The organism is Halomicrobium sp. HArcht3-1, from assembly GCF_058933345.1.
The window spans coordinates 275,838-383,278 of the sequence record NZ_JBZYDM010000004.1 but is presented as its reverse complement, the minus strand read 5'-3'; the positions used below and the strand labels follow the sequence as shown (position 1 = coordinate 383,278).

120 protein-coding genes and 4 tRNA genes (2 of these 124 cut by a window edge) are annotated in these 107,441 nt (G+C 64.6%); 60 read left to right on the top strand and 64 right to left on the bottom strand.

What is annotated here, in order from left to right:
• On the top strand, positions 1-1,315 hold the 3' portion of the coding sequence (locus AC5FRW_RS09575; protein ID WP_493568218.1) for a nitric-oxide reductase large subunit. It extends 971 nt beyond the left edge of the window; 1,315 of the gene's 2,286 nt are visible here — the last part of the coding sequence; its start codon lies off the left edge, out of view; its stop codon occupies positions 1,313-1,315.
• A gap of 73 nt (positions 1,316-1,388) precedes the next feature.
• Here the strand turns inward: AC5FRW_RS09575 and AC5FRW_RS09570 are convergent, their stop codons facing one another.
• Both AC5FRW_RS09570 and AC5FRW_RS09565 read right to left on the bottom strand, forming a co-directional pair.
• Positions 1,389-1,694, bottom strand: a complete 306-nt coding sequence (locus AC5FRW_RS09570; RefSeq protein WP_493568217.1) for a CGCGG family putative rSAM-modified RiPP protein — start codon at positions 1,692-1,694, stop codon at positions 1,389-1,391.
• Between the two features lie 52 nt (positions 1,695-1,746).
• Positions 1,747-2,160, bottom strand: coding sequence for an SRPBCC family protein (locus AC5FRW_RS09565; protein ID WP_493568216.1), 414 nt, complete (start codon positions 2,158-2,160; stop codon positions 1,747-1,749).
• A gap of 107 nt (positions 2,161-2,267) precedes the next feature.
• Between AC5FRW_RS09565 and AC5FRW_RS09560 the strand changes: the two genes are divergently transcribed.
• Complete coding sequence (locus AC5FRW_RS09560) at positions 2,268-2,918, top strand: helix-turn-helix domain-containing protein (protein WP_493568215.1); 651 nt, start codon at positions 2,268-2,270, stop codon at positions 2,916-2,918.
• Positions 2,919-3,129: 211 nt separating this feature from the next.
• Entirely contained in the window at positions 3,130-3,363 is a 234-nt protein-coding gene (locus AC5FRW_RS09555; protein ID WP_493568214.1) for a DUF2249 domain-containing protein, read from the top strand.
• Positions 3,364-3,402: 39 nt separating this feature from the next.
• Here the strand turns inward: AC5FRW_RS09555 and AC5FRW_RS09550 are convergent, their stop codons facing one another.
• Positions 3,403-3,687 (bottom strand): DUF7998 family protein, encoded by a 285-nt coding sequence (locus tag AC5FRW_RS09550; protein WP_493568213.1) that lies wholly within the window; start codon positions 3,685-3,687, stop codon positions 3,403-3,405.
• A gap of 55 nt (positions 3,688-3,742) precedes the next feature.
• Here AC5FRW_RS09550 and AC5FRW_RS09545 point away from each other — a divergent pair, with 55 nt between their 5' ends.
• Positions 3,743-3,976 (top strand): DUF2249 domain-containing protein, encoded by a 234-nt coding sequence (locus tag AC5FRW_RS09545; protein ID WP_493568212.1) that lies wholly within the window; start codon positions 3,743-3,745, stop codon positions 3,974-3,976.
• A 2-nt stretch (positions 3,977-3,978) separates the two neighbouring features.
• Positions 3,979-4,266 (top strand): cupin domain-containing protein, encoded by a 288-nt coding sequence (locus tag AC5FRW_RS09540; protein ID WP_493568211.1) that lies wholly within the window; start codon positions 3,979-3,981, stop codon positions 4,264-4,266.
• Here AC5FRW_RS09540 and AC5FRW_RS09535 read toward each other — a convergent pair.
• From AC5FRW_RS09535 to AC5FRW_RS09525, 3 genes are all read right to left on the bottom strand, one after another.
• A complete protein-coding gene (locus AC5FRW_RS09535; protein WP_493568210.1) occupies positions 4,263-4,520 on the bottom strand; it encodes a hypothetical protein in 258 nt (85 codons plus the stop codon). The two genes, AC5FRW_RS09540 and AC5FRW_RS09535, sit on opposite strands and share 4 nt — an antisense overlap.
• Positions 4,517-4,786 carry a DUF2249 domain-containing protein gene (locus AC5FRW_RS09530; protein ID WP_493568209.1) on the bottom strand — a complete coding sequence of 90 codons (270 nt, stop codon included), beginning with the start codon at positions 4,784-4,786 and terminating at the stop codon, positions 4,517-4,519. Before AC5FRW_RS09530 ends, AC5FRW_RS09535 begins: the two co-directional genes overlap by 4 nt.
• Before the next feature lie 81 nt (positions 4,787-4,867).
• Positions 4,868-5,947: a radical SAM protein gene (locus tag AC5FRW_RS09525; protein WP_493568208.1), complete on the bottom strand. Its 1,080-nt coding sequence runs from the start codon at positions 5,945-5,947 to the stop codon at positions 4,868-4,870.
• A gap of 177 nt (positions 5,948-6,124) precedes the next feature.
• Between AC5FRW_RS09525 and AC5FRW_RS09520 the strand changes: the two genes are divergently transcribed.
• The 4 genes from AC5FRW_RS09520 (at position 6,125) to AC5FRW_RS09505 (ending at position 10,369) form a co-directional block, all read left to right on the top strand.
• Complete coding sequence (locus tag AC5FRW_RS09520) at positions 6,125-7,474, top strand: hypothetical protein (RefSeq protein WP_493568207.1); 1,350 nt, start codon at positions 6,125-6,127, stop codon at positions 7,472-7,474.
• A gap of 122 nt (positions 7,475-7,596) precedes the next feature.
• Positions 7,597-8,691: a copper-containing nitrite reductase gene (gene nirK / locus AC5FRW_RS09515; RefSeq protein ID WP_493568206.1), complete on the top strand. Its 1,095-nt coding sequence runs from the start codon at positions 7,597-7,599 to the stop codon at positions 8,689-8,691.
• Between the two features lie 98 nt (positions 8,692-8,789).
• Positions 8,790-9,155 carry a hypothetical protein gene (locus AC5FRW_RS09510; protein WP_493568205.1) on the top strand — a complete coding sequence of 122 codons (366 nt, stop codon included), beginning with the start codon at positions 8,790-8,792 and terminating at the stop codon, positions 9,153-9,155.
• Between the two features lie 74 nt (positions 9,156-9,229).
• Positions 9,230-10,369, top strand: coding sequence for a site-2 protease family protein (locus tag AC5FRW_RS09505; protein WP_493568204.1), 1,140 nt, complete (start codon positions 9,230-9,232; stop codon positions 10,367-10,369).
• Between the two features lie 18 nt (positions 10,370-10,387).
• Here AC5FRW_RS09505 and AC5FRW_RS09500 read toward each other — a convergent pair whose 3' ends face one another.
• Complete coding sequence (locus AC5FRW_RS09500) at positions 10,388-11,686, bottom strand: aryl-sulfate sulfotransferase (RefSeq protein WP_493568203.1); 1,299 nt, start codon at positions 11,684-11,686, stop codon at positions 10,388-10,390.
• Between the two features lie 94 nt (positions 11,687-11,780).
• On the opposite strand from AC5FRW_RS09500, the gene AC5FRW_RS09495 reads away from it, so the two are divergent.
• Entirely contained in the window at positions 11,781-12,617 is an 837-nt protein-coding gene (locus AC5FRW_RS09495; protein ID WP_493568202.1) for a ZIP family metal transporter, read from the top strand.
• Positions 12,618-12,650: 33 nt separating this feature from the next.
• Here the strand turns inward: AC5FRW_RS09495 and AC5FRW_RS09490 are convergent, their stop codons facing one another.
• Positions 12,651-14,189 carry an aryl-sulfate sulfotransferase gene (locus tag AC5FRW_RS09490; protein WP_493568201.1) on the bottom strand — a complete coding sequence of 513 codons (1,539 nt, stop codon included), beginning with the start codon at positions 14,187-14,189 and terminating at the stop codon, positions 12,651-12,653.
• Between the two features lie 159 nt (positions 14,190-14,348).
• Between AC5FRW_RS09490 and AC5FRW_RS09485 the strand changes: the two genes are divergently transcribed.
• Positions 14,349-14,921 (top strand): NADPH-dependent FMN reductase, encoded by a 573-nt coding sequence (locus AC5FRW_RS09485; RefSeq protein ID WP_493568200.1) that lies wholly within the window; start codon positions 14,349-14,351, stop codon positions 14,919-14,921.
• Positions 14,922-14,952: 31 nt separating this feature from the next.
• Here AC5FRW_RS09485 and AC5FRW_RS09480 read toward each other — a convergent pair whose 3' ends face one another.
• Positions 14,953-15,825: a winged helix-turn-helix domain-containing protein gene (locus AC5FRW_RS09480; RefSeq protein WP_493568199.1), complete on the bottom strand. Its 873-nt coding sequence runs from the start codon at positions 15,823-15,825 to the stop codon at positions 14,953-14,955.
• Between the two features lie 87 nt (positions 15,826-15,912).
• Between AC5FRW_RS09480 and AC5FRW_RS09475 the strand changes: the two genes are divergently transcribed.
• Both AC5FRW_RS09475 and AC5FRW_RS09470 read left to right on the top strand, forming a co-directional pair.
• Positions 15,913-16,095 carry a DUF5786 family protein gene (locus AC5FRW_RS09475; protein WP_493568198.1) on the top strand — a complete coding sequence of 61 codons (183 nt, stop codon included), beginning with the start codon at positions 15,913-15,915 and terminating at the stop codon, positions 16,093-16,095.
• Positions 16,096-16,192: 97 nt separating this feature from the next.
• On the top strand, positions 16,193-17,095 hold the full coding sequence (locus AC5FRW_RS09470; RefSeq protein ID WP_493568197.1) for a decarboxylating 6-phosphogluconate dehydrogenase: 903 nt from the start codon (positions 16,193-16,195) through the stop codon (positions 17,093-17,095).
• A gap of 285 nt (positions 17,096-17,380) precedes the next feature.
• On the opposite strand, the gene AC5FRW_RS09465 is transcribed toward AC5FRW_RS09470, so the two are convergent.
• Both AC5FRW_RS09465 and AC5FRW_RS09460 read right to left on the bottom strand, forming a co-directional pair.
• Positions 17,381-17,806: an RDD family protein gene (locus AC5FRW_RS09465; RefSeq protein WP_493568196.1), complete on the bottom strand. Its 426-nt coding sequence runs from the start codon at positions 17,804-17,806 to the stop codon at positions 17,381-17,383.
• Positions 17,807-18,007: 201 nt separating this feature from the next.
• A complete protein-coding gene (locus AC5FRW_RS09460; RefSeq protein ID WP_493568195.1) occupies positions 18,008-18,433 on the bottom strand; it encodes a type IV pilin in 426 nt (141 codons plus the stop codon).
• 118 nt (positions 18,434-18,551) lie between these two features.
• Here AC5FRW_RS09460 and AC5FRW_RS09455 point away from each other — a divergent pair, with 118 nt between their 5' ends.
• The 4 genes from AC5FRW_RS09455 to AC5FRW_RS09440 all read left to right on the top strand — a co-directional run bounded on the left by AC5FRW_RS09455 (position 18,552) and on the right by AC5FRW_RS09440 (position 22,631).
• Complete coding sequence (locus AC5FRW_RS09455; protein ID WP_493568194.1) at positions 18,552-19,133, top strand: 2Fe-2S iron-sulfur cluster-binding protein; 582 nt, start codon at positions 18,552-18,554, stop codon at positions 19,131-19,133.
• Positions 19,134-19,434: 301 nt separating this feature from the next.
• A complete protein-coding gene (locus AC5FRW_RS09450; RefSeq protein WP_493568193.1) occupies positions 19,435-21,042 on the top strand; it encodes a methyl-accepting chemotaxis protein in 1,608 nt (535 codons plus the stop codon).
• A complete protein-coding gene (locus tag AC5FRW_RS09445; RefSeq protein WP_493568192.1) occupies positions 21,042-21,566 on the top strand; it encodes a sensor histidine kinase in 525 nt (174 codons plus the stop codon). The genes AC5FRW_RS09450 and AC5FRW_RS09445 overlap by 1 nt, the downstream gene beginning before the upstream one ends.
• Positions 21,567-21,770: 204 nt before the next feature.
• Positions 21,771-22,631, top strand: coding sequence for a spondin domain-containing protein (locus AC5FRW_RS09440; protein WP_493568191.1), 861 nt, complete (start codon positions 21,771-21,773; stop codon positions 22,629-22,631).
• A gap of 12 nt (positions 22,632-22,643) precedes the next feature.
• Here AC5FRW_RS09440 and AC5FRW_RS09435 read toward each other — a convergent pair whose 3' ends face one another.
• A complete protein-coding gene (locus AC5FRW_RS09435) occupies positions 22,644-23,255 on the bottom strand; it encodes a class I SAM-dependent methyltransferase (RefSeq protein ID WP_493568190.1) in 612 nt (203 codons plus the stop codon).
• Between the two features lie 91 nt (positions 23,256-23,346).
• Here AC5FRW_RS09435 and AC5FRW_RS09430 point away from each other — a divergent pair, with 91 nt between their 5' ends.
• Complete coding sequence (locus AC5FRW_RS09430; protein ID WP_493568189.1) at positions 23,347-23,634, top strand: DUF211 domain-containing protein; 288 nt, start codon at positions 23,347-23,349, stop codon at positions 23,632-23,634.
• Between the two features lie 2 nt (positions 23,635-23,636).
• Positions 23,637-24,218 (top strand): VIT1/CCC1 transporter family protein, encoded by a 582-nt coding sequence (locus AC5FRW_RS09425; RefSeq protein ID WP_493568188.1) that lies wholly within the window; start codon positions 23,637-23,639, stop codon positions 24,216-24,218.
• Between the two features lie 21 nt (positions 24,219-24,239).
• Here the strand turns inward: AC5FRW_RS09425 and AC5FRW_RS09420 are convergent, their stop codons facing one another.
• The 3 genes from AC5FRW_RS09420 to AC5FRW_RS09410 all read right to left on the bottom strand — a co-directional run bounded on the left by AC5FRW_RS09420 (position 24,240) and on the right by AC5FRW_RS09410 (position 27,930).
• Positions 24,240-26,873 carry a cation-translocating P-type ATPase gene (locus tag AC5FRW_RS09420; protein ID WP_493568187.1) on the bottom strand — a complete coding sequence of 878 codons (2,634 nt, stop codon included), beginning with the start codon at positions 26,871-26,873 and terminating at the stop codon, positions 24,240-24,242.
• 51 nt (positions 26,874-26,924) lie between these two features.
• Positions 26,925-27,377: a pyridoxamine 5'-phosphate oxidase family protein gene (locus AC5FRW_RS09415; RefSeq protein WP_493568186.1), complete on the bottom strand. Its 453-nt coding sequence runs from the start codon at positions 27,375-27,377 to the stop codon at positions 26,925-26,927.
• A gap of 175 nt (positions 27,378-27,552) precedes the next feature.
• The gene (locus AC5FRW_RS09410) at positions 27,553-27,930 is read right to left on the bottom strand and encodes a DUF8147 domain-containing protein (protein WP_493568185.1); all 378 of its coding nucleotides are present in this window, start codon (positions 27,928-27,930) and stop codon (positions 27,553-27,555) included.
• Between the two features lie 101 nt (positions 27,931-28,031).
• Here AC5FRW_RS09410 and AC5FRW_RS09405 point away from each other — a divergent pair, with 101 nt between their 5' ends.
• Together AC5FRW_RS09405 and AC5FRW_RS09400 are read left to right on the top strand one after the other, a co-directional pair.
• Positions 28,032-28,187 (top strand): hypothetical protein, encoded by a 156-nt coding sequence (locus tag AC5FRW_RS09405; RefSeq protein ID WP_493568184.1) that lies wholly within the window; start codon positions 28,032-28,034, stop codon positions 28,185-28,187.
• A 58-nt stretch (positions 28,188-28,245) separates the two neighbouring features.
• Positions 28,246-29,133 carry a CPBP family intramembrane glutamic endopeptidase gene (locus AC5FRW_RS09400; protein WP_493568183.1) on the top strand — a complete coding sequence of 296 codons (888 nt, stop codon included), beginning with the start codon at positions 28,246-28,248 and terminating at the stop codon, positions 29,131-29,133.
• Between the two features lie 19 nt (positions 29,134-29,152).
• Here the strand turns inward: AC5FRW_RS09400 and AC5FRW_RS09395 are convergent, their stop codons facing one another.
• From AC5FRW_RS09395 to AC5FRW_RS09370, 6 genes are read right to left on the bottom strand one after another with little or no spacing between them, the layout of a single operon-like run.
• Entirely contained in the window at positions 29,153-29,683 is a 531-nt protein-coding gene (locus tag AC5FRW_RS09395) for a DUF7974 family protein (RefSeq protein ID WP_493568182.1), read from the bottom strand.
• A gap of 47 nt (positions 29,684-29,730) precedes the next feature.
• Positions 29,731-31,107 carry an ABC transporter ATP-binding protein gene (locus AC5FRW_RS09390; protein ID WP_493568181.1) on the bottom strand — a complete coding sequence of 459 codons (1,377 nt, stop codon included), beginning with the start codon at positions 31,105-31,107 and terminating at the stop codon, positions 29,731-29,733.
• Positions 31,064-32,131, bottom strand: coding sequence for an ABC transporter ATP-binding protein (locus AC5FRW_RS09385; RefSeq protein ID WP_493568180.1), 1,068 nt, complete (start codon positions 32,129-32,131; stop codon positions 31,064-31,066). Before AC5FRW_RS09385 ends, AC5FRW_RS09390 begins: the two co-directional genes overlap by 44 nt.
• Positions 32,131-33,174: an ABC transporter permease gene (locus AC5FRW_RS09380; protein ID WP_493568179.1), complete on the bottom strand. Its 1,044-nt coding sequence runs from the start codon at positions 33,172-33,174 to the stop codon at positions 32,131-32,133. Before AC5FRW_RS09380 ends, AC5FRW_RS09385 begins: the two co-directional genes overlap by 1 nt.
• Before the next feature lie 2 nt (positions 33,175-33,176).
• Positions 33,177-34,133, bottom strand: coding sequence for an ABC transporter permease (locus tag AC5FRW_RS09375; RefSeq protein ID WP_493568178.1), 957 nt, complete (start codon positions 34,131-34,133; stop codon positions 33,177-33,179).
• Positions 34,134-34,164: 31 nt separating this feature from the next.
• Positions 34,165-36,042 (bottom strand): ABC transporter substrate-binding protein, encoded by a 1,878-nt coding sequence (locus tag AC5FRW_RS09370; RefSeq protein ID WP_493568177.1) that lies wholly within the window; start codon positions 36,040-36,042, stop codon positions 34,165-34,167.
• 727 nt (positions 36,043-36,769) lie between these two features.
• On the opposite strand from AC5FRW_RS09370, the gene AC5FRW_RS09365 reads away from it, so the two are divergent.
• The 4 genes from AC5FRW_RS09365 to AC5FRW_RS09350 all read left to right on the top strand — a co-directional run bounded on the left by AC5FRW_RS09365 (position 36,770) and on the right by AC5FRW_RS09350 (position 41,051).
• On the top strand, positions 36,770-38,038 hold the full coding sequence (locus tag AC5FRW_RS09365; protein ID WP_493568176.1) for a DUF7405 family protein: 1,269 nt from the start codon (positions 36,770-36,772) through the stop codon (positions 38,036-38,038).
• 56 nt (positions 38,039-38,094) lie between these two features.
• Complete coding sequence (locus AC5FRW_RS09360) at positions 38,095-39,153, top strand: DUF7350 domain-containing protein (RefSeq protein ID WP_493568175.1); 1,059 nt, start codon at positions 38,095-38,097, stop codon at positions 39,151-39,153.
• A gap of 78 nt (positions 39,154-39,231) precedes the next feature.
• The gene (locus AC5FRW_RS09355; RefSeq protein ID WP_493568174.1) at positions 39,232-40,212 is read left to right on the top strand and encodes an ABC transporter ATP-binding protein; all 981 of its coding nucleotides are present in this window, start codon (positions 39,232-39,234) and stop codon (positions 40,210-40,212) included.
• On the top strand, positions 40,209-41,051 hold the full coding sequence (locus tag AC5FRW_RS09350) for an ABC transporter permease subunit (RefSeq protein WP_493568173.1): 843 nt from the start codon (positions 40,209-40,211) through the stop codon (positions 41,049-41,051). Before AC5FRW_RS09355 ends, AC5FRW_RS09350 begins: the two co-directional genes overlap by 4 nt.
• A gap of 24 nt (positions 41,052-41,075) precedes the next feature.
• On the opposite strand, the gene AC5FRW_RS09345 is transcribed toward AC5FRW_RS09350, so the two are convergent.
• From AC5FRW_RS09345 to AC5FRW_RS09335, 3 genes are all read right to left on the bottom strand, one after another.
• Complete coding sequence (locus AC5FRW_RS09345) at positions 41,076-41,399, bottom strand: DMT family transporter (protein ID WP_493568172.1); 324 nt, start codon at positions 41,397-41,399, stop codon at positions 41,076-41,078.
• Between the two features lie 131 nt (positions 41,400-41,530).
• Positions 41,531-42,046 (bottom strand): winged helix-turn-helix transcriptional regulator, encoded by a 516-nt coding sequence (locus AC5FRW_RS09340; RefSeq protein WP_493568171.1) that lies wholly within the window; start codon positions 42,044-42,046, stop codon positions 41,531-41,533.
• Positions 42,047-42,051: 5 nt separating this feature from the next.
• Positions 42,052-42,375 carry a DUF7471 family protein gene (locus AC5FRW_RS09335; protein WP_493568170.1) on the bottom strand — a complete coding sequence of 108 codons (324 nt, stop codon included), beginning with the start codon at positions 42,373-42,375 and terminating at the stop codon, positions 42,052-42,054.
• 198 nt (positions 42,376-42,573) lie between these two features.
• On the opposite strand from AC5FRW_RS09335, the gene AC5FRW_RS09330 reads away from it, so the two are divergent.
• Positions 42,574-43,428 (top strand): DUF8231 family protein, encoded by an 855-nt coding sequence (locus AC5FRW_RS09330; RefSeq protein ID WP_493568169.1) that lies wholly within the window; start codon positions 42,574-42,576, stop codon positions 43,426-43,428.
• Between the two features lie 134 nt (positions 43,429-43,562).
• On the opposite strand, the gene AC5FRW_RS09325 is transcribed toward AC5FRW_RS09330, so the two are convergent.
• The 5 genes from AC5FRW_RS09325 to AC5FRW_RS09305 all read right to left on the bottom strand — a co-directional run bounded on the left by AC5FRW_RS09325 (position 43,563) and on the right by AC5FRW_RS09305 (position 46,016).
• Positions 43,563-43,778 (bottom strand): DUF8123 family protein, encoded by a 216-nt coding sequence (locus AC5FRW_RS09325; protein WP_493568168.1) that lies wholly within the window; start codon positions 43,776-43,778, stop codon positions 43,563-43,565.
• Between the two features lie 423 nt (positions 43,779-44,201).
• Positions 44,202-44,274, bottom strand: a tRNA-Lys gene (locus AC5FRW_RS09320).
• A gap of 40 nt (positions 44,275-44,314) precedes the next feature.
• Positions 44,315-45,304 (bottom strand): NOG1 family protein, encoded by a 990-nt coding sequence (locus tag AC5FRW_RS09315; protein ID WP_493568167.1) that lies wholly within the window; start codon positions 45,302-45,304, stop codon positions 44,315-44,317.
• Positions 45,305-45,354: 50 nt separating this feature from the next.
• Entirely contained in the window at positions 45,355-45,621 is a 267-nt protein-coding gene (locus AC5FRW_RS09310) for a HalOD1 output domain-containing protein (protein ID WP_493568166.1), read from the bottom strand.
• Positions 45,618-46,016 carry a hypothetical protein gene (locus AC5FRW_RS09305; RefSeq protein ID WP_493568165.1) on the bottom strand — a complete coding sequence of 133 codons (399 nt, stop codon included), beginning with the start codon at positions 46,014-46,016 and terminating at the stop codon, positions 45,618-45,620. The genes AC5FRW_RS09310 and AC5FRW_RS09305 overlap by 4 nt, the downstream gene beginning before the upstream one ends.
• A gap of 107 nt (positions 46,017-46,123) precedes the next feature.
• On the opposite strand from AC5FRW_RS09305, the gene AC5FRW_RS09300 reads away from it, so the two are divergent.
• Positions 46,124-46,441: an ASCH domain-containing protein gene (locus tag AC5FRW_RS09300; RefSeq protein WP_493568164.1), complete on the top strand. Its 318-nt coding sequence runs from the start codon at positions 46,124-46,126 to the stop codon at positions 46,439-46,441.
• Between the two features lie 14 nt (positions 46,442-46,455).
• Here the strand turns inward: AC5FRW_RS09300 and hisE are convergent, their stop codons facing one another.
• From hisE to AC5FRW_RS09285, 3 genes are all read right to left on the bottom strand, one after another.
• The gene (hisE, locus tag AC5FRW_RS09295; RefSeq protein WP_493568163.1) at positions 46,456-46,755 is read right to left on the bottom strand and encodes a phosphoribosyl-ATP diphosphatase; all 300 of its coding nucleotides are present in this window, start codon (positions 46,753-46,755) and stop codon (positions 46,456-46,458) included.
• Positions 46,756-46,827: 72 nt separating this feature from the next.
• The gene (gene pdxT / locus AC5FRW_RS09290; RefSeq protein ID WP_493568162.1) at positions 46,828-47,421 is read right to left on the bottom strand and encodes a pyridoxal 5'-phosphate synthase glutaminase subunit PdxT; all 594 of its coding nucleotides are present in this window, start codon (positions 47,419-47,421) and stop codon (positions 46,828-46,830) included.
• A 50-nt stretch (positions 47,422-47,471) separates the two neighbouring features.
• Entirely contained in the window at positions 47,472-48,050 is a 579-nt protein-coding gene (locus AC5FRW_RS09285) for a riboflavin synthase (protein WP_493568161.1), read from the bottom strand.
• Between the two features lie 99 nt (positions 48,051-48,149).
• Here AC5FRW_RS09285 and AC5FRW_RS09280 point away from each other — a divergent pair, with 99 nt between their 5' ends.
• Entirely contained in the window at positions 48,150-48,386 is a 237-nt protein-coding gene (locus AC5FRW_RS09280; RefSeq protein ID WP_493568160.1) for a DUF7533 family protein, read from the top strand.
• Between the two features lie 196 nt (positions 48,387-48,582).
• Here the strand turns inward: AC5FRW_RS09280 and AC5FRW_RS09275 are convergent, their stop codons facing one another.
• The gene (locus AC5FRW_RS09275) at positions 48,583-49,020 is read right to left on the bottom strand and encodes a hypothetical protein (RefSeq protein ID WP_493568159.1); all 438 of its coding nucleotides are present in this window, start codon (positions 49,018-49,020) and stop codon (positions 48,583-48,585) included.
• 242 nt (positions 49,021-49,262) lie between these two features.
• The gene (locus tag AC5FRW_RS09270; protein WP_493568158.1) at positions 49,263-49,937 is read right to left on the bottom strand and encodes an RNA ligase partner protein; all 675 of its coding nucleotides are present in this window, start codon (positions 49,935-49,937) and stop codon (positions 49,263-49,265) included.
• An 88-nt stretch (positions 49,938-50,025) separates the two neighbouring features.
• On the opposite strand from AC5FRW_RS09270, the gene AC5FRW_RS09265 reads away from it, so the two are divergent.
• Positions 50,026-51,171 (top strand): RNA ligase, encoded by a 1,146-nt coding sequence (locus AC5FRW_RS09265; RefSeq protein ID WP_493568157.1) that lies wholly within the window; start codon positions 50,026-50,028, stop codon positions 51,169-51,171.
• A gap of 15 nt (positions 51,172-51,186) precedes the next feature.
• Here the strand turns inward: AC5FRW_RS09265 and AC5FRW_RS09260 are convergent, their stop codons facing one another.
• The 4 genes from AC5FRW_RS09260 to AC5FRW_RS09245 all read right to left on the bottom strand — a co-directional run bounded on the left by AC5FRW_RS09260 (position 51,187) and on the right by AC5FRW_RS09245 (position 54,180).
• On the bottom strand, positions 51,187-53,028 hold the full coding sequence (locus AC5FRW_RS09260) for a UvrD-helicase domain-containing protein (RefSeq protein ID WP_493568156.1): 1,842 nt from the start codon (positions 53,026-53,028) through the stop codon (positions 51,187-51,189).
• A gap of 122 nt (positions 53,029-53,150) precedes the next feature.
• Complete coding sequence (locus AC5FRW_RS09255; protein ID WP_493568155.1) at positions 53,151-53,309, bottom strand: DUF7563 family protein; 159 nt, start codon at positions 53,307-53,309, stop codon at positions 53,151-53,153.
• Between the two features lie 208 nt (positions 53,310-53,517).
• On the bottom strand, positions 53,518-53,817 hold the full coding sequence (locus AC5FRW_RS09250; RefSeq protein ID WP_493568154.1) for a DUF7521 family protein: 300 nt from the start codon (positions 53,815-53,817) through the stop codon (positions 53,518-53,520).
• A 12-nt stretch (positions 53,818-53,829) separates the two neighbouring features.
• Positions 53,830-54,180 carry an ArsR/SmtB family transcription factor gene (locus AC5FRW_RS09245; protein ID WP_493568153.1) on the bottom strand — a complete coding sequence of 117 codons (351 nt, stop codon included), beginning with the start codon at positions 54,178-54,180 and terminating at the stop codon, positions 53,830-53,832.
• 134 nt (positions 54,181-54,314) lie between these two features.
• Between AC5FRW_RS09245 and AC5FRW_RS09240 the strand changes: the two genes are divergently transcribed.
• A complete protein-coding gene (locus AC5FRW_RS09240) occupies positions 54,315-54,815 on the top strand; it encodes a PadR family transcriptional regulator (protein WP_493568152.1) in 501 nt (166 codons plus the stop codon).
• Positions 54,816-55,029: 214 nt separating this feature from the next.
• On the opposite strand, the gene AC5FRW_RS09235 is transcribed toward AC5FRW_RS09240, so the two are convergent.
• Together AC5FRW_RS09235 and AC5FRW_RS09230 are read right to left on the bottom strand one after the other, a co-directional pair.
• On the bottom strand, positions 55,030-55,206 hold the full coding sequence (locus AC5FRW_RS09235) for an HVO_0416 family zinc finger protein (RefSeq protein ID WP_493568151.1): 177 nt from the start codon (positions 55,204-55,206) through the stop codon (positions 55,030-55,032).
• Between the two features lie 549 nt (positions 55,207-55,755).
• Positions 55,756-55,828 (bottom strand) — tRNA-Val (locus AC5FRW_RS09230).
• Positions 55,829-55,963: 135 nt separating this feature from the next.
• On the opposite strand from AC5FRW_RS09230, the gene AC5FRW_RS09225 reads away from it, so the two are divergent.
• Complete coding sequence (locus AC5FRW_RS09225) at positions 55,964-56,959, top strand: DUF192 domain-containing protein (protein WP_493568150.1); 996 nt, start codon at positions 55,964-55,966, stop codon at positions 56,957-56,959.
• Between the two features lie 159 nt (positions 56,960-57,118).
• On the opposite strand, the gene AC5FRW_RS09220 is transcribed toward AC5FRW_RS09225, so the two are convergent.
• Positions 57,119-58,540: a response regulator gene (locus tag AC5FRW_RS09220; protein WP_493568149.1), complete on the bottom strand. Its 1,422-nt coding sequence runs from the start codon at positions 58,538-58,540 to the stop codon at positions 57,119-57,121.
• A 186-nt stretch (positions 58,541-58,726) separates the two neighbouring features.
• Here AC5FRW_RS09220 and AC5FRW_RS09215 point away from each other — a divergent pair, with 186 nt between their 5' ends.
• Together AC5FRW_RS09215 and AC5FRW_RS09210 are read left to right on the top strand one after the other, a co-directional pair.
• A complete protein-coding gene (locus AC5FRW_RS09215; protein WP_493568148.1) occupies positions 58,727-60,685 on the top strand; it encodes an ABC transporter ATP-binding protein in 1,959 nt (652 codons plus the stop codon).
• Positions 60,686-60,798: 113 nt separating this feature from the next.
• A complete protein-coding gene (locus tag AC5FRW_RS09210) occupies positions 60,799-61,242 on the top strand; it encodes a hypothetical protein (protein WP_493568147.1) in 444 nt (147 codons plus the stop codon).
• A 3-nt stretch (positions 61,243-61,245) separates the two neighbouring features.
• On the opposite strand, the gene AC5FRW_RS09205 is transcribed toward AC5FRW_RS09210, so the two are convergent.
• Positions 61,246-62,577: a M28 family peptidase gene (locus AC5FRW_RS09205; protein WP_493568146.1), complete on the bottom strand. Its 1,332-nt coding sequence runs from the start codon at positions 62,575-62,577 to the stop codon at positions 61,246-61,248.
• A gap of 161 nt (positions 62,578-62,738) precedes the next feature.
• On the opposite strand from AC5FRW_RS09205, the gene AC5FRW_RS09200 reads away from it, so the two are divergent.
• Together AC5FRW_RS09200 and AC5FRW_RS09195 are read left to right on the top strand one after the other, a co-directional pair.
• Complete coding sequence (locus AC5FRW_RS09200) at positions 62,739-63,293, top strand: DUF302 domain-containing protein (protein WP_493568145.1); 555 nt, start codon at positions 62,739-62,741, stop codon at positions 63,291-63,293.
• A gap of 66 nt (positions 63,294-63,359) precedes the next feature.
• Positions 63,360-64,421, top strand: a complete 1,062-nt coding sequence (locus tag AC5FRW_RS09195) for a zinc-dependent alcohol dehydrogenase family protein (protein WP_493568144.1) — start codon at positions 63,360-63,362, stop codon at positions 64,419-64,421.
• 87 nt (positions 64,422-64,508) lie between these two features.
• Here AC5FRW_RS09195 and AC5FRW_RS09190 read toward each other — a convergent pair whose 3' ends face one another.
• From AC5FRW_RS09190 to AC5FRW_RS09180, 3 genes are all read right to left on the bottom strand, one after another.
• Positions 64,509-65,399: an ABC transporter permease gene (locus AC5FRW_RS09190; RefSeq protein WP_493568143.1), complete on the bottom strand. Its 891-nt coding sequence runs from the start codon at positions 65,397-65,399 to the stop codon at positions 64,509-64,511.
• Complete coding sequence (locus AC5FRW_RS09185) at positions 65,396-66,430, bottom strand: ABC transporter ATP-binding protein (protein WP_493568142.1); 1,035 nt, start codon at positions 66,428-66,430, stop codon at positions 65,396-65,398. The genes AC5FRW_RS09190 and AC5FRW_RS09185 overlap by 4 nt, the downstream gene beginning before the upstream one ends.
• Before the next feature lie 86 nt (positions 66,431-66,516).
• Positions 66,517-66,927: a winged helix-turn-helix transcriptional regulator gene (locus AC5FRW_RS09180; protein WP_493568141.1), complete on the bottom strand. Its 411-nt coding sequence runs from the start codon at positions 66,925-66,927 to the stop codon at positions 66,517-66,519.
• 244 nt (positions 66,928-67,171) lie between these two features.
• Between AC5FRW_RS09180 and AC5FRW_RS09175 the strand changes: the two genes are divergently transcribed.
• From AC5FRW_RS09175 to AC5FRW_RS09160, 4 genes are all read left to right on the top strand, one after another.
• The gene (locus tag AC5FRW_RS09175; RefSeq protein ID WP_493568140.1) at positions 67,172-67,582 is read left to right on the top strand and encodes a DUF6069 family protein; all 411 of its coding nucleotides are present in this window, start codon (positions 67,172-67,174) and stop codon (positions 67,580-67,582) included.
• A 4-nt stretch (positions 67,583-67,586) separates the two neighbouring features.
• Positions 67,587-68,456, top strand: coding sequence for an SDR family oxidoreductase (locus AC5FRW_RS09170; protein WP_493568139.1), 870 nt, complete (start codon positions 67,587-67,589; stop codon positions 68,454-68,456).
• 97 nt (positions 68,457-68,553) lie between these two features.
• Positions 68,554-68,940 (top strand): SHOCT domain-containing protein, encoded by a 387-nt coding sequence (locus AC5FRW_RS09165; protein WP_493568138.1) that lies wholly within the window; start codon positions 68,554-68,556, stop codon positions 68,938-68,940.
• A 156-nt stretch (positions 68,941-69,096) separates the two neighbouring features.
• Positions 69,097-70,491, top strand: coding sequence for a PAS domain-containing protein (locus AC5FRW_RS09160; RefSeq protein WP_493568137.1), 1,395 nt, complete (start codon positions 69,097-69,099; stop codon positions 70,489-70,491).
• Positions 70,492-70,565: 74 nt separating this feature from the next.
• On the opposite strand, the gene AC5FRW_RS09155 is transcribed toward AC5FRW_RS09160, so the two are convergent.
• On the bottom strand, positions 70,566-70,859 hold the full coding sequence (locus tag AC5FRW_RS09155; protein WP_493568136.1) for a hypothetical protein: 294 nt from the start codon (positions 70,857-70,859) through the stop codon (positions 70,566-70,568).
• Positions 70,860-70,943: 84 nt separating this feature from the next.
• Positions 70,944-71,420 (bottom strand): pyridoxamine 5'-phosphate oxidase family protein, encoded by a 477-nt coding sequence (locus AC5FRW_RS09150; protein ID WP_493568135.1) that lies wholly within the window; start codon positions 71,418-71,420, stop codon positions 70,944-70,946.
• A 103-nt stretch (positions 71,421-71,523) separates the two neighbouring features.
• Between AC5FRW_RS09150 and AC5FRW_RS09145 the strand changes: the two genes are divergently transcribed.
• Entirely contained in the window at positions 71,524-72,084 is a 561-nt protein-coding gene (locus AC5FRW_RS09145; RefSeq protein WP_493568134.1) for a hypothetical protein, read from the top strand.
• Here AC5FRW_RS09145 and AC5FRW_RS09140 read toward each other — a convergent pair.
• Entirely contained in the window at positions 72,069-72,392 is a 324-nt protein-coding gene (locus AC5FRW_RS09140) for a hypothetical protein (protein WP_493568133.1), read from the bottom strand. The genes AC5FRW_RS09145 and AC5FRW_RS09140 overlap by 16 nt on opposite strands.
• A gap of 107 nt (positions 72,393-72,499) precedes the next feature.
• On the opposite strand from AC5FRW_RS09140, the gene AC5FRW_RS09135 reads away from it, so the two are divergent.
• Both AC5FRW_RS09135 and AC5FRW_RS09130 read left to right on the top strand, forming a co-directional pair.
• Entirely contained in the window at positions 72,500-73,342 is an 843-nt protein-coding gene (locus tag AC5FRW_RS09135; RefSeq protein WP_493568132.1) for a DUF8054 domain-containing protein, read from the top strand.
• 63 nt (positions 73,343-73,405) lie between these two features.
• Entirely contained in the window at positions 73,406-74,680 is a 1,275-nt protein-coding gene (locus AC5FRW_RS09130; protein WP_493568131.1) for a phosphoglycerate kinase, read from the top strand.
• 69 nt (positions 74,681-74,749) lie between these two features.
• Here the strand turns inward: AC5FRW_RS09130 and AC5FRW_RS09125 are convergent, their stop codons facing one another.
• Positions 74,750-74,938 carry a hypothetical protein gene (locus AC5FRW_RS09125; protein WP_493568130.1) on the bottom strand — a complete coding sequence of 63 codons (189 nt, stop codon included), beginning with the start codon at positions 74,936-74,938 and terminating at the stop codon, positions 74,750-74,752.
• Between the two features lie 157 nt (positions 74,939-75,095).
• Here AC5FRW_RS09125 and AC5FRW_RS09120 point away from each other — a divergent pair, with 157 nt between their 5' ends.
• Positions 75,096-75,584: a metallophosphoesterase gene (locus AC5FRW_RS09120; protein ID WP_493568129.1), complete on the top strand. Its 489-nt coding sequence runs from the start codon at positions 75,096-75,098 to the stop codon at positions 75,582-75,584.
• 4 nt (positions 75,585-75,588) lie between these two features.
• On the opposite strand, the gene AC5FRW_RS09115 is transcribed toward AC5FRW_RS09120, so the two are convergent.
• On the bottom strand, positions 75,589-76,119 hold the full coding sequence (locus AC5FRW_RS09115; RefSeq protein ID WP_493568128.1) for a hypothetical protein: 531 nt from the start codon (positions 76,117-76,119) through the stop codon (positions 75,589-75,591).
• A 162-nt stretch (positions 76,120-76,281) separates the two neighbouring features.
• A complete protein-coding gene (locus AC5FRW_RS09110; RefSeq protein WP_493568127.1) occupies positions 76,282-77,364 on the bottom strand; it encodes a type II glyceraldehyde-3-phosphate dehydrogenase in 1,083 nt (360 codons plus the stop codon).
• A gap of 321 nt (positions 77,365-77,685) precedes the next feature.
• On the opposite strand from AC5FRW_RS09110, the gene AC5FRW_RS09105 reads away from it, so the two are divergent.
• Complete coding sequence (locus tag AC5FRW_RS09105) at positions 77,686-78,636, top strand: aminopeptidase (RefSeq protein ID WP_493568126.1); 951 nt, start codon at positions 77,686-77,688, stop codon at positions 78,634-78,636.
• 65 nt (positions 78,637-78,701) lie between these two features.
• The gene (locus AC5FRW_RS09100) at positions 78,702-79,358 is read left to right on the top strand and encodes an HVO_0476 family zinc finger protein (protein WP_493568125.1); all 657 of its coding nucleotides are present in this window, start codon (positions 78,702-78,704) and stop codon (positions 79,356-79,358) included.
• A gap of 37 nt (positions 79,359-79,395) precedes the next feature.
• Here the strand turns inward: AC5FRW_RS09100 and AC5FRW_RS09095 are convergent, their stop codons facing one another.
• Positions 79,396-79,899 carry a hypothetical protein gene (locus AC5FRW_RS09095; RefSeq protein ID WP_493568124.1) on the bottom strand — a complete coding sequence of 168 codons (504 nt, stop codon included), beginning with the start codon at positions 79,897-79,899 and terminating at the stop codon, positions 79,396-79,398.
• A 104-nt stretch (positions 79,900-80,003) separates the two neighbouring features.
• On the opposite strand from AC5FRW_RS09095, the gene AC5FRW_RS09090 reads away from it, so the two are divergent.
• On the top strand, positions 80,004-80,741 hold the full coding sequence (locus AC5FRW_RS09090; protein ID WP_493568123.1) for a protein-L-isoaspartate O-methyltransferase family protein: 738 nt from the start codon (positions 80,004-80,006) through the stop codon (positions 80,739-80,741).
• A 195-nt stretch (positions 80,742-80,936) separates the two neighbouring features.
• Here the strand turns inward: AC5FRW_RS09090 and AC5FRW_RS09085 are convergent, their stop codons facing one another.
• The 5 genes from AC5FRW_RS09085 to AC5FRW_RS09065 all read right to left on the bottom strand — a co-directional run bounded on the left by AC5FRW_RS09085 (position 80,937) and on the right by AC5FRW_RS09065 (position 84,746).
• Entirely contained in the window at positions 80,937-82,118 is a 1,182-nt protein-coding gene (locus AC5FRW_RS09085; protein WP_493568122.1) for a tubulin/FtsZ family protein, read from the bottom strand.
• A gap of 209 nt (positions 82,119-82,327) precedes the next feature.
• Entirely contained in the window at positions 82,328-82,777 is a 450-nt protein-coding gene (locus AC5FRW_RS09080; RefSeq protein WP_493568121.1) for a DUF7382 domain-containing protein, read from the bottom strand.
• Positions 82,778-82,835: 58 nt separating this feature from the next.
• A complete protein-coding gene (locus AC5FRW_RS09075) occupies positions 82,836-83,852 on the bottom strand; it encodes a hypothetical protein (protein WP_493568120.1) in 1,017 nt (338 codons plus the stop codon).
• Between the two features lie 151 nt (positions 83,853-84,003).
• Positions 84,004-84,360 (bottom strand): fluoride efflux transporter CrcB, encoded by a 357-nt coding sequence (gene crcB / locus AC5FRW_RS09070; RefSeq protein WP_493568119.1) that lies wholly within the window; start codon positions 84,358-84,360, stop codon positions 84,004-84,006.
• Entirely contained in the window at positions 84,360-84,746 is a 387-nt protein-coding gene (locus AC5FRW_RS09065; protein ID WP_493568118.1) for a fluoride efflux transporter FluC, read from the bottom strand. The genes crcB and AC5FRW_RS09065 overlap by 1 nt, the downstream gene beginning before the upstream one ends.
• 197 nt (positions 84,747-84,943) lie before the next feature.
• Between AC5FRW_RS09065 and AC5FRW_RS09060 the strand changes: the two genes are divergently transcribed.
• Positions 84,944-86,050 carry an aminotransferase class V-fold PLP-dependent enzyme gene (locus AC5FRW_RS09060; RefSeq protein ID WP_493568117.1) on the top strand — a complete coding sequence of 369 codons (1,107 nt, stop codon included), beginning with the start codon at positions 84,944-84,946 and terminating at the stop codon, positions 86,048-86,050.
• An 18-nt stretch (positions 86,051-86,068) separates the two neighbouring features.
• On the opposite strand, the gene AC5FRW_RS09055 is transcribed toward AC5FRW_RS09060, so the two are convergent.
• The 4 genes from AC5FRW_RS09055 to AC5FRW_RS09040 all read right to left on the bottom strand — a co-directional run bounded on the left by AC5FRW_RS09055 (position 86,069) and on the right by AC5FRW_RS09040 (position 87,781).
• The gene (locus tag AC5FRW_RS09055; protein WP_493568116.1) at positions 86,069-86,377 is read right to left on the bottom strand and encodes a winged helix-turn-helix transcriptional regulator; all 309 of its coding nucleotides are present in this window, start codon (positions 86,375-86,377) and stop codon (positions 86,069-86,071) included.
• Between the two features lie 136 nt (positions 86,378-86,513).
• Entirely contained in the window at positions 86,514-87,167 is a 654-nt protein-coding gene (locus AC5FRW_RS09050; protein WP_493568115.1) for a hypothetical protein, read from the bottom strand.
• Positions 87,168-87,592: 425 nt separating this feature from the next.
• Positions 87,593-87,665, bottom strand: a tRNA-Asp gene (locus tag AC5FRW_RS09045).
• Positions 87,666-87,708: 43 nt separating this feature from the next.
• Positions 87,709-87,781: transfer RNA gene (locus AC5FRW_RS09040), tRNA-Asp, on the bottom strand.
• Positions 87,782-88,281: 500 nt separating this feature from the next.
• Here AC5FRW_RS09040 and AC5FRW_RS09035 point away from each other — a divergent pair.
• From AC5FRW_RS09035 to AC5FRW_RS09010, 6 genes are read left to right on the top strand one after another with little or no spacing between them, the layout of a single operon-like run.
• Positions 88,282-88,509 (top strand): DNA-directed RNA polymerase subunit H, encoded by a 228-nt coding sequence (locus tag AC5FRW_RS09035; protein ID WP_493568114.1) that lies wholly within the window; start codon positions 88,282-88,284, stop codon positions 88,507-88,509.
• Positions 88,509-90,071, top strand: a complete 1,563-nt coding sequence (locus AC5FRW_RS09030; protein WP_493568113.1) for a DNA-directed RNA polymerase subunit B'' — start codon at positions 88,509-88,511, stop codon at positions 90,069-90,071. The genes AC5FRW_RS09035 and AC5FRW_RS09030 overlap by 1 nt, the downstream gene beginning before the upstream one ends.
• A 3-nt stretch (positions 90,072-90,074) precedes the next feature.
• A complete protein-coding gene (gene rpoB / locus AC5FRW_RS09025) occupies positions 90,075-91,901 on the top strand; it encodes a DNA-directed RNA polymerase subunit B (RefSeq protein WP_493568112.1) in 1,827 nt (608 codons plus the stop codon).
• Positions 91,901-94,819: a DNA-directed RNA polymerase subunit A' gene (locus AC5FRW_RS09020; protein ID WP_493568111.1), complete on the top strand. Its 2,919-nt coding sequence runs from the start codon at positions 91,901-91,903 to the stop codon at positions 94,817-94,819. Before rpoB ends, AC5FRW_RS09020 begins: the two co-directional genes overlap by 1 nt.
• Positions 94,819-96,006 carry a DNA-directed RNA polymerase subunit A'' gene (gene rpoA2 / locus AC5FRW_RS09015; RefSeq protein WP_493568110.1) on the top strand — a complete coding sequence of 396 codons (1,188 nt, stop codon included), beginning with the start codon at positions 94,819-94,821 and terminating at the stop codon, positions 96,004-96,006. Before AC5FRW_RS09020 ends, rpoA2 begins: the two co-directional genes overlap by 1 nt.
• Positions 96,006-96,431, top strand: coding sequence for a NusA-like transcription termination signal-binding factor (locus AC5FRW_RS09010; protein WP_493568109.1), 426 nt, complete (start codon positions 96,006-96,008; stop codon positions 96,429-96,431). Before rpoA2 ends, AC5FRW_RS09010 begins: the two co-directional genes overlap by 1 nt.
• Before the next feature lie 21 nt (positions 96,432-96,452).
• Here AC5FRW_RS09010 and AC5FRW_RS09005 read toward each other — a convergent pair whose 3' ends face one another.
• Positions 96,453-98,852: a methyl-accepting chemotaxis protein gene (locus tag AC5FRW_RS09005; RefSeq protein WP_493568108.1), complete on the bottom strand. Its 2,400-nt coding sequence runs from the start codon at positions 98,850-98,852 to the stop codon at positions 96,453-96,455.
• A 257-nt stretch (positions 98,853-99,109) separates the two neighbouring features.
• On the opposite strand from AC5FRW_RS09005, the gene AC5FRW_RS09000 reads away from it, so the two are divergent.
• The 5 genes from AC5FRW_RS09000 to AC5FRW_RS08980 all read left to right on the top strand — a co-directional run bounded on the left by AC5FRW_RS09000 (position 99,110) and on the right by AC5FRW_RS08980 (position 102,255).
• Positions 99,110-99,538, top strand: coding sequence for a 30S ribosomal protein S12 (locus AC5FRW_RS09000; RefSeq protein ID WP_012808037.1), 429 nt, complete (start codon positions 99,110-99,112; stop codon positions 99,536-99,538).
• Between the two features lies 1 nt (position 99,539).
• The gene (locus tag AC5FRW_RS08995) at positions 99,540-100,157 is read left to right on the top strand and encodes a 30S ribosomal protein S7 (protein WP_493568107.1); all 618 of its coding nucleotides are present in this window, start codon (positions 99,540-99,542) and stop codon (positions 100,155-100,157) included.
• Positions 100,158-100,262: 105 nt separating this feature from the next.
• On the top strand, positions 100,263-100,841 hold the full coding sequence (locus AC5FRW_RS08990) for a biotin transporter BioY (RefSeq protein ID WP_493568106.1): 579 nt from the start codon (positions 100,263-100,265) through the stop codon (positions 100,839-100,841).
• Positions 100,838-101,542, top strand: coding sequence for an energy-coupling factor ABC transporter ATP-binding protein (locus tag AC5FRW_RS08985; protein ID WP_493568105.1), 705 nt, complete (start codon positions 100,838-100,840; stop codon positions 101,540-101,542). The genes AC5FRW_RS08990 and AC5FRW_RS08985 overlap by 4 nt, the downstream gene beginning before the upstream one ends.
• A 2-nt stretch (positions 101,543-101,544) precedes the next feature.
• On the top strand, positions 101,545-102,255 hold the full coding sequence (locus AC5FRW_RS08980) for an energy-coupling factor transporter transmembrane component T family protein (RefSeq protein ID WP_493568104.1): 711 nt from the start codon (positions 101,545-101,547) through the stop codon (positions 102,253-102,255).
• Here AC5FRW_RS08980 and AC5FRW_RS08975 read toward each other — a convergent pair.
• Positions 102,252-103,004 (bottom strand): DUF5781 family protein, encoded by a 753-nt coding sequence (locus AC5FRW_RS08975; protein WP_493568103.1) that lies wholly within the window; start codon positions 103,002-103,004, stop codon positions 102,252-102,254. The two genes, AC5FRW_RS08980 and AC5FRW_RS08975, sit on opposite strands and share 4 nt — an antisense overlap.
• Before the next feature lie 150 nt (positions 103,005-103,154).
• Between AC5FRW_RS08975 and AC5FRW_RS08970 the strand changes: the two genes are divergently transcribed.
• Both AC5FRW_RS08970 and AC5FRW_RS08965 read left to right on the top strand, forming a co-directional pair.
• Positions 103,155-103,553 (top strand): PPOX class F420-dependent oxidoreductase, encoded by a 399-nt coding sequence (locus tag AC5FRW_RS08970; RefSeq protein WP_493568102.1) that lies wholly within the window; start codon positions 103,155-103,157, stop codon positions 103,551-103,553.
• A 257-nt stretch (positions 103,554-103,810) separates the two neighbouring features.
• Entirely contained in the window at positions 103,811-105,997 is a 2,187-nt protein-coding gene (locus AC5FRW_RS08965; protein ID WP_493568101.1) for an elongation factor EF-2, read from the top strand.
• Between the two features lie 429 nt (positions 105,998-106,426).
• Here the strand turns inward: AC5FRW_RS08965 and AC5FRW_RS08960 are convergent, their stop codons facing one another.
• Positions 106,427-107,441, bottom strand: the 3' portion of a protein-coding gene (locus tag AC5FRW_RS08960) for a PAS domain-containing sensor histidine kinase (RefSeq protein WP_493568100.1). 818 nt of this gene lie beyond the right edge of the window; the window shows 1,015 of its 1,833 coding nt (coding positions 819-1,833); its start codon lies off the right edge, out of view — the gene reads right to left on this strand; its stop codon occupies positions 106,427-106,429.

Sequence of the window (107,441 nt, the reverse complement as noted above, 5' to 3'; positions counted from 1 at the left end):
AAAGACGTGGCACATCGATCTCGGTATCCTGTGGATCGCCGCGACGTGGCTCGGCGCAGGGCTGTTCCTGCCGCCGCTGTTGACCGGTCACGAGCCGAAACACCAGTCCACGCTCGTCGACGGCCTGCTCGGCGCGATCGTCGTCGTCACCGTCGGCGGTCTCGGTGGCATCTGGCTTGGCGCGAACGGCTACCTCGACGGCGCGCTGTGGTGGCTCGTGGGCAACGAGGGACTGGAGTACCTCGAAGTCGGGAAGCTCTGGCAGGTCGGTCTCCTCCTCGGATTCGGACTCTGGGCTGCCCTCTCCGTTCGCGGACTGAAGCCGCTGCTCGACAGGGAACCGCCGTACGGGCTCGCGCACATGATCCTGTACGCCGGTGGCTCGATCGCCCTGCTGTTTACCGCCGGCTTCTTCTTCACGCCCGAGACCAACATCGCGGTGACGGAGTTCTGGCGCTGGTGGGTCGTCCACATGTGGGTCGAAGGGGCCTTCGAGTTCTTCATCGTCGCCATCGTTGGACTGACGTTGGTATCGATGAACCTCCTGAGCCGTCGGAGTGCCGAGAAGGCGGTGATGTTACAGGCGCTGCTGGTGATGAGTACCGGCGTCATCGGGGTCTCACACCACTACTGGTGGGTCGGCATGCCGGACATGTGGGTGCCTATCGGGAGCGTCTTCTCGACGCTCGAACTGATCCCGCTGGTGTTCATCCTCTACGAGGCACTGGGCCAGTACCGGGCCATGAACGAGAGCGGCACCTTCCCCTACCGGCTCCCGTTCATGTTCATCATCGCCAGTGGCGTCTGGAACTTCGTCGGCGCGGGCGTGCTCGGGTTCTTCATCAATCTCCCACTGATCAATTACTACGAACACGGCACCTATCTAACGGTCGGCCACGCACACGCCGCGATGTTCGGTGCCTTCGGCTTCCTCGCGCTGGGGATGGTCGCCTACATGCTCCAGATCGCCATCGAACCGGACCGCTGGGACGGCTCGTGGCTCCGCGGGGCCTTCTGGTGCTGGAACGTTGGGCTTGCGCTGATGGTCTTCGTCTCGGTCCTCCCGGTCGGATTCCTCCAGCTAGAAGCGGTGTTCACCGGAACCTACGACGCCGGCAGAAGCCTCGCGTTCTACAATCAGGAGATCATCCAGACGCTGTTCTGGGCGCGTCTCCCCGGTGATACGCTCATCATCCTCGGAACGGTGCTCTACGTGGCAGACCTCGTGCGCAAGCGGTTCGTCCTCCGCCAGTCGGCGGACGATCCGGGGGTCGACGACATGGCCGTCGCTGAGGGGGTCCTCGGCGACGACTGAGTCGGCCGGCGGATTTCGAAACGGCACCGGCTATTTTTCGTGACCGCGAGACACGACGGGGAAAACAGCCGTGTTACTGGACGTGGACGCGAGTGACGTGGCCGCCACAGCCACACTGCTTGACGTACTCCATCTCGATGTTGTCGCCGTAGGCGGCGTCGAGATGGGCAAACAGGTACGTCTCCGGGTGGCCGTGGTCGGCGTGGGTGACCAGATTGACGTGGTTGCCCGGCTCAGTCCGTTCGATGGCCGTCGCCGCCTGTGACCGGACCAGCGCTTCGTCGTCGCCGTGGACCGGCTTTTCGAGATTGGCCGACCAGGAATTGTCGTGGTCGTGGTCGGTCACCGGTTCGACTGCGTCGTGGGAGTGCTCGGACATAGAGAAACGTTCGTCGCGGCGCGTGGTAGCCCGTCTGCCGAACGTGTTCGGCTTACGCGGACTGGGCAGCGAGATACTCGAACTGGGCGTCGAGTTCGCGGCGGCGCTGTCGGGAGACGACCGTGGCATCGAGGATGGGACCGACGAGTCGTGCCTGTACTGCGAACTCCGTCGTCGCCTCGACTTCGATGCCCGCCTCGCTCTCCGTCGCTGTGTACCGGGTCACCATCTCCTCGAAGATACCGTCGCGCTGTTCGTACGCCAGCAGCGCGTCGTCGTCCTCGATGACGGCCAGTTCCAGTTCGATCGTCGCGAGTCCGACGTGGTTCGTGATCGTGACAATGTCGCCGTCGACGGTCACGTCGTCGAACCCGGCGGCGCGCATGAACGGACCGATGTCGGTCATCAGACGCCGAAGGTGGTCGATGTCGGTATCGAACGTCTCAGTTACGGTAACAGTCTCCATGGTGGTCGATAGACGCCTCACCTGCAACTTCGTTGGGGAGTGTCGGGAGCGTGATGGCGAACATGTTCGACAACACTGATGCTACTGGGGATCGAGTACTGTCACGTATGCCGAACGCGAAGCTTACCCTCACCGTCCCCGAAGAGGTCTGGCTCGGTGAGATCACCCGACGCTATCCCGAGACCCAGATTCGGGTGCTCGCGGCGATCCCCGACGGGCTGTCAGGGACTGGACTGATCGAGATCACCGGCGCGGACGCCGATGCCGTCGTCACCGCGATGCAGGCCGAGGACGACATCACGGCAATGGAGACGCTCCAGCGGCAAGACGACGAGAGACTGCTGCAGTTCGAGACGTCGAACCCACTGTTACTGTTGCCGGCCCGGGCGTCGAACGTCCCCCTCGAAATGCCGTTCGACATCAGGGACGGAGCGGTGACGCTGGACGTGACGGCCCCGACCGATCAGCTCTCCAAACTGGGCGAACAACTCAAGGAGTTCGGCATCGCCTTTTCAGTGGAATACATTCGCCAGGACGCGGACCGCGAGCAGTTGTTGACCGAGCGCCAGCGAGAGGTCGTCTCGGAAGCGGTCGAGGCCGGCTACTACGACACGCCCCGTCAGGCGTCACTGACCGAGTGTGCAGAGCGGATCGGGATCGCGAAGTCCACGTGTTCGACGACCCTCCATCGGGCCGAGGAAGCGATCATCAAATCGTTCGTCGAGCAAGAGATCGGCGACGATCTGGCGTTCGAGTGATACTGCCGGCTGTACGTCTGTGAAGAATTTCGCGACCCCGTGGTCGCGAATATCTTGAAACAGTTACAGCCGGCAGTATGAGATGGCTGGCTGTAACTGTTGGAAGGGATCTGGGACCCCGCTCACGAACGTCGTCATCGAGGGACAGCCAGCAGGATGGCGAACCAGTTCGTGAGAAGTGCTACGCGGCTGTCGTCAAAAGACCCACTATATGGCGGTCGACACCGTACTCGACGTTCGAGAGATCGAAGGCGAACCGTTCGACGACATCGTGACCAGCCTGGGAAAACTCGACGACGGAGCGACGCTGGAACTGATCAGCAGTTTCGAGCCCGTGCCGCTGTACGACGTGCTGACGAGCCGCGGGTTCGAGTACGAGAGCGAGCAGGTCGCCGAGGACGAATGGCACGTCCGGGTAAAACACGAACCCGAGGCGGCCCGCTGAACGGGGACATCTCGACCGTCGGTCGACGTGGCTCCCGTTTCAGGAGTCGCTATCGAACCGAGCGCTGTCGGCCGGTGAGTAATCGACAGCCGTGACGGTCGTCTCTTGCTGTCTCAGCTGGTCGTTGATCGCGGGTGCGTCGTGGTGCATCGGCGCGACCCGACCGCGGAGACGGTCGTACTCGTGGCGGTCGGTTTCACCGTTGAACGCACGTATCCCCCGACAGAGAGCGTTCCACTCTGTGGACAGAACGCCGTCGCCAGTCGAGAGCGGCCTCGAGATGTGCCTACGCGTGGCTAAGGCGACGGCGATGGCGACCCACATTCCCGAACGTGTTCGTCCGAAGACCCTCGGCGTGGGGGCGGGTATCGTCGGTCGTATGCCAACGACGACACTGGACTTGCGCGAGGTACCGCCACCGGAACGACACCCGAAGATTCACGCTGCGTTCGCGGAGTTAGAGAGCGGCGAGAGCCTCGAAATCGTCAACGACCACGAACCCAAACCGCTGTTCTACGAGTTTCAGGCCGAGGTCGACGCCTTCGACGCCGACGGCTACAGCTGTGACCGTCGGGGAGCAAACGAGTTCGTGGCGACCCTGCCCAAACAGTGACCATGCAGCGAGCGACTGTCGACGGCGACGAGACGGGCCGTCGGTCCCTCTTCGACGGCGAACCCCGGACGGTGGTACTCTCGCTCGACGCCGGCGAGCGCGTGCCGGCCCACTCCCATCCCGACCGTGTGGTCCTCTTTCACGTCCTCTCGGGCGAGATCGAACTCTCACTCGACGGCGAGACGACGACCCTTCGGGCCGGAGAAATAAGCCGCTTCGACGGCGACTGTGACATCGAACCGTACGCTCGGACGGATGCGAGAGCGCTGGTGGTGCTCGCCAAGCCCTAATCCGAACACAGGGGACGGTCGTTGTCCCCGTCGGCAGTGTCCGCGCTGTCGATGGCGTTGGTGTCGGCCCCACACAGTCCGTGGAGCGAGACCACGAGACGGTCGGCCAGCCGTTCGATGGTCGCTCGCTGGCGAGGTGTGAGTCCGCCACGGGCGTCCAGTCGTCTGAGTGCACGCTCGACCTGTTCGTCCCGAATCGCGTCGGCGTCCGCGGGCAGCGCCAGCGCGTCGCCGTCGGCTGTTGTTTCTGTCATCGCTGTTTCCAGATGATCGTCGTCGTCACGGCCGTCTCCGTGATGGTCTCGTAGCTGTACCCGCGGTCGTCGAGTTTCGGATAGAGGTGCTGGGGTGCGCGGTCGTTGTACTGTATCACGACCGTCTCGTCGTCCAGTTCCGGCAACAGTTCGAGCGTCTCTCGGAGTGGCTTGGGTGGACCCAGTTGGCGCACGTCGAGGGTTTCGACCGGTGCGTCCGTCGGTGCGTCGGTCCGGTCCAGCACAGAGTCGTCTGGCTCGCTCATGGGTCATCGTAGGACACACAGCCGGGGGGTAATTTTCCCGAAGATGTTCGCCCATCCCGGGCTGGCTCCGGTGCCCGGCCGTCAGTCGCCGACGGTCTCTGTCCCCGCGTCCCAGTCGTCCGGCACGTACGCACAGAGGGGGTCACTCGCGAGTGGATCGCCGGTCGTGGCGTAGGCCCGGGACCGGCTGCCCCCACAGACGTGTCGATACGCACAGACGCCACACTTCCCCGAGAGGCGGCTCCGGTCTCGAAGGGCCTCGAACAGATCGGCGTGACGATACACGTCGACGATGTCGTCCGTCCGGACGTTGCCGGCAGCCTCGGGGAGGAAACCCGAGGGGTAGATTTCGCCGGTGTGACTGACGAAGGCGAACCCGTCGCCGGCGATGATACCGGCACGCCGATCCATACCCGACGGCTGGTCGTCCGCCGAGCGCTCGCGGCCTTGGATGCCGACCCGCCGGTAGTGTGGGGCCTCGGTCGTCTTGATGCCAAAGGGCACGTCGGTGCGAACGTCGTGGAGCCACGACATCACGCGCTCGGCCCGCTCGGGCGTGATCGGGTCCAGAACGCGGCCCCGGCCGACGGGCACGAGGAAGAAGACGCTCCAGAGGACAGCCCCCAGTTGCTCGACCACGTCGGCGATAGCCGGGAGGTCGTCGACGGTCCACGCACAGACGGTCGTGTTGATCTGGAGCGGGAGCCCCGCTTGCTTTGCCCCGCGAGCGGCCCGCATCGTCTCCTCGAAGCTGCCCATCTCCCCGCGGAAGTCGTCGTGTGCCTCGGGGGTCGCGCCGTCGAGACTCACGGCGACACGTCTGAGTCCGGCCGCCGCCAGTTCCTCGATTCGATCCCGCGTCAGCGAACTCGTGCCGCTCGGGGTCAGTGTCATCGTGAGGCCGATGTCGGTGCCGTACTCGACGAGGTCGACGAGGTCCGGTCGCTGCATCGGGTCGCCCCCTGAGAGTACGACCAGTTGGCCCTCCCCGAACGATCGCACGTCGTCGAGCAGCGCCTTGCCCTCGGTTGTCGAGAGTTCGTCGGGATGACGACCCGGCATCGCATCGGCCCGGCAGTGCTCACAGGCCAGTTCACAGGCCTGCGTGACCTCCCAGATGAGAACCATCGGCCGCTCGGCCGTGTCCGTTGGCGGTCGCATAGACGGCAGTAGCGCCCGTCGAACCATAGCTGCCGGTCCGGGTTCCCGCCCGACGGGAACGAGTGGCGAAGATGTTCGGCCGTAGCTACTCCACCGGCCGGGCGGTAGTGCCACCATGTCTCGACCGATCGTCGGCGTCGTCGAAACGAGAGACAGCGAGCGATTGCGTGGGGGAGTATGACCGCCGTCCCCGGAAATCTCGACACGGACACCGACCTCCCGCTGACGGTCCCGCTGGGGCACTTCGTCGTCGCGCTGTCGTTTCTCTGTGCCGGGACCCTCGTCGGCCTCGGTCTCGTCGCCGACATCCTGCCCGGACTCGCCACACTCGCACACGTCCACGTCCTGCTCGTTGGATGGGTCTGCGTGACGATCATGGGAGCAATGACCCAGTTCGTCCCGGTGTGGTCGGGCACGTCACTGTACTCACACCGGCTGGCGACGGTCCAGTTGTGGCTCGTCGTCGGCGGCGTGAGCGGCCTCGCCGTCACGCTCGTACTCGGCGAGATGGCGTGGTTGCCGCCATTCGGGGTCCTCATGCTCGCCGGGTTCTGGACGTTCGCGTACAACATCGGACGAACGCTCGCAGCCCTCGACGCGTACGACGTGACCGAGCGGCACTTCGCGTACGCACTCGCGTTCTTCGTTCTCGTGACGCTGTTCGGGCTGGTGCTCGCCGTCGATTTCACGGTCCCGATCACGCCCCACCTGCCGGTCGAGCACGACAACATCAGGCAGGCACACGCGACACTAGCTATCTTCGGTGCCGTGCTGACGACGATCTACGGGGCCCTCTACCAGCTCGGGACGATGTTCACGCAGACCGAACTGCACGGGATCGACGACCACTTGCAGCCGGTCGAAGCGGTCGGCCATCCACTCGGTGTCGTGGCACTGGCTGGGGGGCGACTCGTCGGTTCGGTCCCGCTTTCGCGAGTCGGTGGCCTGCTCGTGGTCGTGGCTGCCCTCGCGATGAGTGTCGTGCTCGGGCGACGGCTGTTCGAGATGCGAGTCGAACGCCAGCCAATGCACACCCGATATGGCGCAGTCGCCGTCGCACTCGCCGCGTGGGCTGTGTGGACAGTCCCGGCATGGGTACGGGCACCGACTGCCAGCGCCCATCTGTTCGGTGCCAGCGGTTCCATGCACCTGCTCGTTCTGGGCGTGATCGGACTGGTGCTCGTCGGCACCCTGTACCACATCGTCCCGTTCATCGTCTGGGTCGAGCAGTACAGCGACCGGCTGGGCTTCGAAGCAGTGCCGATGGTCGACGACCTGTACGACGACCGGCTCGCTGTCCTCGACGGGTCGCTCTGGGTCGGCGGCACGCTCTGTCTCGTGGCGGCCCAGATGGTGGGTGACCCGTCGCTCCTACTGGGTGTCGGCGGTGTCGGTGTGGCACTGGCCGCCGCTGTCTTTGCCGCGAATCTCGTGGTGGTCGTCCACGAACACGGCCCGGACCCACTGGACCGAGTGGTGCTTGGATCGCTCAGTCCGCGTCGATCCGTGTCGGACGGAGACACATAAACCGGGGAGAGAACATCTTCGCGTGGCCTTCTCGACGGTTGGGAACTCTCTGACCCCCCTATGACACACCAGCACGAATCCCAAACTGTACAGCGGAGTCCGTTCCGCGGTGACTCGAAACCATGTCAACCATACCAGAGGCAACCCGACGACGCGTTCTGAAAGCACTCGGCGTCGGCGGAACCGCCGCCCTCGCCGGCTGCTCCTCGCCCGGAGCCGAGCAGGCGAGTGAAGCGACGACCACCAAACGAACCACCCCACAGGAGCCAAACATGAACGCCGCACAGAGCACTGACGTCGACCGTATCGCTGCCGACCCGACGGACATCCCGGACCCGATCGACCGGTCGGAGCCGAAAACCCACGAGATCGAACTCACGACCAAAGAGCAGGTCGCTGAGATCGAACCCGGCGTCACCTACACGTACATGAGCTTCGACGGGCAGATTCCCGGCCCGATGATCCGCGTCCGGAAGGGCGACACCGTCGAACTCACCGTCACCAACGAGGAGAGCAACTCGATGCCCCACAACATCGACCTCCACGCGGTGCGAGGTCCCGGTGGCGGCGCAGAGGCGTCGATGGTCGCACCCGGCGAGACCGCGACCTTCCGGTTCAAGGCGACCTACGCCGGCTCGTACATCTACCACTGCGCGGTGCCGAACCTCGATATGCACATCTCCTCGGGGATGTTCGGCATGATCCTCGTCGAGCCGAAGGAGGGGCTGCCCGAAGTGGACCACGAGTTCTACTTCGGCCAGCACGAGCTGTACACCACGGGGAAAGCCGGCGAGGAGGGCCACCACGACTTCAGCATCGACGCGATGAAAAAAGAGGAGCCGACCTACGTCCTCACGAACGGCGAGAAGTACGCCATCACGCCCGACGTGCACGGCTCGCCGACGATGCAGGTGGGTGACACCGCCCGGGTGTTCTTCGCGGTCGGCGGCCCGAACTTCGATTCGAGCTTCCACCCAATCGGCTCCGTCTGGGACGAGGTGTACCCACAGGGCGCGACCCAGAGCGACCCCCACGTCAACGTCCAGACGACGCCGGTCAAGCCCGGCTCGACGGTCGTCGCGACCTTGCACGCCGAGGTGCCCGGCCCGATCAAGCTCGTCGATCACGCCCTCTCGCGGGTCGCTCGCAAAGGCAACATGGCCGTCATCATGCGCGAGGGCGAGGCCAACCACGAGGTGTTCAACCCCGAGGTCTGAGCGGCGTCGGTGTGGACCCACCGTCCCGGCCTGACAACACTGCCGGTCCGAAGTCGTCCGCCCAGAAACTATGTATGTCCGCCACTCCGAGCAGCGGTATGGTCCTTGGAACGATCGTCACGTTCGTCGTGAGTCTCCTGATCGGTGGGCTGGGTATCTACGTCGGTGCGCGCGTGCTCACCGGTGAGGGTGACTTCGAACACGCGGTGTGGACGGCCCTCTTTGGCGCGCTCGGATGGGCCATCGTCTCGTTGCTGGTGGGCTGGATTCCATTCCTGGGCGGCCTGCTCGCGACGGTGCTGGGCCTCGTTGTCTACCTCGGCATCATCAACGCCCGCTATCCCGGCGGCTGGGTCAACGCCGCCGGCATCGCGCTGGTAGCCTGGATCGCGTCGGTGATCGTGCTGACCCTTCTGAGTCCGCTCCTCGGCGGCGTCGGCGCACTCGGTGTTGCGGGCGCGTAGTCCCGCCCCACTTTGGCGTCGACACCCGTTGTCACGACCCCGAGACATAACCCCACGGAAGCCGACGACCACGTATGCGCTCGTTCACGGTTACGTCGGTGTGGGGCATCCCGATCAAGATCCATATCTCCTTGCTGGTCGTGCTGCCGATCTTCGCGTGGCTGCTGGGCAGCGGCCAGCAGATCGAACTGTACGCCGGCCTGATCGAGGGGCTGACCGGTGCGCCCCTCGACATGGCCGCACTGACCGCTGGCTCGACGCCGTGGGTGATCGGATCGGCGGCCGCGGTCGGCCTGTTCGGGAGCGTCGCGCTGCACGAACTGGGCCACGCGTGGGCAGCGATGCGCTACGACCTCGAAGTCGAATCGATCACGCTGTGGATTCTCGGCGGGCTGGCGAACCTCGGATCGATCCCCCGTGAGTGGCACAAGGAGTTCTGGATCGCCGTCGCCGGGCCGGCCACGAGCATCCTCGTCGGCGCGGCCTGTTATGCCGGCGTAAGCGTCCTGCCGGCGACCCAGCCAGTGCTCGTGTTCGTCGTCGGCTGGCTGGCCGTCACCAACGTCGTGCTGGCGGTGTTCAACATGGTGCCGGCGTTCCCGATGGACGGCGGGCGCGTCCTGCGGGCGCTGCTGGCGCGCAATCGCCCCTACGCATCCGCGACGCGACTGGCGGCGAGCGTCGGCAAGGGCTTCGCGATCCTCTTCGGGGCCGCCGGTTTGCTCGGCGGTTTCAATCCGATGCTCCTCCTGCTGGCGCTCTTTATCTACGGTGCAGCCAGTGGCGAGTCGCGGACGGTCGTACTCGCGGACTTGCTGGAAGGGCTGACCGTCGCCGATCTCACCGCAGCGCCCGACGCCACTATCGACGCCAGCGCGTCGGTGTCGGAACTGGTGACCCGGATGTTTGCCGACCGTCGCACGGAGTTCGCAGTGGTCGAGGGCGGTGACGTTGTCGGCGTGATCACGAGCGACGACTTCCGGGCCGTCCCGCCAGCGGAACGGGAGACGACGACCGTCGGGGACCTGATGGCGACCGATCTGCCGACGTTCGACGCGACCACGCCCGCCTTCGACGCGCTCGTCGAACTCGATCAGTCCCGCGCGGGGGAGGCGTTCGTCACGACCCCGGAGGGAACGCGAATGATCTCGCGGCGCGACTTCTCGTCGGCACTGGAGATGCGCAAGGTGCTGGGGCGGGGCGATCCCTTCTAGACGGACTGGAAAACGAGGTTACTCGGCGCGCCAGCGGTCGATCCCGCCGCCGACGATCAGAGCGAGTCCGAACACGGACAGCCCGAGTTGGGTCTCGGTGAACCAGAACGGCAACGATGGGAATACGGCCTGTAGGACGGTCAGCCCCGTCGAAATGATGGGGACGCCCTCGTTGGGCGACTCGACGTCGCCGTCGACGGCGTACTTCGCCGCGCCCGTGCGTTCGCCCTCGGGGAGGCGCTCGGCCTCGTAGGCCATGTACTGGGTCGTCGCGCTCCAGACGACCGTCCCGTTCTCGGTGACCTCGAAGATGCGCTTGTTGAGCGTGTCCGTCACGAGCGTGTTGCCGTTGTCGAGGCGGTCGGCGTCGCGTGGCCAGTTGAGTGCGAGACCGCCGGCGCGGTCGAGTACCCACGCCGGCTCCCAGTCGCCGTCCGCAGTGCGGTGGAGTTCGACGACGCGGTCGTTGTCGCTGTCGGCGACCAGTATCGCGCCGTCACCGAGCCATTGCGGATTGTGCTGGTGGTTCAGTACGTCCGGGTCGCCACACCGAGCCACGTCACCGGATTCGCTGCGGACGAGCTGGTCGCCCCGAACCAGACAGCTGCTGTCGTCGGGGCTGTCCTCGTTGATGACCTCGGTGACGCCGGCACCACGCTCGATGATCAGCACCTGATTGGCGTTGCGCACGGAGACGAGGTAGTGGCTCTCGTTGATCACGTCCACGTCGTTGATGTGGAGCCAGTCCCGTCGCGTCGGGTCCTCGGGCGGGGTGTAGAACGAACTGGCCGACCACTCCCACGTGACCTCGCCGTTACGGACCGTGAACAGGCGCTCGGCGTCCATGTCGGTCATGAGGTACTCGCCCGAGTCCAGCCGTTCCACGTCGTGGACCTCGCTGTTGCCCTGTGTACGGACGGGGAACGCGTACTCGGCGGTGACCTGCGGGCCGCCCTCGGCGTCGGGATCGATGATCCGGAAGCCGGTCTTGGCACACGGCGGATCGTACGGGCCACAGCCCGACTCGTAGCCCCCGTGCATGAACCCCGCCATCACCGAGCCGTTCGGGAGCATCGTCACGTCGAAGTAGCTCCCGGCACTGTCTTCCTGCCACGTCTTGTTGGTGCCGTCCAACAGGTAGATCTGGCCGTAGGAGTGCCAGCCGGGACCGCCTCCCTGTACGCCGACGAGCGTTTGGCGTTCGTCACCGTCGGTCGTCGCGCGTTCCGGTGCGGTCGCCCCACTCACCAGCAACGTCCCGCCGATCAGCAGGAGTCCGACCGCGACGAGTGCGAGCCCACGGCGTCTCCGGTTCATTGATTGCGCACTGGGTCGACAACGAGTAAAAGGGTTCCGGGATCTGCAGGTCTCGACGACAGTTACAAGCCACTCGGCCCGGCACGTCCGGCCGATGTTACAGTCGGTGCCAGAGTTGTTCGTCAGAGTCGTCGGAACCGACCCGGTCGTCCAGGGTCTCGTCGGTGGTCTCGTCATCGCGAGCCTGAATCTCCTCGGCGCGTCGCTGGTGCTGGTCTGGCGCGATCCGTCGGAGCGAGCACTCGACGGTGCGCTGGGCTTCGCTGCCGGCGTCATGCTTGCGGCGGCCTTTACGAGTCTCATCATCCCCGGGATCGAGCAGTACTCCGGGGGCGACCCACTCCCGACGCTCGTCGGCGTCGCGCTGGGCGTGCTCTTTCTCGATCAGGCCGATCGGCTGGTCCCCCACGCCCACTACTTGCTGACCGGCAGTCGGCGGGCCGACGCGGCAAATCCCGGCGACTCGCTCCCGGTGGTCGACGAGCGACTCGGGGCCGTCGTCCTGTTCGTGCTGGCGATCACGCTGCACAACATGCCAGAGGGACTGGCCGTCGGCGTGGGCTTTGGCTCGGGCAACGTCGACGAAGCGATCCCGTTGATGCTGGCGATCGGTATCCAGAACGTCCCCGAGGGACTGGCAGTGTCGGTGGCGGCGATCAACGCAGGGCTGGATCGTCGCTCGTACGCGGTGTTCGCCGGGATCAGATCAGGTGTGGTCGAGATTCCACTGGCGGTGCTGGGTGCGGTCGCCGTCAGCGTCGTCGAGCCACTGTTGCCCTACGCGATGGGGTTTGCCGCCGGTGCGATGTTGTTCGTCATCAGCGACGAGATCGTTCCCGAGACCCACACGCGAGGCTACGAGCGGATCGCGACGATGGGGACGATGGCCGGCGTGATCGTCATGCTGTACCTCGACATCGCGCTTGGCTAGTGCCGAGCGCACGCGACGGCCGGCGAGACCGCCCTAGTCCCGGCGATAGCTGTCGATGCCCCCCGCGGCGACCAGTCCGATCGAGAGCAGTGTCGCGCCGATCTGTGCCTCGGTGTACCAGATCGGGAGCCACGGCGCGATCGACTTCATGCCGACGAGCAGCAGCGACAACACGGGGACAGTCGTGTCGCGCGTCTCGACATCGCCGACCTGCTCGGCAGCGGCCGTTTCGAGTGCGCCGGGCGTCGCGGTGGTCTCGTCGCTCCGGGTCGCGGTCGTCGTCCCGGACTGCGCACCGGTCGCAGTTGGCTCCGGCGTCGGCGTGACCGCACCGAACCGGTGGCCGGGATACTCACCGGCCGGATACGGGTCGGCCTCGTAGGGGATGAGGTCCGTCCCGTGGCTCCAGACCACGTCACCGTCGGGTTCGACTTCGAGGACGCGCTTCTGGAGAGAGTCAGTGATGAGCGTGTTGCCGTTGGGCAGGCGGTCGGCGTCACGGGGCCAGTTGAACGACAGGCCACCGGCCTCCGAGAGTGCCCAGACGGGTTCCCAGACACCGTCGTCGGAACGGTGAAGTTCGACGACGCGGTCGTTCTCGCTGTCGGCGATCAACACCGCACCGCCCCCGAGCCACTGGGGATTGTGCTGCTCGTCGATGATCTCGGGGTTGCCACAGGTCACGTCGCCGTCGCCGTCGTGGTCCGCGATGCCGCGGTGTTCGGTACAGGCCTCGTCGTGGCCGCCCCGGTCAGCGTTGATGACCTCGGTGACGCCCGCGCCCCGCTCGACGACGAGCACCTGATTGGCGTTGCGCACGGAGACGAGATAGTGGCTCTCGTTGATCACGTCCACGTCGTTGATGTGGAGCCAGTCGACCCGGGTCGGGTCCGCGGGTGCGTCGTAGAACTGGCTGGCGTTCCACTGCCACGTGACGTTCCCGTGCTGGACGATGGCGATGCGCTCGTGCTCCATATCGGTAAAGAGGAACTGCCCGTCACCGAGCGGTTCCACGTCGTGGATCTCGCTGCTGAAGGCCGTCCGCACCGGCATCGTGAAGATCGTTCGCGTCGTGGGCGGTCCCTCGCCGGTCGGGTCGATGAGCCGGATACCGGTCTTTGTACAGGGCGGATCGTAGGGGGCACACCCCTCCTCGTAGTCGTTGTGGTGGAAGCCGGCGATCACGGTGCCGTTGGGCAGCCGAGTCACGTCGAAGTAGCTGTCGGCATCGGAGACGCGCCACTCGATCTCACCTTCGGACAGCAGCGAGACCTGTCCGTGGCGTTTCCACTCAGGCCCACCGCCCTGAATCCCGAGCAGGACGCGATTCGACCGGGCTGGAGTCGCGGTGGCCGTCGGCGAGTCGTCCGACGCCGTGTCGGTCGACGGCCGGTCCGAAGACGAGGCGGTCGATGCTGGCGTCGCCGTGTCGGTCGGCGACTCAATAGTGGATATCGACGGCCCATCGGCGCTAACATCGCGCGACGGCGCTGTCGCGGCACTGACGACCATCGTCGCCGAAAACAGGAGGAGACCGGCGACGACGAGAACGAACCCACGAGACCGTTGCATGGTTCGTCACCAGTCAACCCGAGAATAAACGTCTTTTGTGATATATGGCTGCCTTGCAGGAGACGACGCCGAGTGATTGCTGAAACACAGTTCAGTAAACTACGCTACAGAAACATAATTATGCGAACATTTAGTGGCCGGCGGTCCCTCCGACCGAGTATGGCAACAACCGACAGCGGACCGCTGGTCGTCGGCGTCGCCGGCAGTCGGCGCGATGAAAGCGTCACCAGACAGGCACTCGAACGAACACTCGACGGTGCGCAGGGACGCGGTGCCCGGACCGAACTGCTCGACCTGCGCGAGTACGACCTGCCGATGCTCGATCCCGACGCCGAGACGCCGGCCGACGCGGCCCGTCTGATCGAGCGCCTCGCCGCCGCCGATGCCGTCGTGCTCGGGACGCCGACGTATCACGGCTCGTACTCCTCGCTGGTGAAGACGGCACTCGACTACGCCGGCGGCGACGACTTCGAAGACACCACCGTCGGTCTGCTGTCGGTGTCGGCCGGCGACTTCCCGACGCGCCCGCTCGATCATCTCCGGGCCGTCGGGCGGACGCTGGGCGCGTGGGTTCTCCCCCATCAGGTCGGCGTGACCGACAGCCACAGCGTCGGCGAGACGTTCGAGGACGACATCGACGAGCGACTCGTCGAACTCGGCGAGCAGGCCGTCGCCTACGCGAATATTCAGCCCAACGAGCGAGCGCAGACCGCCGCGACGGCCGACGATTGAGCGGTGCGCCCGGACACGAACTGGTCGCTCGTCACTCGATGGCCGTGACGGTCGCGGCCTCGTCGAACGTCGCGACCAGTTCGTCGCCGTCGGCCGTGACCGTCACCGCGACCCGTCGGGGATCGGTCGCCGCGACGGTGACTGCCCCGGAGTCGACGACGAAGGGGAGGTCCCACAGGCGTCGCTCGCGCACGTCGACGCCGTGTTCGGCGAGGAAGGCGACGACCTCTGGATGGGTCACGAGCAGTGCGCCCGGCGGGACGTGGCAGTAGAAACTGCACTGCGTGCAGGCAAAGCCTACGAGGCTGGGGAGACCGTGCGTCGCGGCCTCGTCCACGTCACCGGGGACCAACTCGGCATCGACGTGGCCGGCACAGACCGGACACACGTCGGCACGCGCTCGTTCCCACATGTTCCGGGTGCGACGGTCGAACGCCGTCGCGACGCTCTGGCCGTCCCGGTCGGTCAGGCCACCGGGGTCGAACGGGAAGCCGAGCACGAGGCGGTCACAGTCCGGGCAGGACACACGAGCGGCGTGGGTCGTATCGTAGTCGAACCGAAGTGGAGTCCCACAGTCGTGGCAGGTCCCGGCGAGAGTCACGTCCGCGATACCGGCCTGCTCGTGGAAGACGCCGTTCTCGATGGCGTCGATGACCCGATGGCCCGGGTAGAGGAGGCGGTACTCGTCGCGCTCCGCGTCGTGGGCCAGAAAGCGGTCGACGAGTTTCGAGAGGTGGTAATTGAACTTCCCGCTGTCGCGCTCGCCGACGCGCTGGCGCAGTTCGGTGAAGGGCAGCGACCGGCCATCGGCCTCGCTCAGCGCCAGCAAGATGTCGACCCGCAGGTCGTGGCCCAGCAACGCGAAGGCGTCGTGGGGCGTGAGGTCCTCGCCAGCGTCGCTCATACCGACAGCACACACCGCGATGGTGAATACCTGACGCACTGCGAGCGAGCCACGACGCTTTAGTGGGTGAGTCCCACCATGGTAGACATGGGATTTGGTAGCTACGACGAGTCCGAGCAGAAGGACCAAGACAACGACATCGACGAGGACGAAGCCGTCAACGTCCACAACAACGACCACGACGGCAAGATCAGCTTCGAGTCCGACGCCGATCAGGACGAACTGATCGGCCGACTCGACGAGATGCGCGACGACGAAGACGACGACTGAGGCAATCCTTTGACTGCTGGCTAGTGCGCCACCGACAGTGAGCGCACTGGCGTCGGTAAACCACAACCCCTACTTCCCCCGTCAGTGACGGTCGAGTATGGAACTTGGCGTCATCGGACTCGGACGCATGGGACGGATCGTCGTCGACAGAGTACTCGACGCGGGCCACGACGTGGTCGCGTTCGACATCTCCGAGGAAGCAGTCGCAGGGGCGGCCGAGGCGGGCGCATCGCCGGCCGACTCCATCGCAGACGTGGCCGAACAACTCGGCGAGGAAAAGCGCATCTGGCTGATGGTGCCGGCAGGCGACCCGATCGACGCCGCACTGGACGAACTCGATGGGCTGGTCGACGGCGACGACGTGATCGTCGACGGCGGCAACTCGAACTTCCACGACACGCTCCGGCGGGCCGAGCGCACCGACGCAGCGTACGTCGACTGTGGCACCTCTGGCGGTCCCGCGAGCGCCGAAGAAGGCTTCTCGCTGATGGTCGGCGGCCCCCAGTGGGCCTACGACGACCTCGTCCCCGTCTTCGACGCCGTCGCGACCGGCCCAGCGGGCCACGACCGCATGGGCGAGACCGGCAGCGGCCACTACGTGAAGATGGTCCACAACGGCGTCGAGTACGCGCTCATGCAGGCCTACGGCGAAGGGTTCGAACTGCTCGCGGAGGGCCGCTTCGATCTGGATCTGGAATCGGTCGCGCGCACGTGGAACAACGGCGCAGTCATCCGCTCGTGGCTGCTCGAACTCTGTGAGGAAGCGTTCCGCGAGGAAGGCAACGGATTGGGCGACGTGGCCGACCGCGTCGAAGGCGGGTCGACCGGCACCTGGACCGTGCAGGAAGCGCTCGAACAGGAAGTGCCGACGCCGCTGATCTACCAGGCGCTGGCCGAACGCTTCGGCTCGCGGGCCGACGACGGGCGCTTCTCGCGACGCCTCGCGAACCGACTCCGGTATGGCTTCGGTCGCCACGACGTGCCGCGACGAGAAGAGTAAGCCGGCAGACGGCGAGCGATACGAGGCGTTTCACCGGCCCGAGCGACGCGAGGGACGGCCTTTTTCGCCCACGTTTTTCGAGGCGTGGTGTGCAGAGCACACTCGACGCTGAAAAAGGTGGGTCGCTACGAAGTCCCACGACGCGAAGAGTACGCCGGCAGACGGCGAGCGATACGAGGCGCGCCCGCGGTAGGCCTCGAATGCGAACGGAGATCGAACGCGGTCCGTGAGCGTAGCGAGCCAGTTACCGACGAGGACCAGTGTCGAACGAGAACGCGCGGCCGATCACCGCTTTGCACGGACGACCAGCGTATTGGCAGCGTGGTCACCGACACGTTGGAAGTCCTCGCTCAGTAGGACAATGGCGAGACCGAACCCGTAGTGGAAAAACCCATCTACGAACCGGAAGAGGTTGCGAACGAGCGACTGACGGAACGTGATCGGGGTGCCAGTAGCACTAATAACAGCAACACCGGTGAGACGTTTTCCAAGAGTTTGCCCGGTGACGCCTTCGAGGACGATATAGTACCCCAGTACCCCGAGAGGGAGGCCGAGATAGATGCCGATACTCGAATCGAGCTGGGTCGCCACGCCGAAGCCGAGGGCAGCGCCGAGAACGAATGAGAGCAGCGAGTCGACAACGGCCGCACCAATTCGGGCAAGGAGAACGTCGTCTTGTGTGCCAGGGTAGCCGATGGAGGAGGATGCCATACAGTCATCAGAGAGTTCCGAAGCTCAAAAAATTTTTCAAGCGAATGGAAAGAAAGGGGTGGACCAGTCACACGACAGCATCCGAGGAGCACAGATTGTGACTGGGTTAGAAACACCCAACGCGGTCGCCACGAAGTCCCGCGACGCGAGGAGTACGCCGGTAGACGGCGAGGGCAGCGAGAAACCGACGATCACTCGACGTTACTCTGGGACTTCGTCTGCTGCCATGTCCACACTCCTGTCTTCGTCACTGTAGCGAACTTGAATGTCGTCGCCCGCCTGTACGTCGACCGTGATCGAGTCACCGGTGGCGACTTCCCCGTCGGATGCCGTCCAGTCCACGCGTCGATCCTCGACAATCACTTCGAGGTGGGCCGCTTCGATCGTTTCCCCACCTTCGTGGCTGATCTCGGTCGTCATCGACTGGCTGTCGTGATCGAAGCCAAAGGACGCCTGCGGTGCGGCCGTGCCGGGGTCGCTCCCAACGCCGAGGACGAACGAAGCGATGACAGCCGCGCCCACGGTCAGGACGATCATCCCGACGACCAGCAGGCCGAACCCGACGGCGAGACCGACCAGTATTTTGCCGCCCGTTCCGAGATCGTTCCACGATTCGCGAAGTCCCATAATTTCCATTCTATGAACGGATATTTTATAGTTTCCCACGACGGACACCGCGCCACGTCGGTCGCCTGCGGCCAGCGAAAACAACAGCATAATAAGCCAGTACTCCAAACGCTCGCCTATGGTATCACTAGTGGGTGTCGCCACCGGGGCCGTGCTCACCCTCATCGCCGTCGCGCTCCACTACGCTTCAGGCACGGGCTGGGAACCCAGCGAGGACATCTCCCAGGACGTCATCGAGAAGCGGGCGGCGACGGTGCCAGAGACGGGATTCCCGGAGCCGTACAACCGCTCGATCGGCGGTGGCGGCGGCGCGGCAGCGATCCCGGCCGGTGAAGACGGTGCCGAACTCGAAGAGGGCGAAGAAGCGGAAGACGAGGGCTTCGACCCCGAAGCAATCGCCGACGACGAAGTCGAGTACTACGAGGTCGAGTTCGCCAAAGAGGGCGAGACCATCGAGGTCGCCAACAACGAGACGATCCTCGACGCTGGCGAGGAGGAGGGCTGGGACCTCCCCTACGCCTGCCGACAGGGCCAGTGTGTCTCCTGTGCCGGCCAGATCACCGACGGCCCGGCCAGCGAATACATCCAGCACAGCCAGAACGAATCGCTGTTCGACGACGACATGGACGAGGGGTACTGCCTGACCTGTGTCGCGTACCCGGTCGACGACTTCACCATCGAGACCGGCGAGCAGCCCTGACGACTGCCGAGTGATTCTTCGCGGTCGAACGTTCCACACCGACGCCGACGACTACTGTTTTCGATGCTCGCTTATCACGACCACACCGGCCAGTGTCGCACGCGGCGGCCGGGCGAGCGACCCCAGTCCGATGAACGTGTGGCTGGCCGATATTGCCACCGGAGCCAGATTTATCATTCGGTAACGGAACACCTAACACGTTATCAAATGACCCCATTTAGCTCGAAAAACACCATACAGATAGGCCATTTGCGATATTATTCTATGAAATCTGATTCTACTCGGGAGGTGGTTCGACGCCGTGAGTGAATCCGAAACCGAGTCGACGGGACTGGGTACGCCAGAGGTGGCAGTCGTCGACGATCAGATGGTGAGCAACGCGCAGGGAGCGCTCGATGTCGTGCAGACGACCTCCGAAACGGTAGACGAGCAGATCGAGGCCATCGCCGACCGCACCGACGCGCAGGCAGACGACGCCGACGAGGTCGTCACGGCGGTTTCAGAGCTGTCGGCGACGATCGAGGAGATCGCGGCGACGGCGACCGAAGTGAGCGAGCGGTCCGAACACGCCGCGTCACAGGCCACCGAGGGACGAGCGTCTGCCCGGGAGGCGATGGCTGCGATGGAGACGATGCGTGAGACGGCCAGTGCGGTGACGGCGGAAGTGGAGACGCTCCAGTCACAGGTCGAACAGATCTCGACGGCGCTGTCGGGGATCGACGACATCGCGGAGCAGACGAACATGCTCGCGCTGAACGCCTCGATCGAGGCCGCACGGGCCGGTGAGGCCGGCGAAGGCTTCGCGGTCGTCGCCGACGAGGTGAAGTCACTGGCCGAGGCGGCCCAACAGCAGGCCGACGAGATCGAGACGGTGCTGGGCGACGTACGGACGGCCACCGACGAGACTGCGACCCGACTCGACGAGGCGATCACGGAGATCGACCGCGGCGCAACACAGGTCGAGGAGACGATGGCGAGTCTCGACGAGATCACGGCGGCCGTCGAGGAGACCGCCGACGGCATTCAATCGGTGTCGACCGCAACGGACGAGCAGGCCGAGACGAGCGAGGCGGTCGCCGGACAGGTCGAGCGCCTCGCCGAGCGGGCCGACGCCATCGGGCGCGACGTGGCGTCCATCCGGGAGGCCCGGACCGAGCAGACGGCGATGCTCGCCGAGATCGCCGACGCGCTCGACTCGGCGAGTGTGACGCGTTCGGACCGATTGCGTGAGGCCGAGACGGTATCGACTGGTGTCGAAGGACTCGACGACCTCTGTGGCGGCGGGCTTGTGGTCGGCGGGCGGGCGGTCCTTCAGTACGACGGGACGGCCGCGGTCGCCGGACTCATCGCGTCGCTCTGTGGTGCGGCCCTCGACGCTGGACTGGCCGTCTCGCTGACGCCGCCGCCGACACTCGACCGGCGACAGCTGGCCGACGCGCTGTCGGCCCGCGGTGACTCGCTGGGCGATGCACTGCGGTCGGACCGACTGTTCGTCCTCGACGCCGTCGGCGACTGGCGGGACGAGCGGAACGTCTTCGATCTCGGTCGTCAGTCGCTCTCGACGGCCAACGAGCGGACCGACGCCCGGCGTGACCGGCCGCTGCTCGTGATCGGCAACATCGCCGGCGAGATCGAGGTGATGGGCGAGAGCGCCGCCCGTGAGGCTCGATACGAGAACGACGACGGCGTGCTCGGCGAAGAAGACACCGTCCTCAACGTCGTCGACGAGAGCACCGTCGACGACCGGTTCGGCGCGTTTTACACGGGCGCTGCCGATCAGGTGGTCCGAACGTACCACGATGGGGACCAACAGCACGTCGAACTCGTCGAGACACCGGTGGGGACGGTCGGTGCCGTCCGGCAGGTGACGGTTCGTGACCAGCCCCCGTATCTGGACCTCGGTGAGTGATGTTACTCCTCGATAGCGACGACCGAGTGTGCGACGCGACCGCGGCCTTCCGAGAGAGACTGGCCGACGAACGCGATGTCGTCGGCCGGTCACTCACAGCGATGGTCGCCGACCGTGACGCGGCGTATCGCGAGCAGTGGCCCGAGGCAGCCATCGAGACGGACCTCCCGGAGAGCGTGCCCGTCACGGTCCAGCCGAAACTGACGCGGGCACTCTCGAACCTCGTGGAGAACGCGCTCGAACACAACGAGGGCGAGCGGGTCGTCCGGGTGATCGCACGACGTGCCGAGGACGAGTCCACGATCGTCGTCACGGACAACGGTCCTGGGATCCCGTCGTCGGAGCGCGCGGCGATCTTCGGGAACGAGGACATCACACAGCTCAGACACGGCTCGGGAATGGGGCTGTGGCTCGTCAAGTGGGTCGTCGAGTCCGCAGGCGGCCGGATCGGGTACGACCGCGTGGACGGGTGGACGCGGATCAGACTGACGCTGCCGACGGCGACCATCTCCCACCCGGCCTGAGCGGTCCCGAATCGTCACCACGACGCCCCATAGCGGACTGTCGTCGTGATCGACGGACTGTGGTAAGGCGAGCCCAGTGACGTGTACGGCTGGCTTTCGCGGGCTACTGCCTGTATTACAATGACCGGGTGAGCCATACGTAGCATACAGTGTTAGATAGATGATAGTATTTCCGACCCATCCACGACGCTGCTGGAGGCACCGATGACGGACGACCAGCCCGACGAAACGGACGAGCCAAGCGGCCTCACGCGCCGCGAGACGCTCGCGCTCGGCGGGGCGGCAGTGGGGAGTATGGCCCTCGCCAGTGCCACCGTCGCACAGCAAGACGGGGCCGGGAACGAACCCGTCGGCAATCAGCCGACGGACGAGCCGCCCGACGACGATGACGAAGACGAAGACGACCGGCCGGCAGGCAGTGGCGCACGCACCTACCGCGTGACCATCGCGAACCTGACGCGGGGCCAGCCGTTCACACCGCCTGCGGTCGCACTCCACCGGCCTGCAGTCGAGGTGTTCTCCGTCGGCGAGCCGGCGAACGAAGCGGTCCAGCAGGTCGCCGAGAACGGCAATCTCCAGCCGTTGGTGGACCTGATCGAGGACACCGAGGCGATCCGGGCGGCGGCGGTCGGCGACGCACCGCTCGTCCCCGACGACGACCCCGGCGACACCGGGAACCCCTACTACACGACCCTCGAACTGTCGGCGGACGCCAGCGCGACGCATCTGACGTTCGTCAGCATGCTGATCGCGACCAACGACGGGATCGTCGGACTCGATACGGTCCCGTTACCGGACGCGGTCAACGCCTCACACACCAACTACGCCAACGGCTACGACGTGGGCACCGAGCAAAACACCGAAGCCTTCGCAGATCTGGTCCCACCGGCACAGACGCTCATTCAGGGATCGGGGTCCGGCGGGACTACAGAGAGCGATCCCGACCTCGCAGAAGACGGCGTCATCAGACCGCATCCGGGGATCAGCGGTGACGGCGACCTCGACCCGGCGGTGTACGGCTGGCGTGAACCGGCCGCACTCGTGCAGATCGAGCGGACCGAGTGACGGCCGAGCGCGTCACTCACGCCTGCAGCCGACGAGGTACGCTGGCGAGGCCCCCCAGCGGCGCTCGAACCCGGTCCGGTAGGCAAAGACGACTTCCCAGCCCCCGGCCCGCGCGAACCGACGGTCGATCTCCGACAGTGTGAGTCCGTAGCTCGTGCGAACGTCACGGCGCGCGTCGCCCAGCACGTAGTACAGGCCGCCGGGCCGGAGGACCTGACCGAGTCCCTCGATGAAAACGTCCCGCTCGCTGTCGCCGAGGACGTGGAACATCGCCGAGTCGACGACGGTTCGGAAGCTGAACCCTCGTTCGCGGAGCCGTGGGAGATCGAGTGCGTCGAGGACGAGAAACTGGGCCGGGATGCGACGACCCGCAGCCTTCTGGCGGGCCTGCTGGATCGCCATCGTCGAGAGATCGATCCCGAGTACGTCGTGGCCCCGTCTGGCGAGAAACAGCGCGAGTTCGCCGGTCCCACAGCCCACGTCGAGGACCGGACTCCTGACCAGACCTGCCTCCGCGAGCGCGACGAACGCGGGCTGGGGCCGACCGATGTCCCAGTTCGGGACGCCGGTGTACGCTGCATCGTACACGTCGACGAGAGGATGGTGTGGGCGAGTGAGACCCATCGATGGAGACGAGACGCGCCAGCGACAAAGAGCTACGTCAGCCCCCGGGTCCCCAGCAGGGTTTACGTTCGAGCCACTCCCAACCGAAGATATGGCACCCGTTCGCAGACTGGTCATCGACGTACTGAAGCCCCACGAGCCACCGCTGGTCGAGTTCACCGCACAGGTGAGCGACCTCGACAGCGTCGCTGGCGTGACGGCGACGCTGGTCGAGCTAGACAAGGAGGTCCAGAACGTCAAACTGACAGTGGAAGGCGAGTCGGTGGGCGTCGACGCCGTCGAGGCGACCGTCGAGCGACTCGGCGGGACGGTCCACTCCATCGACGAGGTCGCCTGCGGCGAGTACACTGTCGAAGCCCGCCCCACCCTCCAGGACTGATCGTGCCCTCGTTCATCGCTCGCCTGCGTCGCCTGCTGGCCAAGGAGGACGTGCGTTCGATCTCCCGGCGCTACTTCGTCTCGAACGGGTTCGACGGCACCCTGACCTGTATCGGCGTCGTCGTCGGCGCGGTCCTCTCTGGGATCCCCGACGGCGCGACCGTTATCAAGATCGGACTGGGCGCGGCGGTCGGCCTCGGTACGTCGGCGGTCTGGAGCGTCTGGGAGATCGAGCGCGCCGAGACGAGAGCCGAGGTGCTCCGGCTCGAACAGGCCATGCTCACCGATCTGGACGACACCCGCATCCAGCGCGAGCACAGCGGTGAGCGCATCCTGCACGCCACGATGAGCGGTCTCGGTCCCATGATCGGCATTCTGATCCCGCTCGCGCCGTTCCTCGTCGAGGGGTCGCTCCTGTCGATGACCGAGGCAGGGATCACCGCTGTCGGGCTGGGAATCGGCGTGCTCGGCGCGTTCGGGGCCTACATGGGGTCGATCTCCGGCCAGCGGTGGTACGTCGCCGCCGCCCGGATGGCACTCGCCGGGCTGGTCGTAGCGATCATCAACGTCTTCCTGCCCGGCTAGTCGGGATCGGAACGTGGGTCGTCACCGCTCTCGCAGGTGTCGCTTCGAGAGCCAGCCGACGAGAAAGAGCAGGGGCGTCCCGACAGCCAGCACGGTCGCGAGCACGCCCCAGTCGGCCACCGAGAGCGCGACGGTCCCGAAGTACGCCCGCAGTGGCGTGTAGAGGACGGCCAGATGCAGCGAAAAGGATAGCAACACTGAGAGCGCGAGCCAGCCGTTCGAGATCAGGGGGGTGTCGCGGGTCCAGCGGACGGCGTAGAGTTTGGCGAACTCGAAGACGACGAAGCCGGTAAACACCATCGTCATCGCGTATGGCGTCACGGCGGGTGCGCCGTCCAGCGTATAGACCATCAGGCCGAGCATGAGGACGGTCGCGACGAGACCGAAGCCACCGATCAGCCCGAGCATCTCCCGGTCGATGATGCGGTCGCTGCGTTCGCGTGGATCGCGGTTCATCACGTCGCCGGCCCGGTCGGTGCCGAGTGCCAGCGCCGGCAGGCCGTCGGTCAGGAGATTGATCCAGAGCAACTGGACCGCAGGGAGGATGAGATAGCCACCGAGTGAGGCGAGGAAGACCAGCGCCACCTCGGCGGCGTTGGCCGAGAGGAGGTATGCGACGAACTTCCAGACGTTGTCGAAGATCGTCCGGCCCCGTCGGATCGCCGCCCGGATCGTCGCGTAGTTGTCGTCCAGCAGGACGATGTCGCTGGCCTGTTTTGCCACGTCGGTCCCCCGTACCCCCATAGCGATGCCGATGTCGGCGTTCTTCAGCGCCGGGGCGTCGTTGACACCGTCGCCGGTCATCGCGACGGTGTGGTCGGTCGCCTGCAGCGCCTGCAATACCCGAACCTTGTGGTTCGGCTCCGCGCGGGCGAACACGGCGGTCTCGTGGACCCGATCACGGAGTGTCTCGTCACTCATTTCGGCGACTTCCTGGCCGGTGAGGACTGTGTCTCCGAGACCGATCTGGCGAGCGATCGCTCGCGCCGTCAGGGCGTTGTCACCGGTGATCATCTTCACGTCGATACCGGCCCGGTGGGTGTCGGCGATGGCGTCGGCGACCTCGGGACGGGGCGGATCGAGCAGACCCTGCAGGCCGACGAAGATCAGCTCGTCCTCGGGGTCGGTCGGCCGGTCGGTGTAGGCAAAGGCGAGCACCCGCAGGGCGTCGTCGGCGAAGGTCTCGATCTGCGTCTGGATGCGCTCGCGGGTCGCCTCGTCCAGCGGTTCCGGCCCGTCCGGCCCCAGCACGCGCGTCGACCGCTCCAGTACGACCGCCGGTGCGCCCTTGACGTAGGCCACGTCCTCGTGGATCGTCGCCATCCGTCTGCGTTCCGAGGAGAAGGGGCGTTCGTCGACGCGTGGCTGTGCTGTGCGCAGGCGCTCGACATCGAGCCCCGCATCGCTGGCCGCCCGGACGAGGGCGCGTTCGGTCGGGTCACCGTCCTCGGCGGTCGCGTCGTTGCAGACCGCACCGATCGTCAGCAGGCGCTCGAAGCGCTCGTCGTCCCGCGCCTGTTCGGCGACGGCAGTACCGCCGTCGGTGCCGGCGGTAGGGTCCGTCTCGCTCGACTCGGCACCGCCGACGGCGGCCGTCGCGTCGTGGACCCACGCCGCACGGACCCGCATCTCACCCTCGGTGAGCGTCCCGGTCTTGTCCGTACAGATGACATCGACCGAGCCGAGTCCCTCGACGGCGGGCAGCGTCCGCACGAGCGCGTTCTCGTCGGCCATGCGCCGGACGCCCAGCGCCAGCGTGAGCGTGACGACCGCCGGCAGCCCCTCCGGGATGGCGGCGACCGACAGCGAGATCGCGGTGAGTGCGGCATCGACGAGCGCGGTGCCCCCGACCACGAGCAGTGGGACCAGTACGGCAGAGAGCGCGAGCACGCCGATGCCGAGTTTCCGGCCCAGCGAGTCGAGATCACGCTGGAGCGGGGTGCTGGCGTCCTCGGCGGTCAGGAGTGCGGTCGCGATCTCGCCCATCTCTGTGTCCATCCCGGTCGCGACGACGAGCGCGGTCGCCGACCCGCGGGTGACGTTCGTTCCACGGTACACCGCATTCGTCCGCTCGGCCAGTGGCGTCTCGGCCGGGACCGTCCCGATCGCCTTCTCGACGGGGACGCTCTCCCCGGTCAGGGACGCCTCGTCGACCTCCAGTGATCGTTCCTCGATCAGGCGACAGTCGGCCGGCACGACGTCGCCGCCATCGAGCAGGAGGACATCGCCGGGCACGAGATCTGTCGCGGGGATCGTCGTCTCGGTGCCGTCGCGGCGAACGACCACCTCCGGGGCAGCCATCTCGCGCAGCGCTTCGAGGCTGCGCTCGGCGCGGTACTCCTGCACGAAGCCGAAGACGCCGTTGGCGAGCAGGATGATCCCGATGAGTACCGCGTCGACGGTGTGGCCGATCGCGAGCGAGATGGCCGCGGCCACGAGCAACACCCAGATGAGTGCGCTGGCAAACTGCGCGAGAAAGACCCTGACGGGGCTGCGAGCGCCGCCGGACTCGATCTCGTTTAGACCGTGCCGTTCGCGACGCTCGGCGGCCGACTGGCTGTCGAGCCCGGCGGGTCCCGTATCGAGGTCGTCGTAGCAGTCCTCGACCGGTCGGGCGTGCCAGTCGTCGGCCGTGGTCTGGTCGTGCGTGGGCATGGATGAATCGGAGGTCGCCAGTCGAGTGGGTACGGACGATCGACCGCCCGGTCAGGGGCCGCGAGCGCCCTCTGTCCGCGTCGTCAGGTCGTCGGGGACGAGTCGCAGGAACTCGAAGTCGACGACGCGGGTCGGTTCGTCGAAGATGTCCACGAGCGGGATGTCGACGTGGTCCAGCCCGTCGAGTGCGGCCGTCCCGATGTCGTCGGAGTCGATGTTTGCCAGTTCGCCGCGGGCGACGACGCTCCGGTAGTGGCCGTCGTCGTCCGTGCCGTACGTGACGAACGTGGCCGCGCGGCCGTCGAGGTCACCTTTCTCGCTGTCGGGGCCGACTGCTAGCCGGAAGTAAAAGACCGACTCCGTCGGGTCGTAGCCATACGAGACCGGCACCGAGTGAGGCGGCGCGTCGGCCGGCGTCGACAGCGAGACGACGCCGGTCCCGCCGTTGCCAAGCATCTCGTCCCGTTGCTCGTCGGTCAGCGTCGCGGGGCTGTCAGCGCTCATGGTGAACATGACGGCTGGCCGAATAATAAAGCCGCCCCCGGCGAGTGACCCAGACCGGTCGCTGTCGTCACTGACCGCCCGTCGTCGGAACTGGGCGCGACGAGCGGGACCCAGCGACAACGATCCGTCGCTGACTGTTGGCTGTCGCTGTTTCACAGATCGACAGCCGACAGTGTCAGGAGCGACCGGCATCGCTGTCACGTCGCCACGCAGCCACTCCGACCACGAGACCGACCGCCAGACAGACCGCAGCGACGAGTGACGTGGCGAGACGGCCGACGACCGGCACGTCGAGGTACGTGACCACGCCGAAGACGACGAGTGCGTAGCCAAGGCCGGCCGCCCCCTCCGCGAGCCAGCGCTGTCGCGGCCGCAGGCGTCGGTACTGGAGCGTGACGGCCAGCAGCGTCAGCGCCCCGGCCATCCCACCGGAGAGCACGCCGAGGAGACCCGCGACGAGATCGACCTCGATCACAGTGATGATGAGGGCAGCGACGAGCGCGAAGGCCGTCACGCCACAGCCGACGCCGACGATCGGTGCGCGCCTGTTCATAGCGAGAGACAGACCGCGGGCACGCAAAAAGCTACGCGCCGTGGCAGACATGTCAGTCGGTCTCTGTCAGTGTGCCTGTCGATGGAAAGACGACGGCAACAGTGTCGAGCGACTACGCCACCGGCGAGGGCCAGACCGCGAAGGTCGCCGCGCGGATCGTCGCGACGCTCACCGAGCGCGGTCACGAGACAGGGCGTCTCTGGCAGCGTCGTTCGCGGCCCGAGAGCGTCGCGTGTGGTGGTCCCGACGAGTGGTAAGCAACCGTTACACCGGTACGTCGCTGATACTTACGTGCGACGCGCGTCCCCTTGAGCTATGCCGAGCGCGTGGCGCCAATGGATCGACGACCATCCGGTGGCGGCGTTCGTCGTCGGCGCGTATCTCTACACGTGGGTCGTGACCGCACCGGCGGTGGTCATGGAACCCAGTTGGACGGCCGCGATCATCGTCTACGTCGGGAGTTTCGGCCCGCCGATCAGTGCGGCCGTGGTGACGTGGCTACGCGGCGAGGACGTGCGGGCGTGGGCCAGCCAGATCGCGCGCTGGCGGGTCGGCTGGCAGTGGTGGGCCGTCGCACTCGGTCTCCCGGTCGCCGCTGCGGGCCTGATCACGGTGGGCATCGTCGGCGTCGGTGGCCCGGTCGAACTCGGGCAGGGCCTGCCCGATCCGCTCGTGTTCGTCGGTATCTTCCTGTTCTCGCTGGTGCTGAGCGGCGGGCTGAACGAGGAGCCGGGGTGGCGGGGGTTCGCCCAGCCACGACTCAACGAGCGCTACGGCGCGTTCGGTGCGAGTCTGCTGATCGGCGTCGTCTGGGCGGGGTGGCACCTGCCCTACTTTTTCGCGCCGGTGACGCCCCACTCCGGGTTCACGCTGGCGAATCAGATCGGGTGGGTTGGCGGCATCCTCACCCTCTCCGTGTTGCTGGCGTGGGTGTACAACAGCACCGGGAGCGTCCTGCTGGCGATGGTCCTGCACGCGATGACCAACACCGCCGACGTGCTGATCCCGCTGGCACCGGAACAGATCGTCGTCGCGGGTGTGATCGACGAAGGTGCGGTCGCGACCGTCAGCGCCGTCCACGTGATCGTCTACGTGGTGCTGGTGCTCGTCGTCGTCTGGTACTACGATCGCCGACGGCTCACCAGCGGGACCCTCCCCGGCGTGCCGGGACAGGGGCGTGACCGCCCCGGTACGGGCGATTGAGCGGGCCGTCCGACCCGTCTCACTCTGGCACGAGGCGGATCGTGACCTCGTCGGCGAGGTCGGCGTCGCCGTCGACGTTGATCGCCGCACCGAGGGCGTACTCGCCCGGCGTCGCGGGTTCCCACTCGCGTTTCGAGACCCGGAACGTCTGGGGCCACTGCCCGGAGAAGCGCTTTCGCTCACCCCGATCGAAGTGGAACTGTCCCGCCTCGTCGGGCGGGTCGTACTGGTCGACGTGGGAGGCCTCGGGCAGGCCATCGACGGTCCACGACCACAGCACCGGCGACCGCGTCGACAGCGTCACCGGGATCGGCAGTTCGTTCTTCATCCGCACCTCGAACGGGACGGCAGTCCCGATCGGGTACGTCTCGTTCGGGGTCGCGATCGACACCGAGATGGCAAAGCGGCGCACCCGCTGGGGGACGAGCCATCGGCTCAACAGACTGCTGTTGACCGAGCGCGCCGACTGTGGGCGGTGCTGGTCGTCGTCCTCGTCGGGCGTAAACGGGTCCACGTCGCGTTGCGATCCCAGTCCGAGGCGTCGTCGCATCGGCCGTACGGAGGGAGGGGACGAGCAAAAACGTTCGTATGGAACGGTCAGTCGTCGGCGACGTTGCCGTCTCGCAAGACCGCCGGCGGGTCCGGGTAGTCGTCCTCGTACAGCAAGCACGCGATCTCGTGAGTGCTACCAGTCGCCGTCAGAGGCGGATCGCGTCCCTCACAGGGCGATTCGAAGGCCGTCGCTGCCCGTTCGCGAGCGCCGGCGATGTCCTCGTCGGCGAGGTCGTCGATCACCGCCGAGAGGGACGACTCCGCCGACGGGTCAGCGAGCGTCGCTGGCAGTCCGAACTCCTCGCGGACCAGCGCGTCCAGTTCGTCCCGGGAGGCCCGGTGTGGATTGCGGTCCTCGCCGGCCGGGATGGCCGTCAGCGACGCCAGTTCGTCGCTGTCGGCGAGCCTGAGTTTCAGGTCCATCACCGAGCGCCACTGTCGCTGGGGCAGGTCGTAGTCGTCGGGCTGGATCACTCGCGGACAGCGCGTGTGGAACCGACAGCCGTCCGGGGGATTGATCGGCGAGGGGACGTTGCCCGACAGCAGCGTCTGGTCGGCCTCCCACAGCGGGTCCGGTTCGGGGATGGCCGACAGCAGCGCCTCCGTGTAGGGGTGATGGGGTGGCTCGAACACGTCTTCGGTCGCACCGATCTCGGCGACTTCGCCGAGATACATCACCGCGATACGATCCGAGATGTGCTCGACGACGCTCAGGTCGTGGGCGATGAAGATGTAGGACAGGCCAAACTCCTCCTGGAGGTCCTCAAGCAGATTGAGGATCTGGGCCTGGACGCTCACGTCCAGCGCGCTCACGGGTTCGTCACAGATGATGACCTCCGGGTCGACCGCCAGCGCCCGGGCGATGCCGATCCGCTGGCGCTGGCCCCCGGAGAACTCGTGGGGGTAGCGGTTGGCGTGGCTGGGATTCAGCCCGACGGTTTCGAGCAGGTCGTAGATGCGTTCCATGCGAGCCTCACCGCTGGCGATGTCGTGGATGTCCAGCGGTTCGCCGATGATGTCCCCGACCGTGAGTCGCGGATTCAGGCTGGAGAAGGGGTCCTGAAAGATGTACTGCAAGTCCTTGCGCAGCGCCCGGAGTTCGGAACTGGAGGCGTCGGTGAGATCGACCTCTTCCTCGCCGTCGTCGTAGTACACCGCACCGTCGGTCGGCTCGATCAGTTGCAGGATCGAGCGCCCGAGCGTCGTCTTGCCACAGCCGGACTCGCCGACGACGCCCAGCGTCTCACCGGCCTGCAGTTCGAGGTCGACGCCGTCGACGGCCCTGACCAGTTGGGACTCGCCCAGTAGCCGGTCGACAAAGCCCTCGTCGGTCTCGTAGTACTTCGTGAGGTTCTCCGTCCGCAAGATGGGGCGGGACTTACTCACGCTGATCACCGACCCGTGCCTGTGGGTCCTCACCATCGACTTCGACGGTGTAGTCGAGACCGCCGGTCAGGTCGCCCGTGTACTCCAGACAGGCGGCGGCGTGGTCGTCGACCGAATCGCCGGCCTCGTGGCCCGTCTCGGGATCGACCAGCACCGGCTCCTTCCGTGTACAGGCCTCCTCGGCGTACGGACAGCGTGTATGGAAGCTACAGCCGGTGGGTACGTCCACGAGGTCCGGCATCGTCCCCGGAATCGTCTGCAGACGCTCGCGCGTGTCGCCGATCCGCGGGATCGAACTCATCAGCCCCACGGTGTAGGGGTGTTTGGGGTTGTAGTACAGTTCCTCGACCGGTGCCTTCTCGACTGGCTGGCCGGCGTACATCACCATCACGCGGTCACACACCTGTGCGACCACACCCAGATCGTGTGTGATCAACTGGATGGCTGTATCGAACTCCTCGGCCAGATCCTCGATCTGGTCCAGGATCTTCGCCTCGATGGTCACGTCCAGTGCGGTCGTCGGTTCGTCGGCGATCAGCAGGTCCGGGTCACAGGACAGCGCCATCGCGATGACGGCCCGCTGTTGCATCCCGCCGGAGAACTCGTGGGGATAATCGGAGTAGCGCGTCTCCGCCTCCGGGATGCCGACCTCGTCGAGCAGACGGATCGTCCGCTCGCGGGCCTCGGCGTCGTCGTAGCCCATGTGGTGTCTGATCGCCTCGGAGATCTGTTCGCCGACGGTGTACACCGGGTTCAGGGCGGTCTGGGCGTCCTGGAAGATCATCGCGATCTCGTTGCCCCGAATCGACCGAACCTCCTCCTCACTCATCTCGAGGATGTTCTCGCCTTTGAACAGGATCTCACCGCTCTCGATCTGGCCGGGTTCCTCGATGAGACGCATCAGCGACATCGCGGTGACGCTCTTGCCGGCCCCGCTCTCGCCGACGACCCCGAACTTCTCGCCGCGTTCGATCGTATAGGAGAGATCGTCACAGGCCGTGACGACACCCTCCTCGGTGTAGAAGTTGACCGTCAGATCGTTGACTTCGAGCAGCGCCATCAGTTCCCCCCTCCCTGACCGACATCGACGTTGCTCTGGGCGTCCAGTGCGTCGTTGACGCCGTCGCCGATCATGTTCATCGCCATCACGAAGATGAAGATGGCACCGCCGGGGAAGACAGTTGCCCACCACGGGATCGAGCCGCCCGGCCCCTGAATGATCGTCTCGCGGGTCGCGTCGAGCATCGTCCCCCACTCGGGGGTGCCCGGCGGGAAGCCGAGACCGAGGAAGCCAAGCGCCGCGACACCGATCACGACGGTCCCGATCGACAGCGACGCCTGCACGATCAGCGGTGCAATGGCGTTGGGCACGACGTGTCTGAAGATGACCGAACGGTCGCGCGCGCCCAGTGCCTGTGCGGCCGTGACGTACTGATTTTGTTTGACCGAGAGGATCTCACCGCGGATGAGGCGGGCGTAACCCGCCCAGCCGGGGAAGACGAACGCGGCCACGAGCTGCCAGTATCCGCCACCGAGGATGGCGACGATCACCAGCGCAAGCACAAGCGCGGGGAACGCGAAGACGGTGTCGACGATGCGCATCATGATCTCGTCGACCCAGCCACCGTAGTACCCCGAGACTGCGCCGTAGATCAGGCCGAACCCGGCCGTGATGAACACGACCACGAACCCGATCGAGATGCTGGCGCGACCACCGACGAGCACCCGGGAGAACATATCACGGCCGGAAGCGTCAGTGCCCATCGGATGAAACGGCGCGAGCGACGGGGGGTCGTACGGGTCGATCGACGGGTTCTGAAGGTAGAGAATGTTCTGTGGGTCGTAGGGCGCGAGCGAGATGGGTTGGACCGTGATCCCGGCGATTTCGACCGGTCTGGCGAAGATCGTCACGACCGCCATGGCCGCGACGACGTACAGCCCGATCATCGCCGTTCGGTTGTGTCTGAACTGTCGCCAGGCCCGTGCCCAGCGCCCCTCTGTCGTCCCACCCGTGTCTTCGGTCCACTCCGACAGTGGCTCACGTTCCGTTACCCGCTCCGTGTCGAAACCGCTGATCTGTATCCGCCCTCGTTGTGTAGACATTGTTAGTCGTATCTGATTCGTGGATCGAGTACTGCGTAGACGATGTCGGCCAGCAGATTCGCCAGCACCAGTGCTACCCCGGTAAACAGCGTGATCGCCAGGATGAGGTTGATCTCTCGGGAGGTGATCGCCCGGACGAACTCCCGGCCCAGTCCCGGCCAGCTAAACACGACCTCGACGACGACCGACCCGGCGACGATGTTCGCCGTCAGGAACGCGGCGACAGTCGTCACCGAGATCAGGGAGTTACGCAGGACGTGTTTGAGGATCACCGTTTGCTCGGGCAGTCCTTTCGCGCGCGCCGCGGTGACGTACTCCTTATTGATCTCCTCTGCCATCGAGGATCGCATGATCCGCATCATTGTCGAGGCAGAGGCAGTCCCGATGGTGATACCGGGTAAGATGAGGAACCACAGCATCTTGGGATCGAGCAGTGACTCCCGCGGGGGCAACACCGGCCAGAGGTTGAAGATCAACGCCCCGAACAGGATCAGCATGAGGCCGAGCCAGAAGTTCGGGATCGAGATGCCCGACAGCGCGACGAAACGGCTGACGTGGTCGCCCAGTTCGTCTTTCCTGACGGCGGCGTAGATCCCGGTCGGAATCGCGATGATGATCGCGAACGCCCACCCGAACAGTCCCAGCGCGACCGTCGGTGCGAGTCGGCTCGCGAGCACGTCGTTGACGTCGACGCCGGCCCGCGTGATCACCGGTCCGAGATCACCCTGCAACACGTTCGTGATCCAGCGGATGTACTGTTGCCAGAGTGGAAGATCGTAGCCGTACCGTGCCCGGAGCCGTGCTTTCTGTGCAGGACCCACATCTGGATTGAAGCTCACCAGCACGTCGATCGGATCACCCGGTGCGAGATGGACCAACCCAAATGTGACGACCGAGACACCGAACAGTATCGGGACCGTCAACAACACCCGTTTGAAGATAAAGCGTCGAAGACCCATGCGTTAGTAGTGATAAGGTGGTTGTGTACCGTTAGCTCGTCAGGTACGTGATCTGTTCGTCCTGTGGCGAGAACAGCGCGTATCCGATGATGTCCTGCGTGCTCGGATACGTGTTGAAGCCGTTGACGACAGTGTCATCGACGACGCCGACCAGCGTGCTGTGGGTGCCATAGGAGTTGGCGTTGAGTTCCAGCACTCGGGTCCAGACCTCCTCGTAGCGTTCCTGTCGCAGTTGCTCGTCCTGTGCGACATCGACCCCGTAGCGGGCCTTGCGCAACAGTTCGTTGAGGTCGTCGTCGTCGATGTTCTGGAAGTTACAACACTGGGCGAAGTTGTCGGGATGGTGGACCGACTTCGCGTAGCCGTGTGGGTTGAAGCCGCCGGACAGTCCGATGAACGCCAGTTTCCCGTTGTCGTAGTATTCGTCGCTCAGCAGTTGCGAGACGAAGTCGAGGAACTCGTAGGTTTCGAGCGTGGCTTCGAAGTACTCGGATTGATTGATCGACTCCTGAATGAGTTCGACCGTTCGCACGCGGTCGTCGTTATCGGAGTTGGTCTCGAGGGGGACCTGGATCGGCGTCTCCCAGCCGTTGTCGTCGATAGCCTCCTCGATCAGTTCAGTCGCACGCTCGCGGTCGTAGCTGTTGTACTCCTTGCCGTCCTCGGTGAGTTGCTCGTAGTCTGTCGTCCCGGCTGCCGAAGCCACTGGCGGCAGTGGCGTCCAGGCGGGATTCTCCCAGCCCTGGAAGATGTTCTCGGCGATGCTTTCACGCGGGATGAGATGATTGATCGCCCGTCGCACGCGCGAGTCCGTGAACGGCTCGACCGTCACGGGGAACTGCAGGAACGTGTAGCCGGCCCCGTTGGTCGCGGCCGTCCGATAGTCCTCGGAGGACTGGTAGTCGTTCAGCGTGCTGGCCGACAGCCCGTAAGTCATATCGATTTCGCCTTCCTGCAGGGCGGCCGAGCGCGAGGCGTCCTCGGAGACGAACGAGATGTCGACCTCGTCGACGGCCGGCCCGTTGGGGAAGTTCGACGGACCGTCGAACCAGTCTTTCAGTTCCGTGTCGAACCAGTAGTCGTCGAACTTCGAGAAGACGACGTACTCCTGATCTTCGAACTCCTTTAGCTGGAAGGGACCGGTCCCAAGGGGTGTGTTGCCCTGTCGCGGGTCCATCTCCTCGGGGGGGAGCGTCGCCGTCTCGGACGGATAGATCGGATGGTCACCGAGTTCGCGGATCGCCGCCGCGTCGGGTTCCTGCACGTAGAGATCGACCGTGTAGTCGCCGTCGGCCTGGATGTCGAGCATCGAGTCGAACACCTGCCCGGACAGCGACGAGTTTCGGATCCGCTCGTAGGACTCGACGACGTTGGCGGCAGTCAACTCCGAGCCGTTGTGGAAGGTGACACCTTCGTGGAGTTCGAACCGATAGTGCATCCCGTAGGTGCCATCTGCCACGGCGTCGGCGGCCTCGTTGACCGTCAGCACCTGCGCCTCGTCGCTCGATTCGGGATCGTTGTCCGGGTGTTCGACGACGACCTGTGCGTCCGTGTCGAGCACTTTCGCCCCGTTTTCGGTCTCGGTGTACGCTACGGTCGTCATGTAGTCGGTGTAGGACGACGCCGAAGCCTCCTGTACGTCGACCTGTTCGATGGACTCGGCGAGCCACGGATAGATCTCACCGGAGGCGGCGGTCGCGATCAGGCTCTCGTAGATGAGGTTGTGAAGGATCGACGCCGAGGCAGAACTGCTGTATGGGTAGTCGAACGTGTCCGGTCCTTCGCCGATCGCCGCATTGAACGTCCCACCCTCTTGGATGTCGTCGGGCGAAACAGTTACGCGTTCCTGAACCGGGTCGAGGTTGGCGTCACCACTCTCGCTACTCTCGCCGAAACCGAGTTGATCCATGCAGCCCGAAAGTGACAGGGCCGTGAGACCAGCGGCGCCACGGAGGAGGTTTCGTCGTGAAAAGTCGGGGAATCGGCCGTTATTATTTGATTTTGACATTTCTGAATCACCAGTGGAAGCTTACGCCACCATCACATTGGTGGCAAAAAAGGATTGTGGCGTGTGGTCACGTCTCACCGTCGATTTTGCTAATTAATGTCTGAAACAGTCCGAATTAAATCATTGTACACCAAATGCAGTTTCGGTGTTTTAAACTAACATTGTAAAAAAGAATGCCGAGCAAGTGTGAAAACAGTCGGTCATCAGCCGCGAGTCCGACTGTCGGAACTGTGAGAGAAGCCCGGGTCAGTCCGTCGACGAGACGTACGGACATCATCGTGGATTCATCACCGAAAACGAGCCAGAAAGTCAGTCTTTCGGGACCGAACCGCGTTCACCCGTGGCGGGTGAGTCGGAGACCACTCGACCATTCGTGTACCGGCTGTGAGATAACGATCGTTAGTATACTCAGCCCTTCAGTTACCAGTGGAAAATTCAGCTACCGATGATTGTCTCGATGAAACAGTTTGAGTAAGCTCGTTCGACGACGATAGAAGCCCGTACGGACTAGACAAGTATTCTATATTACATATGTGAGCAATGGCCGATCACTGATTCGGACTGGGCTTGGCCCCAGTTCGACGGATGTACCACAAGGGTATTTCTGGTGTCGTCCCTAGGAACGGTGATGCGACCGACCGACCGCGGTGTCTCACGGCGCGAGTTCGTCAAGGCGGCCGTCGCAATCGGCGGAACGGCGGCGCTGTCGGCCTGTCTCGACCGGGAGTCGCCCGACCTCCAGACTGGTGATCCGGCGGCGGTCCCCGACCGCCAGCACGCCTGGGACGACGCCTTGCCACGCGACGACCACGGCAACGTTCGGATGGCGAAGCACCACGTCCTGCTGTTGCTGGACTATGCAGGCGAGGGTACCCCGGACACCGAGGAGCGCGAGACCGTCGCGACGGCCTTCGAATCGCTCGAACGAGCCTATCCGTGGCGTAACGAGGGCCTTCTCTTTACCGTGGGCTACTCGCCGGCGTACTTCGCGCGCTTCGATGCGACCCGCGACGGCGTCGACCTGCCCCGACCGGAAGCGCTCGCACCGTTCGAAGACCCGGCACTCGACGAACCCGACGCGCTCGTCCACCTCGCGAGCGACTACGGCAGCGTCGTCCTTGGCGCTTCCCAGGCGCTGGCCGGCGAGCAGTCGACGCTCAACGGCGTGGACGTGACCGGCTTCAACGGCGTGTTCGACCGGGTCGACAAGCGCACGGGCTTCGTCGGCACAGGCCTGCCCGCCGAAAATCAGGACGTCGAGGGAATTCCCGACGACGAACCGGTCGACGAGGACGCGCCGCTGTTCATGGGCTTCAAATCCGGTTTCGAGAAGAATCAGGCCACCGAAGACAGCGTCACGATCGACGATGGGGCGTTCGCCGGCGGGACGACCCAGCACCTCTCGAAGATCAAACTTCACCTCGATCAGTGGTACGATCAGGACACCCGCTCGCAGCGCGTCGCCAAGATGTTCTGCCCGGCCCACGCCACCGAAGAACGCGTCGACGGCGTCGGCGAGAACCTCGGCGACGGCAGTCAACTGGGCGAGTGTCCGGCCCACGTCGAAGAAGATGCCCGCACGAACGGCATGGTCGGCCACGCCCAGAAGTCAGCGCGCGCACGCGATGAGAACGACGACCCACTGCTCCTCCGTCGGGACTTCGACTCGACCGACGGCGGCGAGGCCGGCCTGCACTTCCTCTCGCTACAGGGATCGATCAGCGACTTCGTCGACACCCGGCAGGCGATGAACGGCACCGACGTGAGCGAGGAGTCGACGGTCGGGACGCGGCTCAACAACGGGATTCTCCAGTATATGACGGTGACGCGGCGCGGGAACTACCTCGTCCCGCCGCGGTCGCTGCGGGCACTGCCCCGACCGAACCCGTCCGAATGACTTCGTTCGACGATCCGACCACATCGCTATAGAGGATCGAACCGCAAAGCGCGTGTATGGACCAGTCGCCACCTACGCGCAGAGCGCTGCTCGGCGGGATCGCCGGTCTCGGGACGACGGCACTCGCCGGCTGTTCTGGCCTGTTCGAACGCCAGTCGGTCGGCAACCCACCGGTCGTCGAGGAACGGCCAAACGCCGTCTACTACCCCAGCCACATCGAGGGCATGGAGATGATCGGAATGGCAGACGCGGGCGACCGCAGGGTCGGGCTGATGTACTCCTACGCCCACCGCTTCTGGACGATGAACGTCGGCGCGACCACGGAACGGGTCTCGCCGAGCGGTGACGTACACCTGATGGCAAGCGTCTGGGAGCCAGAGACCGGCCGCGTCCTCCCCGTCCGAAGCGGGCTGAAGATCACCATCGAGCAGGACGGCTCGACCGTCGCACAGGGAACACCGTGGACGATGCTCTCGCAGAACATGGGCTTTCACTACGGCGACAACTACGCGTTGAACGGCGACGGCACGTACACCGTCAGCGTCGAGACCGGCGGCCTCTCGATCGATCGACGTGGCGACTTCGCCGACCGCTTTGGCGAGTCGGCGACCGCGACCTTCGAGTGGGAGTACAGCACCAGTACACGCGACGGGATCACGCTCGACCGACTGGACAACGCCGGCGAGACCGGCGCGGTAAGCCCGATGAGCGACATGATGATGCCCCTCTCGGTCGCACCGACAGCCGAGGACCTGCCGGGACGGGTGCTGGGCACGGGCGAGAGCGGCGACGCAATCTTCGTGGCGACCGCGACCGAAGACGACGGCGGCCAGTATCTCGCGGTGTCGCCCCGGACGCCGTACAGTCACTTCATCCTCCCGCAGATGGCGCTGTCGGCGACGATCACGCGCGAAGGCGAGACGGTGTTCGACGGGCCGCTCGCGCCGGCCGTCGACCCCGACCGAGGCTACCACTACGGGGCCACAGTCGACGGCAGCGTCGAGCGTGGCGACGAGCTAACGGTCGTCGTCGACTCGGTCCCCCAGATTTCCCGTCACGAGGGGTACGAGACCGCCTTCCTCTCGATGCCCGACGTGACGATGACGGTTCAGTAGGCCACCGCGTGTGGCCGGAGTTTCTGGCCCGGAAACTGTGGTTCTGTTTATATGCTGTCTGGGCATCTCGTGGCGAGTATGGAAGCGATACAGACGACTACCCTCCACAAATCGTTCGGCGACGTACAGGCCGTCGACGGTCTCGACCTGACCGTCGAGCAGGGCGAGGTGTTCGGATTCTTAGGCCCCAACGGTGCCGGCAAGTCGACGACGATCAACATGCTGCTTGGCTTCCTCAGCCCGACCGAAGGCGAGATCGAAGTGCTGGGCCACGACGTGACCGAGAAGTCACGCGCCGTCCGCCAGCGCACCGGCCTGCTACCCGAAGGATACGAACCGTACCCGAACCTCACCGGTCGCGAGCACGTCCAGTCCGCCATCGACGCCAAGGGAGCCGACGACGACCCGGACGAACTGCTCGAACGCGTCGGTCTCGACCCCGAGGCCGCCCGGCGCAGGGCCAAGGGCTACTCGACGGGGATGCAACAGCGCATGTCGCTCGCAGTCGCGCTGGTCGGCCAGCCGGACCTGTTGATCTTCGACGAACCGTCGGCAGGGCTGGACCCGGATGGCGTCGCCTTGCTGCGGGAGATCATCCAGACCGAGACCGAGCGCGGCGCGACCGTCTTTTTCTCCTCACACATCCTCGACGAGGTCGAGAAGGTGTGTGATCGTGTCGGCATCCTCTCGCAGGGCGAACTGGTCGCCGTCGACACCATCGACAATCTCCGGTCGGAACTGCAAGCCGGTGCGACGGTGACGGCGACCCTCGACACCGTCCCCGACGATCTCGGTCTCGACGACATCGACGCCGTCCGGTCGGTCAGCGTCGTGGACCGGACCGTCACCGCCGAGTGTACCAGCGGGCGGGCGAAAATGGCGGTCCTGCGCGAACTCGACGACCGCGGGACCGTCGTCGACATCAGCATCGACGACGCCTCCCTCGAATCCCTGTTCGATCAGTTCACCCGCGGAAACGCGACCGCGGCCGCCCCCACCGAGGGAGCCACCGAGTCGCCGACAGATCGCACGGCCGCCACCGACGGAGGGACACGATGAGCGTCGGCACCGTGCTGCGCGACGACATGCGCAACACCCGCCGGTCGTTCGTCGTGCTCGGCGTCGTCGGCGTACTCACGCTGCTGGTCGGCCTCATCGTCGGCTCCGACGCCAGCGCTCACGACTACCCCTATCGGGCGCTGTTCGACGTGTCCTTTTTCTTCTTCCTGGCGCTGCCGCTGATCATCACGCCGCTGACCTACCTCGCCATCGCCGGCGACCGCGACAGCGGGGCGATCAAGCACGCGCTGGGACTGCCCAACACCCGAGCGGAGTACCTGACGGCGAAATACGTCTCGCGCGGCGTCGTCGCTGTCGTTGGGGTCCTCGTCGCTCTCGTCGTCGGCTTCGTCGTCGCACAGTTCGCCTATCCCAACGCCCCCGACCCCGTCCGCTTCGTGAAGTTCGCGACCGTCTCGGCGCTCTTTGCCCTCTCGATGACCGGCATCTTCGTCGCCATCTCGGCGATGACGAGCAGGCGCTCGCGCGCGATGTTCGGCGTCATCACCGCCTACTTCCTGCTTGGACCGTTCTGGCTGGGCGTCCTCCCGGTCGTGAGCCTCGGGACAGTCATCGACACCGTCACGTCGACCGTCGGGGTCACGCTGGCCGAAGAGACGGTCGAGCTGATTCAGATGCTCTCGCCGACGACGGCTTACCTTAGCTCCACCGAGTTCGTCTACGCCGGCGTCATCGACAACCACGAGATGCTCGCCCAGAGCTTCGAGGGCGACGAGTACTACGACCAACTGTGGTTTGCCTCGCTCGTGATGGGGCTGTGGGCGGTGGCGACGGTCGCGGTCGGCTACGTCCGCTTCCGGGTCGCAGAACTCGGGTGACGCCACCGCCGCCGTCGGGATCTCTCAGTGACCCGTCGAGACGAAGTGCAGGCCGACGATACCGACGACGATGACGGCGACGAATCCGAGTCGGGCGGCCGTCGCCGGTTCGTCGAACAGTACGATCCCAAGCGTCGCCGTTCCGACGGCACCGATGCCGGTCCAGACGGCGTACGCGGTCCCGATCGGCAACTGTTCGACTGCTCTGGCGAGAAGCACCATACTCACGACGAGCGCGATACCCGTCAGGAGCGTCGGGACGGGTTTCGAGAGGCCATCGGAGTAGCGAAGCCCGATGGCCCACGCGACCTCGAACAGGCCTGCGACGAACAGAAGCGGCCAAGACATGGTTCGATCTACGCGAGCGTGCTGGAATGGCTTCCGGTCGCCGACAGCCTCATACGGACGGTTGTAGCGATGTACCGGTGAGCGTCTCTCCCGTGGCGGCGCTCACCGGTACGCGACGACAACGTTCCGTATCACTCGGTCGGTTCCAGCAGGTCGTCGACCAAGCGCGTAAAGCGGTCGAGCAGGCGCTCGGGCAGCGACGGCGCGATATCGTCGAGCAGTCGGGCCGTCGCTGTCGGTCGCGCCACTGCAAGACGCATCGTCCCGTCGTCGTCGCGTTTCTCGATCAGCCCCTGCTCGACGAGCCTACCAGTGTGATAGGAGAGTGTCGAGCGTGCGATGCCAACGTTCTCGGCGACCGTCGACGGCCGCGACGGTCCCCGTTCGAGCAACGAGAGGACGACATCGCGGGCGGTTTCGCGCCGGAGCAAGGCCAGCGCTCGCCGTTCCCACGGGTCGATCTCGGGCGGGTAGTAGTGTGTCTTGCCGTACAGTCGCTGGGCGACCACCGCGTCCCGGCGTTCGAGCTTTCGGAGATGGTACTGGACCTGTCCCGGCGCGAGGTCGAGCGCCCGCGTAAGCGCGTTGAAGTGTCGGCCGGGGTTGTCGTGGACGTGTTCTCTGAGTCTCGTGCGTGTGTCTGTCATCGAGATCACTCCGGTGTCGGTCGGACCGATCGGGCGTAGTATACCGCCGCGACGACGAGGGCGGCAAGCACCACGTCGAGGGCGTGTTCGAGTAGATGGTGGGCCTGCAGGTCGATTGCCCCGGCGAGCGAGAGCGCGGCCACCGCCGAGCGAGCGAACAGTGCCGCGAGCGCCAGTGCGACCAGCAGATAGGGGCGTGACTGCCGGCGGACGAACGCGGCGACGCCCAGTCCGAGCAGGATCGCCGAGCCCAGCATACCGACGGTCACCAGCGCCAGGACACCGGCGCTCGTTCCGTAGGGATCGGCGTGCAGTGGCACCCACCACATTGAGAGCGGCTACGGTTCGGTCACACCTGAGGGCTTCGATCAGGCGACGACAGGCAGGGCTACTGTGGCAGTTCGGCGCTGCACACGTGACCATCGCCAGTCAGCGTGCCCAGAGAGTGCTCTTCTACGCTGCTTCCGGCACACACGCACGCAGAGGAAAAGAAATCATTATAGGTCGGCGCTTCCGAGCCTCGAAACATGCAACGACGAGCCGCGGCGATTTACTTCGTGTTCTTCCTCGTCGTCGGTGCGGGGGCGTATGCCTACATCGGCGTCGCCGAGCAGACACACCAACCACAGTTCCAGCTCGACGGCACGACCATCGAGAACGGGAGTGGCGCGACCATCGGCGAGACGCAGTACCAGCTCTCGGCGATCACCACCAGCGGCGGTGGCGGCCACGGTGGTGGCGGCGAGACAGTCGCAGAGCTATCTTGGACCAACGAGTCGTTCCTGAACACGGGAACGATCGAGAACAACGCCACGACGACCTACCAGAACGATAGCTATCTGGTCGTCATCGAAAACGAGTCCGGCGTCTCCGAGTTCGACCTGCAGGCCCAGCAGAACGTCACGGCTATCATCAGCAACGACTCGGCCGTCGAGAACTCGCTTGCGACCCAGAACGGCACGGACTACGTCGTCTACCGCGACAACGACACACTCCGCCCGCTGAGTGAGTATCTCCCCGAACCCGAGACGCTCACCTTCGCCGAAGGCGAGACGTTCCCCTACGAGGGTAACGACGCGACCATCGCGAACGTCACCACCAGCGCAGTCCAGCTCGAATGGACCGCGCCCAAGGACAACAGCGTCGAACTCAAGGAAGGCCAGAACGTCACGCTCGCCGACGGGCAGCGCTACTTCGCACACTTCCACCACCACGAGTCGGTCGACGTCGTCTCGTCCGACCAGTACGCCCAGTACGTCCAGACCAACAACGAGCGGGACACGTTCCACGAGCGGATCAACGGTCTGTGGGCCATCGTCATCATCAGCGGGAGTGCCGCAGTGATCCTCCTCTCGACCGCCTACCTGCCCGTCCGGGGCTGACCCGACACACCACGTTTTTCGGAATCGATACGCCGAGGACTCCGTTCTCGCAGCGAAATCGCCCACGAGAGCGCGGCCGCTATCTGGCGACTGACGGGCAGTGAAACACCGAGAACGCAGCCGATGCGACGACTCTACTCTCGCCCGCTCCAGCTAACGTAGGCCAGTCCCACGCCGAGTGCGATCGTCAGCAAGACACCGACCACCTGCAGCGCCGACGCGATGATGTCGTTGTTCGTTGCCCATGGCGTCCCCGAAATCGTGCCCAACCCGATCAGGACCAGCAACACACCAACACTGATGCCGAGTGGCTCCGCCAGATCGTCGAACCGTTCGGTGAGTGCGTTCATATGCTCCCTCTCGTTGCTGTCCGTGGTAAGCTTCGTGGTTCTATGTCGGTGGGGCATGTTCGGTGAGAACGCAGGAAAACGGGCCGGGAGGGACTGAGCAAACGCCTCTCGTTTGCGAGGGTCGGGAAAGCGTGCTCTCCCGGGACTTGAACCGGAACCAGACGTGCTCGCTCACTCCGTTCGCTGCGCGCGACTGGTAGGGTTCAAGTCCGCTGTGGCCGCTTCGCTCGTCACCTTCGTTCCTCGCAGAAGCGGGCCGGGAGGGACTGAGCAAACGCCTCGCGTTTGTGAGGGTCGGAAAAGCGTGCTCTCCCGGGACTTGAACCGGAACCAGACGTGCTCGCTCACTCCGTTCGCTGCGCGCGACTGGTAGGGTTCAAGCCCACATGGCGTTTTCACTGCTCACTGTCGTTCGCAGGAAAACGGGCCGGGAGGGACTTGAACCCCCGACCGTCTGGTTAAAAGCCAGACGCTCTGCCAACTGAGCTACCGGCCCACGGTCAACAGTGGGGGGAGGTATGGCTAAGGGCTTTCGATTACTCGTCGTCGAAGGGGAGTTCGATCTCGTAGCCAACGGCCTCGATTGCGGCGTCGAGGACGCCATCGACGTTGTCCTCCTCGGTGACGCTCATGTAGTGGTCGGCCGCCACGTCGGTGGATACGTCGGCCTTGTTTGCGATCGTCAGGACCGGTGCGTCGAAGCGCTCGGCGAGGGCGTCACGGAGTTCCAGCTGGACTTCGAGCGGGTAACCACAGTTCCCGCTCGGGTCGAGAAAGACCAGCACGGCGTCGGCGAGGTGTTCGACGGCGCTGACGGCCTGCGATTCGATGTCGTTGCGCTCCGATTCGGGTCGGTCCAGCAGCCCCGGCGTGTCCACGAGCTGGTAGCGAATGCGGTCGCGTTCGACGTGGCCGACACGAATCTGTGTGGTCGTGAAGGGGTAGCTCGCGGTCTCGTTGCGGGCGTTCGTGACGAGATTGACGAACGAAGACTTGCCGACGTTGGGGTAGCCCGCGACGACGATAGTCGGCTCGTCGGGACGGATGTCGGGCAGCGTCTTCAGTTCGTCACGCGCGGCGGAGATGGCGGCCAGGTCGTCCTCGACCTCCTCGACGATGTCGGCCATGCGGGCGAAGGCCTGCTTGCGCAGTTTTCGGGCGGTGTCGGCGTCGTTGGTCATCCGCCCCTGGTACTCACGGTGGATGTCCTTGGCCTTGCGGGAGGCCCACTGGACTTCAGAGAGGTGCTGGCGCAGGGCGTCGATCCCGCCCTCGCCCTCGACGTTGCTCGTGATGATCGCGTCGGCCAGTTCGATGTAAAAGGGATCGAGGGTGTCGATGTCCGGCCACGCGGTGACGACGTTCTGGAGGTTGTCCGAGACGATGTTCGACGCCGTCTGAAGCATCGACTGCTGGCCCTCGATGCCGGTCTTGGCTTTGCCGGCGCGGGCCGCCCGAGAGAAGGCTTTGTCGATGACTTCCTCGGCCGTCGGCGTCGTCGGAAGGTCCTCGAAAGGATGGCTCATTGGACCGGTATAGATGGCCTGCGCGTAAAAGCACGTTCGTTCGGGGGCGCTCACTGGAGTGTCTGGTGCCCCGGACGGTCCGCGTCCCGAACGAGCGCGCCGTCGACCAGAATTCGACCGTCGCCGGTGACCGTGACTCGGTGATCCGGTACCTGAAACGTCAGTTTCCAGTTCGTCCCCTCCATCGATGCCAGCGCACCCAGCGCGTTGGTGTCGATGTGGTCGTGCAGCGAGTAGTCGAGTTCCTGTGGTGCGCTGTGCTCGACGGCCGCCAGTGCGTCGACGATCGCGAGCGTGAGCGAACGGGTGCCCGTCATGGCTCTTGCCTCCGAGACCGTTCGTCGAGGTGCTGGCAGCCGTCGCGCAGTGACGGCGGGAGGGCAGTGACGTTCTCGTGGATCGACGTGAGGACCGTCGCGACCTCCTCGAACCGTGGACCGCGTTTCGCACACAGCGGTTCGTGTCGCCACTCGATCAAGCCAGCTTCTTCGAGGACTGGCAGGTGTGCGTGGACCAGTTCGCTGTACAGTGTCTCCGGATTGTAGAGGAGATGTGGAGGGTTGGCAGCCTCAGGCAACGACAGTTCACGGTCCGGTGGTGCCTCCATCAGCGACACGACGAGCTGACGACGTGGTTCGGCAGTGAGTGCCTGAAACAGCGTGTTCCAGCGCTCGATCATCGTACGTTTGTCGACTGTGCTAGTCCCTGTCATAGGCAGATGTAAATGTTACCTGACACACAAAAAGTCTTCCGTAGGTGTGTATTTTGACCAATGTTTGTTTCGACGCCACTTTTGCGCCGGCGCGCCCACCACCGCCCATGGGACAGATCGACGCGAGTGAGGTCCTCCCGAACGAGCACATTCGACAGATGGCGGCCGATGGTGAGATCACACAGATGCACCGCGGCCACGAGTACGCCAGCGAAGGCGATACCTTCGAAATCGACGGCCAGCAGTTCACGGTGACTGACGTGACTCACCGGACACTCGGTGACCTGACCGACGAGGACGCACAGCGGGAAGGTTCCGAGGATCTGGCGGCCTACAAGAAACGACTCGAACGCGTTCACGACCACTTCGAGTGGGACCCCACCAGCGAGGTCGTGCGCCACCGCTTCGAAGCCACCGAGGAGTAGGCCCGCCGCCCTCGCTAGCGGCGTGCAGCCAGTTCGTCCCGCAGATCCTCGGCATCCATATCCTTCATCGCCAGCAACACGAGCAGGTGATAGACGATGTCGGCGCTCTCGTGGGCGATCTCCTCGTGGTCGTCGTCTTTCGCTGCCAGAATCAGCTCCGTCGTCTCCTCACCCAGCTTTTCGAGCACGGCATTCTCGCCTTTCTCGTGGGTAAAGAGCGAAGCAGTGTAGGAGTCCTCGGGGAGGTCGGCTTTGCGCTGTTCGATCACGTCGAAGAGGTCGTCGAGAATCTCGTCGGCGTCGGCATCGGTCATACCCGTGTGGGCGTGACGATGGGTCTTGAGAGCATCGCTCCGTCTCGCGCTGCCATCGAGATCGGAAGGAGTCTACGCCTCGACAGTCTCGAAGAACGCCAGATCGTGGATTCGGGGATCGTCGGTCAGTTCCGGGTGGAACGAGGTCGCGAGGACCGGCCCCTGTTTGACCGCCACGGCGCGACCGTCCCACTCGGCCAACACCTCGACATCGTCGCCCACGTCGTCGATCACGGGCGCGCGGATGAACACTGCGGGGAACGGCTCGTCGAGACCGTCCACGTCGAGCGGAGCCTCGAAGCTGTCTTTCTGGCGGCCGAAGGCGTTGCGCTCGACGGTCACGTCGAGGAGGTCGAGCGCCTCGACGCGGTCGTCCTGCGGATCAGTCGAGGCGACGATCAGGCCGGCACAGGTCGCCAGCACGGGCTTGCCGGCGGCGACGTGGGCTTTGATCTCCTCGTCGATCCCCTCGTCGTGGAGGAGTCGGGAGATCGTCGTCGACTCGCCGCCGGGCAGCAGGAGCACGTCGCAGTCGGGAACGGTGCCAGCAGTACGAATTTCGTGAATCTCGCTGTCCTCGCCGTGGGCGCGCGCGGCCCGCTCGATGGCGTCGGCGTGTTCGGACACGTCGCCCTGCACGGCGATCACGCCCGCTGTCAGCGTCATGGCTGCCCGTTAGCGATTGAGTGCGTTAAAGGCCTCGCTCCGACGGCGTCTCAGACCATCCGTTCGACGTACTTTGCGATCACGTCGACTTCGAGGTGGATCGAGTCGCCGACCGCTTTGTCCGAGAGTGTCGTCACGTCGTAGGTTGTCGGGATGATCGCCACGGCGAAGGAATCGTCCGTTCGGTCGGCGACAGTGAGACTGATGCCGTCGACGGTGATCGACCCCTTCTCGACGACGTAGCGTTCGATGTCGGCGGGCAGTGAGAAGGTAAAGCGCCAGTCCTCGCCGACGCGCTCGATGGTCTCGACGGTCGCCGTCGCATCGACGTGGCCCTGCACGATGTGGCCGTCGAAGCGCCCCTCGGCAGGCATCGCGCGTTCGAGGTTGACACTGTCGCCCTCCTCGATCGCATCGAAGGCGGTTCGGTCCATCGTCTCCTCGGCGAGGAAGACGGAGAACCACTCGCCGTCGACGGACTCCTCGACGGTGAGACAGGCCCCGCTGACGCTGATCGACTGGCCGTGTTCGAGGTCCGAAAAGTCGGTGCCGATCCGAAGGCGTCGGCCCTCGTCGGTGTCCTCGATCGCACGCACGTCGCCCGTCGCCTCGACGATGCCGGTGAACATACCTCGGCTTGGGAGAGTTGTCACAAGAGAGTTATGGATAACAGATATGGAACGGCATCGGACGAACGGCTTTTGCCCGCTGCTGGCGTAGGCGGGCGTATGCCACGGGGGATTCTCGAACTGATCGGGCTGGCCGGCTCGGTGCTCTTTGCGGCGTCGGTCGGCCTGTTCGGCGTCGAGACGCTCGCTGCCGGGGACACGGTGCCGGGACTGGGGTATCTCGTCGTCGCCGCGCTGATGGTGCTGGTCCCCTACTACGTGACGACGCCCGACGACGTGGCCGGCAACGTCGTCGAGCGAACCGTCGACCGCGTCGTCGAGACAGAGGACGACTAGCCCCGACCGTCGTCGCAACTGGCGCATGTCCGTGATCCGAGACAGGCTATCGAGTGCGGCGAGTTCGAGGCCGGACACTACCGCGACGGTAGCCTCACTGGGGGTGCAACAGCGTCAGACGGAAAGCTGTCGTTGCTTACCGGAAAGCGTCGCAAACGGGTAGACGCACACCAGTACATCGCTACACCCGTCCGTATCAGTTCGCAGCACCGTGAGATCGATATTTCGACCACGTTCGTGCGACGAACTGCGGGGTCGATCCAATGAGCGTCCCAACGATAGCAGGCACCACCATGAAAACGAGAAGGAATCCAACGTGCCCTAGTAGTTCCTCAATCGAACGCGGTAGCGGCGTCACTCCCCGAACGCCGAAATACGCACACGAATACGACAGCGAGCTCAACAGTCGGTATTTGAATGCAACGCCGACGAACGACAGGAGCACCGTCCACAGCGAGAAGAGGAGAACAACCATCGCGACGGTATCGACACCGACACCGGTCACATCGAAAACCTGTGGATCAGTTGAGGATTTCACAAAGACGTATACAGCTGATGCGAAAATAGAAAGCGTCATCACCCACCGTGGGTTCGGCGCTGGCTTCGACCAGTTGAAGATCGTCTCCCCAGTCATCATTTATAACTGACAGCACAGCCAATAATAGGCTTTCCGAAGGTGCCACGTTGATTTCCATAAACAGTTGTCAAAACTTCTTTTTTACTCATTATGTGCCACTTTAGCTTGAATGTCTGAAAGAAAGACAGAATTCAACCGAAGATCCGTACTTAAACAGACCGGCGCTTCTGTGATCGGTCTCAGTTCACTCCCGACGCAGTCGAGAGGGTCGTCGGCACGGCCGTCGACACCGAGGACGACTAGTCCTCGGCGCGCCAGCGTTCGTCCCGGTCGACCGCGAGGTACTCCTGCAACAGCGGCGGGAACTTCCGTCCTTTCAGATAGCGCAGCCCGAAATCCTCGGACCAGTTGATGATCCCCCGGTCCTCCGTGACGACACCGGCGTCCAGTTCCTTCGCTAAGATGAGCAGGTCGAAGTCCTCGCGCGAGTCGAGCACCCCCTGCCGGAGCGCGTCGCGGTACTCGTCGCGCAGGTCCGAGATCACCTTGTCGACTGCCGTCATGTGATCGTGTTCGTCCAGTTGCTCGCTTCGGGACTCCTCGGCCTTCCGAACCGCTTTCTCGGAGACCCGCAGGCCGCGATTGACCCGCTCAGACATCTCGTCGATGAACTCGTAGACGATCTCGGCGGGGATCATCACCTCGTAGTGGGCCGGCGATTTCGTGATGACCCACGTGTCGAGTTTGTCGAAGACGACGTCGTCGACTTCCCGATCGGCAAGCATCGTCGTGAGTTCCTCTTTGATCGACGGCGGCATGTAACAGGAGATATTGTGGGTCAGTTTCACCTCCGCGATCAACTCCAGCAGGCCCAGACAGGCGTCCTCCACGGACTCGTCCTCGCCCCTGATCTCCGGGGTCAAGAACACCGACGTGTCGAGGACGAACCGCTGTTTCAGCGGGCGATCGGCCATGTGAGTACTTGACTACCGAGGTACAAATACTGTTGGCCGGATGAAAGCGCCGTCGCACTTTTCTCCGAGCCACGTGTCAGCAGCTAGCATGGGCCAAGACTGGCTCGCGGCGTTCGACCTCGACTGTCCGCCCGAGGACCTGCTGGAACACTTCGAGACCGAGACGGTCGACGGTCGCCAGTACCGCCACCTGTCCGACGCGCGCCACGGCGTCGAGCGTGGCACCGCCATCGTCGACGACACCGTCGTCCGTGGGTATCCCTCGATCCCCCGCACCCTCGTGCTCGATCCCGGCATACCCGACCACTTCGACGGGCCACTCGCTATCGAAGAGAAGCTCAACGGGTACAACGTCCGCATCGCGCACCTGCCGAGCGACGAGTCGTCGCCCGAGAGCGTCGATCCATCGGACGTTCTGGCCGTCACCCGCAGTGGGTTCGTCTGCCCGTACACGACCCGTCTCGTCACCGAACGGCTCGACGTAGCGCCGCTGTTCGAGGCCAGACCGGGGGCGATGCTCTGTGCGGAACTGATCGGCCCGGCGAACCCCTACACCCAGCACGACTACGACGGCGTCGAATCGGCCGCGTTCCGGGTCTTCGACGTGCGCGACCGTGAGACAGGGACACCGCTACCGGTGGAACGCCGGCGTGAACTGTGCGACCGCTACGGCCTCCCACAGGTCCCCAGTTTCGGCGTTTTCGATCCCGAGACCGCGGTGTCGGTCGCCCGCGAGACGATCGAACGGCTGGACGAGCGCGGGCGAGAGGGGGTCGTCTGCACCTCGGTCGACGGGGAGCGAAAGCTGAAGTACACCACCAGTGCGATCCACCGCGCCGACCTCGAACACGCCTTCTCGATGCCGTTCGACTACGGTCGCGATTTCATGTTCTCGCGGATCGTCCGCGAAGCGTTCCAGGCCGTCGAATTCGACGAAGACGAAGCGACCGTCCGCGAGCGCGCCCGGAAACTGGGCGAGTCGATCCTCGTGCCCGCCGTCGAAGCGGTCCGGGCCGTCGAAGCGGGCGAGCCAGTCGGCCACACCCAGACGGTACGGGGCGATCCGGCCGCCATCGCGTCGCTGCTGGCGCACTTCCGTGATCTGGGACTGGAACTGGCGGTCGAACGCGACGAGCGCCACGGCGGTCGCCGCGAAGTCGTGTTTACCAAGGTCGCGACGACGACCCGAGACAAGACCGCACACTACCTCGACGGCGGGCTGATCGACGAGTGAAAAGAAGTTCCACCCTCAGGGCGCTGGCAGCGGTTCCTGGGCTTCCAGCAAGAGGTCTTCCGGCGCGTCGGGCATCGGTTCGTTCTCTAGGATCACGTCGATCGGCAGCGTCGGCGCGCCGTCGACGAGGTTCTCCATGAGGACGAGGCGTTCGCGGGCACGGCTCATGCCGACGTAGTAGACACGCCGTTCGTTGTCGGTCAGCGTCGGAATGGGGTCGGTGTGTTTGGTGAACTCCTCGTCGCCGGGGACGTGGGTTCCCTCCTGTTCGATCTGGGCGGCCATCTGCTCGACGACCTTCTCGGTGAGGTCGGTGCCGACGAAGACGTGGTCGGCCTCGCGACCCTTGGCGGAGTGGATCGTCCCGAGTCGGACGGCGTCCGTCGCCATCCCCTCGTAGTCCCCGCGGAAGTACGCCTCGACGGTCCGTTCCTGGAAGTTCGTCACCTTGCGGACCATGTCGGCGGCGGCCCGCGGGTCCGGTGCGAACGGTGCGTGGTCGCGAATCACGTCCGGGTCGATCTCGATGTCGGCCAGATCGTCTTCCTCGCTCGCCTCTGCGATCTCGTCGAGTTCGTCGAACAGATCGTCTCGCTCGCCAGTCCCGAACGCGGAGTCGGCGAGCATGTCCGCGAGTCGGCGACCTTCCAGCACCGAGAGCGGTTCGTCCGCGTCGAGTGCCTCGACCCCGCGGACGTACTCGGTCAGTCGGTCGGTCCACATCCGCTGGTCGGTCAGGCAGGTAAAGGGAATCCCCTCGCCGATGAACTCGTCCATGAACTGGAACATCTGATAGCGTGCGCGGAACAGGACCATCACGGTCCCCTCGTCCTCGTCGACGGTCCGGCGGATCTCTCTGACGAGATCGAGCATCGAGGGGTTGAGCATCGGCAAGACCTCGCCGCCTTCCTTGCGCGGATTGAGGTCTTTCTCCTGGCGCTTGTCGATGTGGCGCACTTCGCGGTTGACGACGTTGAGGATCGAGGAGGGCAGCCGATAGGAGTTCGGGAGGATCTCGTCCACGTCGACGTCCTCGTCGAGCAGCAGGTCGGGATCGGCACCCTGCCAGGCGTAGACGACCTGGTCGTCGTCACCGGCGATGAGGATCTTCGTCATGTGGGGTTTCCACTCCTCGTAGACGTCGTACTGCAGGGTCGTGATGTCCTGGAACTCGTCGATGATGAGATAGTCGACGTTGGGCAGCAGCGAGCGCTGCTGGACCCGTTCGAGCATGTCGGCGAAGCCGGTCAGGTCGTTGTCGCCCTTGTACTGTCGCCACGCTCGGATCGCTTCGGGCACGTCGAGCCGGTCGTCGTCACCCGGCCACGTCGGCGTGTACTTGTTGCCGGTCTGGGCGTTGTCGTCGATCTCGGGTGGCAGTCGGACCTCCTCCTCGTTCCACTGGAAGGGCACGTCGTACCAGTCGGCCACGTCACGACGGGTGCGCTGGAGCCACTGGCTCGTAGCGATGACCTTGTTGCCAAGTGTCGTCGAGCGGGCCGAGCGTCGCCGCGACCCCTCGTACTCGTCCTCGAACTCCAGCCCGAACTCGTCACAGAACTCTTCCTTGTCGGACTCACCGACCACGTCCCCACGCGAGAGATTGAGCAGTTCGTACGCCTTCGCGTGCATCGTACACACGTTGCCCTTGAGCGTCCGAGGGTTAATATCGAGACGCTCTGCCAGTCGCTCACGGATCTCCGCCGCAGCAGCACGCGTGTACGAAACGACCAGAATATCACGAACGTCGGCCTCGTCTTGGGCGAGTAGTTCTTCGACACGGTCGAGCAGTGCCGTCGTCTTCCCGCTTCCCGGGCCGCCGAACAATCGAACGACCTGCGGGTTCGCGTCAGTCATTGGGAACCTAGAGGGGGCGGGCACTCATAAGCGACGTGCTTCGGTCAGCGCGGGCGAAACGGGGACTGTGAGACACCGCACCGTCGCTGGCGGAACGGCTAGCTCTCCGAAAGCGAACGCCACTAAGAGTGTCTGGGTGACCGGGCCTCCCGCACGTCTGCGCCGTCACGGATCATGTCCTCGCAGTCGGGACAGACCCGCGGATCGGTGTTTTCCTGAGGTGTGAACACGCGTACATAGTCTTTGGTAACGAACGAACCGCAGTTCTGGCACTTGGGCATGGGCTCTCCCTGTCTAACCCATACTGATTATCGCTAATATAAGTATCGACGAATTACATAATGATCTTTCGTACTTCTCCTGCGGCAATCGAACCACACACGACACGGGCGTTTTCGTGGTGGTACAGCCGACGTTGACGAATTGGCACCGTTTGGCAGCCGACAGAAGCGAGTTATCTCGGGCGTGTCCGGTCGAGGACCGTCGGCGTCATCGGTACAGCGAGAGATACAACATACTGAAGCCGATGATAAACGGAACCGTCTCGGCGAGCTGAAAGAAGGTGCGGAGTAACTCGGAGGCGTTGCCCGCACTGAGCTGTGTGATGACACTGGACACCGCAACACCCATACTGATGAACGCGAAGCCGACGAACGCCGATTGCAGTCGCTCCGAGGGGCGTTTGCGGTACGCCTGGAAACTGATGAGCGTGATCCCGAGCGTGAGGCCGAAGACGACCATCCGCAACAGCACCAGCACGCCACTCGCGATCGCGACGGCATCGACCATGCTTGTGTTCTCCTATTCGGGGTTGAGTTCGTCCCAGAGCTGACTGAACCGGTCCGGGAGGTTCTCTTCGCGGTAGATTCGGACGCGGTACTCGTCGTCTTCGAGCGAGATGACCGTCGACTCGAAGTTCGACTCGTACACTTTGTAGTGGTTCCCGTCGTCGGCGACGAGGGTGCGATCTTTCACCAGATCGTACTCGGTCAGCATCTCGATCCGGCGATAGATGGTCGGCAACGACATATCACACTCCTCGGCCAGTTCCTTGGCGGACTGGGGTTCGCGGCTGATGGCTGCGAGCACGCGGCGCGCGTGCTGGTCACCGATCGTATCGAGAATCTCTTCGATACTTTTCTCGTCGTCCACTACCGGAACGGTTCTCCTCTCGTCATATAAGCGTTTTCGAGCGTCGGGGTTCTTTCACAGCCAGAAAACGCTGGAGGGTACTTATGCAGATACCCACCATAGCTCCAGTTGCGGATCGACTCCAGGTGATTCCAATGACCGAAGACGAATTCCGTCACGCTTCGACGGGCGAAACGGTGCATACCAGTGCCGATGAGCGCTTGACCCCCCTCATCGGCGGGCACAACACCGACGATTCGTCCGACCGATCCAGACGTGACCCCGTGCCTGAGGCACTCCTGTCTTCGGTCGGCGAGGAACTGGCCGATGGCGCAATCGCCATCGACGAGGGCCTCGTCACACAGAGTCTGGACGAGATCCTCCTTGCGTTGATCGCGTCGTCGACGGACGACACGCACGGAACAGGACTGATGGACGAGCTAGAGCGTTGTTTCGACGCTCAGCTGAGCCCAGGAACTGTCTACCCCCGACTGCACGAACTCGACTCCGAGGGACTCCTCGAACAGCACGAGCTCGTGCAGACCAAACAGTACTCGATCAGCGATGACCCGGCTGCTCGAGCACGAATCGAACGCGCGGTGTACCAACACCTCGCGATCAGCATGTTCCTACAGGCGTCGCTCGACGACGTCTGACAATCCAGTCCTGCCCGAACCAACGCTCTCTCCCCTTTCATACGGAAAGTTGTCGTTGCGTACCGGTGAGCGTCTCCCACGTGGCGACGCTCACCGGTCAATCACTACAACCGTCCGTATCACACGCTCCATAGCGACGCGAAAGCGATACGGCGAACGTGACGCTACGAGGAGTGAGTTACAGCCGAAAAGTCGACGTGTCGTGAGGCCGGCGTCAGTTCGGTACCCAGCCACACACCGAGCATTCTGTGGCCGCGCCGTCGTGTAGACCGCCACAATCGGGACACTGCTTCTTGTTGTAGTTCTCTTCCCAGCCAGCATCCTCGACTTCGTGCCCACGCTGGGACAGGAATTCGTCGATCATGTCGTCGGTACTCGGTGCGGTCGCCATACATGGTATGCTTTAGCACACCAACATATAGCTCTACTGGTTTCGACGTATGTTACCACAGACCAGTCGAACATCGTGAGCGAGTCGCTCTGAGCGACGTGTCTCGTTCGCACCCACCCGACACCGAATCACCCGAGTCGATCCGAAAACAGTGGTAATCGCACGGCTGACGGTCATCACACGGCGTCGCGGGACCACAGCCGAAGCGTCGTCACTATCACATTGAAAAACGGAAAGGAATGGTGGTGGGGGTGGTGGTGGGTTGGCACCGGGATGGTGCCGTACTTCGAAAGTGAGGTCGATGGGTAATAAAATAACAGGCCCAGTTATCCTCTGTGATAATCAGGCCGAACCATCGGCCTTCTGGACTCTCGCCTGTCGCTGCTCATTCGCTGGTGAAAACGGCCTTCGCTCGTCACGTTCGTTCCTCGCAGGATGGGCCCGGGCGGATTTGAACCGGAGACAGACGTGCTCGCTGCCGCTGCACGCGACTGTCGGGGTTCGAATCCGTGTCAGCCCATCCGCTCGTCACGTACGTTCCTCGCAGGATGGGCCCGGGCGGATTTGAACCACCGGCCTCTTCCTTGTAAGGGAAGCGTCATAACCACTAGACCACAGGCCCGTATCCGTGGCAAATCGGTGTGGGGGAATAACGCTTTCTTTCTGTCGTGCGGGAGTGACAGCCAGCCAATCGCAGGACGTGACGGGGTCCCGGCCAGTCGACAGTGTTACACGGGCGACACCCCACGGTAAGACCATGCAGCGGTCGACAGCGGTCGTCGGGACGCTCGTCGCCGTCTTGCTCGTCGCGACGGGCGTGCTCTGGTCGGGCGTGTGGATTCAGTTCCTCGATCCGGGTCCCTACGAGGAGACGACGGTGACGGTCGTCGACGAGAACGGCACCGAACTCGGGGCGGTCGACGCCCGTATCGCCCGGTCGTGGCAACAACAGCTCGTCGGCCTGAGCAAGACCGACTCGCTCGATGCCGACGAAGGAATGGTGTTCGTCCACGAGCAGGCGGGCCGCCACACCTACGTGATGCGGGGGATGGCGTTCCCGCTGGACATCGTCTTCGTCGCCCCGAACGGGACGGTCACGGAGATCCACCACGCCGCGACACCAGATGGAAGCGCCGGTGAGGGCACGCTCAGGAAGTACACCGGCGAGGGCAAATTCGTCCTCGAAGTGCGCCGAGGATGGACCAACGAAACGGGGCTCGACGTGGGCGACCGCGTCGCCATCCCGAACATGACCGACAGAGACAGCCAGCCCGCCAGTGCGACGGGCCAGCAGACCGACGTGACCGAGGCGACACCGACGAACGAATCGACGGTCGCGGCGACGGCCACGGGATCGCCGACACCGGACAGGCCGGCCGTGACGGCCGTCGACGCCAACGGGACTGCACTCGGGACCGTCACCGTCCGAGTCGCCGACAACGACAGCGAGCGCTACACCGGGCTGAGCGACACCGCGTCGATGGCGTGGGACGAGGGGATGCTCTTTGTCTTCCCCGAGACGGGCGAGTATCACTTCGTGATGCGACGCATGGACTTCCCGCTGGACATCGTCTTCGTCGCCCCGAACGGGACGGTCACGGAGATCCACCACGCGCCCGTCCCCGAGGGCGAGTACGAAGAGCGCTATCCCGGGCGTGGGAAGTACGTTCTCGAAGTCAACCGAGGATGGACCAACGAGACGGGGCTGGACGTTGGCGACCGGATACGCGTGCCCAACGGTAGTGCCTCCTGATACTGCCGGCTGTAACTGTTTCAAGATATTCGCGACCACGGGGTCGCAAAATTCTTCACAGACGTACAGCCGGCAGTATGAAATCCGCTCGGGAGTACAGTCGTGGGCTTTCGTCTCGAAGCGCTGGTAATCCGTGGTCGCTGCTGCCCGTCTCGAACGTTAGTTAGCGGGGTCAGCCCTCGGCAATTCGATCGTGAACGCCGCTCCCTCGGGGTCGTTGTCCTCGATCCAGATGTTACCCCCGTACTGCTCGACGAGTGTTTCGACGAGATACAGACCGATGCCGGTTCCGTCACTGTTGCCCCCCATCTCGTCTTTATCGAAGATGACCGGCTTGTACTCGTCCGGGATTCCGGGGCCGTTATCTGCAACGGTCACACGGGCAACGGTGTCCGTCACTGTCATCGTCACCGTGACCTGCGGGTCGCCCGCCTCGTTGTGGTGGACAGCATTCGATAGTACGTTCCCGAAGACTGCCTGAATCGCCTCGTTCGCCTCGATAGTGGCGGTCGGGAGTTGTCCCTCGACACGGATGGTCGCGTCTTCGAACCTGCGTTGTGACTTGGTCACCTCGCTCGTGATCACGTCGGAGAGTTCGATCGGGGTGAAGTTGGTCGCACCACTCTCCTCCAGGGCATCGGTGAACTCACCGACGTTCGCCGTGAGTTCCGCGATGTGGTCACAGGTGTCTTGAATGCGTTCGAGATACTCGACACCGTGCTCGTCGACGTGCGGAGCGACGGCCCCTGCCCATCCCATGAGGAGCTGGACGTCGTTGTTGATGTCGTGGCGAACGAGGCGATTGATGAGAGCGAGTTCCTCAGTTTTCGTCTCCAGTTGCTGTTCGTGTCGCTTCTGTTGGGTGATGTCTCTGGAGATGAACTGGACCGTTTCGTGGTCGACTGTCTCCCGACGTGGGGTGACGATATTGTGAAAGTGACGGACGCCGATGGTGTCCTGGAACGTCACGGCGCTCCCGGCAGTGATCGCGCGGCGGCCATGTTCCAGTCGCTTTGCCGCCACTTCGGGATCGATGATCGCCGACAGTTGTGTGCCGATCAGTTCCTCCCGAGACAGCCCGTGTGATCTAGCCATCGACATGTTCGCGGACAAGACAGTACCATCGGACGTGACCTCGACGATCTCGTCCGGCGTGTTGTCGACCAGCTGTTCGTACTTGCGCCGGGCCTCGTACTGGGAGACGACGTTGTGGATTCGGTTGGCGAGTAACTGGAGCGTGTCCCCATCGATGATGCGAGTTTTCAGCAGGTAGTCGTCGATCCCGGCACCGATCGCTTTGCTCGCGATCGTCTCGTCACCCTGGCCGGTGAGCAGGATGAACGGAACATCGAACTCCGCAGCGATCGCCTGGTGGAGTTCCAGCCCGTTCATCGAGGGCATCTCGTAGTCGCTGACGACGCAGTCGATCTGCTGGTCGCGCATCACCGCCAGCGCCTCCGAACCGGTACTGGCCGTCCGAGTGTTGAGACCATGTTTCTCTTCGAGCGTCTCCGACGTTATTTCGAGAAAGAAATCGCTATCGTCGACAACGAGAATCGTCGCGACGGGCACGGAGTTCATTACACCTCTTTGTCCGAAGGGCAAGTTAACACGTTCCCCCGCTCTATCCCGAATGATAACGAGCGCTCGGCAGTGAGATCGATCATTCCGTACGACCGACGTGATCCCCTCACCACGCGACTCCTGTACCCTTGTTACCACTTCATACGACGGCCTTTTGGGGACAGGTCCATTCAGAAGGGGATAATGGATATCGACGCGGGCGACGACGATGCCTTCGAGGACGTGCGCAACTACGTCGACCATCCGATGCGTCGGCTGTTCGCCGAGTACGGACGGGACAACGCCGGTGCGTTCACCGTCGGCCTGCTCAGTAGTATCGTCGCCAGACTGCTTGATCTGTTGCCGCCGGTGTTGCTCGGCATCGCCATCGACGCGACCTTCCGGGGCGACCGGCCGTTCGCACTCGGACCGATCCCCCTCTACGAGTACGCACCGGACCCAGAGTCACAGGTGCTCCTCGCTGCCGGGATCATCGCCGCCGCGTTCACTGGCGGGGCAGCGTTCCACTGGACCCGAAACTGGGGGTGGAACTCCTTCGCCCAGCACATTCAACACGCCGTCCGAACCGACACCTACGACCGGATGCAGCGCCTGAACATGGACTTCTTCGCCGACAAGCAGACCGGCGAGATGATGTCCGTGCTCTCGAACGACGTCAACCGACTGGAACGGTTCCTCAACGACGGGATGAACTCGGCGTTCCGCCTGACCGTGATGGTGATCGGTATCGCGGCGATTCTCTTTTCGTACAACTGGCAACTCGCCCTGGTGACGCTCGTGATCGTCCCCGGCATCGCCTTCTTCACGTACCAGTTCATTCAGACGATCCAGCCAAAGTACGCCGACGTGCGCTCGTCGGTGGGCCAGCTAAACTCCCGGCTCGAAAACAACCTCGGCGGTGTTCAGGTGATCAAGACCTACAGCACCGAGAGCTACGAATCGGATCGGGTCGACGACGTGTCTCAGGATTACTTCGACGCCAACTGGGACGCCATCGGCACCCGGATCAAGTTCTTCCCGGGCCTGCGTGTGCTCGCGGGCGTGGGCTTCGTCGTCACCTTCCTCGTCGGTGGGCTGTGGGTGTACAGCGGTGAGGGACCGTGGCTCTTCACCGGGACGCTTTCGGAGGGTGAGTTCGTCGTGTTCATCCTCCTGTCCCAGCGCTTTATCTGGCCGATGGCCCAGTTCGGCCAGATCATCAACATGTATCAGCGGGCCTACGCCTCCGCCGAACGCATCTTCGGGCTGATGGACACACCCGCCCTGATCGAAGAGCGCGCGGACGCCCCGGATCTGGCCGTCGACGACGGCGAAGTGACCTACGACAACGTCACCTTTGGGTACGACGGTGCGGATGGCAGCGAGGAGGGAGCCAGTGACGAGACGATCCTCGACGACGTGAGTTTCACCGTCGAGGGCGGCGACACGCTGGCGCTCGTCGGTCCGACGGGGGCCGGCAAATCGACCGTGATGAAACTCCTGATGCGGATGTACGACGTGGACGACGGCGCGGTCGAGATCGACGGGCAGGACGTGCGCGACGTGACTGTGTCGAGTCTCCGCGGCTCGATCGGCTACGTCAGTCAGGAGACGTTCCTCTTCTATGGAACGGTCCGGGACAACATCGCCTACGGCACGTTCGACGCCACCGACGAGGAGATCCGCGAGGCCGCCGAGGCCGCCGAAGCTCACGGCTTCGTCCAGAACCTCCCCGACGGCTACGACACGATGGTGGGCGAACGCGGTGTCAAACTCTCGGGGGGCCAGCGCCAGCGTATCGCCATCGCTCGGGCGATCCTCAAGGACCCCGAGATCCTCGTGCTCGACGAGGCCACCAGCGACGTGGACACGGAGACGGAGATGCTGATTCAGCGCTCGCTCGATCGACTCACCGCAGATCGGACGACCTTTACCATCGCCCACCGCCTCTCGACGGTCAAAGACGCCGATCAGATCGTCGTCCTCGAAGACGGCGAAGTGGTCGAACGCGGCACCCACGGGGACCTCCTGTCGGCCGACGGCCTCTACGCGAACCTCTGGGCGGTACAGGCCGGCGAGATCGACGAACTCCCCGAGGAGTTCGTCCGGCGTGCGACCGAACGCCGCTCGAAGGTGGATGCAGAAGCGGGAGACGACGACTAAGATCTCACCGGCGCACCTGACGCCAGTCTCGTCTGGCGTCGACACCAGAGCCGGGGAGAGTGCTATGCCAATCCACACCAATGATTATTACACATCGCCGACAACAGAAGAGCATGGTATCGCCGCAGATCACGAGTATGCTCGTCATGGGGGTACTGGCCGCGGTCGTGATCGGCGCGATCGCTCGGAGTCGGGCGTGGTACAGTCATACGCCGGGCGCGGTCGATGGAAGCGAGACCGGATGGACGCCCGACGGCGACGAGCAGGCCTCGCCGCTGTCGGGGACCGGTGTCTGGATCGCGCTGTTTCTCGTGCTCGCGGTGGGTGCGGTCGTCGGCGTGGGGCTGTTCGTCACCAGCGCCGCCGCGCCGACCGGGCTGCTCGGCGGTCCGATCGTGGTGCTCGCGGCACTCGTCGTCGGCGTCTACGCGGCGCTGGGCGTCTACGTGACTGCGAAAGCGCGGGGCCATCCGAAGTCACTCGCCGCTGCGGAGACGGCAGCGGTGTGTGGCGCGCTGTTGCTGCTCGCGGTCTCCACGCAGTTGATCGGGGCCTGACCGTCAGGTCGACGACGTCCCGTAGGGCCAGTCGCCGACGATCTTCATGCCTTCGGCCAGATCCTCGTCTTCCAGTGCCGCAGCGATCTCCGCGGGGTCTTTCGGTTCGATCGAGCGGTCGTCGCTGGCGAATTCGACCGCCAGATCGGTCAGGAGCACCGCCTGCTCGCGCAGCGTCCGCGGTTCGAGTTTGTCGAGCGTGTCGGCGTGCGTGTGGCCCCAGCCACGTCCCTCGCCGTCGCTCTCGCTCATCGCGTGGACGCCGGGGACGCCCCACTGGACGAACGGCCAGTGGTCGCTGTGGGGACCCTGCTGGGGTGTCGTCGTGATCGGGTGGTCGAAGCGGTCGGCGACGGTGTCGGCGGCCACGTCGAGACCGTCGAAGCCGTGGGTGTACAGTTTCAGCGTCCGGCCGCGGACGACGCCGTCGAGGTTCAAGATCGCGCGGATCGTCTCGTGGTCGCGTTCGTCAGCGAGGTGACTCGACCCCATCAATCCGACCTCCTCTGCGCCGAACGCGACGAACTCGACCCGGCGGTCGAGGTCGTCCTCGCGCGTGGCGAGTGCGCGGGCCACCTCGACGACGCTTGCCGTCCCCGCGCCGTTGTCCATCGCGCCCTCGGCGATGTCGTGGGCGTCGACGTGGCTCGTCACGAGGACGGTCTCGTCGGTGTCGGGTCCCAGTTGGGCGTGGACGTTCTGGCTCGTGGCTGTGGGCGTCGCGCAGTCGACGGTGACGGTGACCGCCTCGCCCTCGAACCGACGGGCGAGGCGTGCGCCGGTCTCGCTGGCGACGCCGACCGCCGGCACGTCGCCGATGGGGTCGTCGGCCGTCCCGACGCTGCCCGTCGGCGGGAGCATCCCCTCGACGTGGTTGCAGTAGACGAACGCCGCCGCACCCGCTTCGACGGCGTGGTAGTACTTCTCCCGGCGGTGGATGTAGCGGTCGTACCAGTCGGGCACGTCCGAACGGGCCATGACGACCGCCCCCTCGCAGTCAATCTCGGCGAAGTCCTCGGGGAGACCGTAACCCACGTCGACGAGCGGGCCGGTCACCGCGTCGGCGGGCGATCTGGGCAGTGCAATCACTTCCCGGTCCGGCGCTGCGACCGTCTCGCCGTCGACGCTGATCGCACTCGAACCGCGCTCCCAGCCCTGCACGTCGAACGGTTCGAGGCGAGCGTCGCGGGCGTACTCTGCGAGGGCGTCCCGGGTCGCCTCGGCGGCCGCGCGCTCGCCGTCGCTCCCCGCCATCCGATTACCGATGTCGACCAGTTCGGTCAGGTGCGTCCAGCCAGCGTCGCTCGTGAACGTCTCGCCGATCCACTCGGTCATACCTGCATCTCGAACGGCGTCGGCTTGTATCTCGGGGTGATCCCGTGGCACACCGGCGTCGCCGGAAAGCCGCCCTTTCGCTTCCGGTCGGTGACCAAACCTCGACTTTCCGCGCGTACGCTCCCAATTACCTCGACCGTGGCCCCCGTCGAGACAGCCCAATGCCAGACGAACATCGACGGACGTTCCTCAGAACCGCACTCGCCGGGGTCGGTCTCACCACCGCAGCCACCGTGGCGGGCAGTCAGACGACCACCGACGATACCGAGACGACGACGCAGACGGAGGTCCGGGGCGACGACACCGAAGAGGGAACACCCGCCGCGAGCGACGACGGCCTCGTCACTGTCGAGAGCGAACAGGAGTTCGATGCGACTGTCGACCGGATCAGGTCGGCCATCGAGAACAACGAGAACCTCACGCTGGTGACGACCGTCGATCACGCGAGCAACGCCGAATCGGTCGACCTCGAACTCCGCCCGACCACGCTGCTCGTCTTCGGCAATCCCCAGCTAGGGACCCAGCTCATGCAGGCCAGCCAGACGGCCGGCATCGACTTGCCTCAGAAGCTGCTGGTCCGGGAAGGTGACGACGGCACCGTCACCGTCACCTACAACGACCCGACGTGGCTGGCAAAGCGCCACGGGATCGAGGACGCGGACGAGGTGCTCGACCGCATCGCGGGCGCGCTCGAAACACTCGCGACGGGACAGTAGAGACCGATAGAGGGAGCCTTCGACGAGCGACCCCACTTTATTGCTCGGGAACCGCAACGACGGCCCATGCGCGCTGCTGTGCTCACGGACTACGGTGAGCCACTCCACGTACGCGAGATCGAGCCGCCAGACCCCGGTCCCGACGGGGCCGTCGTCGCCGTGGAGGCGTGTGGCATCTGCCGGAGCGACTGGCATGCCTGGCAAGGCCACGGCGAGTGGGCCGACGACCAGGTGCCGACCGGACAGGTGCTGGGCCACGAGCCAGCAGGTCGGGTCCTCGCGACGGGCGAGCGGGTCGAGACGATCACCGAGGGCGACCGCGTCGTCGTGCCGTTCAATCTCGGTGACGGCACCTGCCACTACTGTCGCAACGGCCACGGCAACGTCTGTACCGACGGCTGGGCACTCGGCTTCGAAGCGGCCGCGCCGGGCGCGTTCGCCGAGCGGGTCGGGGTCCCCGCGGCCGAGTACAACCTCGTTTCCCTGCCCGACGGTGTCGCCGTCGACGAGGCGGCGGCGCTTGGCTGTCGCTACGTCACGGCCTTCCACGCGCTGGCCCACCGGGCCGACCTCGATGCCGGCGACCGTGTCGCAGTGCATGGCTGTGGGGGGCTGGGACTCGCAGCGGTCCAGATCGCGGCGGCGCTGGGTGCGGGTGTCGTCGCCGTCGACATCCGCGAGCAACCCCTGCAGATGGCCCGCGAGATCGGAGCGAGCGAGACGGTCGACGCCAGCGCGGTCGACGACGTACCGGCCGCGGTCGAGCGAGCGACCGACGGCGGGGCACACGTCTCCGTCGACGCCCTCGGGCGGGCGGAGACCTGTCGCAACAGCGTCCAGAGCCTGCGCCCGCGTGGCACCCACGTACAGGTCGGCCTGACGACCGACGCCGAGCGTGGCGAGATCGCACTGCCGACCGACTGGATCGCCCGCTGGGACATCGACGTGCTGGGATCGCGCGGGATGCCCCCATCGCGGTACGACGAGCTCCTCCGGCTCGTGGCCGACGGGACGCTCGATCCGGGTGCACTCGTGACGCGGCGGGTCGGCCTCGAAGAGGTATCGGAGCGACTGGCGGCGATGACCGACTACGGCACCGAGGGGGTCGAGGTCGTCACTGAATTTTGAGACGGTGACGGTGTGCTACTCGCGTGTCGTTCGCTGCGCTCACTCCCGCTCGTCTTTCCGAGGCCGCTCCCATCAGTCGCGCCCTCGCTACTGTACGTCAGAACTCGACGCGCGAGCGAGGAGGAAGACGGCGACCGCTCCAAGCACCAGATCCAGCCCGGCGAGCACGGCCACGCCGGGGACGACACCGTCGAGCGTCCCGCCGAACGTCGACATCTCGATGACGGTCATCACGTCCTGATCGAGCATCAGCGACCGGGCGGCGTCGACGCCGTAGGTGACTGGATTGAGCCTCGCGAACGTCTGAATCCACCCGGGTAGTGTCGACAAGGGGAGGAAGGCGCTCGACAGGAAGAGCAAGGGGAACTGCAGGAGGTTCGCGCCGATGATCGTCGACTCCTGATCCCGGGTGAGGATCGCAAGCGAGTTCGACAGCGCGACGAACCACAGCGAAAAGAGGATTCCGACGGCAACGATACCCGCCGCGCCGACCACGCCGGACTCGATCTCCGCACCCAGCAGGACGCCAAGCCCGAGGATGATCGACACCTGCACGGCGATGCGAAACACCTCCGCGGCGGTCTTGCCGACGAAGACGGCGGTGCGGTTCATCGGCGAGACGAGCACCTTCTCGAACATGCCGTTCTCGATGTCGTTGACCAGTCCGATGCCGGAGGTGACCGCCGCCGCCAGCGACACCTGAATCGCGATGGCTGGCACCAGATAGGTCTCGTAGCCGACGCCGGGCAGGCCCTGCGCGACGGCGCGGCCGGCGACGTTACCGAACACCTCGGTGAACAGGACGAGGAAGATGATCGGCTGGACGAGCGAGACGATCAGCACGAACGGGTTTCGGACGGCCTTGAGATTCCAGCGCTTGAAGTTGACCCACACGTCGCCGAGGAAGGTGTTTTTCGTCCGGTCGACCGTTCGGTCGCTGCTGGTCTCGGCAGCGTCGTCGCCGGTCGGCGTACTCACGATTGGGCCTCCAGTTCGTCGTCGAGTTCCTCGCCCGTGATCGCGAGGAACACGTCGTCGAGGGTCGGCGCGTGGACGTTGAAGCCGGTGACGGTCACGCCGGCGTCACGCAGCGCCACTAGCAGGTCCGTCCCGTGCTGGCGGGCCGTGGGTGCGGTGACGCTGATCCCCGCCTCGGTCTCGGTGACCATCGCTGCCTCGCCGAACGCGTCGAACGACGCGGCGATCTCGGCGGCCCGCCGTCGTGCTTCGTCGCCGTCCTCGATGTCCACGTCCAGCACCTCGCCGCCGACCTCGCGTTTCAGATCCGCGGGACTGCCTTCGGCGACGATCTCGCCGTCCAGGATCACTGCCAGCCGATCACAGAGCTGGTCGGCCTCTTCGAGGTACTGGGTGGTGAGGAAGATGGTCGTCCCCTCGTCGTTGATGCGCCGGAAGTACTCCCAGAGTCGATTTCTGGCCTTCGGGTCCAGCCCGGTCGTCGGCTCGTCGAGGAAGACGAGCGGCGGGCGGTGGACCAGCGCCGTCGCCGCGTCGAGGCGTTTTCGCATCCCGCCGGAGAACTCCTCGGCCTCCTTGTCGGCCACGTCGGCCAGTTCGACCAGTTCGAGTAGTTCGTCGACCCGGTCGGCACGTTTGTCCTTCGGGACGCCGTAGGCCTCGCAGGCAAAGCGGATGTTCTCTCTGGCCGTGAGTTCGGGGTCGACGCTGGTCTCCTGTGCCATGTAGCCGATCGATTCGCGCACTTTTCGCGGGTCGGCCGTCACGTCGAAGCCGTTGACCGTCACCGACCCACCGGTGGGCGACAGCAGCGTCGCAAAGACCTTGATCGTCGTCGTCTTGCCCGCACCGTTGGGACCGAGAAAGCCGAAAAACTCCCCCTCGGGAACGGTCATGTCGACGCCGCGGACGGCCTCGGTGCCGTCGCTGTAGGTCAGTTCCAGCCCCGACACGTCGATCGCCGCCGGGCGGTCGACAGCGTCGGGGTCGTGGCCGTCCTCGCGGTGCGGCGCTGACTGCGGTCGTGGCATGGACCTTACTTTGGCCGCTGTAGTCATATACTTGCAACTTCGAAGTAGCGTCGTCACTACAGTATTCGAAGTTTCGGCAAGGTCGGTCACTCGTCGCCGGAAAGTTCGTATTCGATGGCCCAGTGGTGCAGGTGCGCGAACACCGGGAACAGCGCCTCGGCTTTCTCCGTGGGCGTATACTCGACGCGAGGGGGAATCTCGTCGTAGGCGGTGCGGTCGAGCAGGCCGGCCGCGGTCAGGTCCGAGAGGCGTGCCGACAGCGTGTTCGGTGCGATGTCGATGCTGTCCTCGATGTCGCTAAAACGCAGTGGCTCGGTCGCGAAGGCGAACTCAGAGAGGACCGCCATCGTGTGGGCCTTGCCAAGCAGGTCCAGCAGGTCCGAGACAGTCGTTTCGATCCGGTCGCGTTCCGCGCCGTCGAAGGAGTCTGCAAGCGCCCGCGCCTCCTCTCGGGAGAGACCGGCGCTCAGGTCCGGGTACTCCGGTCGGTCGGTCATAGCCCTCGTTGTGAACCAGCACGGAAATACTTGTCTTCCCATAGCTTCGATCGAGCGTATCTCTATCGCCTAATACTTCGAAGCTTCGAAGTTACAAGCTTATGCGCCGGGCTGCCGTATCGAGAGCTATGCAAATCACCGTCTTCGATGCCACCGGTCGCACCGGCCGTCCACTCGTCGAGCAGGCGCTCGCTCGCGGGTGCGAAGTTGACAGTCTATTACGCCGGCACCCGAACGGACTGTCATGAGCACGGAGACGACACCGCAGCCCAGCCTGTCACCCGGGCTTCCGGTCCGCGCCGGGGTTGCCGCCGTCGCATCGGTCCTCGCAAACGTCGCGCTCGTCCTCGCCGCGGACGCGTTCGCCGTCGCGCCCGATCTCCGCGCGCTCTCGGTCCCGCCGGTCGTCGTGCTCTCGGTGCTCGGCGTCGTCGGCGCCACGGCCGTCTACGCACTGCTCCGTCGCCGGGCGAGCGAACCGGCCCGAACCTTCCGCCGCGTCGCTGCGGTCGTCCTCGCTCTCTCCCTGCTCCCCGACCTCGGCCTGCTCGTCGTCGACCCGGCCGCGACGCCCCTCGGCGTCGTCGTCCTGATGGCGATGCACGTCGTCGTCGCCGGCGTCGCAGTCCGACTATTGCCCGCGGGAGAGCGGTGAGACGATGGCTGGCACGATCCTGGTGACGGCAGCGACAGGCACCGTCGGCCGCCACGTCGTCGCCGAACTCGATCCCGTGATGGTGACGGTACGCGCCGCCAGCCGTCACCCGGACACGGCCCGTGAGCGGTTCGGCGACGATGTCGAAGCCGTCGACTTCGACTTCGCTCGACCCGAAACGTGGGGGCGGGCACTCGACGGCGTCGACGGCGTCTTCCTCGTTCGACCGCCGGGCGTCGCCGTCAGCGATCTGACCGCGTTCGTCGACGCCGCGGCCCGCGTCGGCGTCGCACAGATCGCGTATCTCTCGACACTGGGCGCAGAGAAGAACCCCCTCATCCCCCATCACCGGATCGAGAACCACGTCGCCAACGCAGGTGTCGACTACACCTTCCTTCGGGCCTCCTTCTTCGCCCAGAACCTCCACGAAGTCCACGGTCGAGACGTGCGGGAGTACGGCGAGATATTCGTTCCGGCGGGATCGGGCGCGACCAGCTTCGTCGACGCACGCGATGTGGGCGCAGTCGGCGCGGTCGTCCTCGGCGAATCGGGCCACGAGAACGCGGCCTACGATCTCACCGGACCGGCGGCGCTCACCTACGACGAGGTCGCGACGGTGTTTGCCGACGTGCTGGACCGGACGATCACGTACGCCGATCCGTCGATTCCGGCGTTCGTCCGACGGATGGACTCGCGTGGCGAACCGCTTCGCTACGTCCTGCTGATGGTCGCCATCTACACGACGGCACGCCTCGGTCTCGCCGACCGAGTTACCGACGATGTCTCACGACTGCTCGGTCGTCCGCCCCGCACCGTCCGTGCGCACGTCGAGGACTACGCGGATCAGTTCGCCACACCGGCCAGGAACCCATAGTTTGAACGCCGATTTGATTGGATTCTAAATGATAATTGCATTGAACGAGGGATGCGTAGGATCAGATACGTTCCGGTCTACGGAACTGGTGAGACACATGGCGACACAATCCACGTCTACGTCGACGCTCGTGCTCGTTCTCCTCGGACTCCTACTCGCCGTCCCCCTCCTGTTCGTCGGCGGCAGTATGATGGGCGGCGGCCCGATGAGCAGTCACAGCCCCATGATGGGCGACGGGTGGATGTGGGGAAGTGGCATGAACGGCGGCGCTGTCGGCTGGTGGGTCCTCGTCGGACTGACCGTGCGCCTCGTCGCCCTCGCGGCAGTCGTCGGTATCGCCTTCCTCGCGTACAGGCATCTCACCGGCACCGAGGACACCGACCCGGCGATACAGGAACTGCGCCGGGCGTACGCCCGCGGGGATCTGACCGAGGCGGAGTACGAAGAGCGACGCGAGCGACTCGAAGCCGACGGGTCCAACTGATCACAGGTCGCCCGTAAACTGCGGTTCCGAGCGAGCGCCGACCGTGAATTTATACCCCCACTCGCCAGTGTACAACCAACGACCGGGTTCGGCCAACCGAGACCGACACGCACTGTCTGTTCGACCGGGCCGACGCCCGTCACTGGATGGAAGACGATGGGAAACAGCGACCTCGAACACGAACTCGCTCGAACGAAACAGTTCCTCGAACTGGTCCTCGATACCGGCCAGATCAACGGCGCGTACGTCGATCGAGACCGCAAACACACGTGGGTCCACAACGACGGTGAGACGCCACCGGAGTCGGAGATTCTCGGCAAGACCGACGCCGAACTGTTCGACGAGGAGATGGCAGGGCCGACGATGGACCTCAAACGCGAGGCCATCGAGACGGAATCACGCGTCGAACGCGAGTTCACGTTCATGAAACCGCGGGGACAGCGTCGTTATCGAGCGGCGGCCGAACCACTTCGGGACGAGCACGGCGACATCGAGGGCGCGATGTTCGCGGCCAGAGAGATGTCGGACCAGTATCGACTCCTCGACCGAACGACCGATGCGGTGTACACGGTCGACGAGGACTGGCGGATCACCTTCTGGAACGAGCGGATGGCAGAACGCACCGGGATCGAACCGGCGGAAGTCGTCGGCACGACCCTCTGGGAGACGTTCGGCGACGACATCCCCGAGGACCTCGAACGCCGGTATCGGGAAGTCATGGCGACGGGCGAGCCAGCGGAGTTCGAGCAGTACGTCCCCGAACCGTTCGACTACTGGCTCGAACTCCGGGTGTTCGCCGACGACGACGGCCTGTCGATCCACTCACGGGACATCACCGAACGGAAAGAACGCGAACAGCGACTCAAAGACGAGCGCGACAACCTCGACGTTCTCAATCAGGTGTTGCGCCACGACATCAGAAACGACCTCCACATCGTGCTCGCCTACGCCGACGCACTCGCGGACGCACTGGAGGGAGAACACCGCGAGTACGCAGAGAAGATCGTCGGCAGCACCGAACACGCGGTCGATCTGACGACGACGGCCCGCGACATCTCGGAGGTGTTCCTCACGCAGACGACAGAGCCTGTCCCGGTCACACTCGGGGATGCGATCGAACGGGCCGTCGAGGAGGTCCGATCGACGTACCCGGACGCCGTCGTCACGACGGCCTCGATCCCGCAGGTGTCCGTGCTGTGTAACGACATGCTCGACTCGGTGTTCAGAAACCTCCTGAAAAACGCTATCCAGCACAACGACAGCGAGGTTCCCGAAGTCCGGGTCGTCGGGAACGCCGACACAGAGCAGGTCGTCGTCCGCGTCGTGGACAACGGTCCGGGCATCTCCGACGAGCGCAAGCGGACGGTGTTTGGCAAGGGCGAGAAAGGGCTGGAGAGCGATGGCACGGGGATCGGCCTGTACCTCGTCCAGCGGCTCGTTTCGAGCTGTGACGGTCGGATCTGGATCGAAGACGGCCCCGTTGCGGGCGGATCGCCGGATCTCGACGGGGCCGTCTTCGCCATCGAGTTCCCGGTCGTCACCGACGAGTAGCGACCATCGGCGGGCGAACGCCGCGGTTGCGGTTCGGAAACGAAGCCCGCACGCCGGGTTCGTGCAAACTCCCGTCAGGAGTGCCCGCGACCGACGCCGCAGGCGACAGCGCCCGAGAGTGCGATCAACAGGAGCATCCACCCGACACCGAGGACGACGGCGACACCGAGCAGGGACGGAGCAAGGTGGCCGACCCCACCGCCGATGGACGCCAGATACGTCCGAAACGCGGTGACGATCGACAGCGAACCCACTGTGGCTGCGAGTCCATACACCGCAAACTGTACGACGACGACCAGTCGACGGCCGAGTCGGCGGCCGTCCAGCAAGGGGCGTGTCTCGACTGACTCGCCAGTCTTCGTTTCCATACGACCACGTGCGAGCGACACTGATAAAAGCGCAGTCGACACTCACAGACCCATTGTAGTGTTCCGGTCGATCCAGACAGGAAGCTACTGCCCCGACTGGCCAGCGTCGTCGGTCCACCGGCCGGTGAGCGACTCGATTTCGAGTGCGACGATCTCGATGTCCACGTCCTCGATGGCCTCGTCGAACACCCGGATCGGCGTGAACTGACGGTTGATCTCGGCCGTGTCGAAGCGGTCGCGTTCCTCGGCCGAGAGCCGTCGGACCGTCCCGGCGACGTGGACGCTCCACGACTCGATCTCGTCGGCGTCGGCGGCCGCTTCCGTGCCGTAGACGACGTACGTGGCCCGCTCGGTCGCATCGATCCACTCCCACTTCGTACTGTCGTCGGTCTTGCCGAGTCGGAAGTAGAGGTGGCCGTCCTCGTAGTAATGAGCCAGCGGGATGGCGTAGGCCTCGCCGTCCTTCGCCAGTGCCAGCACGCCCGTTCCGCCGGCCCGAAGGCGCTGCTCGACCGCATCGTCGTCCATGCCGCTCGTGTAAGCGTACTCGATGGTGTCCATACCGACACCGACGGTCTCCGGGTACATATCGCTCCGGGCGACGAGAAAATAGTGACAAAGCCCATCCGACTGTCCACAGAGTGCTAGCGACGATCCAGCCGCCTTGTCGAACCTCGTTCGATCAGGTGCACACACATACCTCGGAGGTTTATATCCCATCCGGCCAGTATTGATATCAGAGTTACATTCGATGTGTTCGCTGTTGGATCCACGGCGGTATTCGATGCGATTTGTGGTGACAGTCGCGGTGACTGGTGTGGTGCTGTTCGTCGTGAGCTATCTTGTCGACGTTCGGATCGTCTTGCTGACACCGAACTACGGCGACGTGACAAACATCGTCGAGCTCGTCGGGCGTGCGGTCCTCGCAGTCGCAACACTGGGATCGTTTGGGATCGGCGTATACAATTTCAGAGCCGGCGACAGCAACGATGTCGATGGTCCCGCGACGAATGTCGTCATAAAGGGAGAGAACAATGAGATCAGCACACTGAACGTCTATCCACGGTCCGAGTCGAGGGGCCGTGACACACGAGCGAGCACGGAGCGACAGATCGAGACATCGACGGACGAGAATGACGCCGACACGTCGACACCAGCCGAAACCGAAACCGGCGCGACAACTGCGACAGCCCAGGAGTGTTCCGACAATCAAACAGACAACTGACGGTTCAGCCACTCGCGAGTCGCGGCCGTAAGCATCACTTCCCAGGAATTGAACCCGGTCTTGGTATCGACGTACTCGTCGAATTCGTCCTCTGGAATTTGTTTGAAATCGTCTTCGGTTTCGACGGACCAAGGACTGGCGTCAAAGAATTCGTCAATGGAATCGAAGTCAGTATACGACCGCATGAACTCCGCTGTGAAGAGTTCCTCAAACGAGACCGCAGTCTCTCCGTCGATCGATTCGAGGTTCTCGCGCATCTGATCGAGCTGCTCTGCGAGACCGTCGAACCCCTCGATTTCGACACTCATACTACTGTGTTGGTCGGTCAGTTATTTAAATTGCCGGCGTCGGATGCCACGTTCGGTCGGCTCACCCCAGCCACACCAGTTTTGACGGTCCCACTCTAACGGGTGGTATGGCCGATACGTCAGCCGTTCTCGACCGGTTCCGCCGACCGGAGTACACCGGCGCGAACCGCTGTCTCCCCTGTACCGTCCTCAACGTCGTGATCGCGGCCGTGGTCAGCGGTGTCGTGGCCGTCCTCGTCCCGCCGGCCGGAGCCGTCTTGCTGGTCGTCTCGCTGCTGTCGATCTACCTTCGCGGGTATCTGATCCCCCGCACGCCGAGGCTGACCAAGCGCTATCTCCCGGCGTCGATCCAGGCGTACTTCGACGACCACGAGACCGACGACGAGTGGGAGACCCTCCAGAAGGTCGCGGACCACCGCGCCAACGCCGTCGACCCGGAGACGTTCCTCACCGAGACCGGTGTCGCAGTGTTCGACGACGACGGCGACGAGGGGCACCTGACCGAGGGGTTCGCGAGCGTCTACGAGCGAAAGCGTGGCGTCCACCGCGACGCGACCAGAGAGCAGGCGTCACTGGCCGGCCTGTTCGACACCGATCCCGACGCCGTCGCGTTCGAGGACCGCGACTACCCCGCGATCAGCATCGACAGCCGCGTCCGCAAGTGGCCCAGTGAGGCCGCACTGGTAGCCGATCTGGCGATCGACGCCGCCTGCCACGAGTGGACCGACCGCTGGGAAGACGTGCCGGTCGAGCAACGCGGGACGATTCGGAACGGGCTGCGCGGGTTCGTCGAGCGCTGTCCCGCGTGTGATGGCGACCTCACGTCGAGTCCCGAGACCGTCGAGTCCTGCTGTGGCGTCCACCAGGTGATCGCCATCAGTTGCGGCGAGTGCGGGGATCGACTGCAGGAGATCGAGCCCACGCAAGAAAACGCGAAGTTGACGAGGTAGGGCGGCGTCGCCCGCGGCGGACCACGCAGTTTTTTCTCGCCGACGCGCGACCGCTCGACTACGATGACTGCATTCGAGACACTCGACGATCTGGACGACGGCCAGCGTGTGCTGGTCCGACTCGACCTGAACTCGCCGGTCGAAGACGGTGTGGTACAGGACAATCGCCGCTTCGAGCGCCACGCGAAGACGGTCCGCGAACTCGCTGATCGCGGCTTCGAGACGGTCCTGATGGCCCACCAGGGTCGACCCGGCCGGGACACGTTCGTCTCGCTGGAACAACACGCCGACATCCTCGCAGAGCACATCGGGCGCGTGGGCGCGAGCGGAGAGAGCGACCACGGAACGAGCGAGCGGGCAGAGCCCGCGAGCTACGACGTGGATTTCGTCGCCGACACCTTCGGCGAGGACGCACTGGCCGCCATCGACGACCTCGAATCGGGCGACGTGCTCCTGCTGGAAAACACCCGGATGTGCGAGGAGGAACTGCCCGAGGAAGACCCCGAGGTCAAGGCCGAGACGGAGTTCGTCCAGACGCTGGCCCCGAAGTTCGACGCCTACATCAACGACGCCTACTCGGCGGCCCACCGCTCGCACGCTTCGCTCGTGGGCTTCCCGCTCGTGTTGCCGGCCTACGCCGGCCGGGTCATGGAGACCGAATACGAGGCCAACACCGCCATCGCCGAGAAGGAGTTCGACGGGCAGGTGACGATGGCCGTCGGCGGGACGAAGGCGACCGACGTGATCAACGTCATGGACCACCTCGGGGACACGGTCGACGACTTCCTGCTGGGGGGCATCGCCGGCGAACTGTTCCTGCGGGCCGACGGCGCACCCGTCGGGTTCGACCTCGATCCCGACCTCGATCTCTACGACTCCCAGTGGGAGGAAAACCACGAACTCATCGAGCAGATCTTCGAAGAGAACCGCGACCAGATCACGGTCGCGCAGGACATGGCCTACGCCGACGAGGACGGCGAGCGTGCCGAGATGGACGTGGCCGACATCGACGAGAAGACCGTCTCGTTCATGGACGTTGGTACCGACACCGCCGAGGGGTACGCCGACGTAATCGGCGACTCCGAGGCCGTCTTCGTCAAGGGCGCGCTGGGCGTCTTCGAGGAGGAACGCTTCTCCGTCGGTACCGTGACCGTGCTGGAAGCCATCGCCGAGACCGACTGCTTCTCCGTGGTCGGTGGCGGCGACACCTCCCGGGCCATCGAGATGTACGGCATGAGCGAGGACGACTTCGGCCACGTCTCGATCGCCGGCGGCGCGTACATCCGCGCGCTCACCGGCGCGGAACTGATCGGCGTCGAAGTCCTCGCACAGGAGTAGCGCCGTCGCTGTCGGCGGCTCGCGGGCACGGAAAACGATCGATGGTGGCGCTGCTGTGACCAGACTGGGCTACGTACGACGTGTGCGGCCGTGACGACGGAGCCAGTCGTCGTCGCGGTCGTCGACGTGGACGGCGGGACCGTCGGCGGGTGTCCGCGTCCGCGCGTGGCGGGCCAGCCAGTCGCTCCGTCGCTCCGAGGCGTCGCTGTCGTCCTGTTCGACGGGGGGTGTGTCACGACCAGTGGGAGCACGTCGCATGCTACGGCGTTCGAGGCACGCCGGCAAATCCCTTGTGTCGAGTTACGACAGCGACATACTCGAAAGCGAGTGAACTGTCGGTTCGGTCGTTCATCACAGCCGGTCGTCGGTCCACGGAGCCGGTAGGAATAACTGCCACGCCGACGCTGGTACGCCCATGCAGATAGGCATCGTCGCCGACACACACGACGACACCGAACTCGTCGCGACGGCAGTCGAGCGTTTCGAGTCCGCGGGGGTCGAGGCCGTCGTCCACTGTGGCGACTTCGTCGCGCCGTTCTCCGTTGCCCACTTCGACGCGGACTTCGACTTCTACGCCGTGCGGGGCAACAACGACGGCGAGTGGGGTCTCCAGCCCCAGATCGACGACTTCGGCACCTACCTCGGCGAGATGGGCGAACTGACCTTCGACGGCGTCGAAGTCGGGGTCTATCACGGCACCAGCGGGGCCATCGTCGACGCCCTCGTCGAGTGTGGAAACTACGACTACGTCTGTCACGGCCACACGCACGAACAGGTGCTCGAAGAACACGAGGGGACGGTGCGGATCAATCCCGGCGGCGTCCCGATCGACGCCGCGCCCGAGCGCCCACACGTCGCCGTCATCGACACAGAGACGGACGACGTGACGTTCACACAGCTCTAGCCCGTCACCACGACACGGTGTACGTACACTCGGTGCCCCCGGAACTCCGACAGTCGTCACCGACCTCGTCGATGGTGACGAGGCTCGTGTCCGCGAACTCCTGTGCAGTCGCTTTTATTACCCCTCTGTCGAACGCACACGGATACGGATTCTTGCAGGTGATCCGAACGGTCGTCTCGTCGATCGCTTCGGCGTCGTAAGAGCCGATCGCTCCCCCACGATGGTTCATCTGATAGGCCTCGTTGATCGATTCCAGCCCACCGACGACGGAATCGACCCCCGGAGGCCACTCGGCGTCCTGTGGAATGCTCTGGCCGATCCGGGTCAGCGTATTCTCACCAACGGTGTCTGCGACCTCCGCGAAGGCATCGAGCCAGGCTTGCTGTGTATACCACTCGTCTGGCTGTGGGTCCTCGATGCCGTTGGCCGCCAGCATCCGCCGTGCGGTCTGTTCCATGGGTGTGCCGTTGATGAACGCGAGGACTGTCTGTCCTTTCACCTCGACGCCGTCTTCGAACGCCTCGAACTGAGCCATCGTCTGCTGTGACGGTGCAATCGCAGTTATACCTTTGCTAGTTAATCTCAAACATGAAAATCGCAGCGATCGCACGCGCTAACGACAAGTCGCGTCATCCAGAAGTGGTCACGGCAGTCCCGAGCGAGAGAGTGAACACGCGCCAACGGGGGCAAAGCCGCACTAGTCGTCGCTGGCGGCGTCCCGCGGCGTGGGCGTCGGTCGCGTGTCCAGACCGGCGAGACCGCGGCCGATGCCCAGCGCCTCGTTCGTCCGGCGAACGCTCTCGGCGCGGTCGGCCACGTCGGTGATCGCCCGGATCGCGTCGACGTTCTCGGGCACCACGTCTGCCTCCTGGTGGATCGCCTGGAAGAGGTAGCAGTCACTCCGGCCGTCGTCGAGGGGTTCGACGCTGATCGATTCGTTCCAGATACAGTTCTCCCACACGTCGCCCCGTGGGCGACCGGCGTCGCGGGTGTACTCCTTGAGTTTGCCAGCCCCGTCGATGCCGAGCCGTTCGGGGACGAGCAGGAGGCGGTCCTCGCCGGCGAGCAGGTCCCGCACGTCGGCGGCCGTCGGCGTCCCCGAGAGCGTGACGTTGAGCGCGTGGGTGTGCATCAGCGTCGCCGGCACCTTCATCCCCATCGTATCGATCGAGAGGTCCGGGAAGACGGTCTGGACGTCCGGTGCGTGGTGTGACGGGATCGACACGGGGTCCGGAAGCGTGTCGTTGATCGGCCCGCGGCCGGTCTGTGAGGGGTCGCCGCCCCGGCGGACCAGCGTTGCTCGGACCTTCTCGATGCCGACGGTCTCGTCGAGCGGCGCGAGCACGCGCGAGAGGCCGGTCGTGTTACAGGAGACGACCCGAACGGCGTCGGCACCGACCGCATCGTCGTAGTTCGCACGAGCGTTGAAGCTCACCGGTGCCACGTCGGCATCCTCGCCGCCCTGATAGATCGCCGGCGTGTCCATATCCTCGTAGAGCGCGCGGTTCTGTGCGCCGACGCCGGCCGGCGTGGCGTCGACGATCACGTCGCTTGCGGCGACTAGCTGGCGAACGTGACCAGCGATGTCGAGACCCGCCGCGGTGAACGGGGTGTCGTCCTCGGCAGCAAAGAGCGCGTAGCCGCGATCACGTGCGACCTCGGCCTCGTAGTTCGGTGTTCGTTTGGCGACGCCCGCAACCGTCATATCGGGTTGTGCACGAACGGCGTCGGCGACACGTTTACCGATTGTGCCAAAGCCGTTGATGCCCACGCGGAGCATACACGGTGGTTCGTGGGAGTTCGTTAAATCCTTTATGATTAATAATGATGTAAAATTACTCGCTTCGGAGTACCCTGTTGCCGATCGCTGTTTCCTTCTGTATTATTGCTGTCACTATGGCATCCAGAGCAGGGGTCGGGAGGAGCGCGGAAAGGACGAGGCTCGGAAGTCAGACCTGCACCGGCACTGTTCGACCCCGGAGAATATCCGATAAGGATCGGGTCGAGGCCTTCGGTGTCTGTGAGCCTGACGATCGTTCGCTGAATACGGTGGCTGGCACACGGCTATACCTTTAGGTAGATCGGGCAGTCACTAGCGGACATGAACTCGTCGCTCCGCAAGCCAGCCGAGACTGCCGTCGAGCAGTGCATGAATCTCCAGCCCGATGAGTCGTGTGCGGTCGTCACCGACGACAAGCGCAAGGCCATCGGCGAAGCGCTGTACCGCGTAGCGACGGGGATCACCGACGACACCGTCTTTCTCAGGTATCCGCCGGGCGATCAGCACGGCGAGGAACCGCCCGAACCGGTCGCCGCCGCGATGGCCGGCGCGGACGTGGTGCTCGCCCCGACCACGAAGAGCCTGAGCCACACCGAGGCTCGCAGCGAGGCCAATGCTGCCGGCGCTCGCGTCGCGACGCTCCCGGGCATCACGGAGGCCGTCTTCCTGATGGGACTCGACGCCGACTACGACGCCATCGCCCAGCACTGCCGGGACGTGCTCGCACAGGTCGAGGACGCCGCCGAGATTCGCGTGACTTCGCCACAGGGAACCGACATCACCTTCGAACGAGGTGATCGGGAGTGGAAACTCGACACCGGCATCGTCCACGACGCCGGCGAGATGTCGAACCTCCCTGCCGGCGAGGTGTTCGTCAGCCCGACGACTGCAAACGGCACCTTCGTCGTCGACGGAACGATGATGCCCCACGGCGAACTCGACGGGGAACGACTCCGGTTCGAAGTCGAAAACGGACAGGTCACCGAGATCAGCGACGACGCCGTTCGCGAGCAGATCGAGGCGGCCGCCGAGACCGCCGGCGATGCGGCCTACAACCTCGCCGAACTGGGCATCGGCACCAACGTCGCCGTCCGCGATCTGGTCGGCTCGGTCCTCCTCGACGAGAAGGCCGGCGGCACCGTCCACATCGCCATCGGCGACGACCACGCCATCGGCGGCGACACCCACGCGCCGATCCACCTCGACGGGATTCTACGGGAACCGACGGTCTTCGCTGATGGGTCGGAAGTGGAACTGCCACAGGCAGAGTGAGCGAGAGAACAGCGTGGGCGACCCGTGACGACGACCATTTACGTCCCGCCCGAATAGCTGGGCCTATGACAGACGCCACACCGGGCGATCGCATCGCCCTGCCGTGCCCGGCGTGTTCGCCGGCGTTCGAGACCGTCCACGAGGTGCTCTCGCCCGGCAGCCACGTGACGGTTCGCTGTACGGAGTGCGATCACACCCACAAAGAACAGCTCCCGGAAGACGACGAGGTACAGCGCCGGGTCGTCGTCTCACAGGACGGCGACTCCTTCACCACGACCGTCGACGTGCCGGCCGAGGAGGACCTCGCGAAGGGCGAGGAGTTCCTGCTCGACACCGAAGAAGCGCTCATGACGGTCCGTATCACCGCCGTCGAAAAGGCCGAAGGTGGCCGCGTCGACGAGGCGACGGCCGAAGACGTCGAGACCATCTGGACTCGCGCCGTCGGCAACGTCGCGGTCAACGTGACGATGCACCCGAAAGACGGCCGCCACGACAGCACCGAGAGCTTCAAACTGAACGTCCCCGGCGACTACGAGTTCGTCGTCGGCGCGACCGACGAGTTCGGTGAGAACGAGTTCACCGTCGAGGGCTTTCACGTCCGCGACGACGCCCACGGCTACGACCGCGAGCAGTACGATCAGGACCGCGACAGCGCCATCGCCAAGGACATCAAGCGCCTGTACGTCCGCGACGAGTCGACGACCGCGTGGTCGGCCTGGTAAGCGCCTCGTTTTCCCAGCAATAAGCGATCAGATCGTCTCAGTCGCGCCCGGCCAGTGCCCGCCGGACGAACGCTTCGCCGACCCCGACGATGACCGTGAAGCCGACCGCCGCCGGGCCGAAAAAGAGCGCGTACAGCGCCATCGGGTCGCTCTCGCCACGGATTCGCAAGAAGGCGTAGACGAGGAGGATCGTCACGAGAACGGCGACACCGAGCGGTACGACCGACCCGTACTCTGCGAAGGCGTACAGCGCCACGGCCGCCTGTCCGGCGAGGACGGCGACGCCGACCAGCGCCAGCGGGCCACAGGTCACCAGATCCGCGGGCAACGAACAGCCCAACCCTTCGACGCCGATCCGTGGTATCACCCAGAGCGCGGTCATGCCGATGGCGTACACCAGTCCACCGACCGCGGCATACCGCCGCGGCGACAGTCGACGGCCGACGACGAACGGGAGCACGCCGACGAGTCCACCGACGGCGATGGCGACAGCCAGCGTCGCCAGTTCACTCCCAAGCACCGGGTCCGGTGTCCCCTGCATCATCCCGCCGTTGGGTGGACGGAAGCCTCAATCTTGTGTCCGGCGGCGGCCACCATGCACCGGCAGGGCGCGCCATTCAAATAGCTCCGGCCAGAATCTCGACTATGGAGCCGGCGGTGCTACGAGAGGACATGGTCGACAGTCTGGCCCACGAGAGCAAGGGCTGTCTGCAGACCGGTCGCCTCGCACAGGCGATGCGAACGGTCCCACGCGAGGCGTTCGTCGAGGACGAGCGGGCGGCCTACTCCGACCGGGCGTTCGAACGCTTTGGCACGCGCGTCCTCGCGCCCAGCACCGTCGCACGGCTACTCGAAGCACTCGCTCCCCGGGAGGGTGACGACGTACTCGTCGTCGGCGTCGGCGTGGGCTACACCGCCGCCGTGATCGCCGAGATCGTCGGGGCAGAGAACGTTCAGGCGATCGATATCACCCGACGACTCGTCTACGACGCCCGCTCGAACCTCGCGTCAGCGGGCTACGAGGGCGTGCTGGTCGACCGCCGGGACGGGATCGACGGCCTGCCAGAATACGCCCCCTACGACCGGATTCTGCTGGAGGCGGCCGCGATCGAACCACCGCGGGCGCTCACGCGACAGCTGGCCGACGACGGCCACCTCGTCATGCCGATGGGCGCGGGCGAGCAGACGCTGACGATCGTCGACGCCGACGGGCACCAGCAGCGACTCGGCGGGGTCGCCTTCCAGCCGATGCTCGTCGAGGGCGAGCAGGCAGACACCGTCGAGCGCAACCGCACCCACCGCGAGGACCGCGAACGCGCCCGACAGGCCGCCCAATCGCAGACTGGCTGGGAGCAAGAGTGGATCGACTGGGACGACTACTAGCACAATGTTGAAACGCTGTTATCGGGACCGCAGTTGAACGGAATCACGGGACTTCGAAAGCCCTCGGCTCGCCCTTTCATCCGCCAGGCTCGTTGACTGTTGGGCAAGCTGTGTCCCGGCGGATGAAAGCGAGCGTACTGCGGGACGTTCGGGCCTGCTCACGAAGCGCCGTTTCCACGGCAGCACCAGTTCACGCTAGAGCGGATCGAGTTCGTTGTCGTCGTCGGTGAGCAGGTCGTCGATGGCCTCGTCGCGTTCGGCCGCCTGCCGCTCGGTGTTTTCCTGCGCGCTGACGGCCTGTTCCTGTAGTTGGTCGACGCGGGGCACGTCGGTGACGTTCGAGAGAAGCACGGCGACCGAGACCGCGTCGGCGTCGGTCCGCGGGTCGTCGCCGGCCAACACTTCGACGCTGCCGGTCTCCCGTTCGAGCCACTGGCGTGCACGCTGTAGCCCCTTCTGTGAAACCTCGCGTGGCGGTCCAGAGACGACGATCAACGCCCGCTCGGCCGAGTCGATCTCGGCGGGACAGGTGAGTCGCGACTGGACCGCTTTACGCACCAGCCCGTGGATCTTCATCGACAGTGCGCCCTCCTCGGGATGGTGCTGGCCGTTCGAGCGCAACCGTCCCAGCAGTCCCTGCTGTTCACGGGTCCGGGTTTCGAGGTCTGCGTGGCTGAACGCGATCGTACTGAGACCGCCGGGTGCGAGCGTCCGGCGGATGTCACTGCCGTCCATCGCCGACTCCGAGACCTGCGAGCCGTCGAGTTCGCCGGCCGCAAGCAAGGTGACGAAGCGGCGAGCGATCTCCCAGTTGGTCTGCTCGTAGCCCGCCGACACCGACCCCTTCGTCTGCCGCCACGCATCGTTGTCGAACACCAGCAGATTGTCAGTCGCATCGGCGAACGTCTGGAGCGACCGGGCGGCGTTGAGCGACGGACGACCTCCTTCGTCCGTGCTCGGGAGCACCCCCAGCCCGTAGATCGGCTCGTCGTAGATCTGCGAGAGTCGTTCAGCGAGCGCCGGGGCACCACCACTGCCGGTGCCACCACCCAGCCCCGCGACAACGAGGAAACCGTCCGTGTCGTGGATCGGCACGTCGTCGAGTTGGCGCTCGATCTCGGTGAGGTCCCGTCGTGCGATCGTCGCCCCGAGTTCGGGATCGGCACCGACGCCCCGACCCTTGACTCGTTCGTGTGTCTGGCCGATGATGAGCCGCCGATCCGGGGGGATCACGTCGAGTTTCGCCAGATCGATCTCGGCGGAGTTGACCGCGAGCACGTCGGTCGTCAGCGAACGCCCCGAAGCCTCCTCGAACTCGACGAACCGATCCACGATCTTACCACCCGCGTTACCGAAACCAATAGCAGCGAGGTTCATGGGGAGGGGGTTGCTCCACGTGCGGATAATTATAAACCCGTTTATGTCAGAGGGGTGGTGATAACGGCAGCTTATTCGGTGGCGACAGCCTCGTTCGTTCGCCGACGGCTCGCACGCACGATGCCAGCGACGGTCGGCGTGCTGGTCGGCACGGCGTGTGTACGGTCGGCTTATCCCAGTCGTCGGTTATACTGTCACAGCCGGCAGTATTACTCGTGACCCCGGACGACGAGGATCTGGGTGTTCTCCCGACGGTCGCTGTAGCCGCCACTGGCCGGCGGTTTCACGTCGATGGTCACCGTCCCCTCCTTCTGATTCGGGTCCAGTGTGGGGTCGATCGTCACCGTCGCATTCCCACCGGGACCGGTGGTCGCCGTCGCCACGCCGTCGAGCGACGCCGTCCCACCGCTGACGACGACGGTCGCACCCGATACCGACTGGCCTTCCGGGTCGACGACGGTGAGATTGAGCTGGGTCGAGGACTGACCCACGACCTCGACTGAAGGGTCGACATCGAGTTCGCTGACGGTCAGCGTCGAAACGCCCGAGATGGTGCTCATCATCACGCTCAGGCTCGCCACACCCACGACGAGGGCGATGACGAGTCTGATCGGCAGTCCTTCGATCGCACGGTCGTCGCGCCACAGTGCTTCGAACATGGACACCGCTGGTGGCGTCACCCTTCATAAATGCGTGGACCACAATTCGACGGGACCGTCACCGCACGCGTCGGTGGCCGATGATGAGCGCCAAGACGAGGGCAAGAGCGGCGGTCCACGGACCATCACCGGTCGCGGTAGTGGTTACAGTCGTCCCAGTTCGGTTAGGTGCCGTCGATGCCGGCTGTGGGACTGTCGTCCGCGTCGTCGCAGACGCAGTGGCGGTGTGTTCGGCCTTCGTCGGTGGCACACTGTCGGCCACTCGCGGAGTCGCTTCGGTCGCGGTGGATGTCGTCGAGCTGTGGGTCAGTGGGGGTGCAGTGACGGTGGCTGTTCTCGTTCGCGTCACCGTCGTTGCGGTGGTGAGGACAGCCTCGGGAGGACGAATCACTAGAGCGCCGACATCGGTTCGGGACCCTCGTTGCCACATCGAAAGGTCGTATTCACCGATCAGGAGTTGTGTCGTCTCGGTTCCCGTCAGTGATCGAAAGCGAATCGTCGCATTCCCCACCGCCTGCGTGAAGCGCGGTGTCGTGCCGTTTGTCGCGAATCGGATCGCGCCAGACTCCCCGACGCCGGTCCTGTCGAGTGTCACGTTCCACTGCGTGCCGTTCGGGCTGCGGACTGACAGTGTCGCAGGCGTGTCAGAGCAGACATCGATCTGAAATGGAATTTTAGCCACTTGTCCGCGAGCGACAGTCTGCACCTGTCCACGAAGATTGGTCTCGAACGTCGCTGGTTCGCTCAGTGCTAGCGTCGTGGTGGCCGTCTCGCCTGATACCCCACGAAAGTGCAGTTCGTACGTGCCCGGGAGGCAGTCGAACGCGGCCGTAAGTGTCATCGTGAGCGCGTCGTTCTCGGGCACTGGGACGCGGACGCCGGTGGCGGTCCTCGTGCCGTCGAACATCGTCGCAAGTCGAGAGCGGTTCAACGTCGGCGACGTTATCGTGACCGTCTCAGCGCCGGTGACCCGAACCTCGTAGCGGTCCGGTGCCTCGTTCGGAGACTGTGGTGGGACGATGTCCCCGCCGTATTCGATCGACACGTCGAACGCCGTGTTCGACGAGGTCTCCACTGCCGATGGGGAAACTGCAGCGGTCACCGAGCCAGAGATAGCTATCACGATCACGCACGCGACCAACCGGAGTGCAGTGGCTCGGTTCATTCTTCTTCCCATTCCACACGGGAGTGATTTAAACCCCAACGCTGTCGGTGGAATTCGCTCGTCACACCGACGTGAGGAGCCACGCCAACCCGATGGCTGCGAGCGCGCCGACGAGATTTATGACGGTGTTCCCGGCAGCGACGGCGGGGCGGCCCTCGTCCCACAGTCTGACCGTGTCGACGGCAAAGGAGGAGAACGTCGTGAAGGAGCCACACGCGCCCACGCCGACCAGTAGAACGACGCTCTCGGCCGGTGCGAGGAAAGTGACGAGTCCGAGGACGAAACTGCCGACGACGTTGACGGTGAGCGTCCCGACCGGGAACGACTCCCGGTCGACGGCCTGCCCGAGATAGTGGCGGGCGAGCGCACCGAGCGCGCCGCCGGTCCCGACGAGGTGTGCGGGGTCGATCGGAGCCATCAGACGGCCTCCCGTTCGAGACGCTCGACGAGCGCGCGGGCGACGAGTACCCCCGCGAATCCCAGCGCATAGCTCGCGATGACGTTCCCGACTGCCAGCAGGGGCGTCTGCTGGGCGGTCTCGACGGCGAAGGTGCTGTAGGTGGTAAACGACGAGAGGAAGCCCGTCGTCGCGGCCAGATTTGTCTCGCTTGCGAGCAGGCCGACGTGGATGGCCTCGTAGAACAGGACACCGAGCGCGAAGCTCCCGACGACGTTGACCAGCAGGGTCCCCTCCAGTCCGGGCAGAAACAGGCCGACGAAGTACCGCAGGTTCGAGCCGGCGAAGCCGCCGAGACCGACGAGGACGACGGTTTCGAGTCTGAGCAGTGGGTGCGTCTCCGACATGGCGAGAGTCCGGGCGACTGCCGGCCGAGTGGCCGGCCGTCGCAGGTCGTCGGATACGTTTCCCGCCCACCGGTTTAGCCGTTCCGAAGCGCGTGAACGTCACCGTGCGGGCAACGTCGGCGTCGGCGGTCGCCGAGTGGCCCGACTCCGTCGTTTCGGGTGTGTGTTTGAAGTCGACCCCGACCCACGGCTCGACTATGGACATCGAGGAGCTTCGGGCCGACGTGCCCGCGCTGGAATCGTGTACCTACTTCAACACGGGCGCGAGCGGCCCGAGTCCGCGCCACGTCGTCGGGGCCGCGACCGACTTTCTCGAACGTCACGCCTTCGAAGCACCGGTCGACGAGGGACCCTACACGGTCGCCTGGGACACGCTAGAGGCGGCCCGCGAGACCGTCGCCGCCCACATCGGCGCAGCCACTCACGAGGTCGCACTCACTCGCAGCACCGCCGACGGGATCAATCTCGTCGCGGGCGCGATCGACTTCCAGCCCGGTGACGTGGTCGTGCGCACCGACCTCGAACACCCCGCCGGGACGCTCCCGTGGGAACGGCTCGCCGACCTGCGTGACATCGAGATACGTGTCGTCGAGACGACGGATGGCCGTCTCGATCTCGACAATCTGAAAGCCGCCGTCGACGGGGCGCGCCTTGTCACGCTGAGTTCGCTGGCCTGGACCCACGGAACGCGCCTGCCCGTCTCCGAAGTCGTCGATATCGCCCACGACGCCGGCGCGCAAGTGCTCGTCGACGCCGTCCAGTCGGTCGGCCAGCATCCAGTCGACGTACACGACTGGGGGGCGGACTTCGTCGCCGCCGCCGGCCACAAGTGGCTGCTCGGCATCTGGGGCAGCGGATTCCTTTACGTCGCCGACGACGCCCACGACCGCCTCGCACAGCGCCGCATCGGCTACCGCAGCGTCGAGGACCCCGCCGCTGCGAACTACGAGTACAAGCAGGGCGGCCAGCGCTTCGAGGTCGGGACGACGACGCCCGCGCCGTACGTCGCGCTGGCGACGGCGATGGACACGGTCGAGTCCATCGGTTACGACGCGATCCAGTCCCGGGTCGCACGCCTGACCGACCGACTGAAGACAGGCCTTGGCGACCGACTCTTGAGTCCCGACGCGTACGAATCCGGTCTCGTCACCTTCGACACAGCGGACCCGGAAGCGACGGTCGAGCGACTCGCTACCGAGGGTATCGTCGTCCGATCGTTGCCTCACCCCGACGCCGTCCGCGCGTCGGTCCACGCCATCAACACCGCCGACGAAGTGGATCAGTTGCTGGCGGCGCTCGAATGACGAGCCGGGCCGGCGCGTCTACGCGTCGACGTTCGTCGCAAAAATCGTCTTCAGTGCCTCGGTCCGTTCGAGCAAGTGCTCCAGCCCCTCGTTGAGCGTCGCGACGCGCTCGTCGATGTCGTCGGCCGGGATCGCACCCTGCGGGGTCGGCTGCACGAGTTCGTCGTTTTCGAGCATCCGCAGCGAGTAGCGAACCTTGTGCTCGGGTACGTCGGTCTCCTCGGATAGCCGGACGATCCCGATCGGCCCGTGCGCCATGACGGCTTCGAGAATCCGGAGGTCTCGGCGTTCTTTCTCGACCTGATCGGCCAGTCGGTCCAGTCCCATAGAGTCGACAACAGCTACTGGCCGGGAGCACATAAACGCAACCGGTGTGGGACGCATACGGATTCTTACAGATCGTTCTCGGATCGACCGCGCGACGATGTGCGGTCGATCCAGAAAACGGGTACAGTGAGCCGTATCACTCGTCGTTGACAGGCGTGCGCCGAAGTTCGTCCAGATCGTCGCGCAGCCGTGAGAGTTCGGACTCCAGTTTCTCACGCCGGTCGATCAGCGCGCTCAGTTCCTCGGTGTTGACCGAGTGGTCGCTGTCCAGCGCCACGTCCAGTGCGTCCGTGGTCGCCGCCACCAGATCGCCAGCCGTCTGGAGCACTTCCGACGGCGTCGCTCGGGACTCGTACAGCTCTCTGTCGCCCGACAGCGGCCGGTAGGTGACGATGGGCGACTCGATACCACGATGATACGAGACGCTGTAGCTGACGTTGGTGACGGGGTTCTGCCGATCTTCGGAGATTTCGGTGCGAACGATCGTAAAGGGCTCGGCCAGCGTCGGGTAGGTCTCGGCCAGATCGCGCAGCCGGTCGGCCGCCGTCACGTCGAGCTGGGCCTCCACGTCGCCGAAAAACTGGGCGGCGTCGGCCAGACTGAACGCGACCGTGTAGAACACCGCCTCGTTGCTCTCTGCGAGCGCGTGGATCCGCTCGTGCAGTTCCTCGGTCCGCCCCTCGATAGACAACTTCTCCAGTTCGTCCAGTAGCGCCCGTGTCCCACGCTCGCGGGTCAGGAACTCCTCGACGATCGCCCGCGGCATCGCCTCACGGTCCACGTCCTCCATACAGCGGGGATTCGTGCGACGCCACTAAACAGTTCCCCAGCGCCACAAAACATATATTTGCGTCGTGTGAGTGCCTGAGTGTCCGTTTCCCGAGGTGGGACGGACCTATGACAGGGTGAGGGGAGCTTTCCCCTCCATGCCACTGTGACCCCCGAGCCACTGGCTTCGATGCTCGCGTTCTCGTCACAGCTGCTCACGGGGGAGTCAAGCGGACGCTACGCGCTGCTCGACGATTTGTTCGCAGTAGAAGACGCCCGGAGCGGGAGTGAACGCTCGACCATGTCGAGCGCGAAGGTCGAAAGACCAGCGAGCTGGTCTTTCGGTATTTGAACCATCTGAACGTCGCTCGCTCCGCTCGCTCGTTCCGTAGTTCAAATCCCTTCGTCGCATATTTGAGACTCACGAGTTTGTTCGTCGCAAAAGTACGCCCGGAGCGGGATTTGAACCCGCGTCACGACCGTGACAGGGTCGTATGATGGGCCACTACACCATCCGGGCACGTCGCATTCGCGTTTGTTCAGCAGTATGTTTCCAGCAGAAGCGCCCGGAGCGGGATTTGAACCCGCGTCACGACCGTGACAGGGTCGTATGATGGGCCACTACACCATCCGGGCACGTCGCATCTCATCGTATCCCGGTGATGGTATTAAGACTTTCCAAACGCGCCGTCATTGAGTTGTAGTGTCGTGGGGCGTTGTCAGCGCAGCGAACAGCGGGATGAGAAGGACCGAATGGGCGTGTGGCTCATACTGTTGGCTGTCACTTCGTGAAGCTATTCGCCACCCCCGTGGTGGCGAAGTCGTTCACAGATAGACAGTATCACGAGTCGAGGGTCCACACGGAAGCGCCAGCGGGCGAGCGCAGTCGGCGACCGCGCACTCGGTCAGTGGCTATCGGACACGTGCGACAGCATCGAGACCACTCAGCAATGCCGAAACCAGTCGGCACCCAAACGACTATGAAGGTCGTTCGCATAGTTCATAGTGATGCGACCTCCGGCGCCGGGCCGGATAGCTACTGCAGACGGACTTGGTAAGGGTTAAATGGGTTCCGCCTATAGCGACCTGTAGTATCTCGTGACAGCCACCTTCTCCACTAGCCGGCCACACCAACCATGGTAGACGTAAGCCAACACGAACTCGTCCCAGACCACAGCATCGTCGACGAGGACACGCTCGACGACGTGCTCGAGGAGTACAACATCAAGAAGACGGACCTGCCGAAGCTCAAGCGCACCGATCCCGCTGCCCCCGACGAGGCAGAGGTCGGTGACGTGGTCAAGGTCGTCCGTGATTCCCGAACGACAGATCAGGCAGTCGTGTATCGACTGGTGGTGTCCTGATGGACGCCAACGATCGACGCGCGATTTCGCGAGAGTACTTCTCGCGCGAGCGTCTGGCAGAGCACCACTTCCGATCGTTCAATTCGTTCCTCGACCGCGGCATGCAGCAGGTCGTCGACGAGAAAGAGACGATCGAGACCGACATCGGCGACAAAGAAGGGCAAGAACCCGTCTTCGTCGAACTCGGCGACGTGCGCGTCGTCACCCCCCGCGTCCGCGAAGCCGACGGCAGCGAAGAACTCCTCTACCCGCAGGAAGCGCGTCTGCGCAACATCACCTACTCCGCACCAGTCTTCATGGAGATGGCGATCGTTCGCGGCGGCGAAGAAGAAGAGGAGGTCGTCGTCGACCAGACCGAGACCAAGATCGGTCGGATGCCGATCATGGTCGGATCGAACAAGTGTAACATCAACGGATTCACCCGCGAGGAACTGATCGACATCGGCGAGGACCCCGCCGACCCCGGTGGGTACTTCTGTGTCAACGGTTCCGAGCGAGTCCTGATGACCAGCGAGGACCTCGCACCGAACAAGATTCTCGCGGAACACGACACCAAGTACGGCGACGACGTGCAGGTCGCCAAGACGTTCTCCCAGCGCCGTGGCTACCGCGCACTCGTGCTGTGTGAGCGGACCCGCGACGGCATCCTCGAAGTCTCCTTCCCGAGCGTCTCGGGATCGATCAACTTCGTGACCCTCGTGCGCGCACTCGGACTCGAATCCGACGAGGAGATCGTCCACCGCGTCTCCGACGACCCGGAGATCGTGAAGTTCATGCTGGAGAATCTGGAGGCCGCAGACGTCCAGACTACCGAGGGCGCAATCGAGACCCTCGGGGAGCGCGTCGCCTCCGGGCAGGGCAAGAACTACCAGCTCAAGCGAGCCAACTACGTCATCGATCGCTACCTCCTGCCACACCTCCACGAGGAGGGTGTCGACGAGGAAGACGTGCGGATCAACAAGGCCTACTATCTGTGCCGGATGGCCGAGGCCTGCTTCGAACTCGCGCTCGGTCGCCGGGACGCAGACGACAAGGACCACTACGCCAACAAGCGACTGAAGGTCAGCGGCGACCTGATGAAGGACCTGTTCCGGACGGCGCTGAACAAGCTGGCACGCGACGTGAAGTACCAGCTCGAACGCGCAAACATGCGGAATCGCCAGCTCTCCGTGTCGACCGTGGTTCGCTCGGACGTGCTGACCGAGCGACTCGAACACCCCATCGCGACGGGCAACTGGGTCGGCGGCCGCTCCGGTGTGAGCCAGCTTGTCGACCGAACCGACTACATGGGTGTGCTCAGCCACCTGCGACGCCTTCGCTCGCCCCTGTCCCGGAGTCAGCCCCACTTCGAGGCGCGTGACCTGCACGCGACCCAGTGGGGTCGGATCTGCCCCTCCGAGACCCCCGAAGGCCCGAACTGCGGTCTGGTGAAGAACTTCGCGCAGGCGATGGAACTCTCCCAGAACGTCGAGGACGCACAGGAACTCAAACACGAACTCGCCGACATGGGGGTCCAGGGCATCCCCGGGATCGAGCGAATCGAGCAGCCAGCGGACGATTAAATCATGAGTCAGGGACGCGACGCCAAAGTGTACGTCAACGGCAGTCTGGTTGGGACACATCCCGACCCCGAACAGCTCGCAAACCAGATCCGGCAGGCCCGCCGGCGCGGTGACGTTTCGGAGATGGTCAACGTCTCCGTGCGCGACCGCACCGACGAGGTCATCATCAACGCCGACGCCGGCCGGGCACGCCGCCCGCTGCTGGTCATCGAAGACGGCGAACCACTGATCACCGAATCGGAGATCGAACAGGTCAAAGACGGCGACCTGGGCTTCGAGGAGCTCGTCGACCGCGGTGTCGTCGAGTTCATCGACGCCGAGGAAGAGGAGGACATCCTCGTCGCCGTGTCCGAGGAGGAGGTCACCGTCGACCACACCCACCTCGAAGTCGACCCACAGCTGATGTTCGGGATCGGTGCCGGGATGATTCCCTACCCCGAACACAACGCCTCGCCCCGAATTACGATGGGGTCGGGGATGATCAAGCAGTCGCTGGGGCTACCGAGTGCGAACTACCGGATTCGCCCGGACACGCGCCAGCACCTGCTGCACTACCCACAGCTCTCGATGGTCAAGACCCAGACCACCGAACAGATCGGGTACGACGACCGTCCGGCGGCCCAGAACTTCACCGTCGCGGTCATGAGCTACGAGGGGTTCAACATCGAGGACGCCTTGGTCATGAACGAGGGATCGGTCGAGCGCGCACTCGCTCGCTCCCATTTCTTCCGAACGTACGAGGGCGAGGAACGACGCTACCCCGGCGGGCAGGAAGACCACTTCGAGATTCCCGACGACGAGGTCCGGGGCGCACGCGGTGAGGAAGCGTACACCCACCTCGACGAGGACGGTCTGGTCAACCCCGAGACGCAGGTCGGCGAGAACGAGGTCCTGCTGGGCAAGACCTCGCCGCCGCGATTCCTCGAAGAGCCGGACGACATGGGCGGTCTCTCGCCCCAGAAGCGCCGCGAGACTTCCGTGACGATGCGGTCGGGCGAATCCGGCGTCGTCGACACGGTCACGCTGATGGAAGGCGAGGACGGCTCGAAGCTCTCGAAGGTCTCGGTGCGTGACGAGCGGATTCCCGAACTCGGGGACAAGTTCGCATCTCGACACGGACAGAAGGGTGTCGTCGGCCACCTCGCGCCACAGGAAGACATGCCCTTTACCGAGGACGGCGTCGTGCCGGACCTCATCCTGAACCCCCACGCACTGCCCTCGCGGATGACGGTGGGCCACGTGCTGGAGATGCTGGGCGGGAAGGTCGGTGCGCTGGAAGGCCGGCGTGTCGACGGGACCGCCTTCACCGGCGAGGACGAGGAGGAACTGCGCGGTGCGCTGGAAGAACGCGGATTCAAGTCCTCCGGCAAGGAGGTCATGTACTCCGGGGTTACCGGCGAGAAGATCGAGGCCGAAATCTTCGTCGGCTGTATCTTCTACCAGAAGCTGTACCACATGGTCTCGAACAAACTGCACGCCCGCTCGCGCGGGCCGGTGCAGGTGCTGACCCGCCAGCCCACCGAGGGGCGTGCCCGCGAGGGTGGCCTGCGTGTGGGTGAGATGGAACGGGACGTGCTCATCGGGCACGGTGCGGCGATGGCGCTCAAAGAACGCCTGCTCGACGAGTCCGACCGCGAGTGGATCAACGTCTGTGGTCAGTGTGGGATGACCGCCGTCGAGAACGTCGAGCAGCGACGGATCTACTGTCCAAACTGTGAGGAAGAGACCGACATCCACGAGGTGGAGATGTCCTACGCGTTCAAGCTCCTGCTTGACGAGATGAAGGCGCTGGGCATCGCCCCACGGATCGAACTGGAGGACGCAGTCTAATGAGTTCACAACAGACACCCAAATCGATCGGCAAGCTCAGCTTCGGGCTGATGGACCCCGAGGAGTACCGCGACATGAGCGCCACCAAGGTCATCACGGCCGACACCTACGACGACGACGGATTCCCCATCGACATGGGCCTGATGGACCCGCGACTTGGCGTGATCGACCCCGGGCTAGAGTGCAAGACCTGTGGCAAACACAGCGGGTCGTGTAACGGCCACTTCGGCCACATCGAGCTGGCCGCGCCCGTCATCCACGTCGGGTTCAACAAGCTGATCCGCCGCCTGCTGCGTGGTACCTGTCGCTCCTGCTCGCGTCTCTGTCTCGACGAGCGTGAACGCGAGGAGTTCGAGGACCGACTGGTCCGCTCCCGGGAACTCGGCAAGGACCTCAACGACGTGACGAAAGCGGCGATCCGACAGGCCCGCAAGAAGGATCGCTGCCCGTTCTGTGGCGAGCCACAGTACGACATTCAACACGAGAAGCCCACGACCTACTACGAGGTGCAGGACGTGCTGTCCTCGGAGTACTCCCAGCGCATCGTCGCCGCGATGGAGCCAGACGAGGAGGAAGGTCGCGAGCGCACGACGCCGACAGAACTGGCCGACGAGACCGGGATCGATCCCTCGCGCGTTCAGGAGATCATCTCCGGTGAGTTCCGCCCCCGGGAGGAGGACCGCCGAGCGCTGGAGAAGGCACTCGACGTTGACCTGACCGAGGAGGACATGAACAAGCTGATGCCAAGCGACATCCGGGACTGGTTCGAGGACATCCCGGACGAGGACATCGAGGTACTCGGGATGGAACCGTCTCGGTCCCGACCCGAGTGGATGATCCTCACCGTCCTGCCCGTGCCGCCGGTCACCGCGCGACCGTCGATCACGCTGGACAACGGCCAGCGCTCGGAGGACGACCTCACCCACAAGCTGGTGGACATCATCCGGATCAATCAGCGGTTCATGGAGAACCGTGAAGCGGGTGCGCCACAGCTGATTATCGAGGACCTCTGGGAACTGCTGCAGTACCACGTCACCACGTTCATGGACAACGAGATCAGCGGCACGCCGCCGGCGCGACACCGTTCGGGTCGACCCCTGAAGACCCTGTCCCAGCGTCTCAAGGGCAAGGAAGGCCGTTTCCGAGGGAGCCTATCCGGGAAGCGTGTGAACTTCTCGGCGCGTACCGTCATCTCGCCGGACCCGACGCTGTCGCTGAACGAGGTCGGTGTGCCCGACCGCGTGGCGACCGAGATGACCCAGACGATGAACGTCAACGAGCGCAACCTCGACAACGCTCGTCGCTACGTCGCCAACGGGCCGGAAGCACATCCGGGCGCGAACTACGTCAAGCGACCCGACGGTCGCCGCCTGAAGGTGACCGAGAAGAACTGCGAGGAGCTGGCCCAGAAGGTCGAAGCCGGCTGGGAAGTGTCCCGTCATCTCATCGATGGCGACATCATCATCTTCAACCGCCAGCCGTCGCTCCACCGGATGTCGATCATGGCCCACGAAGTCGTGGTCATGCCGTACAAGACGTTCCGTCTCAACACCGTCGTCTGTCCGCCGTACAACGCCGACTTCGACGGCGACGAGATGAACATGCACGCGCTCCAGAACGAGGAGGCCCGCGCCGAGGCCCGCGTCCTGATGCGTGTCCAGGAACAGATTCTCAGTCCGCGCTTCGGTGAGAACATCATCGGCGCGATTCAGGACCACATTTCGGGGACCTATCTGCTGACCCACACGAATCCGCAGTTCAACGAGACCCAGGCGCTTGACCTGCTGCGTGCGACCCGGATCGACGAACTGCCCGAGGAGTCGGGCGTCGACGACACCGGTACGCCGTACTGGACGGGCCGGGACATCTTCTCGGAACTGCTCCCCGACGACCTCGACCTCGAATTCACGAGCGAGGCTGGCGAAGACGTGGTCATCGAGGACGGTCAGTTGCTGGAGGGGACGATCGACGACAGCGCAGTCGGCGGCTTCGGCGGCGAGATCGTCGACACCATCACCAAGGAGTACTCCAACACCCGCTCGCGCATCTTCATCAACGAGATCGCATCGCTTGCGATGCGCTCGATCATGCACTTCGGGTTCTCGATCGGGATCGACGACGAGTCCGTCCCGGAGGCCGCGGAGGCCCAGATCTCCGAAGCGATCGACAACGCCTACGAGCGCGTCGAGGAACTGATCGAGACCTACGAGCGCGGTGACCTCGAATCGCTGCCCGGCCGAACGGTCGACGAGACGCTGGAGATGAAGATCATGCAGACGCTGGGCAAGGCGCGTGACTCCGCAGGTGACATCGCCGGCGAGCACTTCGACGACGACAACCCTGCCGTGGTCATGGCCGAGTCCGGTGCGCGTGGGTCGATGCTGAACCTGACCCAGATGGCTGGCTGTGTCGGCCAGCAGGCAGTCCGTGGCGAGCGGATCAACCGCGGCTACGAGGACCGCACACTCAGCCACTTCAAGCAGGACGACCTCTCGGCGGACGCCCACGGCTTCGTCGAGGCCTCCTACCGTGGCGGTCTCGGACCCAAGGAGTTCTTCTTCCACGCGATGGGTGGCCGCGAGGGCCTCGTCGACACGGCAGTCCGTACCTCGAAGTCCGGCTATCTGCAGCGTCGGCTGATCAACGCGCTGTCGGAACTCGAAACGCAGTACGACGGCACCGTCCGAGACACCTCGGACACGATCGTCCAGTTCGAGTTCGGCGAGGACGGCACCTCGCCGGTGCAGGTCGCTTCCAACGAGGAGACGCCCGTCGACGTCGACGAGATCGCAGACAGCGTCCTCGATTCGGAGTTCGATTCGGAAAGCGTAAAGAGCGAGTTCCTCGGCGAGCGCGTCGAGCCCACCAATCTATCGGAACACGCCGACGACTGGTGGATGGCGGAGGGTGACGACTGATGACACGAGCAGACGCAACCGACGACATCGAAGCGGTCGTGGAGGACGCAGACCTCCCGCGACGGCTCAAAAACGACGTGTACAGCACGGTCGAAGAACGCGACGTGACCGTCGAAGAGGCGGACCAGATCGCCAAGGCCGTCGAGGCCCGCTACCAGGAGACCCGCGTCGATCCGCTGGACCCGGTCGGGACCGTCTCGGCCCAGTCCATCGGCGAACCGGGAACGCAGATGACGATGAACACGTTCCACTACGCGGGGGTCGCGGAGATCGACGTGACCCAGGGGCTTCCCCGACTCATCGAGCTTGTCGACGCCCGGAAGACGCCCGACACCCCCATGATGACGGTCCACCTCGAAGACGAGTACGCGACCGACCGCGAGAAGGCCCACGAAGTCGTCTGGAAGATCGAGGCCACCCGCATCCTCGCACTGGGTGACATCTCGACTAACGTCGCGGACATGCTCGTCCAGATCGACTTAAACGAGGACACGCTCGAAGAGCGCTGGCCGACGGTCCCACAGGTCGACGACGTGGCCGAAGAGATCGCAGAGACCATCGAGTCCAAGCTTGGCGTCCAGACCCGCCGGGCCGGCACGATGATCGAGTTCGGTCCCGACGAACCGTCCTATCGTGATCTGCTCCAGCTAGTCGAAGAGCTTCGCGAAGTCGTGTTCAAGGGGATCGACGAGATTTCCCGCGTGGTGATCCGCAAGGAAGAGCTCGACGAGGGCGAGGAGTTCGTCCTCTACACCGAGGGGTCGGCCTTCGGCGACGTGCTCGGTATCGAAGGCGTCGACGCCTCGCGGACGACGTGTAACAACATCCACGAGATCCACCGCAATCTCGGGATCGAGGCAGCCCGTGAAACCCTGATCAACGAGACGATGCACACCCTCGAAGAGCAGGGGCTGGACGACGTGAACATCCGCCACCTGATGCTGGTCGCGGACATCATGACGAATCGTGGCGAGATCGAGTCCATCGGTCGTCACGGTATCTCGGGCAACAAGGAGTCTGTGCTGGCCCGTGCGGCGTTCGAGGTCACGGTCAATCACCTGCTGGACGCCGCGATCCACGGCGAGATCGACGATCTGAACGGCGTCACGGAGAACGTCATCGTCGGGAAGCCGATCAAACTCGGCACCGGCGACGTGGACCTCCGCATGGGCGCGAGTCAGGACTGATGGTGGTCGAGCTCTCGGACGAGGCGCGTCAGCTGATCGCGCTGTTCGAGACCGAGGCGGACGTGACCGTCAGGGACTGTCTGGTCGACGACGAGGACGACCGCGTGATCTTCGTCGTCAAGGCCGGTCAGATGGCCGACGCCATCGGTCCCGGCGGAACTGTCGTCGAGCGTATCGAGGCCGAGATCGGTCGCGAGATCAAACTCGTCGAGGACGCCGACACGCCCGGGGCGTTCGTCGCGAACGCGCTCGCACCGGCAGCGGTGTACAACGTCACCGTCTCCGAGAACAGCGACACCGTCGCCTACGTGGAAGTCGCACAGGAAGACCGCGGGGTCGCGATCGGTGCCGACGGGAAGAACATCGACGCCGCCCGGCGACTGGCCGAGCGACACTTCGATATCGACGGGATCGAACTGACGTAACGCCCGGGGACGCAACTGCTTTTATTCGTCGAAGCCACCGTCAGCGGCGGCGTCGGCGCTCGTACTCGTGTCAGTGACGCCGTCCTCACTGTCGTGAGTGTCGAACTGGTCGAGGAGATCACGGAGATTGCTTGCCCGGCCCGAAAGCGACTGGATCTCGTCGGTCACCTCACTGATCGAGGTCGTCTGCTCGCTCGCGGCCGCGGAGACGGTGTTTGCCTGTGCGGCGGTCTCCTGACTGATCGAACTGACCTCGTCGACGACGGCGACGACCTCCTCGGTGGAGGTGGCCTGCTGGTCGGTGGCGTCGTCGATGGCGTGGATGTCGGCGTTTGCTTCCTCGACTTGCGTGACGATCTCTTCGAGCGCAGCGACCGTGGACTCGACGGTGTTGATGCCGGACTCGACACTGTCACCCATCGCCCGGATCTCCGAGACGGCATCGCCGGTCGACGACTGGACGGTCTCGATGCGAGCGGCGATGTCTTCGGTCGCTTCGCCGGTCTCGGCCGCAAGCTGTTTGATCTCGTCTGCGACGACGGCGAACCCTTCGCCGGCTTCACCGGCGCGGGCGGCCTCGATGGAAGCGTTGAGCGCCAGCATGTTCGTCTGCTCTGCGATCTCGTCGATCAGATCGACGATCTCGCCGATCTCACGCATCTCCTCGTCGAGTCGTTCGACGTCCGCGATGGTCGCCTCGGCGGCTTGCTCCATCTCGTTCATTTCCTCGATGGCTGAAGTGGCCTGAATCCGGCCCTGTTCGCCGGCGTCGGCGGCCTGTCCCGACTTGCGTGCGACCTCGGCGGCCGACGAGGCGACTTCCTCGATCGACGCCGAGAGGTCCGACATCTCGGCGGCGACGTCTTGGATATTGTCGTCCTGTTTGTCGGCCCCCGTCGCGATCTCTTGGACGGATCGGCTGACCTCCTCGCTGGTCTCGCGGACGGCCTCGGCGCGCTCGGTGATCTCGCGGGTCGAATCGTCGACCTCCGCGGCGAACTCGCTGATCGTGACGACGGTCTGTTCGAGTTCGGTCAGCATGTCGTTGGCCGAGCGGGCGATCGACGCCATCGCCTCGTTGTCGCTGTCGGCATCGAGACGCTGTGAGAGGTCGCCAGCGGCGGCCCGTTCCATCACCTCGCTGAAATCCTCGGCTTGCTGTTCGAGTGTCTCGGCCAGCGCCTCGGCACGTTCCTGTGAGCGCTGTGCTTCGTCGCGTGCCTGTTCGACCTCGTCGATGAACGACGACAGATCGTCACGCATCCGGTCGAGCGCGCGCCCGAGCGTGCCGGGCACGTCGTCGTCGAGTACCGCTGCGTCGAACTCCTGATCGGCGAGGGCGTTGGCCTGCCCGGCGACCGTAGTGACGTAGTTGTCGATGGCGAGGAAGGCATTCTGAATCTGGCCGATCTCGTCGATCCGGTCGCTTTCTCGGATGTCCGTGTCGACCTCACCGGCCGCGAGTGATTCGGCACTCTCGGTGAGCGTCCGAATCTTCGTCAGCGTCCCCCGGTGGACGACAGCGCCGAGGAGGAGAAACCCGAGCAGCGACAGGCCAATCAGGAGCGCGATCCGGTTCTGGACGGTCGAACTCAGCGCGTACGCGTTGGCCTTGGGTGCCTGCTTGAGCACGACCCAGTCGGTGCCCTCGACCGGTGCGTAGGCGACGACGGTGTCCTCGCGGTCGACGACGCCGCTGTCACCGGCCACGCCAGCCTGTAGTGCCGTACTGTCGGTCCCACCCTCGTAGAACGTGTTGATCTGTGACGCGTTCGTCGCGAACTGGACGGTGCCGTCGGCAGCGACCACCTGCGTCGAGCCACCGGTGACACTCTCGTCGAACTGGCTGGCTCGCTCGGTGACGTTGAGCACCAGCACCATTCGACGGTTCTCGGTCACGAGCGGGCTAGCGAACGCCATAAACGCGCTCCCGTTGTTTCGATAGACACCAGAAGACTCGGTCTCGCGAAGCGACGTGAACTGAAATCCGTCGGGCCAGGTCACGCCGGTCGAAGCGAGCGAGGTCCCACGGGCATCCCCGATCGTACTGGTCTGGATTCGAGGCTCGTCGCCCGACGTGTTGATGTAGTGCATGCCGTGAACGGTCGTCGGTAACGTACTGACCTCCAGTCGCATCTCGAAATAGATCGAACTCAGGTCGTCGCCCTGATACTGACTCTGCGAGGAGAGCAAGCGGATCCGCTCGTGCTGTCGTTCCGTCCAGCTACTCAGCGTTTCCGCTTCCTGATCAGCCAGAATCTGAAGTTCGTCTTGTCGGTTCTCCCGAACATCGTTCGTCACGTCCGCCTGTGTGATCGCACCGGCGGTACTGACCAGCAGCGCGATCACTGCGACGATAACGGCAAACTTACGGAGATAACTTCGGCGAAGTACGTCTGGTAACAACGACTCAACAGCCATAGTGATATATTGAGAGGACCGGAGAGAACATAGTAAACCCACGCCCCCGATTATGTGAGCTGATAATCGTCATTTTCACACAGATGTTCACAGAACCAATAGCCAGAACAGTCTCGAACGTTCAGCAGATGACTCGGCCGGCCACGCTGGTCGGGTGAACGGTCCGGTCGTGCAAGTGGCTCACACGCCGCCTGTGGGCCGTTTCGTGGCGACGAAAGAGGAGTCTTAAGTACCTTCGCTGGATAACGACGCGTACTATGGCGAACGGCAAATACGCCGCACGCAAACTCAAGAAGGACCGCCAGAACCACCGGTGGTCCGACTCTGACTACGCGCGCCGCGAGCGCGGGCTGGGCCAGAAGTCCGACCCGCTCGAAGGCGCGCCCCAGGGTCGAGGGATCGTGCTCGAGAAGATCGGTATCGAAGCGAAGCAGCCAAACTCCGCGATCCGGAAGTGTGTCCGGGTCCAGTTGATCAAGAACGGCAAGCAGGTCTCTGCGTTCTGTCCCGGTGACGGTGCGATCTCCTTCATCGACGAACACGACGAGGTCACGATCGCCGGCATCGGTGGCGCGAAGGGTCGTGCCATGGGTGACATCTCCGGGGTCAACTACAAGGTCGAGAAGGTCAACGGTGTCTCGCTGATCGAACTCGTTCGCGGCAACGCGGAGAAGCCGGTGCGATAACATGTCGGAAGAAGAAGCACCCGAGCCGGACGAGTCTGCCGGCACCGACGAAGAAGAGACCGCGGCAGCCGAACTGTTCGGCCGCTGGGACGTGACCAACATCGAGTACTCCGATCCCTCGACCGAGCGCTACATCACGGTCACGCCGATCGCACACACGATGGGCCGCCACTCCGAAAAGCAGTTCAAGAAATCGGAGATCAGCATCGTCGAGCGCCTGATCAACCGTCTCATGCAGACTGACGAGAACACGGGCAAAAAGCAGCTGGCGACCACCATCGTCAAGGACGCTTTCGAGATCGTCCACGAGCGCACCGAGGAGAACCCGGTGCAGGTACTCGTCGAAGCTGTCGAGAACAGCGCCCCGCGTGAGGAGACCGTCCGCCTGAAGTACGGTGGTATCTCCGTCCCGAAGGCCGTCGACGTCGCGCCCCAGCGCCGCGTCGATCAGGCCCTGAAGTTCATCGCCGACGGTGTCTACGGCGATTCGTTCAAGACGACGACCGACGCCGAGGACGCGCTGGCCCAGCAGCTGATCGGTGCTGCCAGCAACGACGTGCAGATCTACTCGGTCAACCAGAAAGAAGAGAAAGAACGCGTCGCGGCCGCCGCTCGATAAGCTCTCTCTGCGCGCGAATCTTTTTCGCCGCCATCTACAGCGATGCAGTCGTCGGAAGGGTTCGTAAACCGCGGCGTATTTGTCGGTTCACGTCGCAGTCGGGGTATGGCTCAGCAACACGATTCGGTCGACCTCGTCGGCGACGAGACGGTCGAGTATTTCGCAAAAGCAGTCCTACTGGCGGCACTGACCGCGGCGCTGGCGCAGGTATCGATCCCGCTCCCGGGCAGTCTCCCGCCGTTTTCGCTCCAACCCTTCGGCATGTTCTTCGCTGGGCTCCTGCTGGGGCCGCTTTGGGGCGGGTTGGCGCTTACGCTGTACGTCCTCGTCGGGGTCGCCGGGGCACCGGTCTTCGCGAACGGCGGGGCCGGACTCGGCTACTTCTTCGGGGGCACCGGCGGCTTTCTGGTCGGCTTTCTCGTCGGTGCCGTCGTCGCCGGTGCGATCGCACACCGCAGCGTGACCCCCCGACCGCTGGATCGCATCGCCGTCCCGACACAGGTCGTCTCGTTGTGTGCCGCCCTCGTCGTCGTGTACGCCATCGGCGTCCCGTGGATGGCAGCCGTCACGGAACTGTCACTCCAGCGTGCCGGCGCGATCATGGCACCCTACGTCCCCTTCGACGTGGTGAAACTCGTCGTCGCCGTCGGCATCGTCGAGGGCGGATACCTCGTTCGTGAATGATTGCAGTCCGTGATTTGACGACTCGACGGGGGAGCGCCGTCGCGCTCGACGGCGTCTCGCTCACGATCGAGGACGGCGAGTTCCTGTTGCTCGTGGGTCCAAACGGGTCCGGCAAGACGACGCTGGTCCGCCATTTCAACGCCCTGCTCGAACCCGACAGCGGCGTCGTCGAGGTCGACGGACAGGCCGCCCACGAGCACCCCGTCGCCGCCCGGACGAGCGTCGGGATGGTGTTCCAGCACCCCCGCGATCAGTTCGTCGCCGCGACCGTCGGCGCGGACGTGGCCTTCGGGCCGGAGAACCTCGGGCTGGCCCGTGCCGAGATCGACCGCCGGGTCGAGGACGCGCTCGACGCGGTCGGACTCGGCGATGAGCGCGAGACGGCGATATCGTCGCTGTCGGGGGGTGAACAGGCCCGTGTCGCCATCGCTGGCGCGCTCGCGATGGAACCCGCCCATCTCGTGCTGGACGAACCGCTGACCGGGCTGGATCTGGCGGCCCGTCGATCGGTCGTCGAAAAGCTGCGGGCGCTGCACGCCGACGGGACCAGCGTGATCGTCGTAACCCACGACCTCCGGGACCTCGTCGAGTTGGCCGACCGCGTCGTCGCACTCGTCGATGGACAGGTCACGCTCGATGGCGCACCCGACACCGTCCTCGACGAACTCGACGCTCTCGGCGTCCGCGATCCACGACACTAAGGATGCTCCAGTACGCTCCCGGCGACACGCTCGCCCACCGCCTCGACCCGCGCTCGAAGCTGTGCGTACAGGTCGGGTTCGCGATCGCGGCGTTCAGTAGCACCGCCATCGGCTGGCTCGCCGGCCTGTACGCGTTCGCGGCCGTCGTCTTGCTCGCCGGGCGAGTGTCCCCACAGCGCGTCGTTCGGGACTACGCCGTCGTCCTCGCGGTGCTGGCGCTCGCCCCGGTGCTCGCGGGTCTCACGCTCGGTCCGCCGTGGTTTCAGGTCGACTCGGCGCTGGTGTCAGTGCGTGCGGTCGCACGGATCCCGCCAGTGCTTGCGGTCAGCGCGGTGTACGTCCACACCACACCGATCAGGGGGACCCGTGCCGCCGTTGAGCGCATCGTTCCCGGCCGGCCCGGGCAGTTGCTCGGTGTCGGTGCGGGTCTCGTCGTTCGGTTCTTCCCGCTCGTCGTCGACGACCTTCGGACGATCAGGACCGCGATGACGGCCCGTGGCGGGGCGAACCGGTCCGTCACCGACCGGGCGCGACGGCTCGCCGTCCGTGGTCTCGACTGCACGATGGCGCGTTCGGAGCGGCTGACAGTCGCGCTCAAAGCGCGCTGTTTCGCGTGGAACCCGACGTTACCACCGCTCCAGTTCTCGCGACTGGACTACCCGGTGACGGCGCTGGGCGTCCTGTTGGCGCTGTCGCCGCTGCTCCCCGTTTAATCAGCCGCACTATCGCCGTTGCTCGCGGTCGCGTAGGCCCGAGTCACGTCCACGAGCGCCTTCCGATACTCGCTCTCATCGGTCTCGCGCGCGAGTGAGCGGAACCGTCGTTTGAACGCCGTAAAGTCGACGTGGGGTGCGTCCTCGGCGGCGGCGTGGGCAAGGTCGTAGATCGGGTGGTCCGGGCCGACGAGATCGTGGCGCTCGACCAGCGCCAGCGCGAACGCGGCGTTGACGGCGTTAATGTCGGGATCGCTCGCCGGGGTCAGGCGATCCCACGCCTGCCGGTCGCGGGGCGCGTCGGCGACGGCGGCGGCGAGACTCGACTCCAAGAACGCCACGAGTTTGTCCGCCGGCGCGACGTCGACCCACACGTCGTCGGCGTAGATGTCCTTCATGTGGTTCGCGATCTGGTAACAGTGAGCAAGCGTCCGGCGCTCGACGCTGTGGCCGGCCAGCCCCAGATAGATCGCTTCACGTGTCGACTGCGTGTGAGAGGGATGGCCCTCCTCGTAGCGGTGCATGTGCGCGAACTCGTGGAGCGCGAGTTCGCGGGCCATCGCGCTCGTGGCCGCCTGTCGAGAGATCGTCAGGAGGTGGCTCTCGTCGTCGTGGCTCACGCGCGTCCGCTCGCCCGGGTCCTCGCGGACCCGGACCGTGACCGGCCGGTCGAGATCGTACTCGGTCGCGAACAGGTCGCTGGCACTGAGAAACGGTGTGGCCGGGCCGCCCCGAACGTGCACATCCATGCGTACCTCTACCAAGGGATATCTCCGTATTACTCTTTCGCCGATTTCGAGACCATGGACACGTCTACAGGACATCTACGCCAGAAGTCACCGGGTACCTGCGCCCGGTTAGGCCCCACGCTTATCTATCAGTCACGCATCGTGTCACGTATGTCAATCGTCCCGTCGGAGTACCACGACCTGTTCGAGAAGGCGACGTTCGCTCACGTCACGACGATGCTGCCCAACGGTACGCCCCACACAACGCCGGTGTGGATCGGCTACGACGCCGACGACGACCGCTTGCTGGTCAACACCGAGCGAGGCCGGCGCAAAGCCAAGAACGTCGACCGCGATCCGACCGTCTCGGTCAGCATGCTCGATCCAGACGACCCCTACCGATTCCTCTCGATCACGGGCGAGGTCGAAACGGTCACCACCGAGGGCGCGCGCGAGCACATCGACGAACTCGCCCGCCGCTACACCGGGAACGAAGAGTACCAGAACCCGATCCAGACTGAGCGGATCATCCTCCGAATCCGCCCCGACAAGGTCTTCTCTGGTGGGTAGACGCTGCGTGCCTCGCCTATCGAGCGTCCGCGTTCGCGTTCCCGCATAGCACGCTCACGCGGAAACACCGGAAGACGCTCACAGCGTTCGCGTCTTCCGAGCTTCGCCGTTCGTGCGGCGAGGTCCCGCACTCACGCGGAAACACCGGAAGACGCTCACAGCGTTCGCGTCTTCCGAGCTTCGGTGTTCGCGTGCCATTGGCACGCCCACACCGAAACAGCACCCTTTTGACGGTGCTGTTGATACTATGCCGTATAATGGGCCGACGCAAGAAGATCGTACAGGAATGCGAGACACTGATGAACACTCCGGAGAACATCCGGAACATCGCCATCGCGGCACACGTCGACCACGGGAAGACGACGCTGACGGACAATCTGCTGGCCGGTGCCGGGATGATCTCCGACGACACCGCCGGTGAACAGCTGGCGATGGACACCGAAGAGGACGAGCAGGAACGTGGGATCACCATCGACGCAGCGAACGTGTCGATGACCCACGAGTACGAGGACACCAACCACCTCATCAACCTCATCGACACCCCCGGCCACGTCGACTTCGGTGGCGACGTGACCCGCGCGATGCGTGCCGTCGACGGCGCGCTCGTGGTCGTCGACGCGGTCGAGGGCGCGATGCCCCAGACCGAGACGGTGCTGCGTCAGGCACTCCGCGAGGGTGTCAAGCCGACCCTCTTTATCAACAAGGTCGACCGCCTCATCTCCGAACTGCAGGAAGGTCCCGAGGAGATGCAAGAGCGCCTGATGAGCGTCATCGCCGACGTCAACGAGCTCATCCGGGGCATGACCGAGGAAATGGACGACATCGACGACTGGACCGTCTCCGTCGAAGAGGGGACCGTCGGCTTCGGGTCCGCCCTCTACAAGTGGGGCGTCTCGATGCCGTCGATGCAGCGTACCGGGATGGACTTCGGCGAGATCATGGAGCTCGAACGTGCCGACAAGCGCCAGGAACTCCACGAGCGCACGCCGCTCTCGGACGTCGTGCTGGACATGGTCTGTGAGCACTTCCCGAACCCCATCGACGCCCAGCCCCGTCGTATCCCGCGTATCTGGCGCGGTGACGACGAGTCCGACCTCGCAGAGAGCATGCGCCTTGTCGACGAGGACGGCGACGTCGTCCTGATGGTCACCGACATCGGGATCGACCCACACGCCGGCGAGATCGCCGCCGGTCGTGTCTTCTCGGGGACGCTCGAAAAGGGTCAGGAGCTGTACGTCTCCGGGACCGCGGGCAAGAACCGCGTCCAGAGCGTCGGGATCTACATGGGCGGCGAGCGTGAGGAAGTCGAAGAGGTTCCCGCCGGGAACATCGCAGCCGTCACCGGCCTCAAGGACGCCATCGCCGGTTCGACCGTCTCCTCCGTCGAGATGACGCCGTTCGAGTCCATCGAACACATCTCGGAGCCGGTCATCACGAAGTCCGTCGAGGCACAGAACATGGACGACCTGCCAAAGCTCATCCAGACGCTCCAGCAGGTCGCGAAAGAGGACCCGACGATTCAGGTCGAGATCAACGAGGACACCGGCGAGCACCTCATCTCCGGCCAGGGTGAACTCCACCTCGAAGTCATCGGCCAGCGTATCGAGCGCAATCAGGGTATCCCGATCAACACCGGCGAACCGATCGTCGTCTACCGCGAGGCACCGCAGGGCGAGTCCCGCGAGATCGAAGGAATCTCCCCGAACCGCCACAACCGCTTCTACATCAGCGTCGAGCCGCTGGGTCAGGATATCGTCGAGACGATCAAGCTCGGCGAGGCGTCGATGGACATGCCCGAACTGGAGCGCCGTGAAGCGCTGCAGGACGCCGGCATGGACAAGGACACTTCCCAGAACGTCGAACACATCCACGGCACGAACGTGCTGATCGACGACACGAAGGGTATCCAGCACCTCAACGAGACGATGGAACTCCTCATCGAGGGCCTCGAAGAGGCGCTCAACGACGGTCCCCTCGCTGCGGAGCCGGTCCAGGGGACGCTGCTTCGCCTCCACGACGCACGCCTCCACGAGGACGCCATCCACCGCGGTCCCGCACAGGTCATCCCGGCCATGCGTGAAGCCGTTCACAACGCGCTGATCGACGCCGAGATCCGCCTGCTCGAACCGATTCAGGACGTGCGCATCGACGTGCCCAACGAGCACATGGGTGCCGCCTCCGGTGAGATCCAGGGCCGTCGTGGCCGCGTCGACGACATGTACCAGGAAGGCGACCTCATGGTCGTCGAGGGTATCGCACCCGTCGACGAGATGATCGGCTTCTCCTCTGACATCCGCTCTGCGACCGAGGGACGCGCCTCCTGGAACACCGAGAACGCCGGCTTCCAGGTCATGGCCGACAACCTTCAGCCGGACAAGATCGAGGAGATCCGCACGCGCAAGGGGATGAAGCTCGAACTCAACCCGGCGATCGACTACTTCTAGACCACCTTTTTTCACCGGGGATTCGCGCGGCTTCGGCGCGCTCAACCCCGGTCAAAAAACGTGGTTCTCCTGAGCGAAGCGAAGGAGAGCTCGGAAGTCGAGCGGTGCGTGGTTCGGCACGAAGTGAGAACCACGATGCGAGCGGGAGCGAAGCGACACGCGAGCGAAGCGAGTCTTCCGGTGGTGAAAAAAGCCGGACGCTCGCTCCGCTCGCGTCCGGTGAAACTGTGCTCACTTCGTTCGCACAGTATGCTATCGGTATAGTTGGACGCTTCTTCTCACCATCTCGGCACTCGGTCACGCTCGCGCCGACGCGGTACTCATACGGAACATTGGAGTGCTCCGTCTCATACTGTCGGCTGTAAATCTGTGAACGATTTCGCCACCCCGGGGGTGGCGAATCTCTTCACGAAGTGACAGCCAACAGTATCAGTCGGTCGATTCTGCCTCGACTTCCGGGGCTACGTCGAGCGTCGTCACACACCCCTCGACGACGAACTTCGCACCGTCGTGGTCGGGGTCGAGCGCGAGGTCCCAGCCGTGGGCCTCTGCGAGTTGCTGGACGATCGAGAGACCCAGCCCGGTGCCTTCCGCACCAGTCGTGTAGCCGTGGTCGAAGATCTGGTCGCGATCCTCCGGTGGGATGCCGGGACCGTCGTCGGCGACGTAGAAGCCGCTGTCGGTCAGACTGGTCTCGATGGCAACGTCGTCGCCGACGTGGTCGATGGCGTTGCGAAAGAGGTTTTCGAGCAGGCGCTGGAGGCGGGTGTCGTCGGCTTCGATCGTGCCACTGCCCCGGACAGCGAGGGTCGCCGACCGGGTATCGACGGCGTCCCAGGCGGCCGACACGACCGATTCGAAGGCGACCGGCTCGGTGTCGGTCACCGGGTCGGCGTTGTCGATCAGTGCGAGGATATCCTCGATGATCGTCGTCATGCGGTCGAGTGAGACCTGTACCTTTTCGAGGTAGGTCAGCGCCATCGCGAGGTCGAAGTCCGTGTCGTCGTCGGGGTCGACGGTCTCGGTCGCCATCGTGAGATACCCCGTCGCGACGTTCAACGGATTTCGGAGGTCGTGTGAGACCGTGCTGGCGAACTGATCGAGTTGATCGTTCTTGCGTTTGAGTTCGCGCGACCGGTGTTCGAGTTCGGTCGTCTCGACGAACCGGATGGCGTGACCGATCACCCGTGCTGTCTGGCTGGTGACGTACTCGGTGTGGACGAAGAAGTGGCGTGTCGGAGTAGAGCCAGTGGTCGACTCGGGAGGTGTATCGAGCCACGGCGTCGTGGCTGGATCGAGCGTGACCGTGGTGCGGTCTGGCCCAGTTTCGAGTGTCTCTCGGTCGAGTTCGTCGAAGCGGTCCAGAAACACCGTGCCGGTCTCGAAGTCACCGAAGAGGTCTCGCGCTGCGGCGTTGGCCGAGACGACGGTACCGTCGGTGTCG

What these genes read in the sequence shown, in the direction of transcription:
- AC5FRW_RS09570 (WP_493568217.1), bottom strand. Translation starts at nt 1,694, where the DNA reads ATGTCCGAGCACTCCCACGACGCAGTCGAACCGGTGACCGACCACGAC.
- AC5FRW_RS09565 (WP_493568216.1), bottom strand. Translation starts at nt 2,160, where the DNA reads ATGGAGACTGTTACCGTAACTGAGACGTTCGATACCGACATCGACCAC.
- AC5FRW_RS09560 (WP_493568215.1), top strand. Translation starts at nt 2,268, where the DNA reads ATGCCGAACGCGAAGCTTACCCTCACCGTCCCCGAAGAGGTCTGGCTC.
- AC5FRW_RS09555 (WP_493568214.1), top strand. Translation starts at nt 3,130, where the DNA reads ATGGCGGTCGACACCGTACTCGACGTTCGAGAGATCGAAGGCGAACCG.
- AC5FRW_RS09550 (WP_493568213.1), bottom strand. Translation starts at nt 3,687, where the DNA reads ATGTGGGTCGCCATCGCCGTCGCCTTAGCCACGCGTAGGCACATCTCG.
- AC5FRW_RS09545 (WP_493568212.1), top strand. Translation starts at nt 3,743, where the DNA reads ATGCCAACGACGACACTGGACTTGCGCGAGGTACCGCCACCGGAACGA.
- AC5FRW_RS09540 (WP_493568211.1), top strand. Translation starts at nt 3,979, where the DNA reads ATGCAGCGAGCGACTGTCGACGGCGACGAGACGGGCCGTCGGTCCCTC.
- AC5FRW_RS09535 (WP_493568210.1), bottom strand. Translation starts at nt 4,520, where the DNA reads ATGACAGAAACAACAGCCGACGGCGACGCGCTGGCGCTGCCCGCGGAC.
- AC5FRW_RS09530 (WP_493568209.1), bottom strand. Translation starts at nt 4,786, where the DNA reads ATGAGCGAGCCAGACGACTCTGTGCTGGACCGGACCGACGCACCGACG.
- AC5FRW_RS09525 (WP_493568208.1), bottom strand. Translation starts at nt 5,947, where the DNA reads ATGCGACCGCCAACGGACACGGCCGAGCGGCCGATGGTTCTCATCTGG.
- AC5FRW_RS09520 (WP_493568207.1), top strand. Translation starts at nt 6,125, where the DNA reads ATGACCGCCGTCCCCGGAAATCTCGACACGGACACCGACCTCCCGCTG.
- nirK (WP_493568206.1), top strand. Translation starts at nt 7,597, where the DNA reads ATGTCAACCATACCAGAGGCAACCCGACGACGCGTTCTGAAAGCACTC.
- AC5FRW_RS09510 (WP_493568205.1), top strand. Translation starts at nt 8,790, where the DNA reads ATGGTCCTTGGAACGATCGTCACGTTCGTCGTGAGTCTCCTGATCGGT.
- AC5FRW_RS09505 (WP_493568204.1), top strand. Translation starts at nt 9,230, where the DNA reads ATGCGCTCGTTCACGGTTACGTCGGTGTGGGGCATCCCGATCAAGATC.
- AC5FRW_RS09500 (WP_493568203.1), bottom strand. Translation starts at nt 11,686, where the DNA reads ATGAACCGGAGACGCCGTGGGCTCGCACTCGTCGCGGTCGGACTCCTG.
- AC5FRW_RS09495 (WP_493568202.1), top strand. Translation starts at nt 11,781, where the DNA reads ATGTTACAGTCGGTGCCAGAGTTGTTCGTCAGAGTCGTCGGAACCGAC.
- AC5FRW_RS09490 (WP_493568201.1), bottom strand. Translation starts at nt 14,189, where the DNA reads ATGCAACGGTCTCGTGGGTTCGTTCTCGTCGTCGCCGGTCTCCTCCTG.
- AC5FRW_RS09485 (WP_493568200.1), top strand. Translation starts at nt 14,349, where the DNA reads ATGGCAACAACCGACAGCGGACCGCTGGTCGTCGGCGTCGCCGGCAGT.
- AC5FRW_RS09480 (WP_493568199.1), bottom strand. Translation starts at nt 15,825, where the DNA reads ATGAGCGACGCTGGCGAGGACCTCACGCCCCACGACGCCTTCGCGTTG.
- AC5FRW_RS09475 (WP_493568198.1), top strand. Translation starts at nt 15,913, where the DNA reads ATGGGATTTGGTAGCTACGACGAGTCCGAGCAGAAGGACCAAGACAAC.
- AC5FRW_RS09470 (WP_493568197.1), top strand. Translation starts at nt 16,193, where the DNA reads ATGGAACTTGGCGTCATCGGACTCGGACGCATGGGACGGATCGTCGTC.
- AC5FRW_RS09465 (WP_493568196.1), bottom strand. Translation starts at nt 17,806, where the DNA reads ATGGCATCCTCCTCCATCGGCTACCCTGGCACACAAGACGACGTTCTC.
- AC5FRW_RS09460 (WP_493568195.1), bottom strand. Translation starts at nt 18,433, where the DNA reads ATGGGACTTCGCGAATCGTGGAACGATCTCGGAACGGGCGGCAAAATA.
- AC5FRW_RS09455 (WP_493568194.1), top strand. Translation starts at nt 18,552, where the DNA reads ATGGTATCACTAGTGGGTGTCGCCACCGGGGCCGTGCTCACCCTCATC.
- AC5FRW_RS09445 (WP_493568192.1), top strand. Translation starts at nt 21,042, where the DNA reads ATGTTACTCCTCGATAGCGACGACCGAGTGTGCGACGCGACCGCGGCC.
- AC5FRW_RS09440 (WP_493568191.1), top strand. Translation starts at nt 21,771, where the DNA reads ATGACGGACGACCAGCCCGACGAAACGGACGAGCCAAGCGGCCTCACG.
- AC5FRW_RS09435 (WP_493568190.1), bottom strand. Translation starts at nt 23,255, where the DNA reads ATGGGTCTCACTCGCCCACACCATCCTCTCGTCGACGTGTACGATGCA.
- AC5FRW_RS09430 (WP_493568189.1), top strand. Translation starts at nt 23,347, where the DNA reads ATGGCACCCGTTCGCAGACTGGTCATCGACGTACTGAAGCCCCACGAG.
- AC5FRW_RS09420 (WP_493568187.1), bottom strand. Translation starts at nt 26,873, where the DNA reads ATGCCCACGCACGACCAGACCACGGCCGACGACTGGCACGCCCGACCG.
- AC5FRW_RS09415 (WP_493568186.1), bottom strand. Translation starts at nt 27,377, where the DNA reads ATGAGCGCTGACAGCCCCGCGACGCTGACCGACGAGCAACGGGACGAG.
- AC5FRW_RS09410 (WP_493568185.1), bottom strand. Translation starts at nt 27,930, where the DNA reads ATGAACAGGCGCGCACCGATCGTCGGCGTCGGCTGTGGCGTGACGGCC.
- AC5FRW_RS09400 (WP_493568183.1), top strand. Translation starts at nt 28,246, where the DNA reads ATGCCGAGCGCGTGGCGCCAATGGATCGACGACCATCCGGTGGCGGCG.
- AC5FRW_RS09395 (WP_493568182.1), bottom strand. Translation starts at nt 29,683, where the DNA reads ATGCGACGACGCCTCGGACTGGGATCGCAACGCGACGTGGACCCGTTT.
- AC5FRW_RS09390 (WP_493568181.1), bottom strand. Translation starts at nt 31,107, where the DNA reads ATGGTGAGGACCCACAGGCACGGGTCGGTGATCAGCGTGAGTAAGTCC.
- AC5FRW_RS09385 (WP_493568180.1), bottom strand. Translation starts at nt 32,131, where the DNA reads ATGGCGCTGCTCGAAGTCAACGATCTGACGGTCAACTTCTACACCGAG.
- AC5FRW_RS09380 (WP_493568179.1), bottom strand. Translation starts at nt 33,174, where the DNA reads ATGTCTACACAACGAGGGCGGATACAGATCAGCGGTTTCGACACGGAG.
- AC5FRW_RS09375 (WP_493568178.1), bottom strand. Translation starts at nt 34,133, where the DNA reads ATGGGTCTTCGACGCTTTATCTTCAAACGGGTGTTGTTGACGGTCCCG.
- AC5FRW_RS09370 (WP_493568177.1), bottom strand. Translation starts at nt 36,042, where the DNA reads ATGGATCAACTCGGTTTCGGCGAGAGTAGCGAGAGTGGTGACGCCAAC.
- AC5FRW_RS09365 (WP_493568176.1), top strand. Translation starts at nt 36,770, where the DNA reads ATGCGACCGACCGACCGCGGTGTCTCACGGCGCGAGTTCGTCAAGGCG.
- AC5FRW_RS09360 (WP_493568175.1), top strand. Translation starts at nt 38,095, where the DNA reads ATGGACCAGTCGCCACCTACGCGCAGAGCGCTGCTCGGCGGGATCGCC.
- AC5FRW_RS09355 (WP_493568174.1), top strand. Translation starts at nt 39,232, where the DNA reads ATGGAAGCGATACAGACGACTACCCTCCACAAATCGTTCGGCGACGTA.
- AC5FRW_RS09350 (WP_493568173.1), top strand. Translation starts at nt 40,209, where the DNA reads ATGAGCGTCGGCACCGTGCTGCGCGACGACATGCGCAACACCCGCCGG.
- AC5FRW_RS09345 (WP_493568172.1), bottom strand. Translation starts at nt 41,399, where the DNA reads ATGTCTTGGCCGCTTCTGTTCGTCGCAGGCCTGTTCGAGGTCGCGTGG.
- AC5FRW_RS09340 (WP_493568171.1), bottom strand. Translation starts at nt 42,046, where the DNA reads ATGACAGACACACGCACGAGACTCAGAGAACACGTCCACGACAACCCC.
- AC5FRW_RS09335 (WP_493568170.1), bottom strand. Translation starts at nt 42,375, where the DNA reads ATGTGGTGGGTGCCACTGCACGCCGATCCCTACGGAACGAGCGCCGGT.
- AC5FRW_RS09330 (WP_493568169.1), top strand. Translation starts at nt 42,574, where the DNA reads ATGCAACGACGAGCCGCGGCGATTTACTTCGTGTTCTTCCTCGTCGTC.
- AC5FRW_RS09325 (WP_493568168.1), bottom strand. Translation starts at nt 43,778, where the DNA reads ATGAACGCACTCACCGAACGGTTCGACGATCTGGCGGAGCCACTCGGC.
- AC5FRW_RS09315 (WP_493568167.1), bottom strand. Translation starts at nt 45,304, where the DNA reads ATGAGCCATCCTTTCGAGGACCTTCCGACGACGCCGACGGCCGAGGAA.
- AC5FRW_RS09310 (WP_493568166.1), bottom strand. Translation starts at nt 45,621, where the DNA reads ATGACGGGCACCCGTTCGCTCACGCTCGCGATCGTCGACGCACTGGCG.
- AC5FRW_RS09305 (WP_493568165.1), bottom strand. Translation starts at nt 46,016, where the DNA reads ATGACAGGGACTAGCACAGTCGACAAACGTACGATGATCGAGCGCTGG.
- AC5FRW_RS09300 (WP_493568164.1), top strand. Translation starts at nt 46,124, where the DNA reads ATGGGACAGATCGACGCGAGTGAGGTCCTCCCGAACGAGCACATTCGA.
- hisE (WP_493568163.1), bottom strand. Translation starts at nt 46,755, where the DNA reads ATGACCGATGCCGACGCCGACGAGATTCTCGACGACCTCTTCGACGTG.
- pdxT (WP_493568162.1), bottom strand. Translation starts at nt 47,421, where the DNA reads ATGACGCTGACAGCGGGCGTGATCGCCGTGCAGGGCGACGTGTCCGAA.
- AC5FRW_RS09285 (WP_493568161.1), bottom strand. Translation starts at nt 48,050, where the DNA reads ATGTTCACCGGCATCGTCGAGGCGACGGGCGACGTGCGTGCGATCGAG.
- AC5FRW_RS09280 (WP_493568160.1), top strand. Translation starts at nt 48,150, where the DNA reads ATGCCACGGGGGATTCTCGAACTGATCGGGCTGGCCGGCTCGGTGCTC.
- AC5FRW_RS09275 (WP_493568159.1), bottom strand. Translation starts at nt 49,020, where the DNA reads ATGACTGGGGAGACGATCTTCAACTGGTCGAAGCCAGCGCCGAACCCA.
- AC5FRW_RS09270 (WP_493568158.1), bottom strand. Translation starts at nt 49,937, where the DNA reads ATGGCCGATCGCCCGCTGAAACAGCGGTTCGTCCTCGACACGTCGGTG.
- AC5FRW_RS09265 (WP_493568157.1), top strand. Translation starts at nt 50,026, where the DNA reads ATGGGCCAAGACTGGCTCGCGGCGTTCGACCTCGACTGTCCGCCCGAG.
- AC5FRW_RS09260 (WP_493568156.1), bottom strand. Translation starts at nt 53,028, where the DNA reads ATGACTGACGCGAACCCGCAGGTCGTTCGATTGTTCGGCGGCCCGGGA.
- AC5FRW_RS09255 (WP_493568155.1), bottom strand. Translation starts at nt 53,309, where the DNA reads ATGCCCAAGTGCCAGAACTGCGGTTCGTTCGTTACCAAAGACTATGTA.
- AC5FRW_RS09250 (WP_493568154.1), bottom strand. Translation starts at nt 53,817, where the DNA reads ATGGTCGATGCCGTCGCGATCGCGAGTGGCGTGCTGGTGCTGTTGCGG.
- AC5FRW_RS09240 (WP_493568152.1), top strand. Translation starts at nt 54,315, where the DNA reads ATGACCGAAGACGAATTCCGTCACGCTTCGACGGGCGAAACGGTGCAT.
- AC5FRW_RS09235 (WP_493568151.1), bottom strand. Translation starts at nt 55,206, where the DNA reads ATGGCGACCGCACCGAGTACCGACGACATGATCGACGAATTCCTGTCC.
- AC5FRW_RS09225 (WP_493568150.1), top strand. Translation starts at nt 55,964, where the DNA reads ATGCAGCGGTCGACAGCGGTCGTCGGGACGCTCGTCGCCGTCTTGCTC.
- AC5FRW_RS09220 (WP_493568149.1), bottom strand. Translation starts at nt 58,540, where the DNA reads ATGAACTCCGTGCCCGTCGCGACGATTCTCGTTGTCGACGATAGCGAT.
- AC5FRW_RS09215 (WP_493568148.1), top strand. Translation starts at nt 58,727, where the DNA reads ATGGATATCGACGCGGGCGACGACGATGCCTTCGAGGACGTGCGCAAC.
- AC5FRW_RS09210 (WP_493568147.1), top strand. Translation starts at nt 60,799, where the DNA reads ATGGTATCGCCGCAGATCACGAGTATGCTCGTCATGGGGGTACTGGCC.
- AC5FRW_RS09205 (WP_493568146.1), bottom strand. Translation starts at nt 62,577, where the DNA reads ATGACCGAGTGGATCGGCGAGACGTTCACGAGCGACGCTGGCTGGACG.
- AC5FRW_RS09200 (WP_493568145.1), top strand. Translation starts at nt 62,739, where the DNA reads ATGCCAGACGAACATCGACGGACGTTCCTCAGAACCGCACTCGCCGGG.
- AC5FRW_RS09195 (WP_493568144.1), top strand. Translation starts at nt 63,360, where the DNA reads ATGCGCGCTGCTGTGCTCACGGACTACGGTGAGCCACTCCACGTACGC.
- AC5FRW_RS09185 (WP_493568142.1), bottom strand. Translation starts at nt 66,430, where the DNA reads ATGCCACGACCGCAGTCAGCGCCGCACCGCGAGGACGGCCACGACCCC.
- AC5FRW_RS09180 (WP_493568141.1), bottom strand. Translation starts at nt 66,927, where the DNA reads ATGACCGACCGACCGGAGTACCCGGACCTGAGCGCCGGTCTCTCCCGA.
- AC5FRW_RS09175 (WP_493568140.1), top strand. Translation starts at nt 67,172, where the DNA reads ATGAGCACGGAGACGACACCGCAGCCCAGCCTGTCACCCGGGCTTCCG.
- AC5FRW_RS09170 (WP_493568139.1), top strand. Translation starts at nt 67,587, where the DNA reads ATGGCTGGCACGATCCTGGTGACGGCAGCGACAGGCACCGTCGGCCGC.
- AC5FRW_RS09165 (WP_493568138.1), top strand. Translation starts at nt 68,554, where the DNA reads ATGGCGACACAATCCACGTCTACGTCGACGCTCGTGCTCGTTCTCCTC.
- AC5FRW_RS09160 (WP_493568137.1), top strand. Translation starts at nt 69,097, where the DNA reads ATGGGAAACAGCGACCTCGAACACGAACTCGCTCGAACGAAACAGTTC.
- AC5FRW_RS09155 (WP_493568136.1), bottom strand. Translation starts at nt 70,859, where the DNA reads ATGGAAACGAAGACTGGCGAGTCAGTCGAGACACGCCCCTTGCTGGAC.
- AC5FRW_RS09150 (WP_493568135.1), bottom strand. Translation starts at nt 71,420, where the DNA reads ATGGACACCATCGAGTACGCTTACACGAGCGGCATGGACGACGATGCG.
- AC5FRW_RS09140 (WP_493568133.1), bottom strand. Translation starts at nt 72,392, where the DNA reads ATGAGTGTCGAAATCGAGGGGTTCGACGGTCTCGCAGAGCAGCTCGAT.
- AC5FRW_RS09135 (WP_493568132.1), top strand. Translation starts at nt 72,500, where the DNA reads ATGGCCGATACGTCAGCCGTTCTCGACCGGTTCCGCCGACCGGAGTAC.
- AC5FRW_RS09130 (WP_493568131.1), top strand. Translation starts at nt 73,406, where the DNA reads ATGACTGCATTCGAGACACTCGACGATCTGGACGACGGCCAGCGTGTG.
- AC5FRW_RS09125 (WP_493568130.1), bottom strand. Translation starts at nt 74,938, where the DNA reads ATGCGACGTGCTCCCACTGGTCGTGACACACCCCCCGTCGAACAGGAC.
- AC5FRW_RS09120 (WP_493568129.1), top strand. Translation starts at nt 75,096, where the DNA reads ATGCAGATAGGCATCGTCGCCGACACACACGACGACACCGAACTCGTC.
- AC5FRW_RS09115 (WP_493568128.1), bottom strand. Translation starts at nt 76,119, where the DNA reads ATGGCTCAGTTCGAGGCGTTCGAAGACGGCGTCGAGGTGAAAGGACAG.
- AC5FRW_RS09110 (WP_493568127.1), bottom strand. Translation starts at nt 77,364, where the DNA reads ATGCTCCGCGTGGGCATCAACGGCTTTGGCACAATCGGTAAACGTGTC.
- AC5FRW_RS09105 (WP_493568126.1), top strand. Translation starts at nt 77,686, where the DNA reads ATGAACTCGTCGCTCCGCAAGCCAGCCGAGACTGCCGTCGAGCAGTGC.
- AC5FRW_RS09100 (WP_493568125.1), top strand. Translation starts at nt 78,702, where the DNA reads ATGACAGACGCCACACCGGGCGATCGCATCGCCCTGCCGTGCCCGGCG.
- AC5FRW_RS09095 (WP_493568124.1), bottom strand. Translation starts at nt 79,899, where the DNA reads ATGCAGGGGACACCGGACCCGGTGCTTGGGAGTGAACTGGCGACGCTG.
- AC5FRW_RS09090 (WP_493568123.1), top strand. Translation starts at nt 80,004, where the DNA reads ATGGAGCCGGCGGTGCTACGAGAGGACATGGTCGACAGTCTGGCCCAC.
- AC5FRW_RS09085 (WP_493568122.1), bottom strand. Translation starts at nt 82,118, where the DNA reads ATGAACCTCGCTGCTATTGGTTTCGGTAACGCGGGTGGTAAGATCGTG.
- AC5FRW_RS09080 (WP_493568121.1), bottom strand. Translation starts at nt 82,777, where the DNA reads ATGTTCGAAGCACTGTGGCGCGACGACCGTGCGATCGAAGGACTGCCG.
- crcB (WP_493568119.1), bottom strand. Translation starts at nt 84,360, where the DNA reads ATGGCTCCGATCGACCCCGCACACCTCGTCGGGACCGGCGGCGCGCTC.
- AC5FRW_RS09065 (WP_493568118.1), bottom strand. Translation starts at nt 84,746, where the DNA reads ATGTCGGAGACGCACCCACTGCTCAGACTCGAAACCGTCGTCCTCGTC.
- AC5FRW_RS09060 (WP_493568117.1), top strand. Translation starts at nt 84,944, where the DNA reads ATGGACATCGAGGAGCTTCGGGCCGACGTGCCCGCGCTGGAATCGTGT.
- AC5FRW_RS09055 (WP_493568116.1), bottom strand. Translation starts at nt 86,377, where the DNA reads ATGGGACTGGACCGACTGGCCGATCAGGTCGAGAAAGAACGCCGAGAC.
- AC5FRW_RS09050 (WP_493568115.1), bottom strand. Translation starts at nt 87,167, where the DNA reads ATGGAGGACGTGGACCGTGAGGCGATGCCGCGGGCGATCGTCGAGGAG.
- AC5FRW_RS09035 (WP_493568114.1), top strand. Translation starts at nt 88,282, where the DNA reads ATGGTAGACGTAAGCCAACACGAACTCGTCCCAGACCACAGCATCGTC.
- AC5FRW_RS09030 (WP_493568113.1), top strand. Translation starts at nt 88,509, where the DNA reads ATGGACGCCAACGATCGACGCGCGATTTCGCGAGAGTACTTCTCGCGC.
- rpoB (WP_493568112.1), top strand. Translation starts at nt 90,075, where the DNA reads ATGAGTCAGGGACGCGACGCCAAAGTGTACGTCAACGGCAGTCTGGTT.
- AC5FRW_RS09020 (WP_493568111.1), top strand. Translation starts at nt 91,901, where the DNA reads ATGAGTTCACAACAGACACCCAAATCGATCGGCAAGCTCAGCTTCGGG.
- rpoA2 (WP_493568110.1), top strand. Translation starts at nt 94,819, where the DNA reads ATGACACGAGCAGACGCAACCGACGACATCGAAGCGGTCGTGGAGGAC.
- AC5FRW_RS09010 (WP_493568109.1), top strand. Translation starts at nt 96,006, where the DNA reads ATGGTGGTCGAGCTCTCGGACGAGGCGCGTCAGCTGATCGCGCTGTTC.
- AC5FRW_RS09005 (WP_493568108.1), bottom strand. Translation starts at nt 98,852, where the DNA reads ATGGCTGTTGAGTCGTTGTTACCAGACGTACTTCGCCGAAGTTATCTC.
- AC5FRW_RS09000 (WP_012808037.1), top strand. Translation starts at nt 99,110, where the DNA reads ATGGCGAACGGCAAATACGCCGCACGCAAACTCAAGAAGGACCGCCAG.
- AC5FRW_RS08995 (WP_493568107.1), top strand. Translation starts at nt 99,540, where the DNA reads ATGTCGGAAGAAGAAGCACCCGAGCCGGACGAGTCTGCCGGCACCGAC.
- AC5FRW_RS08990 (WP_493568106.1), top strand. Translation starts at nt 100,263, where the DNA reads ATGGCTCAGCAACACGATTCGGTCGACCTCGTCGGCGACGAGACGGTC.
- AC5FRW_RS08985 (WP_493568105.1), top strand. Translation starts at nt 100,838, where the DNA reads ATGATTGCAGTCCGTGATTTGACGACTCGACGGGGGAGCGCCGTCGCG.
- AC5FRW_RS08980 (WP_493568104.1), top strand. Translation starts at nt 101,545, where the DNA reads ATGCTCCAGTACGCTCCCGGCGACACGCTCGCCCACCGCCTCGACCCG.
- AC5FRW_RS08975 (WP_493568103.1), bottom strand. Translation starts at nt 103,004, where the DNA reads ATGGATGTGCACGTTCGGGGCGGCCCGGCCACACCGTTTCTCAGTGCC.
- AC5FRW_RS08970 (WP_493568102.1), top strand. Translation starts at nt 103,155, where the DNA reads ATGTCAATCGTCCCGTCGGAGTACCACGACCTGTTCGAGAAGGCGACG.
- AC5FRW_RS08965 (WP_493568101.1), top strand. Translation starts at nt 103,811, where the DNA reads ATGGGCCGACGCAAGAAGATCGTACAGGAATGCGAGACACTGATGAAC.